Source organism: Streptomyces sp. NPDC042346 (genome assembly GCF_055581845.1).
On sequence record NZ_JBVJEH010000006.1, the window covers coordinates 1 to 112,100 of the forward strand.

General features: G+C 73.2%; 97 protein-coding genes and 1 riboswitch (1 of these 98 running past the window's edge). Of the genes, 33 read left to right on the top strand and 64 right to left on the bottom strand.

The window, feature by feature from the left end; translation table 11 throughout:
• The 3 genes from ACZ6K0_RS23850 to ptsP all read left to right on the top strand — a co-directional run.
• A partial coding sequence (locus ACZ6K0_RS23850; RefSeq protein WP_376410555.1) for a hypothetical protein occupies window positions 1–272 on the top strand: 272 nt, incomplete at its 5' end.
• Window positions 273–523: 251 nt separating this feature from the next.
• Complete coding sequence (locus tag ACZ6K0_RS23855) at window positions 524–973, top strand: PTS sugar transporter subunit IIA (protein ID WP_376410553.1); 450 nt, start codon at window positions 524–526, stop codon at window positions 971–973.
• An 80-nt stretch (window positions 974–1,053) separates the two neighbouring features.
• Window positions 1,054–2,724: a phosphoenolpyruvate--protein phosphotransferase gene (gene ptsP / locus ACZ6K0_RS23860; protein WP_469235485.1), complete on the top strand. Its 1,671-nt coding sequence runs from the start codon at window positions 1,054–1,056 to the stop codon at window positions 2,722–2,724.
• Between the two features lie 87 nt (window positions 2,725–2,811).
• Here the strand turns inward: ptsP and ACZ6K0_RS23865 are convergent, their stop codons facing one another.
• Both ACZ6K0_RS23865 and ACZ6K0_RS23870 read right to left on the bottom strand, forming a co-directional pair.
• Window positions 2,812–3,702 (bottom strand): hypothetical protein, encoded by an 891-nt coding sequence (locus ACZ6K0_RS23865; RefSeq protein ID WP_376410548.1) that lies wholly within the window; start codon window positions 3,700–3,702, stop codon window positions 2,812–2,814.
• 23 nt (window positions 3,703–3,725) lie between these two features.
• Complete coding sequence (locus tag ACZ6K0_RS23870) at window positions 3,726–5,012, bottom strand: MFS transporter (RefSeq protein WP_469235487.1); 1,287 nt, start codon at window positions 5,010–5,012, stop codon at window positions 3,726–3,728.
• 45 nt (window positions 5,013–5,057) lie between these two features.
• On the opposite strand from ACZ6K0_RS23870, the gene ACZ6K0_RS23875 reads away from it, so the two are divergent.
• From ACZ6K0_RS23875 to ACZ6K0_RS23885, 3 genes are all read left to right on the top strand, one after another.
• On the top strand, window positions 5,058–6,377 hold the full coding sequence (locus tag ACZ6K0_RS23875; RefSeq protein ID WP_376410542.1) for an aminotransferase class I/II-fold pyridoxal phosphate-dependent enzyme: 1,320 nt from the start codon (window positions 5,058–5,060) through the stop codon (window positions 6,375–6,377).
• Between the two features lie 261 nt (window positions 6,378–6,638).
• The gene (locus tag ACZ6K0_RS23880) at window positions 6,639–7,340 is read left to right on the top strand and encodes an RNA polymerase sigma factor (protein WP_469235490.1); all 702 of its coding nucleotides are present in this window, start codon (window positions 6,639–6,641) and stop codon (window positions 7,338–7,340) included.
• Complete coding sequence (locus tag ACZ6K0_RS23885; RefSeq protein ID WP_469235492.1) at window positions 7,337–8,416, top strand: CU044_5270 family protein; 1,080 nt, start codon at window positions 7,337–7,339, stop codon at window positions 8,414–8,416. Before ACZ6K0_RS23880 ends, ACZ6K0_RS23885 begins: the two co-directional genes overlap by 4 nt.
• Before the next feature lie 100 nt (window positions 8,417–8,516).
• Here ACZ6K0_RS23885 and ACZ6K0_RS23890 read toward each other — a convergent pair whose 3' ends face one another.
• Window positions 8,517–10,487 carry an acetoacetate--CoA ligase gene (locus ACZ6K0_RS23890; RefSeq protein ID WP_469235494.1) on the bottom strand — a complete coding sequence of 657 codons (1,971 nt, stop codon included), beginning with the start codon at window positions 10,485–10,487 and terminating at the stop codon, window positions 8,517–8,519.
• Between the two features lie 211 nt (window positions 10,488–10,698).
• Between ACZ6K0_RS23890 and ACZ6K0_RS23895 the strand changes: the two genes are divergently transcribed.
• Window positions 10,699–13,056: a glycoside hydrolase family 31 protein gene (locus ACZ6K0_RS23895; RefSeq protein WP_469235496.1), complete on the top strand. Its 2,358-nt coding sequence runs from the start codon at window positions 10,699–10,701 to the stop codon at window positions 13,054–13,056.
• A 27-nt stretch (window positions 13,057–13,083) separates the two neighbouring features.
• Here the strand turns inward: ACZ6K0_RS23895 and ACZ6K0_RS23900 are convergent, their stop codons facing one another.
• The 4 genes from ACZ6K0_RS23900 to ACZ6K0_RS23915 all read right to left on the bottom strand — a co-directional run bounded on the left by ACZ6K0_RS23900 (window position 13,084) and on the right by ACZ6K0_RS23915 (window position 16,991).
• A complete protein-coding gene (locus ACZ6K0_RS23900; protein ID WP_469235498.1) occupies window positions 13,084–15,153 on the bottom strand; it encodes a hypothetical protein in 2,070 nt (689 codons plus the stop codon).
• 7 nt (window positions 15,154–15,160) lie between these two features.
• Window positions 15,161–15,931, bottom strand: a complete 771-nt coding sequence (locus ACZ6K0_RS23905) for an ATP-binding protein (RefSeq protein ID WP_469235500.1) — start codon at window positions 15,929–15,931, stop codon at window positions 15,161–15,163.
• A 34-nt stretch (window positions 15,932–15,965) separates the two neighbouring features.
• The gene (locus tag ACZ6K0_RS23910; RefSeq protein ID WP_469235501.1) at window positions 15,966–16,301 is read right to left on the bottom strand and encodes a hypothetical protein; all 336 of its coding nucleotides are present in this window, start codon (window positions 16,299–16,301) and stop codon (window positions 15,966–15,968) included.
• 126 nt (window positions 16,302–16,427) lie between these two features.
• Entirely contained in the window at window positions 16,428–16,991 is a 564-nt protein-coding gene (locus ACZ6K0_RS23915; RefSeq protein ID WP_376410519.1) for an NUDIX domain-containing protein, read from the bottom strand.
• On the opposite strand from ACZ6K0_RS23915, the gene ACZ6K0_RS23920 reads away from it, so the two are divergent.
• The 3 genes from ACZ6K0_RS23920 to ACZ6K0_RS23930 all read left to right on the top strand — a co-directional run bounded on the left by ACZ6K0_RS23920 (window position 16,990) and on the right by ACZ6K0_RS23930 (window position 19,622).
• The gene (locus ACZ6K0_RS23920; RefSeq protein WP_469235503.1) at window positions 16,990–17,811 is read left to right on the top strand and encodes a M15 family metallopeptidase; all 822 of its coding nucleotides are present in this window, start codon (window positions 16,990–16,992) and stop codon (window positions 17,809–17,811) included. The two genes, ACZ6K0_RS23915 and ACZ6K0_RS23920, sit on opposite strands and share 2 nt — an antisense overlap.
• Window positions 17,812–17,943: 132 nt before the next feature.
• Window positions 17,944–18,438, top strand: a complete 495-nt coding sequence (locus ACZ6K0_RS23925; RefSeq protein WP_469235505.1) for a Zn-ribbon domain-containing OB-fold protein — start codon at window positions 17,944–17,946, stop codon at window positions 18,436–18,438.
• Window positions 18,439–18,464: 26 nt separating this feature from the next.
• A complete protein-coding gene (locus ACZ6K0_RS23930) occupies window positions 18,465–19,622 on the top strand; it encodes a lipid-transfer protein (RefSeq protein WP_376410572.1) in 1,158 nt (385 codons plus the stop codon).
• Window positions 19,623–19,647: 25 nt separating this feature from the next.
• Here the strand turns inward: ACZ6K0_RS23930 and ACZ6K0_RS23935 are convergent, their stop codons facing one another.
• From ACZ6K0_RS23935 to ACZ6K0_RS23950, 4 genes are read right to left on the bottom strand one after another with little or no spacing between them, the layout of a single operon-like run.
• Window positions 19,648–20,253, bottom strand: coding sequence for a GTP-binding protein (locus ACZ6K0_RS23935; protein WP_376410511.1), 606 nt, complete (start codon window positions 20,251–20,253; stop codon window positions 19,648–19,650).
• On the bottom strand, window positions 20,234–20,659 hold the full coding sequence (locus tag ACZ6K0_RS23940) for a DUF742 domain-containing protein (RefSeq protein WP_376410508.1): 426 nt from the start codon (window positions 20,657–20,659) through the stop codon (window positions 20,234–20,236). The genes ACZ6K0_RS23935 and ACZ6K0_RS23940 overlap by 20 nt, the downstream gene beginning before the upstream one ends.
• A gap of 10 nt (window positions 20,660–20,669) precedes the next feature.
• Window positions 20,670–21,119, bottom strand: a complete 450-nt coding sequence (locus ACZ6K0_RS23945; RefSeq protein WP_141302207.1) for a roadblock/LC7 domain-containing protein — start codon at window positions 21,117–21,119, stop codon at window positions 20,670–20,672.
• Entirely contained in the window at window positions 21,116–23,965 is a 2,850-nt protein-coding gene (locus ACZ6K0_RS23950; protein ID WP_469235507.1) for a nitrate- and nitrite sensing domain-containing protein, read from the bottom strand. Before ACZ6K0_RS23950 ends, ACZ6K0_RS23945 begins: the two co-directional genes overlap by 4 nt.
• 416 nt (window positions 23,966–24,381) lie before the next feature.
• Between ACZ6K0_RS23950 and ACZ6K0_RS23955 the strand changes: the two genes are divergently transcribed.
• Complete coding sequence (locus ACZ6K0_RS23955) at window positions 24,382–24,750, top strand: hypothetical protein (RefSeq protein ID WP_376410502.1); 369 nt, start codon at window positions 24,382–24,384, stop codon at window positions 24,748–24,750.
• A 173-nt stretch (window positions 24,751–24,923) separates the two neighbouring features.
• On the opposite strand, the gene ACZ6K0_RS23960 is transcribed toward ACZ6K0_RS23955, so the two are convergent.
• The 5 genes from ACZ6K0_RS23960 to ACZ6K0_RS23980 all read right to left on the bottom strand — a co-directional run bounded on the left by ACZ6K0_RS23960 (window position 24,924) and on the right by ACZ6K0_RS23980 (window position 33,616).
• A complete protein-coding gene (locus ACZ6K0_RS23960) occupies window positions 24,924–29,621 on the bottom strand; it encodes a coiled-coil domain-containing protein (protein WP_469235509.1) in 4,698 nt (1,565 codons plus the stop codon).
• A 100-nt stretch (window positions 29,622–29,721) separates the two neighbouring features.
• Entirely contained in the window at window positions 29,722–30,639 is a 918-nt protein-coding gene (locus tag ACZ6K0_RS23965) for a hypothetical protein (protein ID WP_376410497.1), read from the bottom strand.
• Complete coding sequence (locus ACZ6K0_RS23970) at window positions 30,636–31,277, bottom strand: hypothetical protein (RefSeq protein ID WP_469235512.1); 642 nt, start codon at window positions 31,275–31,277, stop codon at window positions 30,636–30,638. The genes ACZ6K0_RS23965 and ACZ6K0_RS23970 overlap by 4 nt, the downstream gene beginning before the upstream one ends.
• The gene (locus ACZ6K0_RS23975) at window positions 31,274–32,800 is read right to left on the bottom strand and encodes a hypothetical protein (protein WP_376410492.1); all 1,527 of its coding nucleotides are present in this window, start codon (window positions 32,798–32,800) and stop codon (window positions 31,274–31,276) included. The genes ACZ6K0_RS23970 and ACZ6K0_RS23975 overlap by 4 nt, the downstream gene beginning before the upstream one ends.
• An 84-nt stretch (window positions 32,801–32,884) precedes the next feature.
• On the bottom strand, window positions 32,885–33,616 hold the full coding sequence (locus ACZ6K0_RS23980) for a GntR family transcriptional regulator (protein ID WP_469235513.1): 732 nt from the start codon (window positions 33,614–33,616) through the stop codon (window positions 32,885–32,887).
• 139 nt (window positions 33,617–33,755) lie between these two features.
• Between ACZ6K0_RS23980 and ACZ6K0_RS23985 the strand changes: the two genes are divergently transcribed.
• Genes ACZ6K0_RS23985 through ACZ6K0_RS23995 form a run of 3 tightly spaced genes read left to right on the top strand, consistent with a single transcriptional unit; the run spans window position 33,756 to window position 36,024 of the window.
• Entirely contained in the window at window positions 33,756–34,520 is a 765-nt protein-coding gene (locus ACZ6K0_RS23985; protein WP_376410487.1) for a LamB/YcsF family protein, read from the top strand.
• Window positions 34,517–35,155: a 5-oxoprolinase subunit B family protein gene (locus tag ACZ6K0_RS23990; RefSeq protein WP_469235515.1), complete on the top strand. Its 639-nt coding sequence runs from the start codon at window positions 34,517–34,519 to the stop codon at window positions 35,153–35,155. The genes ACZ6K0_RS23985 and ACZ6K0_RS23990 overlap by 4 nt, the downstream gene beginning before the upstream one ends.
• A complete protein-coding gene (locus ACZ6K0_RS23995) occupies window positions 35,152–36,024 on the top strand; it encodes a 5-oxoprolinase subunit C family protein (protein ID WP_469235517.1) in 873 nt (290 codons plus the stop codon). Before ACZ6K0_RS23990 ends, ACZ6K0_RS23995 begins: the two co-directional genes overlap by 4 nt.
• 63 nt (window positions 36,025–36,087) lie before the next feature.
• On the opposite strand, the gene ACZ6K0_RS24000 is transcribed toward ACZ6K0_RS23995, so the two are convergent.
• The 6 genes from ACZ6K0_RS24000 to ACZ6K0_RS24025 form a co-directional block, all read right to left on the bottom strand.
• Window positions 36,088–39,687 carry a hydantoinase B/oxoprolinase family protein gene (locus ACZ6K0_RS24000; RefSeq protein ID WP_469235519.1) on the bottom strand — a complete coding sequence of 1,200 codons (3,600 nt, stop codon included), beginning with the start codon at window positions 39,685–39,687 and terminating at the stop codon, window positions 36,088–36,090.
• The gene (locus tag ACZ6K0_RS24005) at window positions 39,684–40,574 is read right to left on the bottom strand and encodes an SGNH/GDSL hydrolase family protein (RefSeq protein ID WP_469235521.1); all 891 of its coding nucleotides are present in this window, start codon (window positions 40,572–40,574) and stop codon (window positions 39,684–39,686) included. Before ACZ6K0_RS24005 ends, ACZ6K0_RS24000 begins: the two co-directional genes overlap by 4 nt.
• On the bottom strand, window positions 40,571–41,956 hold the full coding sequence (locus ACZ6K0_RS24010; protein WP_469235608.1) for a glycosyltransferase: 1,386 nt from the start codon (window positions 41,954–41,956) through the stop codon (window positions 40,571–40,573). Before ACZ6K0_RS24010 ends, ACZ6K0_RS24005 begins: the two co-directional genes overlap by 4 nt.
• Before the next feature lie 110 nt (window positions 41,957–42,066).
• Window positions 42,067–43,188 carry a glycosyltransferase family 4 protein gene (locus ACZ6K0_RS24015; protein WP_469235523.1) on the bottom strand — a complete coding sequence of 374 codons (1,122 nt, stop codon included), beginning with the start codon at window positions 43,186–43,188 and terminating at the stop codon, window positions 42,067–42,069.
• 251 nt (window positions 43,189–43,439) lie between these two features.
• A complete protein-coding gene (locus ACZ6K0_RS24020) occupies window positions 43,440–44,855 on the bottom strand; it encodes a HEAT repeat domain-containing protein (RefSeq protein ID WP_376410463.1) in 1,416 nt (471 codons plus the stop codon).
• 254 nt (window positions 44,856–45,109) lie between these two features.
• Window positions 45,110–45,502 (bottom strand): ankyrin repeat domain-containing protein, encoded by a 393-nt coding sequence (locus tag ACZ6K0_RS24025; RefSeq protein WP_376410460.1) that lies wholly within the window; start codon window positions 45,500–45,502, stop codon window positions 45,110–45,112.
• 307 nt (window positions 45,503–45,809) lie between these two features.
• Here ACZ6K0_RS24025 and ACZ6K0_RS24030 point away from each other — a divergent pair, with 307 nt between their 5' ends.
• Window positions 45,810–46,004: a hypothetical protein gene (locus ACZ6K0_RS24030; protein ID WP_015032212.1), complete on the top strand. Its 195-nt coding sequence runs from the start codon at window positions 45,810–45,812 to the stop codon at window positions 46,002–46,004.
• Between the two features lie 66 nt (window positions 46,005–46,070).
• Window positions 46,071–47,837 (top strand): hypothetical protein, encoded by a 1,767-nt coding sequence (locus ACZ6K0_RS24035; RefSeq protein WP_469235526.1) that lies wholly within the window; start codon window positions 46,071–46,073, stop codon window positions 47,835–47,837.
• A gap of 87 nt (window positions 47,838–47,924) precedes the next feature.
• On the opposite strand, the gene ACZ6K0_RS24040 is transcribed toward ACZ6K0_RS24035, so the two are convergent.
• On the bottom strand, window positions 47,925–49,424 hold the full coding sequence (locus ACZ6K0_RS24040) for an SCO1417 family PLP biosynthesis transcription factor (protein ID WP_376410454.1): 1,500 nt from the start codon (window positions 49,422–49,424) through the stop codon (window positions 47,925–47,927).
• A 64-nt stretch (window positions 49,425–49,488) separates the two neighbouring features.
• Between ACZ6K0_RS24040 and yczE the strand changes: the two genes are divergently transcribed.
• From yczE to ACZ6K0_RS24060, 4 genes are all read left to right on the top strand, one after another.
• A complete protein-coding gene (gene yczE, locus ACZ6K0_RS24045; RefSeq protein ID WP_469235528.1) occupies window positions 49,489–50,238 on the top strand; it encodes a membrane protein YczE in 750 nt (249 codons plus the stop codon).
• On the top strand, window positions 50,235–50,999 hold the full coding sequence (locus tag ACZ6K0_RS24050; protein ID WP_376410448.1) for a glycerophosphodiester phosphodiesterase family protein: 765 nt from the start codon (window positions 50,235–50,237) through the stop codon (window positions 50,997–50,999). The genes yczE and ACZ6K0_RS24050 overlap by 4 nt, the downstream gene beginning before the upstream one ends.
• Window positions 51,000–51,055: 56 nt before the next feature.
• Window positions 51,056–52,417, top strand: a complete 1,362-nt coding sequence (locus ACZ6K0_RS24055) for an MFS transporter (protein WP_469235530.1) — start codon at window positions 51,056–51,058, stop codon at window positions 52,415–52,417.
• A gap of 255 nt (window positions 52,418–52,672) precedes the next feature.
• On the top strand, window positions 52,673–53,047 hold the full coding sequence (locus ACZ6K0_RS24060; RefSeq protein WP_015032218.1) for an RNA polymerase-binding protein RbpA: 375 nt from the start codon (window positions 52,673–52,675) through the stop codon (window positions 53,045–53,047).
• Window positions 53,048–53,197: 150 nt separating this feature from the next.
• Here the strand turns inward: ACZ6K0_RS24060 and fxsA are convergent, their stop codons facing one another.
• From fxsA to ACZ6K0_RS24080, 4 genes are all read right to left on the bottom strand, one after another.
• Complete coding sequence (fxsA, locus tag ACZ6K0_RS24065; RefSeq protein ID WP_376410442.1) at window positions 53,198–53,791, bottom strand: FxsA family membrane protein; 594 nt, start codon at window positions 53,789–53,791, stop codon at window positions 53,198–53,200.
• A 96-nt stretch (window positions 53,792–53,887) separates the two neighbouring features.
• Window positions 53,888–54,664, bottom strand: a complete 777-nt coding sequence (locus ACZ6K0_RS24070; RefSeq protein WP_024760804.1) for a polyprenol monophosphomannose synthase — start codon at window positions 54,662–54,664, stop codon at window positions 53,888–53,890.
• A 450-nt stretch (window positions 54,665–55,114) separates the two neighbouring features.
• The gene (locus tag ACZ6K0_RS24075) at window positions 55,115–56,779 is read right to left on the bottom strand and encodes an amidohydrolase (protein WP_469235610.1); all 1,665 of its coding nucleotides are present in this window, start codon (window positions 56,777–56,779) and stop codon (window positions 55,115–55,117) included.
• Between the two features lie 81 nt (window positions 56,780–56,860).
• Entirely contained in the window at window positions 56,861–57,301 is a 441-nt protein-coding gene (locus ACZ6K0_RS24080) for an Lrp/AsnC family transcriptional regulator (RefSeq protein ID WP_015032222.1), read from the bottom strand.
• A gap of 226 nt (window positions 57,302–57,527) precedes the next feature.
• Here ACZ6K0_RS24080 and ACZ6K0_RS24085 point away from each other — a divergent pair, with 226 nt between their 5' ends.
• Window positions 57,528–57,896, top strand: coding sequence for a hypothetical protein (locus ACZ6K0_RS24085; protein ID WP_376410438.1), 369 nt, complete (start codon window positions 57,528–57,530; stop codon window positions 57,894–57,896).
• Between the two features lie 25 nt (window positions 57,897–57,921).
• Here ACZ6K0_RS24085 and ACZ6K0_RS24090 read toward each other — a convergent pair whose 3' ends face one another.
• Both ACZ6K0_RS24090 and ACZ6K0_RS24095 read right to left on the bottom strand, forming a co-directional pair.
• Entirely contained in the window at window positions 57,922–59,013 is a 1,092-nt protein-coding gene (locus ACZ6K0_RS24090) for a phosphotransferase family protein (protein ID WP_376410435.1), read from the bottom strand.
• A 62-nt stretch (window positions 59,014–59,075) separates the two neighbouring features.
• Complete coding sequence (locus ACZ6K0_RS24095) at window positions 59,076–60,194, bottom strand: Rv3169 family protein (protein ID WP_469235534.1); 1,119 nt, start codon at window positions 60,192–60,194, stop codon at window positions 59,076–59,078.
• 173 nt (window positions 60,195–60,367) lie between these two features.
• On the opposite strand from ACZ6K0_RS24095, the gene ACZ6K0_RS24100 reads away from it, so the two are divergent.
• The gene (locus ACZ6K0_RS24100; protein ID WP_469235536.1) at window positions 60,368–60,745 is read left to right on the top strand and encodes a hypothetical protein; all 378 of its coding nucleotides are present in this window, start codon (window positions 60,368–60,370) and stop codon (window positions 60,743–60,745) included.
• Here the strand turns inward: ACZ6K0_RS24100 and ACZ6K0_RS24105 are convergent.
• From ACZ6K0_RS24105 to ACZ6K0_RS24115, 3 genes are all read right to left on the bottom strand, one after another.
• On the bottom strand, window positions 60,708–61,880 hold the full coding sequence (locus ACZ6K0_RS24105) for an acyl-CoA dehydrogenase family protein (protein WP_376410426.1): 1,173 nt from the start codon (window positions 61,878–61,880) through the stop codon (window positions 60,708–60,710). The two genes, ACZ6K0_RS24100 and ACZ6K0_RS24105, sit on opposite strands and share 38 nt — an antisense overlap.
• A 95-nt stretch (window positions 61,881–61,975) precedes the next feature.
• On the bottom strand, window positions 61,976–62,125 hold the full coding sequence (locus ACZ6K0_RS24110; protein ID WP_469235538.1) for an SCO1431 family membrane protein: 150 nt from the start codon (window positions 62,123–62,125) through the stop codon (window positions 61,976–61,978).
• Between the two features lie 75 nt (window positions 62,126–62,200).
• A complete protein-coding gene (locus ACZ6K0_RS24115) occupies window positions 62,201–63,598 on the bottom strand; it encodes a peptidase C39 family protein (RefSeq protein ID WP_376410421.1) in 1,398 nt (465 codons plus the stop codon).
• A 183-nt stretch (window positions 63,599–63,781) separates the two neighbouring features.
• Between ACZ6K0_RS24115 and ACZ6K0_RS24120 the strand changes: the two genes are divergently transcribed.
• Together ACZ6K0_RS24120 and ACZ6K0_RS24125 are read left to right on the top strand one after the other, a co-directional pair.
• On the top strand, window positions 63,782–64,411 hold the full coding sequence (locus ACZ6K0_RS24120; RefSeq protein ID WP_469235541.1) for a uridine kinase family protein: 630 nt from the start codon (window positions 63,782–63,784) through the stop codon (window positions 64,409–64,411).
• Between the two features lie 310 nt (window positions 64,412–64,721).
• Window positions 64,722–66,641, top strand: a complete 1,920-nt coding sequence (locus ACZ6K0_RS24125) for an AAA family ATPase (protein ID WP_376410415.1) — start codon at window positions 64,722–64,724, stop codon at window positions 66,639–66,641.
• A 31-nt stretch (window positions 66,642–66,672) separates the two neighbouring features.
• Here ACZ6K0_RS24125 and ACZ6K0_RS24130 read toward each other — a convergent pair whose 3' ends face one another.
• The 10 genes from ACZ6K0_RS24130 to ribD form a co-directional block, all read right to left on the bottom strand.
• Entirely contained in the window at window positions 66,673–67,731 is a 1,059-nt protein-coding gene (locus ACZ6K0_RS24130) for a hemolysin family protein (RefSeq protein WP_469235543.1), read from the bottom strand.
• The gene (locus ACZ6K0_RS24135; RefSeq protein ID WP_376410410.1) at window positions 67,728–69,128 is read right to left on the bottom strand and encodes a hemolysin family protein; all 1,401 of its coding nucleotides are present in this window, start codon (window positions 69,126–69,128) and stop codon (window positions 67,728–67,730) included. The genes ACZ6K0_RS24130 and ACZ6K0_RS24135 overlap by 4 nt, the downstream gene beginning before the upstream one ends.
• 254 nt (window positions 69,129–69,382) lie before the next feature.
• Window positions 69,383–69,835 carry a PH domain-containing protein gene (locus tag ACZ6K0_RS24140; RefSeq protein ID WP_376410407.1) on the bottom strand — a complete coding sequence of 151 codons (453 nt, stop codon included), beginning with the start codon at window positions 69,833–69,835 and terminating at the stop codon, window positions 69,383–69,385.
• 46 nt (window positions 69,836–69,881) lie between these two features.
• Window positions 69,882–70,730 (bottom strand): ATP phosphoribosyltransferase, encoded by an 849-nt coding sequence (gene hisG / locus ACZ6K0_RS24145; protein WP_024760817.1) that lies wholly within the window; start codon window positions 70,728–70,730, stop codon window positions 69,882–69,884.
• Window positions 70,731–70,845: 115 nt separating this feature from the next.
• Window positions 70,846–71,118 carry a phosphoribosyl-ATP diphosphatase gene (locus tag ACZ6K0_RS24150; protein WP_053643769.1) on the bottom strand — a complete coding sequence of 91 codons (273 nt, stop codon included), beginning with the start codon at window positions 71,116–71,118 and terminating at the stop codon, window positions 70,846–70,848.
• Window positions 71,119–71,153: 35 nt separating this feature from the next.
• A complete protein-coding gene (gene ribH, locus ACZ6K0_RS24155) occupies window positions 71,154–71,639 on the bottom strand; it encodes a 6,7-dimethyl-8-ribityllumazine synthase (protein WP_024760819.1) in 486 nt (161 codons plus the stop codon).
• Between the two features lie 31 nt (window positions 71,640–71,670).
• Window positions 71,671–72,951, bottom strand: a complete 1,281-nt coding sequence (locus tag ACZ6K0_RS24160) for a bifunctional 3,4-dihydroxy-2-butanone-4-phosphate synthase/GTP cyclohydrolase II (protein WP_376410404.1) — start codon at window positions 72,949–72,951, stop codon at window positions 71,671–71,673.
• Window positions 72,948–73,541: a nicotinamide mononucleotide transporter family protein gene (locus tag ACZ6K0_RS24165; RefSeq protein ID WP_376410567.1), complete on the bottom strand. Its 594-nt coding sequence runs from the start codon at window positions 73,539–73,541 to the stop codon at window positions 72,948–72,950. Before ACZ6K0_RS24165 ends, ACZ6K0_RS24160 begins: the two co-directional genes overlap by 4 nt.
• A 44-nt stretch (window positions 73,542–73,585) precedes the next feature.
• Window positions 73,586–74,194: a riboflavin synthase gene (locus ACZ6K0_RS24170; RefSeq protein ID WP_376410401.1), complete on the bottom strand. Its 609-nt coding sequence runs from the start codon at window positions 74,192–74,194 to the stop codon at window positions 73,586–73,588.
• Window positions 74,195–74,196: 2 nt separating this feature from the next.
• A complete protein-coding gene (gene ribD / locus ACZ6K0_RS24175) occupies window positions 74,197–75,270 on the bottom strand; it encodes a bifunctional diaminohydroxyphosphoribosylaminopyrimidine deaminase/5-amino-6-(5-phosphoribosylamino)uracil reductase RibD (protein WP_376410398.1) in 1,074 nt (357 codons plus the stop codon).
• Between the two features lie 173 nt (window positions 75,271–75,443).
• Window positions 75,444–75,573: riboswitch (FMN riboswitch) on the bottom strand.
• Window positions 75,574–75,816: 243 nt separating this feature from the next.
• Between ribD and ACZ6K0_RS24180 the strand changes: the two genes are divergently transcribed.
• The 3 genes from ACZ6K0_RS24180 (at window position 75,817) to ACZ6K0_RS24190 (ending at window position 80,740) form a co-directional block, all read left to right on the top strand.
• The gene (locus ACZ6K0_RS24180; protein ID WP_376410395.1) at window positions 75,817–78,198 is read left to right on the top strand and encodes a chitinase C-terminal domain-containing protein; all 2,382 of its coding nucleotides are present in this window, start codon (window positions 75,817–75,819) and stop codon (window positions 78,196–78,198) included.
• 152 nt (window positions 78,199–78,350) lie between these two features.
• A complete protein-coding gene (locus ACZ6K0_RS24185; RefSeq protein WP_469235548.1) occupies window positions 78,351–79,112 on the top strand; it encodes an SDR family oxidoreductase in 762 nt (253 codons plus the stop codon).
• A 224-nt stretch (window positions 79,113–79,336) separates the two neighbouring features.
• On the top strand, window positions 79,337–80,740 hold the full coding sequence (locus ACZ6K0_RS24190; RefSeq protein ID WP_469235550.1) for a cellulase family glycosylhydrolase: 1,404 nt from the start codon (window positions 79,337–79,339) through the stop codon (window positions 80,738–80,740).
• Window positions 80,741–80,770: 30 nt separating this feature from the next.
• Here ACZ6K0_RS24190 and ACZ6K0_RS24195 read toward each other — a convergent pair whose 3' ends face one another.
• A complete protein-coding gene (locus ACZ6K0_RS24195) occupies window positions 80,771–81,913 on the bottom strand; it encodes an ROK family transcriptional regulator (RefSeq protein ID WP_469235552.1) in 1,143 nt (380 codons plus the stop codon).
• Window positions 81,914–82,018: 105 nt separating this feature from the next.
• Here ACZ6K0_RS24195 and ACZ6K0_RS24200 point away from each other — a divergent pair, with 105 nt between their 5' ends.
• The 3 genes from ACZ6K0_RS24200 (at window position 82,019) to ACZ6K0_RS24210 (ending at window position 85,583) form a co-directional block, all read left to right on the top strand.
• Entirely contained in the window at window positions 82,019–83,242 is a 1,224-nt protein-coding gene (locus tag ACZ6K0_RS24200; protein ID WP_469235554.1) for an MFS transporter, read from the top strand.
• 120 nt (window positions 83,243–83,362) lie between these two features.
• Window positions 83,363–84,790 (top strand): uracil-xanthine permease family protein, encoded by a 1,428-nt coding sequence (locus ACZ6K0_RS24205; RefSeq protein WP_469235556.1) that lies wholly within the window; start codon window positions 83,363–83,365, stop codon window positions 84,788–84,790.
• Between the two features lie 73 nt (window positions 84,791–84,863).
• Complete coding sequence (locus ACZ6K0_RS24210; protein WP_376410377.1) at window positions 84,864–85,583, top strand: DUF5995 family protein; 720 nt, start codon at window positions 84,864–84,866, stop codon at window positions 85,581–85,583.
• Window positions 85,584–85,595: 12 nt separating this feature from the next.
• Here ACZ6K0_RS24210 and ACZ6K0_RS24215 read toward each other — a convergent pair whose 3' ends face one another.
• Together ACZ6K0_RS24215 and ACZ6K0_RS24220 are read right to left on the bottom strand one after the other, a co-directional pair.
• Window positions 85,596–87,293 carry a flavin monoamine oxidase family protein gene (locus ACZ6K0_RS24215; RefSeq protein WP_314613831.1) on the bottom strand — a complete coding sequence of 566 codons (1,698 nt, stop codon included), beginning with the start codon at window positions 87,291–87,293 and terminating at the stop codon, window positions 85,596–85,598.
• A gap of 62 nt (window positions 87,294–87,355) precedes the next feature.
• Window positions 87,356–88,162: a carbon-nitrogen hydrolase family protein gene (locus ACZ6K0_RS24220; protein ID WP_376410373.1), complete on the bottom strand. Its 807-nt coding sequence runs from the start codon at window positions 88,160–88,162 to the stop codon at window positions 87,356–87,358.
• 293 nt (window positions 88,163–88,455) lie between these two features.
• Between ACZ6K0_RS24220 and ACZ6K0_RS24225 the strand changes: the two genes are divergently transcribed.
• On the top strand, window positions 88,456–89,019 hold the full coding sequence (locus ACZ6K0_RS24225) for a Repetin (protein ID WP_469235559.1): 564 nt from the start codon (window positions 88,456–88,458) through the stop codon (window positions 89,017–89,019).
• 151 nt (window positions 89,020–89,170) lie between these two features.
• Here the strand turns inward: ACZ6K0_RS24225 and ACZ6K0_RS24230 are convergent, their stop codons facing one another.
• Both ACZ6K0_RS24230 and ACZ6K0_RS24235 read right to left on the bottom strand, forming a co-directional pair.
• Window positions 89,171–89,626 carry an Lrp/AsnC family transcriptional regulator gene (locus tag ACZ6K0_RS24230; protein ID WP_015032260.1) on the bottom strand — a complete coding sequence of 152 codons (456 nt, stop codon included), beginning with the start codon at window positions 89,624–89,626 and terminating at the stop codon, window positions 89,171–89,173.
• Between the two features lie 10 nt (window positions 89,627–89,636).
• Entirely contained in the window at window positions 89,637–91,100 is a 1,464-nt protein-coding gene (locus tag ACZ6K0_RS24235) for an amino acid permease (protein ID WP_376410367.1), read from the bottom strand.
• Between the two features lie 356 nt (window positions 91,101–91,456).
• On the opposite strand from ACZ6K0_RS24235, the gene ACZ6K0_RS24240 reads away from it, so the two are divergent.
• Window positions 91,457–92,470, top strand: coding sequence for a GDSL-type esterase/lipase family protein (locus ACZ6K0_RS24240; protein ID WP_469235561.1), 1,014 nt, complete (start codon window positions 91,457–91,459; stop codon window positions 92,468–92,470).
• Here the strand turns inward: ACZ6K0_RS24240 and ACZ6K0_RS24245 are convergent.
• The 8 genes from ACZ6K0_RS24245 to fmt form a co-directional block, all read right to left on the bottom strand.
• On the bottom strand, window positions 92,442–92,951 hold the full coding sequence (locus ACZ6K0_RS24245; RefSeq protein ID WP_469235564.1) for a GNAT family N-acetyltransferase: 510 nt from the start codon (window positions 92,949–92,951) through the stop codon (window positions 92,442–92,444). The two genes, ACZ6K0_RS24240 and ACZ6K0_RS24245, sit on opposite strands and share 29 nt — an antisense overlap.
• A gap of 76 nt (window positions 92,952–93,027) precedes the next feature.
• Entirely contained in the window at window positions 93,028–94,470 is a 1,443-nt protein-coding gene (locus ACZ6K0_RS24250) for a GuaB1 family IMP dehydrogenase-related protein (RefSeq protein ID WP_376410358.1), read from the bottom strand.
• 105 nt (window positions 94,471–94,575) lie between these two features.
• On the bottom strand, window positions 94,576–94,908 hold the full coding sequence (locus tag ACZ6K0_RS24255) for a barstar family protein (protein ID WP_469235566.1): 333 nt from the start codon (window positions 94,906–94,908) through the stop codon (window positions 94,576–94,578).
• Window positions 94,905–95,333 (bottom strand): guanyl-specific ribonuclease, encoded by a 429-nt coding sequence (locus tag ACZ6K0_RS24260; protein WP_469235568.1) that lies wholly within the window; start codon window positions 95,331–95,333, stop codon window positions 94,905–94,907. Before ACZ6K0_RS24260 ends, ACZ6K0_RS24255 begins: the two co-directional genes overlap by 4 nt.
• Window positions 95,334–95,441: 108 nt before the next feature.
• The gene (locus ACZ6K0_RS24265; RefSeq protein ID WP_024760841.1) at window positions 95,442–96,458 is read right to left on the bottom strand and encodes a sugar-binding transcriptional regulator; all 1,017 of its coding nucleotides are present in this window, start codon (window positions 96,456–96,458) and stop codon (window positions 95,442–95,444) included.
• A 168-nt stretch (window positions 96,459–96,626) separates the two neighbouring features.
• Window positions 96,627–97,310 (bottom strand): ribulose-phosphate 3-epimerase, encoded by a 684-nt coding sequence (rpe, locus tag ACZ6K0_RS24270; RefSeq protein WP_024760842.1) that lies wholly within the window; start codon window positions 97,308–97,310, stop codon window positions 96,627–96,629.
• A gap of 170 nt (window positions 97,311–97,480) precedes the next feature.
• Window positions 97,481–98,893 (bottom strand): RsmB/NOP family class I SAM-dependent RNA methyltransferase, encoded by a 1,413-nt coding sequence (locus ACZ6K0_RS24275; RefSeq protein WP_376410350.1) that lies wholly within the window; start codon window positions 98,891–98,893, stop codon window positions 97,481–97,483.
• A gap of 103 nt (window positions 98,894–98,996) precedes the next feature.
• Window positions 98,997–99,929 (bottom strand): methionyl-tRNA formyltransferase, encoded by a 933-nt coding sequence (fmt, locus tag ACZ6K0_RS24280; protein ID WP_469235571.1) that lies wholly within the window; start codon window positions 99,927–99,929, stop codon window positions 98,997–98,999.
• Window positions 99,930–100,155: 226 nt separating this feature from the next.
• Here fmt and ACZ6K0_RS24285 point away from each other — a divergent pair, with 226 nt between their 5' ends.
• Entirely contained in the window at window positions 100,156–100,674 is a 519-nt protein-coding gene (locus ACZ6K0_RS24285; protein ID WP_376410345.1) for a hypothetical protein, read from the top strand.
• A 158-nt stretch (window positions 100,675–100,832) separates the two neighbouring features.
• On the opposite strand, the gene ACZ6K0_RS24290 is transcribed toward ACZ6K0_RS24285, so the two are convergent.
• From ACZ6K0_RS24290 to carB, 9 genes are all read right to left on the bottom strand, one after another.
• Window positions 100,833–102,962 (bottom strand): primosomal protein N', encoded by a 2,130-nt coding sequence (locus ACZ6K0_RS24290; RefSeq protein WP_469235573.1) that lies wholly within the window; start codon window positions 102,960–102,962, stop codon window positions 100,833–100,835.
• Between the two features lie 93 nt (window positions 102,963–103,055).
• Window positions 103,056–104,264: a methionine adenosyltransferase gene (metK, locus tag ACZ6K0_RS24295; protein WP_150272137.1), complete on the bottom strand. Its 1,209-nt coding sequence runs from the start codon at window positions 104,262–104,264 to the stop codon at window positions 103,056–103,058.
• 298 nt (window positions 104,265–104,562) lie between these two features.
• Window positions 104,563–105,786, bottom strand: a complete 1,224-nt coding sequence (coaBC, locus tag ACZ6K0_RS24300) for a bifunctional phosphopantothenoylcysteine decarboxylase/phosphopantothenate--cysteine ligase CoaBC (protein WP_376410561.1) — start codon at window positions 105,784–105,786, stop codon at window positions 104,563–104,565.
• A gap of 102 nt (window positions 105,787–105,888) precedes the next feature.
• Window positions 105,889–106,161, bottom strand: coding sequence for a DNA-directed RNA polymerase subunit omega (gene rpoZ / locus ACZ6K0_RS24305; RefSeq protein ID WP_017242218.1), 273 nt, complete (start codon window positions 106,159–106,161; stop codon window positions 105,889–105,891).
• A 67-nt stretch (window positions 106,162–106,228) separates the two neighbouring features.
• Complete coding sequence (gene gmk, locus ACZ6K0_RS24310) at window positions 106,229–106,816, bottom strand: guanylate kinase (protein ID WP_376410337.1); 588 nt, start codon at window positions 106,814–106,816, stop codon at window positions 106,229–106,231.
• A 49-nt stretch (window positions 106,817–106,865) separates the two neighbouring features.
• Window positions 106,866–107,189: an integration host factor gene (locus tag ACZ6K0_RS24315; RefSeq protein WP_376410334.1), complete on the bottom strand. Its 324-nt coding sequence runs from the start codon at window positions 107,187–107,189 to the stop codon at window positions 106,866–106,868.
• A gap of 342 nt (window positions 107,190–107,531) precedes the next feature.
• On the bottom strand, window positions 107,532–108,368 hold the full coding sequence (pyrF, locus tag ACZ6K0_RS24320; RefSeq protein WP_376410330.1) for an orotidine-5'-phosphate decarboxylase: 837 nt from the start codon (window positions 108,366–108,368) through the stop codon (window positions 107,532–107,534).
• A complete protein-coding gene (locus tag ACZ6K0_RS24325; protein ID WP_469235577.1) occupies window positions 108,365–109,480 on the bottom strand; it encodes a quinone-dependent dihydroorotate dehydrogenase in 1,116 nt (371 codons plus the stop codon). Before ACZ6K0_RS24325 ends, pyrF begins: the two co-directional genes overlap by 4 nt.
• Before the next feature lie 78 nt (window positions 109,481–109,558).
• A protein-coding gene (carB, locus tag ACZ6K0_RS24330) for a carbamoyl-phosphate synthase large subunit (RefSeq protein WP_469235579.1) crosses the window boundary here: on the bottom strand, window positions 109,559–112,100 show its 3' portion. 767 nt of this gene lie beyond the right edge of the window; the window shows 2,542 of its 3,309 coding nt (coding positions 768–3,309); its start codon lies beyond the right edge, outside the window; it ends in the stop codon at window positions 109,559–109,561.

The window sequence follows — 112,100 nt, forward strand, 5'->3', positions numbered from 1 at the left end:
ATCTGGCGTTGATTTTTGGCACGCTGTTGAGTTCTCAAGGAACGGACGCTTCCTTTGTACTCACCCTCTCGGGCTTTCCTCCGGGCTTCCCTTCGGTCTTTCGTGTTTCCAGCTTAGCAGACCCGGTTTCCCGTTTTTGCCACCCGCTGGAGCGGGCTGCTGGGACCGAAATTCGCTTTCGCGTTTTCCGTTCCCGGCGGGGTCAAACATTACCAGGCTTTCTCGGTCCCCCTGACCACTCCCCCGGCGAGCTGACGCACGCAGAGGTGTAGACCACTGGGGTTAGGATCTGGCTTGATAGGTGCTGCCGACCCGCGACTCAAGGCCGCGTTGGGGTCAGGCAGGAGTACGACAGTACATCCCACCGTCAGTAGAGGCAAATCGTTTCGGGTCAGCCCTAGGTCCGCCAAGTGGTACGTCTCGTGCGGAACTGGGACTTCTTATGACTTACGCTTCTGAACAGTACGCCGTCCAGGACAGGTAGTGACGGCGCCACACAATCTCCGCCCCTGGGAGGCTTCCCATGACAACCGTGACGTCGCCGCTTGCTGGACGCGCCATCGGTCTCGCCGCAGTTCCCGACCCGGTCTTCTCCGGTGCGATGGTCGGTCCCGGTACCGCCATCGATCCCGTGCGTGAGCCTTCGGAGGCGGTGTCCCCCATCGACGGGGTCGTCGTCTCCATGCACCCGCACGCCTTCGTCGTCGTCGACAACGAGGGACACGGTGTCCTCACCCACCTGGGTATCGACACCGTTCAGCTCAACGGCGAGGGCTTCGAGCTCCTCGTCAACAAGGGTGACACCGTGGCGCGCGGACAGGCCGTCGTGCGCTGGGACCCCGCCGCCGTCGAGGCCGCGGGCAAGTCCCCCATCTGTCCCATCGTGGCCCTGGAGGCCACTGCGGACTCGCTCTCCGATGTCGCCGAGGACCGCGACGTCAAGGCCGGCGACCAGCTCTTCAACTGGAGCTGAGTCGGTTCGTCCTCGTGACGACCGCGAGTTCGACATTCAACGCGGCGGCCCGGGCCGCCGCTCAATCGGAGACGGGTGAGATGGAGACAACGCTGCGAGGCGTCGGCGTCAGCCACGGTGTGGCGATCGGCGAGGTCCGGCACATGGGCACGGCGGTTCTCGAACCGCCGGCCAAGCAGATTCCGGCCGACGAGGCGGAGCGCGAACAGGGGCGCGCCCGCCAGGCGGTGGAAGCTGTGGCCGCGGACCTGATCGCACGAGGCAATCTGGCCGGCGGCGAGGCCCAGGCGGTGCTGGAGGCCCAGGCGATGATCGCCCAGGACCCGGAGCTCATCGCCGACGTCGACCGCCGGATCGTGGTCGGCAGCACCGCGGAGCGCGGTATCTACGACGCGTTCTCGCACTACCGGGAGCTGCTCGCGGGTGCCGGTGAGTACATGGCCGGGCGCGTCGCCGACCTCGACGACGTGCGGAACCGGATCGTCGCCCGGCTTCTCGGTGTCCCGATGCCGGGTGTGCCGGACAGCGACGAGCCGTACGTGCTGATCGCGCGGGACCTCGCTCCCGCCGACACCGCGCTGCTCGACCCGACGCTGGTGCTCGGGTTCGTGACGGAGGAGGGCGGGCCGACCAGCCACAGCGCGATTCTCGCGCGGGCGCTGGGTGTGCCGGCCATCGTCGCGCTGCCGGGCGCCGGTGAGCTGGCCGAGGGCACGCTCATCGCCGTGGACGGTTCGACCGGTGAGCTCTTCGTGGATCCGAGCGAGGAGAAGAAGGCGGAGCTGACGCAGGCCGCCGCCGCGCGGAAGGCCGCGCTGGCCTCGTCCAGCGGTCCGGGTGCGACCTCGGACGGGCACAAGGTGCCGCTGCTCGCCAACGTCGGCGGTCCTGCGGACGTGCCGGCGGCGGTGGAGGCGGGTGCCGAGGGCGTCGGTCTGTTCCGTACGGAGTTCCTCTTCCTGGACGACAGCAAGCACGCTCCGTCCGAGGAGAAGCAGATCGAGGCCTACCGCAAGGTGCTCGAGGCGTTCCCCGAGGGCCGTGTGGTCGTGCGGGTGCTCGACGCGGGTGCGGACAAGCCGCTGGAGTTCCTGACGCCGGTCGACGAGCCGAACCCGGCGCTCGGTGTGCGGGGGCTGCGGTCGCTGCTCGACCACCCGGACGTGCTGCGGACGCAGCTGACCGCGCTGGCGAAGGCGGCCGAGGGGCTGCCCGTGTACCTCGAGGTCATGGCGCCGATGGTGGCCGACCGTACGGACGCGAAGGCCTTCGCCGACGCGTGCCGTGAGGCGGGGCTGCGGGCGAAGTTCGGTGCGATGGTCGAGATTCCCTCGGCCGCGCTGCGGGCGCGCTCGATCCTCCAGGAGGTCGAGTTCCTGTCGCTGGGCACCAACGACCTGGCGCAGTACACCTTCGCCGCCGACCGTCAGGTCGGTGCGGTGTCGCGGCTCCAGGACCCGTGGCAGCCGGCGCTGCTCGACCTGGTGGCGCTGTCCGCCGACGCGGCCAAGGCCGAGGGCAAGAGCTGTGGTGTCTGTGGCGAGGCCGCTTCGGACCCGCTGCTCGCCTGTGTCCTGACGGGTCTGGGGGTCACCTCCCTGTCCATGGGTGCCGCGTCGATTCCGTACGTGCGGGCGACGCTGGCCAAGTACACGCTGGCGCAGTGCGAGCGGGCCGCTGCCGCGGCGCGTGCCGCCGACACCGCGCACGAGGCGCGTCTTGCCGCGCAGGCGGTGCTGTCCGGGGAGTGATCCCCGGCCGGTTGCCGGCGTAGTAAGGGAAGGGGCTTCCCGTCACTTTGGTGGCGGGGAGCCCCTTCTGCCTTTCCGGGTTTCCGGTCAGTGGTGGGCGGGCCACTCGTCGTCGGGGTCGGGGGCGAGGGGGAAGCCGGCGCGGTAGTCGACGTCCGGCTCCGGGGAGAGGGGTTCTCCGGTGCGGGCGTCGGTGCAGTAGGCGGCGAAGACCTCCGCCTCGGTGAGGGGGGTCAGGGTGCCGTCGGTGAGGCGCCAGCCGTGGAGGCGGTCGCGGGCGGCGGGGGCGGTGGTGCGGAGGACGAGGCCGCCGGGGGCCGCGAGGGCGATGCCGGCGGCGAGGACCGCGGTGAACTCGGCGGCGGTCGCGTCGTCCGGGGGTGTCGTGCCGTGGGCGTGGAGGACCGCGAGGAGTTGGTCGTCGGCTGCGGGAACGCTGCAGACGAGGTGGTGGGCTCCGGGTCCTGCCGCTTCGAGGAGGCGTACCAGCAGGCGGGAGGCCTGGGCGAAGGCCGCCTTGCCGATGTCCTTGCCGCAGGTCGCGCAGTCGCCCGCGGTGGCGAGGACGGTGGTCGCGTACTCCCAGGTGGCCTGGCGGACCGCTGTGTCGACGAGTTCCGGCAGGAGTGCGCTCAGGGGTTGTCCTGTGTAGGTGACGCGGGCTCCTGTGGTCGCGAGGTGCGCGGTGAAGCGGCTGCGGCTCGTGGGGTGGTCCGGGTCGATCGCCGTCTCCGCGCAGTAGGCCTCGTACTCCTCGGGGTCGAAGAGGGTGACCGTCGTGTGTCCGCCCTGGGTCGCGAGGGTTTTGAGGAGGGCCTCGATCTGCTGGAGGTAGGTCGTGTGGTCGTCGAAGACGAAGGTGCTGTAGCGGCGCATGGCGGCGAAGTCCTGTGCGTCGGCGAGGAGGCCGACGGTGCTGGGGACCTCGCGGCGCAGGGCGCGGCGGAGATGGGTCGTGGTGGTGCCGGTCCTGGTCATGTCTCCCCCTGGTGACAGTCCGATCAGTACTCACTCACCGTAACCTTCACCACTGACAGTGACGGTTCGGTGAGGCGTCGGCGGACCAGGCGGTTCTGGGCGGCGCAGGTGGCGACGAGTGCCGCGCCGAGGAAGGGCCAGCCGAGCGGGCCCGTGGAGACGAGTCCCGTCATGAGGAGGGGGCCGGCGAAGCGCTGGGTGGACTGGGCGAGTCCGTGGACGCCGAGGTAGGCGCCCTGGGCGTCGTCCGGGGAGAGGGCGACGGAGATCTCCCAGGAGGCGATGGTGTGGATCATCTCGGCGAAGGTGAGGACGACGGCCGCGGTGATCAGGGCCGCGATGGAGAGGGTGGGGCCGGTCAGGGCTGATGCGGCGACGGCGAGGGTGCCCGTCGCGAAGAGGGCTGCCAGCGGGGTGTAGAGGCGGCGGGCGGCTTCGGTGGTGGCGCCGAAGCGGGAGAGCGGGACCTGGAAGACCACGACGAGGGCGCTGTTGAGGACCAGGAGGAGGGGTGCCAGGCCGACGGGGGCCTCGGTGGCGTGGACGATCCAGAGGGGCAGGGCGACCTGGAGGATCGAGTCGTGGAGGAAGAAGACGCCGTCGGCCGCGGTGAAGGCGAGGAAGCCGCGGTCGCGCCAGGGGTTGGAGGGCTTGGCGGTCGCGGTCGCGTCGGTGGAGGCCGCGACGACGCGGGAGGCCGCGGGGGCGGGGGGTTCGGCGCAGCGGAGGGTGAGCGCGGCCATGACGAGGTAGGAGAGCGCGTCGCCGATGAGGAGGAGCTGGAAGGCGGTGGTGGAGCCGACGGCGAGGGCCGCTGCCGCGCCGAGGCCGCCCAGGGTCCAGCCGATGTTGGAGGTCGTGCGGTTGATGGCCTGGTAGCGGACGCGGTCGGGGCCTGCGACGCGGGCCGCGTAGAGCTTCGTGAGGACGTTGGTGGCGCGGTCGGGGAGGGCGCCGACGGCGGAGAGCAGGACGAGGAGTACGTAGTCGTCGGTGGTGAGGAGGGCCAGGAGGGCGGCCGCGCGGAGGAGTTGGGCGCCGATGATGACGCGGACGAGGGGGAAGCGGTCGGCCAGGCGGCCGCCGAGGGGGGCGCCCGCGATGCCGGCGGCGCCGGAGACGGCGATGAGGAGGCCCACTTGGCCGAGGCCGAGTCCGGTGACGTAGGTGAAGTAGAGGGCCATGGCTGTGGACCAGAGGCCGGTGCCGCACTTGTCGATGAAGCCGATGAGCAGCATGCGGCGGCCGTCGCGGCCGCCGGGGATGCGGTCCTTGAGGGGTGGGCGGGTCGGACGGGTGGTGCGGCTCATGGGTCCCCCTTGCGCGTTCTTTTGTATTGATACATAATGTGTTACGTGGCAGCACAATATGTGATCGACGGGGCTACGGCCAAGGGGATTGCCGCGTCCGTGGAGCGGGGTGTGACCGAGGGCGGGCTCGCCCCGGGCGACGCACTGCCGCCCGTGCGGCGGCTCGCCGACGACCTGGGCGTGAGTCCGGGGACGGTGGCGACGGCCTACAAGGAGTTGCGGCAGCGGGGTCTGATCGTCACCCGGGGCCGGGGCGGCACCGTGGTCGCGGACGTGCCTTCGGTGGCCTCGCGGCGGCCTCCGCGCGTGCCGGGCGGGCTCGTGGACCTCGCCGGCGGCCATCCGGACCCGGCCTTCCTGCCCGTACTGCGGCCGCCTTCGGCTGTCGCCCCGGTGTACGGCTCCCATCGCGCCGCACCGCGCCTCCCCGCGCTCGAAGCCCTGACCCGGGACTGGTTCGAACGGGACGGGGTGCCCGCGGGACACGTGACGTTCGCACACGGCGCGCTGGACTGCATCGCACGGCTCCTCTCGACGGAGCTGCGGCCCGGCGACGCGGTGGCCGTCGAGGATCCCGGCTTCCACCACCTGCTCGACCTCGTGCCCGCGCTCGGGCTGCGGATGGTGCCGGTCGCCGTGGACGGCGAGGGGCTCGTACCGGAATCGCTGCGGACGGCGCTGCGGGGCGGGGTGCGCGCCGTGGTGTGCAGTCCGCGCGGGCAGTGTCCGACCGGCGCCTTCTTCACCCGGTCGCGGCGGGACGAACTGGTCGCGGTGCTGCGGGAGTTCCCCGAGGTCCTCGTCGTCGAGGACGATCACAACGCGGAGGTCGGCGGGGCAGCGGCGTACACGCTCGCGGCGGCGGGGCTCGATCGGTGGGCGCAGGTGCGGACCGTGTCCAAGCACCTCGGGATCGACCTGCGGTGGGCCGGGGTCGCGTGCGACGCGGTGACGCTCGCGCGGCACGACGGACGGATGCTGATGACCTCGGGCTGGGTCAGTCACGTCCTCCAGGAGACGGTGACCGGGCTGCTCGCCGACGGCGCGGTACGGGAGCTGGTCGCCGCGGGCGAGGCGGCGTACGCGGAGCGGCGCGCCGCGCTGATCGGCGGGCTCGGCGCGTACGGGATCCGTGCGGTGGGGGCGAGCGGGCTGAACGTGTGGGTACCCGTGCGGGACGAGTCCGCCGTGGTCAACGGGTTGCGGACGCAGGGCTGGTGGGTCGCCGCGGGGGCGCGGTTCCGGATCGCCGCGCCGCCGGCCGTCCGGATCACGACGGCGACGCTGGCTCCGGCGGACGCGGTGCGGCTGGCGGCGGACTTCGCCGGGGTGCTCGGGGATTCGCAGGCCACGTACGGGGGGTGAGGGGGAGGCGGGGGGCGTGGTGCAGGTGTGGGAGGGCGTGCCGGTGCTGCCGGGGAGTTCTTGTCCTCCCCCGGAGCACCGGCACGCCGTCCGGCAGTACAGCGCTGCTCTTGGCGGGTGGGGCGTTCCCGTGACCTGGGGCGCATCGGGGCTGGCTCGAGGTTCCTTGCGGGCGCTTCGTGGGCAGGTCGGCGGGGTGGTGTGGCCCAGGTCACGGGAACTCCGGCGAACCAGCGCCCAGTGCCAGATGTGGAATCACCTATGAGAGATCGTTTCCGCGCCGGAGACCCGGCGGCGCTGGGCGAGGCGTACGACGAGCACGCGCGGGTCCTGTACCACTACGCGTTCCGGGTGTGCGGCGACCGGGCGGCGGCAGAAGACGTCGTCTCCGCCACCTTCCTTGAGGCGTGGCGCTGCCGCGAGAAGGTGCACGCCGACGGCGGCACCCTGCGGCCGTGGCTGCTGGGCATCGCGACCAACATCATGCGCGGTGCCGCGCGGGAGGCCCGAAGGCGGGACGCGGCCCTGGCGCGGCTCCCCGAGCGCGGTGTCCTGCCCGACTTCGCCGACGACGTCCTCGCCCGGATGACGGACGGGGAGCAGGTACGGGCCGCCCGCGCCGCGCTCGCCAAGCTCCGGCGCCGTGAGCGGGAGGTCTTCACGCTGGTCGTGTGGGCCGGCCTGGACTACGCCGCGGCCGGGGAGGCGCTGGGGATACCGGTCGGGACCGTCCGGTCCCGGCTGTCCCGGGCCCGTGAGCGGCTCCGCAAGCTCGCCGAAGCCGAACTGCGTGCGCTGCGGCGGCGACAGCGGTCCGCGGGACCGGCGGTCGGCCGTTCCTCGGGCCGGCTGCCCGCTGCCCCTAACGGCGTCCGGCCTTCCGTCCGAACCGCCGCCCCCTCCGTTCATCCCACCGTCCGCCCCGCCCTCGTGCCCCGAACGACTCCGGAGAACCAGGCATGAACGCCTCCCGAAAGACGCACTCCCCCTCGGACGAACTCCTGCGCGGTGAGCTGACGGAGCTTCTCCCGCCGCCGCCCGTGCCCGAGCTCGAACCCGAGCGGGAGCACGCCCTCCGGTACGCCGTCCTGCGCGACGCCCTGGCCTCCGGGCCCGCCCCGAGCCGCCCGCGTTCCCCCCGCGCCGTCCCCCGCTTCACCTGGATCGCCGCGCCCGCTGCGGCCTGCGCGCTCGTGGCCGGTGTCGTCGTCCTCGCGCCGGCGGAGACTCCCGCCGGGCCCTCGGACCGGGTGACTGCCGGGCAGCCGTCGGCCCCCGACGCCGGGCCGGTGCTGTCCCGCGCCGCGCTCGCCGCCGCCGCGGCTCCGGCGCCGGACGCCCGGCCCCAGGACTTCGTCTACGTCCGGAGCCTGGTCGCCTACGCGGGGCGCAGCGCCGCCGGGGGTGCCGCCACGCTGCCGCCCGCCCGTCAGCGTGAGGTGTGGCTCTCCGCCGACGGCAGCCGCAGCGGGCTCCTGAGGGAGGCCGGCGCGGCCGATTCCGTCCTCTCCCCGAGCCTGCCCGTGTACGAGCTGGACCACCGGGGGGCGTCGCCGCGGCCGTCCACGATTGAGGCGGCGCCGCCCTCCGTCACCCACCCGACGCATGCGTACGTGGCCACCCTGCCGACCGACCCCGAGGCTCTGCTGCGGCTGATCCGGGAGGAGACCCGCGAGGGCGGGGGCGATGCCGATCAGCGGGCCTTCCGCGCGATCGGGACCCTGCTCGCGGAGACGTGGGCTCCCCCGAAGGTGACGTCCTCGCTGTACGAGGCGGCGGCGCGGATCCCCGGAGTCACGGTCCTGCCGTCCGCGAAGGACGCCGCCGGACGCGAGGGCGTCGCCGTCGCCCGTACCGCCGACGGCGAGCAGACCCAGTGGATCTTCGACCGGGCGACGTCCGGCTTCCTCGGTGAGCGCACGGTGCTGACCGAGACCACGGACGCGGGGAAGAAGGGCACCGTCCTCGGCGTGTCCGCCGTCCTCGCCAAGGCCGCCGTGGCCCGGACCGGCGAGCAGCCGGGCGGCGCCGGCGTCTGAACTCCGCAGACGCAGACGCAGACGTAGGCGTAGGCGTAGGCGTAGGCGTAGACGAAGAGGCCGGTTCCCCGTCGGGGGGACCGGCCTCTTCGCGGGTGCGTCAGGACCTGCGGGTGGCCGCGAGGGTCTCGTAGAAGTGGAGGAGACCGAGGTCGTCGACCGAGCCGGCGTTGACGGCCTTCGCCAGCGGGGTGCCCTGGAGGAGGCGCTTCACGGGGACCTCGATGCGCTTGCCGGTGAGGGTGTGCGGGACGCCCGGGACCTCGATGATGTCGTCGGGGACGTGGCGCGGGGAGAGCTCGCTGCGGATCGTCCGCTTGATCTTGCCGATGAGCTCCTCGTCCAGGGTGGCGCCCTCGACGAGGTGGACGAAGAGCGGCATCCAGTAGCCGCCGTCCGGCTCTTCCAGGCCGATGACCAGGGACTCGCGGATCTCGGGAAGGCGTTCCACGGCCTCGTAGATATCGGCGCTCCCCATCCGGACGCCCTGCCGGTTGAGGGTGGAGTCGGAGCGGCCGTGGATGACGACGGAGCCGTGGTCGGTGATCGTGATCCAGTCGCCGTGGCGCCAGACGCCCGGGAACATCTCGAAGTAGCTGTCGCGGTAGCGGCTGCCGTCGGGGTCGTTCCAGAAGTGGATCGGCATGGACGGCATGGGGTTGGTGACGACGAGCTCGCCGACCTCGCCGATGACGGGCTTGCCGGAGGGGTCCCAGGACTGGAGGTCGGTGCCGAGGCCGGCCGCCTGGAGCTCGCCGATGTGGACGGGGAGCGTGGGGACGGCGCCCGCGAAGCAGGAGCACACGTCCGTGCCGCCGCTGACGGAGGCGATCCACAGGTCCTCGCGGACCTCGTCGTGGAGCCAGCGGAAGCCGTCGGGGGGCAGCGGGGAGCCGGTGGTGGCCACGCACTTCACGGCCGAGAGGTCGAAGTCACGGCCGGGGTGCACGTCCGCCTTGGCGCAGGCCATGACGTACGCGGCGGAGGTGCCGTACAGGGTGGCGCGGGTGCGTTCGGCGACGCGCCACTGGGCGCCGGTGTCGGGGTAGCCGGGGCTGCCGTCGTACAGGACGACGGTCGTGCCGGTGAGCAGACCGGAGACGAGGAAGTTCCACATCATCCAGCCGGTGGAGGTGTACCAGAAGAACACGTCGTCGGGGCCGAGGTCGCAGTGGAGGCCCAGCTGCTTGACGTGCTCGACGAGGATGCCGCCCTGGGACTGGACGATCGCCTTCGGCAGGCCGGTCGTGCCGGAGGAGTACAGGACCCACAGCGGGTGCCCGAACGGGACCTGCTCGTAGACCGGCTCGACGTCGGCGGCGACGAGGTCGTCCCAGGCCAGGGTCCCTTCGGGGGCCGGGGTGCCGAGGAGCGGGATGTGGACGACGGCGCGGAGGGTGGGGAGCTCGGCGCGGAGCTCGGCGACGGTCTCGCGGCGGTCGTGCTCCTTGCCGCCGTAGCGGTAGCCGTCGACGGTGAAGAGGACGACCGGCTCGACCTGCTGGAAGCGGTCGAGGACGCTGCGGGCGCCGAAGTCCGGGGCGCAGGAGGTCCACACGGCGCCGACGGCGGCGGTGGCGAGGAGGGCCACGACGGACTGCGGGACGTTCGGCAGGTAGCCGCTGATCCGGTCGCCGGGGCGTACGCCGAGCGTGCGGAGTTCGGCGGCGAGGGAGCCGACCTGGCGGCGGAGCTCGGCCCAGGTGGTCGGCGCGGGCTCATGTGTCTCGTCCACATGGAGCAGGGCCGTGTCGTGGGGTCGCTCGTCGGCGGCGCGCAGGGCGTGCTCGGCGTAGTTGAGGGTGGCGCCGGGGAACCAGTCGGCCCCCGGCATCGAGCGGTCGCCGAGGACGCGCTCGTACGGGGTGGAGAAGCGGAGGTCGAACCATTCGGCGACGGCCTGCCAGAAGGTTTCGAGCTCCTCGACCGACCAGCGGTGGAGCGCCGGGTAGCCGCCCTCGGCCGGGGCGCCGTGGTGCTCGGCCGCCCAGGCCTGGAAGCGGGTGACGGCGGCGGTGGCGATGCGTTCGTCGTCCGGCTGCCAGAGCGGTTCGGTCTGCGCTGATGTCATGGGGTTGCTCCCTGGCTGTACGCGGTGGCGTGTGTCCCGCGCACGTGCTGGGGTGTGCGCGCGACGCGGCTGACAGGACGATGCCATGTGATCGTCTTTCGCACCAGGTCTGCCCGCCCATGGTCGGGTAGTTGAATATGTGCTCCCACCACGGGTGAACGGCAGTTGAACGGAGCTCGTATCGCCCCTGGTGGGTGGCAGGGTGATCACCATGGACGGTCGTGAACTGGTGCGTTCGATCAAGGTGTTCGGTTCGGTGCGGGGCTTGCGGACGGTGCGGGCGGCGTGGCGGCAGCGGCGTGCCGACGCGTGGGCGCTGCCGCCGAAGGGGGCGGAGCGGGCGCGGGTGCCGGGGCCGGCGACGGGGGCCGAGGCGCTGCCGGGCGGGGGGATCGTCCGGTTCGCGCGTTCCTCGCTGCGGATCTCCGTGTCGGTGGGCGGCGCCGTCTTCTGGGGCTGGGACGGGGCGGAGCCCCTGCCGTCGTACGCGCTGGCCGGCGAGGCGCCGGAGCCCGATCCGCGGGTCTCCCTGGAGCCGGACACGGACGGCGGGTGGCGGATCGTCTCGGAGCGGGTGACGGTGGCGGTCTCCCGGCACGGGGCGGTGGAGATCCGGACGCCGGGCGGGGTGATGCTGCGCCGGGACCTCCCGCCGCGCTGGTGGGAGCAGGTGGAGGCGGCCGGTGCGGCCGTTCGGTGGGTGCAGCGCAGCGAGGTGCCCGCGGACGCGCGCTTCTTCGGTCTCGGCGGGCGGGCGGCGGGGCCGCGGCTGCGGGACGGCTCGTACCGGCTGTGGAACACCGATCCCAAGGGCGGCTTCGTCCCGGGGGACGATCCGCTGTATCTGACGATGCCCGTGCAGTTCGTCGTCTCGGACGCCGGGACGCATCTCGCGTTCCACGACAACTCCTGGGACGGACGGGTCACCCTCGCCGAGGGCGAGGAGGGTGCCGGGTCGGGGCACGACCGGCCGGGGACCAGCGAGGTCCGGATGGGGGGCGGGCCGCTGCGCTGCTGGGTGGTGGTCGGTACCCCCGCGCGCGTGCTGCACGGCTGGGCGGCGCTCACGGGTGCGCCCGCGCTGCCGCCGTCCTGGGCGCTCGGGCCGCAGCACGCGCGCTGGGGGTTCGGCAGCGCGGCGGAGGTGCGGCGGGTGGTCGCCGGGTACCGGGAGCGGGGGCTCCCCCTGTCCGCCGTGCACCTGGACATCGACCACTACGACGGGCACCGGGTGTTCACCGTCGACCGGGAGCGGTTCCCGGACCTGCCGGGGCTCGCGGCGGAGCTGCGGGAGCAGGGCGTCCGGCTCGTGTCGATCGTGGACCCGGCGGTGAAGGCGGAGCCGGGGAACGCCGTGTACGACGCCGGTGTGGCCGCCGGGGCCTTCGTGAAGGACGCCCGGGGGCGAGAGGTCCGCGGCGAGGTGTGGCCGGGCGAGTGCGCGTATCCGGACTTCACCGATCCGGCGGTACGGGAGTGGTGGGGCGGCCTGTACGAGGAGCGGCTCCGGCAGGGCTTCTCCGGGGTGTGGCACGACATGAACGAGCCGGTGTCCTTCGCTCCCTTCGGCGACACGACGCTGCCGCGCTCGGCGCGGCACGCGCTGGACGGGCGGGGCGGCGACCACCGGGAGGCGCACAACGTGTACGGGCTCACGATGGCCCGCGCCGGGTACGACGGGCTGCGCCGGCTGCGGCCCGACGAGCGCCCCTTCCTCTTCTCCCGGTCCGGCTGGGCGGGCATGCAGCGGTACGGCGGGACCTGGTCGGGCGACGTGTCGACCGGGTGGCCGGGGCTGCGGGCCTCGCTCTCCCTGGTCCTGGGGCTCGGGCTGTGCGGGGTGCCGTACTCGGGTCCGGACGTCGGGGGGTTCGACGGGAGTCCGTCGCCCGAGCTGTACGTGCGCTGGTTCCAGCTGGGGGCGTGGCTGCCGTTCTTCCGTACCCACTCGGCGATCGACGCGGGGCGGCGCGAACCCTGGGAGTTCGGTCCCGAGGCCCTGGAGCACGCGCGCGTGGCCCTGGCCGAACGGGAGCGGCTGCGGCCGTACTTCGAGACGCTGGCCCGGCTCGCCCGGATGACGGGCGCGCCGTACGTCCGCCCGGTGTGGTGGGGGACGCCGGAGGACCGGGGGCTGCGCGACTGCGAGGACGCGTTCCTGCTGGGCGACGCGCTGCTGGTGGCGCCGGTCCTGACGCGGGGCGCGGACCGGCGGGCGGTGCGGCTGCCGCGCGGCCGCTGGTACGACACGGCGACGGGGCGGGCGTACGAGGGGCCGGGGCAGGTGCTGCTCGACGCGCCGCTGTCACGGGTGCCGGTGCTGGCCCGGGCGGGGGCGGTGCTCCCGGTGCGGGGCGAGGGGGAGGAGGGCCGGGCCCTGGAGGTGTGGGCGCCGGCCGCGGGGCGGACGGGTGGCGGGCTCGTCGTCCGGGACACCGGGGACGGCTGGGAGCCGGCCGAGATCGAGCGGTACCAGTCGCGGCTCGTGGACGGGCGGGTGGTGGTGGAGCGGGTGACGGACGCCGGGGTGGAGCCGGTGGGGCTGCCGGTGCGGGTGCGGGGGCTGTGAGACGTGAGAGGGGGGTGAGGGCCTGTTTCAGCCGGTGAGTGCGCGCGCACGGCGGCGTCCGCCGCGCGCCGGCAGCTGCCGGTGGCGCAGCCTCACCAGGACGGCCACGGCCAGGAAGGCGCAGACCACCGCTCCACAGACGGACAGGGCCACTCCCACGGCGTTTCCCAAGGGCATGGTCGCCATGGCGAGGACCGCCACGCCGATGCTCGTCGCCCTCACGATGCTCAGTGGCTTGTACGCGATGGCGTGCAGGTCATGGGGTTTCGCGTCGCCGCCTCGGTGGCCCGCGCGGACGACCTCCACCACGAGGGCGCCGGCGGCGACGAGCGCCGAACCGACCTGGGCCCAGACGAACGGATCCAGCAGGATCTGCAGGAACGCGGCCGTCACCGAGACCGCCGTCCCGAGGACCGTCGCGACGAAGGCCTGGACGAAGTTATCCCGGGGCAGGACGTACGGCAGCCGCACATGGATCCGCGTCAGGCGTTCGCCACGTTCCCAGGCGGCCTCCGGGCCCTCCGTGGTACCGAGCGAGAACTCCAGGACGTCGTCGGCCGCGTCGGCCTCGACGAGCGGCCGGATCTCGGCGTTCTCGCTCACCAGCGGGAGCCCCGCGACCTCGAGTCCCTTCGGGGTCACGACATGCAGCCGGTTCTGCCGCACCTCCTGGGGGAAGGCGACCTCCGTCGACACCAGTACGGCGCCCCAGCCGAGCCGATCCACCCGGCACTTGCCGTCGAATTCGTAGCTCACCTCCGACGACATCCCCGGGTGGGCGTCGATGAGTGCCACCACCGGCATGTAGCGGATCAGCCGGCGGATCCGCCACCGGTACCTGTCGTCGAGGTCGTCGCTCTCGGCCGCCTGCGTGAGCACGGAGGTGATCTCGTCCGTCTCCGGGCTCCACGCGAGGGCCTGGAGGCTCCGGGCGATCTCCCGTCCCGGCGCGGTGTCCGCGTCACCGTCCGGGGTGAGGAGCCGGTGGACACCCCGGGCGATCTGCAGCTTCACGTCGGTCGACGTGAGCATGTTGACCGGGCGGCCGTTGCGGTCCTTGAGGTGGAGGTCGTCCAGGAACCTGTCCTCGTCCCAGGGGACGAGATCCACGATCACCGGTGTCCGTGGAGCCGTCTGGACCTCCGCGCCGACGAGCGCGCTGAGCTTCGTCCTGACGTGGTGGCGCGCGACGCCCCGGTCGGGGAACTCCAGCCGGTGGGTGCGGGTCGTGATCGTGGCGGAGATCTCGTCGAGCTCCTGGAACATGCGCAGTTCGTCCCAGCCCGGGGCGGCGGGCAGGCCCCGCGGGTCCACGGTGGTCATCGCCGCGGGCATGACGGAGGCGGTCAGGGACCGTGCCGGGGCCCGCCTCTCGGTGTAGTAGGCGACCAGGTCGGCGGCGAGCATGACGATCCGTGAGACCGCCGGGTCCTGCGACGGCGGGTGCTCCGCGAGGTGCTGTTCCAGTTCCATGACCGTGCCGTGCTCCGCCCGGTCCGGGGCGCTGAGGATCTCGGCGACGGAGCGGACGATCCGCGCCAGCGGGACGGCGTCGGGGGTGGGCGCGGCGAGGGAGTTCACCGCCGCGGTCGCGGCCCGGCCGGCGGCCTCGGCGCGGCCGGCGAGGAGGGCGCTGTGCGCGAAGGAGGCGAGCCGGGTGACGGAGGCGCCGGGCCGGACCGCCGCGAGGTGGCGTACTTCCTTGACGTACCGGTCGAGCCGGTCGGTACGCAGCGGCTCCAGGGGTTGGTGGTAGTAGGCGGCGGCAAGGCGATGGGCTCGTGCGTGCCGGTCGGGGGCCGTCTCACGGAGGCGGGTGGTCAACGCCGTACGGAAGAAGGGCCGAAGGACGTACGCCGCCCGCTCGGGTCCTTCGTCGTCGTCGGCGGCCCAGGGATGTGCCACGGCGTCCTTCTGGACGAAGGGGTTCGTGGCGATCTCGCGCGTGCCGATGCCCAGCGCGAGTGCCCTCGCCGTGTAGCTGACGAGCGGGGGGTCGAAGAGGTCGTGGACGGACAGGGCTTCGATCAGTCGTCGCTCGTCGGTGGGCAGGAGGTCGAAGCGGTCGAACGCGCGCTGGGTCAACTCGTCGTTCATGGCTGCCTCACCCGGTCCCGAGCGGTTCGCTGTGGAGGTCGAGGAACTCGCGAATGAGGCCGGGAACGCCTTGGTGGCTCCGGTGGATGCTCGTCGCCTGTCCCTTGAGGCTGTCGAAGCCGAGCGTGGTGATCCACTCCTCGACGGCGTCGGTACCGAAGGGGGGCAACACCATGGTGTGGACCGCGGTGACATGGGGGTACGCGAGGCGCGGCACGTGCCGTCCGGCCACGAAGACGCTCGTGCCGCGTCGGCTGAGCAGTTCGGGCAGCAGATCCGTGCCGAGCCAGTCGCGCATGGGCGCCTCGCAGTGTTCGAAGGCATCCAGGCAGATGACGGGGTTGCGGGGGGCCTCCGCAAGGGTGTCCAGGAGGGCGTCGCTCATCGCGTCCAGCTGGATCTTGTGGTCCCTTGAGGTGTTGACGACCATGTGGATGTTGGCGTTGCGCGCCCTCATGTCGTGCACGTTCACCGTCGCCGTCGACTCCGCGATCTGGGAGCGCACCGCCTGGTAACCGGGGACGGGGACGTCCTGGCGGCGGGCCTGCCGCGCCAGGTCCCTCAGGACGTCGTCCTTCTCGACCACGCGCTCCAGGTCGACGTAGTAGACACCGGACGCGATGTGCCGCCGGTAGATCTCCCGGAGCAGCGAGGTCTTCCCGATGCCTTCCGGCCCTTCGAAGAAGACCGCCTGCTGTTCGTTCCTCCCGTCGACGACGGCCGCGGAGCGTGCCAGCTGCTCCGTGCGGTCGACATGGACGTGTTCTCGACTCGGCACCCCGTCGCCCCCGCTTCCGATGTCCCGACGCGTGTCAGGTGCGGTCGATGCCGGTGGGCTCGCCGGTGGGAGCACTGCCGGTCCCGTCGCCTCCGGTGATCGTGAGCTTCGACCGCTTGGCCTTCGAGCGGAAGAACGCGGTCCGCGCGCCCTTCGGCATCGTGAGCTCGGAGTGCTTGAACACGGAGTCGTGTGCCTGGAACTCCTGCCCGCTGAGGCCGCGCTGTTCCTCGTTGCTCTCGAAGCCCGCGCTGACGCCGGGCATCTTCACCGTCGCCTTGCGCAGCCTGTGCCTGAGGGCGAAGACCATCGCGACGACCGCTGCGACCCCGACGATCGCGATGACGGCCTCGGGCCAGCCGACATTCATGGACGCTCCCCTCCACATCGTCGCCCTGGGGCGACGGCGAGCGGACAGCATGCCACAACAGGCCGGTACGCAGGGAGAGTTGGAGGCGCAGGCGCGCACGCCCGCACTCCGGCGTGCGCCCCCTGCTCAGCCGTACTCCCCCGCGAACCATTTCCGTACCGCCTCCGTGTGGAGGGGGAAGGCCAGCTCCTCCGGGGCGTGGAGCACGTGGTGGCCGCTGGTCTCGTCCGTCGGCGCCGAGGGCGGCAGGGCCGAGGCCGGGCGGGTGGGGAGGAGGCCGAAGAGGAGCAGGTGGCCGGCCGGGGAGCTCATCGCGTCGGCCAGGCGGACGTCCCCGGCGGAGGCCTGGATGCCGGTCTCCTCGCGCAGTTCGCGGGCGACGGCGGCGCGCCAGTCCTCGGCGTGGTCGATGAAGCCGCCCGGCAGGGCGGTTCCGCCCCGCCGGGGCTCGATGGTGCGGGTGATGACGACGAGTCCCGTCCCCCGGTCCCGGTCCGTGACGGGGAGGAGGGCGACGGCGACGGGCAGCGGGTTGCGGTAGGCGGTGTGGCCGCAGGCCGGGCAGGTGCGGGGCCAGCCGGCGCCGGCCGTGTAGGCGGCGCCGCAGGCGGAGCAGTGGGAGTCCATCACGGCCCGACGGTATGCGATCACCCTTTCCCGGCGCTGCCGGAACTGATAGACGGTGCGCATGACAGGACTCGCTTCCGCTTTCCGTACCCTCGCCGTCACCGCCGCGGCCGGTCTGCTCGCCGTGACGGGCGCCGTCGCCGCCCCCGCTCCCCCGGCCTCCGCCGCGCCCGAGCCCAAGGCCCCACGGGAGTTCGTGGCCCTGAGCTCGGTGGACCGGACGATCGTCCAGGAGATGCGCTACACGACCGCGCACAACTTCGTGGGCGAGCCGGTCGACGGCTACCGGCAGCCGCTCTGCATCCTGACCCGGCCGGCCGCCGAGGCGCTGCACCGCGCGCAGGTGCGGCTGCTCGCCCGGGGCTACACGCTGAAGGTGTACGACTGCTACCGGCCGCAGCGGGCCGTCGACCACTTCGTGCGCTGGGCGAAGGACCTGGCGGACGAGCGGATGAAGGGGGAGTTCTATCCGCTCGTCGACAAGTCGAGGCTGTTCGCGGACGGTTACATCGCCGAGAAGTCGGGGCACAGCCGGGGTTCGACGGTGGACCTGACGATCGTGCGGCTGCCGGCGCTGCCCACGCGCGCGTACGTGCCGGGCGAGGAGCTGGCCGAGTGCTACGGGCCCCGGGAGGAGCGGTTCCCGGACAACTCCGTGGACATGGGCACGGGGTACGACTGCTTCGACACGCGCTCGCACACCGACGACCCCCGGATCCAGGGCGAGCAGCGGGCCAACCGGCAGCTCCTCAAGGGGGTGCTCGGGGAGCAGGGGTTCGTGAACCTGCCGGAGGAGTGGTGGCACTTCACCTTCAAGCCGGAGCCGTTCCCGGGCACGTTCTTCGACTTCCCCGTGGCGCGGAAGTCGGTGGCCGGGCACTGAGTCCCCCGTCGGGCACCGTGGCCCTCCCCGTTCGGGCACTCGTGGTCTTCCCCGTCCGGGGCACCCGTGCCACACTCCTGACGGTTCGTCAGATCAGTGGTGATGTGGTGATCGGTGGTAGGGGAGGCCTCGATGGCACGGACACGCAGACCGGTGGTGGCCCGCTGGTTCACCGACGACACGGTGCCGGAGGCGGAGTTCCGGCTGCTCGGGACCCGCTGCACGGCCTGTGCCGCGGTCTTCTTCCCGCGCGAGGACGACTGGTGCCGCAATCCGGGGTGCCCGGGCGGCGGTGACCTCGCCGAGGTGCCGCTCTCGCCGCGCGGCCGGGTCTGGTCGTACACCGACGGCCGGTACCGGCCGCCGGCCCCGTACGTCTCCGACCCGGACGCGCCCTGGGAGCCGTACACGCTCGTGGCCGTGGAGCTGGCGGCCGAGGCGATGGTGGTCCTCGGGCAGGCGGCCCCCGGGGTGCGGCCGGCCGATCTGGCCGTCGGCACGGAGGTCGAGGTGGTGCCCGGGGTCCTGAACGAGGACGACGCGCACACCTGGACCACCTGGAACTGGCGGCCCGTCGCGCGGGATCAGCGGCGGGAGCAGCAGCTCGACGGGGAGGAGCGGTCGTGAACGACATCGCCGTACTCGGGGCCGGCATGCACCCCTGGGGCAAGTGGGGCCGGAGTTTCGTGAGTTACGGGACGGCCGCCGCCCGCGCCGCGCTCGCCGACGCCGGTCTGGGCTGGGAGGACGTCGGCTCGATCGTCGGGGCGGACACCATGCGGTGCGGCTACCCGGGGTACGTGGCGGGCGCGACCTTCGCCCAGGCGCTCGGCTGGCAGGGCGCGCGGGTCACGAGCGTGTACGCTGCCTGCGCCTCGGGTGCGCAGGCCATCGGGGCCGCGCGTGCGCAGATCCTGGCCGGGCTCGCGGACGTGGTCCTGGTGGTCGGCGCGGACGCGACGCCCAAGGGCTTTCTCGCCCCGGCCGGCGGTGAGCGGCCGGACGATCCGGACTGGCTGCGCTTCCGGGTGCTCGGGGCGACCAACCCCGCGTACTTCGCGCTCTACGCCCGCCGCAGGATGGCCCTGTACGGCGACACGGCCGAGGACTTCGCCCAGGTGAAGGTGAAGAACGCGGCGGCCGGCGCGCTCAATCCGCTCGCCCGCTACCGCACGCGCGTGACCGCCGAGGAGGTCGCGGCCTCCGCGGTCGTCGCCGATCCGCTGCGGCTCCTCGACATCTGCGCGACCTCGGACGGGGGCGCCGCGCTCGTCCTGTCCAGCATGGAGTTCGCGCGCCGGCACGGGCGGCCCGATCCGGTGCGGGTCCGGGCCGTGTCCACGGTCTCTCCCACGTACCCCAAGGCGGTGCTCGACCTGCCGGACATCGCGACCGACTCGGCGGCCGCGGTCTCCCCCGCGCCGCACGGCTTTCGTGCCTCGATCGCGCGGGCGGCCTACGAGGAGGCGGGGATCGGGCCCGAGGACCTGTCGCTCGCGGAGGTGTACGACCTGTCCACCGCGCTGGAACTGGAGTGGTACGAGGACATCGGGCTGTGCGGGACGGGCGAGGGCGCCAAGCTCCTGCGCGAGGGCGTCACGGCGCTCGGCGGACGGCTGCCGGTCAACACCAGCGGCGGCCTGGCCTCCTTCGGCGAGGCCGTGCCCGCGCAGGCGATCGCCCAGGTCTGCGAGCTGACCTGGCAGTTGCGGGGCACGGCGGGCGACCGGCAGGTGGCCGGGGCGCGGGTCGGCATCACCGCGAACCAGGGCCTGTTCGGGCACGGGTCGGCGGTGGTGGCGGTGCGCTGAACCCCCTCCGTGAGGAGGGGGTCCCTCAGGTGGCGGCCGGCGCGTGGCTCCGGTCCGCGAGGACGAGGGCGTGCTGGACGACCGCCACGAGGACGTTCTTCACGGACTCCCGGTCCCGCGCGTCGCACATGAGGAGCTCGACCTCGGGGTCCAGGTCGAGCGCGCCGCGCACGCTCTCGGCGGGGAACCGCTGCGCGCCCTCGAAGCAGTTGACGGCGACCGTGAACGGGATGCCGCGCCGCTCGAAGTAGTCGATGGCCGCGAAGCTGTCCTCCAGGCGGCGGGTGTCCGCGAGGACGACCGCGCCCAGCGCGCCCTGGGCGAGCTCGTCCCACAGGAACCAGAAGCGGTCCTGGCCGGGGGTCCCGAACAGGTACAGGACGAGGTCCTCGCGGAGGGTGATCCTTCCGAAGTCCATGGCGACCGTGGTGGTGGTCTTGTTCTCGACGCCGTGGAGGTCGTCGACGGGCCGCCCCGCCTCACTGAGGATCTCCTCGGTGCGCAGGGGCCTGATCTCGCTGACCGCGCCCACCAGCGTCGTCTTGCCGACCCCGAACCCGCCCGCGACGAGGATCTTCAGGGTTACCGGCTCGACGAGCGGCTTCTTGCGGCTAGAGCGCCCGAAGGCCATTGATCACCTCGCGAAGGATGCTCACGTCCGGCAGTTCGGCCGGCGGAACGGGGCGGGTCACATGGACGAGTTCGTCCTCGACGAGATCGCCGACGAGGACCCGGACCACCCCGACGGGGAGGTCGAGTCCGGCGGCGAGCTCGGCGATCGACTGGGGCTGCTCGGAGCAGCGTTCGACGATCTCCACGTGTTCCGGGGAGAGCGTCTGGTCGCGGCCGGGGTCGTCGGCCGCGGGCTCGGGGACCACCAGCGCGATCAGGTCGAGCCGGTGACGGGTGGCGGCGCTGGTCCGGCCGCGGGTCATCGCGTACGGACGGACCACCGGCCCGGCGTCGGCGTCGAACCAGTGGTGGGGGCCGGGTGGCCCGCCCTCGGTCGCCTGGTTCGGCTCGGCTGCGTCACTCATGCCGTCCCACTCACCCTCCGGAGGGCAGGCCGGTCCGGGGGGCCGTCGTGAGGTGGGCCCCGACCCGCTTCACCATCAGGGTCATCTCGTAGGCGACCTGGCCGACGTCGGAGTCGGCGTCGGCGAGGACGGCCAGGCAGCTGCCGTCGCCGGCGGCCGTGACGAAGAGGAAGGCGTCCTCCAGCTCGACGACCGTCTGGCGGACCCGGCCCGCCTCGAAGTGCCGGCCGACGCCCTTGGCGAGGCTGTGGAAGCCGGACGCGACGGCGGCGAGGTGCTCGCCGTCCTCGCGGGTCAGCTGCTGCGAGGCGCCGGTGGGCAGTCCGTCGCTGGAGAGCACCAGGGCCTTGCGGATGGACCCGACGCGCTGGACGAGCTCGTCGAGGAGCCAGTTCAGCTCGCCGTTTCCGTGGCCGAATGCGGAGGTGGTGCTGGGTGCTGCGGCGTTCGGTGCGGTCATCGACCGTCCCCCTCGGGTGTCGTTCCTGGTGCTGACGTGTCGTCGTCCGCGTCCTCGGTGTGCCGTCGTCCGCGCTGCCAGCCGCGCTGCATGGCGGCCATGCGGGCGCGAACCTCCTCGGCGTCGCGCTCGAAGGAGTCGGGCCCGGCGGCGCCGACGGTCGTACGGTCGTCGGCGCCCGCTCCGGCACCGCGGTCGGCCGGACCCTCGGTCGCGCGCAACTGGGGCGCGAGGTTGGCCTGGCGGACGCGGCGGGGCAGCCCGCCGAACGGCTCGGGCGTCTCCGCCGCCACGGAACCCTCCGGTGGTACGGGAACGAGGGTGGGTCCCTGCGCGGGGGCAGGTGCGGGCACGGGTCCCTGCACGGGGACGGGTCCCTGCGCGGGGACGGGTCCCTGCGCGGGGGCAGGTCCGGGGCCGAAGTCGGGGCCGGGCGCGGCGTCGGGGCTCGGCGCGGGGTGCGACCTGCCCGGCTCGTCGACGCGGCGGCCGCGGTCCACGACGAGCGTGGGGGTGGAGCGGCGCGGCAGCGGTACGGGGCCGCGCACGGCGCCGTCGGCGTGCGGGTCGTCCTCGTCGCGGCCGGTCGTCTGGTCGGGGGCCTGCTGGTGCTGCTCGCCGGCCGGGGCGAGGCCGGAGCGGCGGCGGTCGCGGGGCCGGAACAGGCCGCCGCGCTCGCTCTCGGTGTCGAGGAGGTCCGCGGACCGGTCGAAGAGCACGTCGAACTCGTCGGCGTCGAGCGGCGCCTCCAGCTCGACGGGGCCGTCGAGGACGCCGGGGGTCTCGGTCACGTCCGGGACGCGGGCGAGCACGGGCCGGCGGGTGGGCAGCGGGGTGGGACCGGTGAGGTCACCGTCGAGGCGGTCGGCGGCGTCGGCGGTGCCGGCGCGGTCCAGGGTCCTGGGGTCCGCGGACTTGCGGTCCAGACGGAATCCGGCGCCCTGGGTCTCGGGCGCGTCGGTGAGCAGCGCGGCCGGGATGAAGACGACCGCGGTGGTCCCGCCGTACGGGGAGGTCTGGAGCGAGACGCGGACGTTCTGCCGCTGGGCGAGCCTGCTGACCACGAAGAGGCCGAGGCGGTCGGTGTCCGAGAGCTCGAACTCGGGGGTCTCGGCGAGCCGGAGGTTGGCGTCGAGCAGTGCGTCGGCGTTCATGCCGAGGCCGCGGTCGTGGATCTCCAGGGTGAAGCCGTTGGCGACGCGCTCGCCGAGGACCTGCACGGCGGTGTGCGGGGGCGAGAACACCGTGGCGTTCTCCAGGAGTTCCGCGATGAGGTGGGTGAGGTCCGCGACGGCGGGGCCGCCCACGCCGAGGCGGGGCAGCCGGCGCACCTCGATCCGCTCGTAGTCCTCGACCTCGGCGACGGCGGCGCGGACGACGTCCATGAGCTGGACGGGCTTGCGCCACTGGCGGGAGGGGGCGGCGCCGGACAGGATGACGAGGCCCTCGGCGTGCCGGCGCATGCGGGTGGTGAGGTGGTCGAGCCGGAAGAGGTCCGCGAGCTCGTCGGTGTCCTCGGTGCGCCGCTCCATGGTGTCGAGGAGGGTGAGCTGACGGTGGAGCAGGACCTGGTTGCGGCGGGCGAGGTTGACGAACACCTCGGAGACCCCGCGGCGCAGCTCCGACTGCTTGACGGCGGCCTCGACGGCGGCGCGCTGGAGGGTGTTGAGGGCCTGGCCGACCTGGCCGACCTCGTCCTGCCCGTACCGGAGGTGGGGCACCTCCGTCCCGACGTCGACCTGCTCGCCGGCGGCGAGCCGGCGCATGACGCTGGGCAGGCGCACACCGGAGACCTCCTGGGCCTCCTTCTGGAGGCGGCGCAGGTCGTGGACGAGCGAGCGGCCGATGCGGACGGAGATGACGATCGAGGCGAGCAGGGCGAGGAAGCCGAGGACGCCGGCGACGCCGACCTTGAGGAGCACGCTGTAGGCGGCGGGCTGGACACGGTCCTGGTAGCGGTCGCCCGCCGCGGTGTTCTCGCGGGCGAGGTCGTCCAGGACGGGGCTCGCCTCCTCCTGCCAGTAGGCGGCGGTGACGGCGCGCGGTTCGTCGGTGGGGCCCTCGTCGATGATCGACTTCTCGGCGGCCCGCAGCGCGGCGGTCTCGGGGCCCGCCCAGTACTTCTCGAAGCGCTCGCGCTCGGCGGTCGGCAGGAGTTCGAGGTTGACCTCGTAGAACTGCTCGCGGTTGGCGACGAGGTCGGTCATGACGCGGATCTCGGGTGCGGTGATCCGGTCCGCGACGAGGGCGGAGACGACGAGGGCGTCCTCGCGGGAGAGGACCTCGCGGGCGCGGGTGATGCCGACGAGCGAGCGGCCCTGCTTGTCCATCTCCACGTTCTCGAGGGCGTGGAGGGTGATGAGGAAGCTGTAGCAGGGGTCGACGAGCCGGTTGTAGAACTCGAGGGCCTGGATGCGGCCGATGCTGCGCTTCTCGACGGAGCGGCGCAGCGACTCGAGGTCGTCGAGCGCGGCGAGGAGCGTGTTGAGCCGCTGGGTGGTGACGGGCCGCATCTCCTCGCGTACGCCCGGTTCGGCGGCGTTCGCGCGGATCCGGGATATCTGCCGGTCGGTGGCCCGGCGGGTCTCGCGCAGGGAGGCGAGGGCCGTGGAACCCCGGGGATCGGCGAGGTAGATGAGCGACTGGCGGCGTTCGAGCTGGATGACACGGGCGGTGTCCTCCAGCGGGTAGCCGACCTTGTCGACGATGTAGCCGACGTCGAGGAGCTGGTCGGCCTCACGGCCCGTCAGGACCGTCGCGAAGCCCCACAGGCCGGTCAGGGAGACGAGCGGTACGAGGAGCAACGCCACGATCTTCCGGCGGATGGACTTCCCGCGAAAGCGCATGGCCTCCCCCAGCTCGGCCCCCGCGCGCCACGGAGGTCCTTCACGTTCGTGACGTCGCGCGTCAACACGCGGCGTCAACCTTCGGTTTCAAACAAATGGCGGCGTGAGCCTACTACTGCATCACGGCCATCTCGAAGGCGCGTCCGGACGTTTTTCAGCCTGTCGAGTGAGCGTTGATCATGAGATGTCCTGGTATTCGGGGAGTTGGGATCGGCCACTGTGGCACAGGACACCTGATGGTGTGCCATTTCTCCGGCCTGCGGAGATGGCTGGAATTGTGCGTTCCGCTCGGATTCAGGCGAAACCTTTTCCCTCTCCCGAGCGTCATTAGGTACGGGGAGGGTCCTGTCCGCGTAAAGGCGCTCGCAACGGGCAGCCACCCCTGGAGGCGTTCAGTGGTGGGGAGTGACAGGACGATGGAACACGAGTCGCGCGAGGCGCGGCAGTTGTGGGTGGACGACGAGAAGGGCCGGCAGCGGATGCCCGATCCGGTGCGCACCGCCGCCGTACGCGCCGTGATGATCACGTCGGTGACGCTCATCCAGGGGGTGGTGGCCTTCTTCTGCTCGGTCGCGGGCTCCTGGCTGGCGTTCCCGGTGACGGTCAGCGCGGTGGCGTCGACGGTCGTGGCCACCTGGAGTGTCCTCGACGTCTGGGTCACCCGTCAGGTGTGGCGCCAGCGCAACGGCGTCGTGTCGGAGCCGAGCAGTACGGCGCGTCAGCTGCGCCGCGAGCGGCGCGCGGAGGGCCGGTCGGAGACGGCCCGGCTCTCCGAAGCGGCCTGACGGCGCGCTCTACGGCGCGCTTTACGGCGCGTTTCACGGCGCGCTTTACGGCGCATCTGAAGGCTCGTCCGACGGCGAGACCGAGCGGCCCGGTCCCCTTGTGGGGGCCGGGCCGCTCTGTGTCACGGATCGGGGGGGGACGCCGCCGACGGTCAGGCGGACGCCTCCGACGGTCAGGCAGAGGCCACCGGCGGTGCGGTGGGGTCGTCGGACGCGTGCCGGCGGAACATCCGCGTCGCCGTGATCTCGCCGTGGATCGACTCGCCCTCCCCGGCCGCCTGCGGCAGGCCAGGACGCAGGTGCTCCTCCACGCTGATGTACTTGAGGCCGGCCCGCAGGTCGGCGTCGTTGCGCAGGCGGATCACCAGCGGGAACTCGGCCAGCGCCGTCGTGTCGAACAGGCCGGTCGTGTAGAGCAGCTGGACGCCCAGCGCGTCCGACACGGCCCGCTGGAGCTCCAGCAGGTACGTGGCGTTGGCGCGGCCGATGGGGTTGTCCAGGAACAGGGTGCCCGCGTGGCGGTGCTTGTCGCGGCCCCGGTCGTTGGAGCGGAGCGCCGCCATCGTGCAGTACAGGGCGATGGCCGCGGTGAGCAGCTGGCCGCCGGAGAAGACGTCGCCCATCTGCCCGACGGGCACCCGCTCGGCGCGCAGCACCGCGTCCGGCTTGAGGATCTCGACCGAGACGCCCTTGGGTTCGAGAGCCGCCTGGACTCCCCGCAGCAGCAGGGACATGCCGTCGCGGCGCAGGTCGGAGTTCTTCTTCACGGCCGCGCGGGTCGCCTCGTCGACGACCTCGCCGAGCCGCTCCGCGAGGGTGGCCTGATCGGGCTCCTCGAAGCGGATCCGCAGGAACTCCTGCCCCGACCACTCGCCGAGCCCCTCAGGGAGCCGGGAGAGCCGCTGGGCGGAGCGGAGCGTCGCGAGCGACGACTCCACGAGACCGCGGAGCCGGTCCACGATCGAGTCGCGGTTGCGCTCCAGCTGCGCCAGCTCGTCCGTGAGGACCCGGAGCCGGGGCGCGAAGGCCTCGGCCCACTTGGCGGCGTGCTCGGGCAGCGCGGACGCGGGCAGTTCGCGGATCTGCTGGCGCGCCGGGGTGCGGACCTGCTCGTAGCGGGTGGAGTTGGCGTGCCGGACGAGGATGTCGCTCGCCTCGCGGACGGCGGCGTCGGCGCCGGACAGTTCGGCGGTGCAGCCGCGCAGCGCGCGGCGCGCCTCGCCCGCCGCCGTGCGGGCCTCCTCCAGGCTGCCCGTGTACGTCTCGGACGGGTCGCGCTCCTCGTCGGTGTGGTCGCGGAGGAGGTCGCGCAGGAGGGCCGCGGTCTCGTCGAAGCCGCCCGCCGCGTCCTCGGCGGCCCGGTGGTCGCGGAGCAGCCCGGAGTGGGCGGCGCGCGCCGACTCCAGGGCGTCGGTACGGGAGGCGAGTTCGCCGGTCGCGGTACGCAGCAGGACCTGCGCCTGCTCGGCGTCGGCGGGCACCCGGTCCTCGGGCAGCTCGGTGTGCGCCTCGCCGTCCTCGGGGGCCAGGCGCTCGGACTCGCCCCGGAGCCGGCCGAGCTTCTCGCTCGCCTCCGTGGCGCGCGATTCCAGCATCTGTACGAGGGACTCGGCGCGGGCGGCGGCCGCCTGCCGGGACGGGCCGTCGGCGCCGTCGGTGGACTCCAGGAGCTGTTCGGCGCGGGTGCGGACCTTGTTGGTGAGGCGGCCGAGCTCGGCGAGGGCGGCGGACTCGTCGCTCTCGGCGCGGGCCTGCTCGGCGCGCAGGTCGGCGCCGACGCCGACCTTCTCGTACAGCTGGGAGGCGGCCCGGTAGGCCTCGCGGAGGGTGGGGAGCGCGGTGCGGGGCGCGGCCGGGTCCTCCTCGGGGAGGGTGTCGGGGGCGCCGGCGATCTCGGCGCGCTCGGCGCGCAGGGCGCGGGCGGTGCGGTGGGCGTCGTCGGCGGCGCGCTGGATCGCGCGGCGGTCCTCGTCGGCGGCGCGGGCGCGCTCCAGACAGGTCTGGGCGCGGGCCTCGGACTCGGCGGCGTCGTCGGCGAGTTCACGGAGCTTGGCCTGCCAGGCGGAGCGCTCGCGCAGCCGGAAGGCGAGGCCCGCGAGGGCGTCGGCGACGCGGCGGGCGCGCTGGGCGGCCTCCTGGCGCTCGTCCCTGAGCTGGGCCGCGTCGGCGGCGGCCTCGTCGGCCTCGCCGCGCGCCGTACGGGCCTCGTCGAGGGTCGCGGAGGCGGCCTCCGCGGTCTCGCGGGCGGTCGAGGCGACGGCCGCGAGCTCGGCGAGCATGCCGGGCGGGCAGTCGGCGCGCCAGGCCCCGATCCGGGACGCGAGGGCGCGGTCGCCGGCGAGGCGGGCGGCGAGGGTACGGATCTCCTCGTCGCGGGCGGTCGCGCGGGCCCGCAGGGCGTGCCGCTCCTCGTCGGCGGCCTGCTCGTCGTGCATGGCGGGGTTCGGCGGGACCAGAAAGACACCGCTGTCCTCGCCCGTGTCCTGCGCCGGTACGGGGGCGAGCAGGGCGGCGGCCGTGCCGACGGCCACGGTGGAGCGGGGCAGCAGGGCCGCCGTGCCGAGGACCTCGCGGGCGCGCCCGTACGAGACGGGGTCGGTGATCACGACGCCGTCGACGAGCTCGGGGCGGGCGGCGAGGACGCGGGCGTGGTCGGCGGGGTCCACGGCCTGGGCGAGGTAGCGCCAGCCGGGGAGCGCGGGGATGCCCTGCTCGCCGAGGTACTCGACGGTGGCGAGGACGTCGGGGCCGGGCGGCAGCAGTCCGCCGTCGCCGAGGGCGCCGAGGATGCGGGAGTCGTCGGCCGCGGCGGTGCGCAGCTCGAAGAGCTGCCGTTCGGCCGAGGTGACGGCCTGGTCGAGCATGCCGCGCAGTTCGTCGGCGTACCGGTCGAACTCGGTGACGGTGAGCGGCCCCTGGGGGGCGGGTGCGGTCTCGGCGGCCGCGCCCTCGGTGTCGTCGTGGAGAGCGGGCTCCTCGGCCTGGCCGGTGACGCCCGCGCGCTGGCCCGGGAGGGGCGAGCCGCCGGCCGGCAGGCTCAGCAGCTCGGCGAGGCGCTCCTCGGATGCGAGGGACTCGGCGGCGCGGCGCTCCGCGTCGTAGGCGTTCCCCGCGGCCTCGGCGGCGTCCGCGGCGCGGGCGGCGGCGAGTTCGGCGCGGGACTCGCCGGCTGCGGCCTCGCGGGCGCGGTCGGCGGCGGTACGGGCCTTCTCGCGGGCCGTGTCCCAGGAGGCGACCGCGGTCTTCTCCGCGTCGCTCGCGGCGAGGGCGGCCCGGGCCGGGTCGGCGTCGGGCTCGGAGTCGTCGAGCCAGCCGGCCCGTACGGCCTCCGCGGTCTCCTGCTCGACCTCGGCGAGGCGCTGGCGCAGGTGGCCGGCCTCGCTGCGGGCCCGCTGGGCCTCGGTGGCGGCGGCCGTGGCGTCCCGGTGGGCGGTCTCGCTCGCGTCCTGGAGCGCCGTGGAGCGCTCCTCCTCCTCGGCCGCGTGGCGCTCGCCCTCCTCGGCGGCGGCGGCGAGGGCCCGTACGAGATCGGCGGCGGCCTTCGCGCGGGCCGCGAGGGCCGGGGCGGCGTCCCGCTCGGCCTCGCGGATGGCGGCGGCCACGCGCGAGGAGCGGTCGCCCGCGGCACGGTGCCGGAGGACGACCTCGGCCGCCTGCCAGGCGGAGTGCATCGTCCGGGCGTCGGTGAGCTCGCGGCGCTGGGAGGCGGCGCCCTTCTCGGCGGCGGTCAGCGCCAGGGAGGCGTGCCGGTAGGCGAGTTCGGCTGAGATGAGGGCGCTGCGGCCGCGGGCGGTCTCGGCCTCGGCGACGGCGTGGGCGGCCGTGGTGACCTGCTGGGCCAGTTCGGCGGCCCGGCCGCGCTCCTCGTCGGCGCGGGCGGAGAGCCGGCGGGCGAGGGTGCGGGTGCGCCGCTCGGATGCGGTGTGGACGTCACGCGCGTGGGCCCGGGTCCCGGCGGCCTCGACGATGCGGCCGAGGAGGTCGACGGAGCCGGCCGTGAACTCGCGCTCGGCGGTCAGCTCGGCACGGCGGCCGAGCTTGTTGCCGAAGCCGCTCACGAGGTCCGCGAGGCCGTCGGTGTCCCGGGTGTCGGTGACGGCGCGGAGGAGGAGGTCGGTGAAGTCGGAGTCCTTCTTGACCGCGAAGAGGCCGGCGGCCTCGCCCTCGTCGGCGTTCATCTCGCGCTGGTAGCGGAAGAGTTCGGGGTCGAGGCCGAGCTCGCCGAGGTGCTCGTTCCAGCGGTCGTGGATCTCCTCCCAGACCACCTCGAGGTGCGGGTAGGCCTTGCCGGCCTCGGTGAGGGCGTCGCGGAAGCCCTTCATCGTGCGGCGGCGGCCGGTGGCTCCGGAGGCACCCTCGACGGGCCGCCGGACGGAGGTCGCCTCGGCGACGGGGAGGTTGTCCAGGCTGAGCCCGGGGCCGGGGCGGAAGGAGTACCAGGCCTCGGCGAACTTCCTCGGGTCGTTGGAGACCTGGCGGCCGCGCCACTCGCTGGCCTTGCCGACGACGACGAGTTCACCCGTGAGGGTGTGCTGCCACTCCAGGGCGACGTGTCCGCAGTCGTCGGCCAGGAGGAACTTGCGCAGCACGCCGGAGCTGGCGCCGCCGAGGGTGTTGCGGTGGCCGGGCAGCATGACCGAGAAGATCAGCTTGAGGAGGACGGACTTGCCGCCGCCGTTCTCCAGGAAGAGCACGCCCGCGGGCGCGGGGCGGCGCGGCGGGCCGACCGGCTCCTCCTCGAAGAACTCCGCCTGTGTGGGAGCGGGGTGGGGCACGGGCGCGCCGACTCCGCGCAGGTCCAGGACGGTGTCGGCGTAGCGCGCACCGGCGGGGCCGATGGAGTAGAGGCGGACCCGGGACAGCTCGTACATGGCGGGGGACTCTCGTGCTCGTCGTGCTCAGGAAGGTCGGATGCGCGGCGCGGGCGGTTGCGCGGGGCGGATGCGCGGCGCGGGCGGTTACGCGGGGCGGTTACGCGTGGAACGGGAGGCCCGCGTCGGCGGCGAGCTCCAGGTCGTCGCCCTCGGGCGGCGGCACGAGGGTCGCCGAGCCGTCGCTGACCGGCACGACACCCAGTTCGAGGAGCTCGGCCATGGCGGCGGAACCGGCCATGTCGCGGACCTGGAGCTGGTAGCGGGCGGTGGTGCGGTAGGAGCCGCCGCCCTCGTCGCCGGTGCGCTGGAGGAAGCCGGAGTCGGTGAGGAAGGCGGCGGCCTTGCCGACGATGCCGGTGGTGGATCCGGCGAGGCGGCGGGCGTCCTTCGTGGCACCGGTGGCGCTGCGGCGGGCGTAGATCCGCCAGCCGGCCTCCAGGCCGGGGGCGTCGGAGGCCGGGTCGGTGTTCTCGCCCTGCTCCTCGGCCCGCTGCTCCAGGCGCAGACAGGCCTGGCGGACGAAGGCGTCGACGCCGTTGACGGTGAGGCGGCCGATGTAGCCGTCGTCGGCGAGGTCCTCGGGACGGGGGAAGGCCATGGCGGCGACGGCGAGGTGGGCCAGACCGTGGAGGAACCGGTCGGCGGAGTCCGTCGAGGCGCGGCGGGCGTAGTCGCCCATGCGGACGGCGAAGACGGAGTCCTCGCCGGCGGTGACGGCCATCCCGGCGCGCGGGGAGACCTCCAGGACGACGAGTCCGAGGCCGGTGGCGACGGCGTCGGCGAGGCGCGCGAAGGCGGGGTCCTCGCGGTAGCGGCGGAGCAGCTCGGTGTACTCGGCGTCCCGGGCCGGCAGCAGCTTGGGCTGGAGCCCGAAGGAGACGAGCCGGGCCGCGTCGGCCGCGTCGGCGGGGGTGACGGCGGACTGCGAGGAGGGGGTGGGCGCGGGGGCCGCCTGGGGGTGCGGGGGCTCCTGCTCGCTCCACGCGTCGGCGTACTCGGCGTGGGTTTCGCTCACGGCTGGGGCTCCTCGGTGCGGCTCTCGGGCGGTACGTCGTCGGTGACGGGTCGGGGCAGGGGCAGCGGAACGGGGGTGACGGCCGCCGGAGCGGGCGCGGGGCGGCGGGCCGGCGCGACCGGCTCCGTGGTGAGCCGCACGGCGCGGACGGTCGGGACGCTCCTGCGCCGGGACGCGGCGTCGGTGCGGGACGGCTCCGGCGCCGGTACGGCCCCGAGCCGGGGCTTCGTACCGGGCTCGTTCCGGGACTCGGCGCCGGTCTCGCCGCGCGCGCCGCCGGGCCGGTCCACGACGACGGCCCGCACCCGCGGGCCGGGTTCGGCACGGTTCCCGCCCGCTCCCGGGCGGCCCGGCTCGGGCTCCGGCTGCGGGTCGGCCTCGGGCTCCTGCCCAGGCTCCTGCCCGGCCTCTGCCGTCTCCTGCTCGGTCGCCGCCGTCTCCGGCCTGGGGCCGGGTACGACGGTGGCCTCGGTCGAGGTCAGGGCCTGCGTCGAGGCCGCGGTCGGGGTCTGCTCGACAGCCGTGGACGTCCCGTCAGCCGGAGGCATCCCGTCAGCCGGGGCTGTCGTGGGCGCAGGCGTGAGCGGCTCGGCCGGGTCCGGTGCGGTGGTGTCGGGGACGATCGGGGTGACGGTCACGTGGCCTCCGAGCGGTCGGCGGCCATGCCCACCGCGTCGAGGAGGGCCGTACCGACGATGAGGTCGGCGCCGCCGAACTCGGGGTCGTCGAGCGGCGTGCCGTCGTCGACGGCGAAGAGGAGGCGCTCCTCGCCCTGGCGGTAGGCCGTGCCGACCGGCGGGCTGGCCGCGTGCACGGCGAGCAGGGCGACGAGGTACGGCAGGTCGTCGTCGAGGCGGCGGGCCTCCGCCAGCAGGCCGGAGAGGCGGCGCGGGGCGTCGTGCTCCAGGTCGAGGAGCCGCATGGCGCTCGCGAGCTGCTCCTCGCTGAAGCGGGAGTCGTCGGGGGTGGCGATGAGGTCGGGCTCGGGCATCTCCGCGCCGAGGTGCTCGCGCTCGACGGGCGGCGTGAGGAGCAGGTCGACGAGGTCGCCGAGGCGGACGGAGGCGGGGGTGCGCAGTCCGGTGCCGTGGGCGAAGAAGGCGTCGGTGACCCGGCCGGCCTGCTCGACGGGGAGCGGCAGGATCGGGGCGACGAGCTGCCCGTACAGGTCGAGGCCCGTGTACGCGGTGGGGGCCGCGAAGGCCTGCCGGTCCTGCTCGGCGCGGAAGAGCGGTCCGGCCTCCAGGAGGCGGGACTGGAGCTGGGTGTGGCGCCGGATGCAGTCCTTGACGATGTCGACGAGCTCGGCGGCGCGGCGCTTGTGCTCGTGGTCCTCGGCCTCGTCGCGGGCCTTGCGGATGTTGGTGAGGATCGCGTTCTCGTGGCGGTAGCGGTCGGCCACGTGGTCGAGCGCCTCGTCGATCATGTCCGGGACCGCCTGGAGCCAGTCCACGGCGCGGACGTTGCGCCGGGTGGCCTCCAGGGTCTTGCGGAGGGACTCGGCGTACTGCACGGTCCGGTACCGCGCCTGCTCGGCGGCGAGCTGCGCGTCGGCGAGGCGGCCCCTGCTGATGAGGACCTCCAGCTTCACCTCGGCGGCGATCTGGGCGCTGGTGACGTCGGTGTCGAGGGCGCCGACGAGGACGTTGACCGCTTCGTCGGTGGTGCGGAGGTAGACGCCGCCCCCGTAGCCGGGGACCTCTTCGATGAGCTTGAAGTCGTAGTCCCTGCGGACGTAGATCCCGTCGGTGCCGAAGGTGCCGTAGACGGCGCGGAAGCCCCGGTCGACGCTGCCGACGTTGATCAGGTTCTCCAGGACCCAGCGGGCCACGCGCTCGTGCTCGGCGGCGGGGCGGGAGGGTGCCTGGGCGGCGACGCGGGGCAGCAGCCTGGCCACTATCTGCTCGTGGTCGGCGCCGGTGTCGAAGTCCATGTTGAGGGTGACGAGGTCGATCGCGGAGAGGGCCACCTCGGCCATCGCGTAGACCGTGTACTCGCCGGCGAGGTTCGCCTTGCGCGCGTCGAGGTCGTGCAGCGGGGCGGTGCACGCGAGCGCGCGGAGGCGCCGCGCGAGCCCTTCGTCGGCGGCCGGGCCCTGCGCGGGCCGCGGCGCCGCGCTGAGCTGGGGCGGAGCGAGGTCCGTCGAGGCAGGCGAAGTCACGGTGGACAGATTAGGTCCTCGAACTGACAACGGTCGAAACGGGCGCAGATGCGACCGGGCCGGGGAAGGCCGTCGGGCCGGCCGTCAGGGGCCTGCCGGGCCGCCCACCGCGTGGGCGTAGGCGGCGAGGAGACGGGCGCGGGAGTCGTCGAGGTAGCGGGCGAGGAGGCGCTCCGCCTGGGCCCGCTCACCGGCGCGCAGGGCGTCCAGAATCTCCCGGTTCCGCTGGAGATAGGGCTCGTGCAGCGCGCGGGGGTCGTCCACGACGTGGAAGGCGAGCCGGAGTTCGGCGAGGACGCCGCGCATCAGTTCGTCGGTGCGGGCGCTGCCCGCGAGGGCGACGAGTTCGCGGTGGAAGTGGATGTTGGCCGTGGAGACGCCCCGCCAGTCGTCCCTACGGGCCGCGTTCTCGCCCTCCGCGACGGCGGCGACGAGGCCGTCGACGGCGTACGGCGGCTGTCCGAGGCCTCGGACGACGGCGCATTCGACGAGCCGCCGGGTGCGGTGGATGTCGTCCACGTCACCCACGGCGAGGACGCGGACGAAGACCCCGCGGTTGAGCTCGTGGACGAGGAGGCGTTCGTGGGTGAGGAGCCGGAAGGCCTCGCGGAGTGTGTTGCGGGACACGCCGAGGGCGCCGCCGATGCTCTCCTCGGAGAGCCGGACGCCGGGCGGGAAGCAGCCCTCCGCGATCCGGGTCCGCAGGATGTCCGCGACCCGTTCCGCCGTGCTCGTCCGCCCGAGCAGCGCGCGGTCGTCCGCCAGGTCTCCGGCCGCACTCGCGCCGCCCGTGCCGCTCACGCCCGTCACGTCCACAGGGCCTCTTCTTCCCTTCCGTCGTCCGCGGCCGAGTCAACCGCAGAAACAGGGCGGCGACAACACGTCTCTTGTTGGATTGTTGAACAATCCCCTACCGTGGCGAGACCGCACGACCAGGTGGGAAGGGAAGCGCCACATGACCCGGGCCTCGATCGACCTCAACGCCGACCTCGGCGAGGGATTCGGCCGCTGGACGCTGACCGACGACGAGCGGCTGCTCTCCGTCGTCACCAGCGCCAACGTGGCCTGCGGCTTCCACGCGGGGGACGCGGCCACCATGCGGCGCGTCTGCGAGCTCGCGGCGGAACGGGGAGTACGGATCGGGGCCCAGGTGTCCTACCGGGACCTGGCCGGCTTCGGGCGGCGCTCGATGGACGTCCCGGCGGCGGAGCTGGCCGCCGAAGTGGCCTACCAGATCGGCGCCCTGGAGGTCTTCGCCCGGGCGGCGGGCTCGCGCGTCGCGTACGTGAAGCCGCACGGCGCGCTCTACAACCGGGTGGTCCGCGACGAGGAGCAGGCGGCGGCGGTCGTGGAGGGCGTCCTGCTCGCCGACCGGTCCCTGCCCGTCCTGGGGCTGCCGGGCTCCCGGCTGCACGAGGCCGCGGCGGCGGCCGGACTCCCCGTCGTCCCCGAGGCCTTCGGCGACCGGGCCTACCGGGCGGACGGCTCCCTGCTGCCCCGGGGGCAGGAGGGGGCCGTCGTCACGGATCCCGACACGGTCGTGGAGCGCTCGGTGGCCATGGCCGCGGCCGGGGTCGTGACGGCGCACTGCGGGACCTCCGTCGCCGTACGGGCCCGGTCGCTGTGCCTGCACGGGGACACCCCCGGCGCGGTGGGCCTCGCCCGCCGGGTCCGCGAGGGCCTGGAGGCCTCCGGGGTCCTGGTGGAGGCCTTCGCGTGAGCGTCCGGACGCTGCGCGTGGGCGAACGGGCGCTTCTGGTGGAACTGGCCGATGGCGCCGAGACGGAGGCCTTCCACGCCGAGCTGCTGCGACGGCGGGCGGCGGGCGTGCTCCCCGCCGTACGGGAGATCGTCCCGGCCGCGCGGACGGTGCTGCTCGACGGGGTCGCGGACCCGGCCGGGCTCGTGGCCGAGCTGGACGGCTGGGAGGCGGGACCCCTCCCCGCGCGCGCGGGCGAGGCGGTGGAGGTGCCGGTCCGTTACGACGGGCCCGATCTGGCGGAGGTCGCCGCGCTGTGGGGGGTGTCCGTCGAGGAGGCGGTACGCGTCCACACGGCGACCGAGTTCCGGGTCGCCTTCTGCGGGTTCGCGCCGGGCTTCGGCTATCTGACCGGGCTCGGCGCGCGGTACGAGGTGCCGCGCCGGGCCACGCCGCGTACCGCCGTCCCGGCCGGGTCGGTCGCGCTCGCCGGGCCCTACACGGGCGTGTACCCGCGCTCCTCCCCCGGCGGCTGGCAGCTGATCGGCACGACGGACGCGGTGCTCTGGGACGCCGGACGGGACCCCGCCGCGCTCCTCGCGCCCGGCACCCGGGTCCGGTTCACGGTGTCCACGGCCGAGGGCGGGCGGCGATGACCGACCGGGCCGTCGCCGTGGTCCGGGCGGGGGCGCTCACCACCGTGCAGGACCTGGGGCGCACCGGGTACGCGCATCTCGGCGTGCCCCGCTCGGGCGCCCTCGACCCGGACGCCGTGCGGCTCCTCAACCGGCTCGTCGGCAACACCGGCGTCCCGGCGGGCGCCGCGGTCCTGGAGACCACCGTCGACGGGTGCGCGCTGCGGCCCCGGTGCGCGGTGACCGTCGCGGTGGGCGGGGCGCCCTGCCCGGTCCGGGTGGACGGGCGCCCGGCCGCCTGGGGGACGGCGGTCCGGGTGCCGGCCGGGTCCCTCCTGGACATCGGCGCTGCCGTACGCGGGCTGCGCTCGTACGTGGCGTTCGGCGGCGGACTCGCCGTCGAACCGGTGCTGGGCAGCCGCTCCACCGACCTGCTGTCCGGGCTCGGCCCGGCGCCGCTGGCGGAGGACGCGGTGCTGCCGCTGGGAGCGGAGACGACCGTACGCGGGCCGGTCGACGCTCCGCCGTGGCCGGGTCCGCCGGCCGAACTCGTCCTGAGGGTCCGGCTGGGTCCCCGCGACGACTGGTTCACCGCCGCCGCGCTGCGGACCCTGGCCACGCGCGCGTACCGGGTGTCGCCGGCGAGCAACCGGATCGGGCTGCGGCTCGAAGGACCGGCGCTCGACCGGGCGCGGCCGGGAGAGCTGGCGAGCGAGGGCATGGTCCTGGGCGCGGTCCAGGTGCCGCCGGACGGACGCCCGGTGGTGTTCCTCGCGGACCATCCGACGACCGGGGGGTACCCGGTGGTCGGGGTCGTCCGGGAGGCCGACCTGGGCGCGGCGGCGCAGGCGGTGCCGGGGACGCCGGTGCGGTTCGTTCCGGTGCGCTGAACGGGGACGTTCGCAGAGCTGCGCTGAACGGCGGATTCACCGGCCTGCGCTGCGCGGGGGCCTTCATCCGCCGGGCGACGGCGGGCCGTAGCCACCCCCTCCGGGGGTGCGGACGACCAGGACGTCGTCGGGGCCGAGCTCGGCCGTCGCGGCGCCCCCGAGGTGCTCGACGGTGCCGTCGGCGCGTTCCACGAGGTTCTCGCCGAGGGCGCCCGGCTCGCCGCCGGCCATCCCGTACGGGGGGACCCTGCGGTGTCCGGTGAGGAGGGTCACCGTCATCGGCTCCAGGAAGCGGATGCGGCGCTCGACCCCCTGGCCGCCGTGCCACCTGCCGCGCCCGCCGCCGCCGTCCCGTACCGCGAAGGCGTCGACGCGGACGGGGTGGCGCCACTCCAGGACCTCGGGGTCGGTGAGCCGGGAGTTGGTCATGTGGGTCTGGACGGCGTCGGTGCCGTCGAAGCCGTCCCCCGCGCCCGAGCCGCTGGCGACCGTCTCGTAGTACTGCACGCGCGCGTTGCCGAAGGTGACGTTGTTCATGGTGCCGGAGCCCTCCGCCTGGACGCCGAGGGCCGCGTAGAGCGCGCCCGTGACGGCCTGGGAGGTCTCGACGTTCCCGGCGACGGTGGCGGCCGGGTAGACGGGCGCGAGCATGGAGCCGGGCGGGACGCGGATCTCCAGGGGCTCCAGGCAGCCGCTGTTGAGCGGGATGTCCTCGTCGACGAGGGTGCGGAAGACGTACAGGACGGCGGCCATGACGACCGACGTGGGCGCGTTGGCGTTGCCGGGCAGCTGGGGCGAGGTGCCGGTGAAGTCGACGACGGCAGAGCGGCGTTCGCGGTCGACGCGGACCTCGACAGCGATGGTCGCGCCGCCGTCGGTCTCGTAGCGGTACGCGCCGTCGTGGAGGCGGGCGACGAGGCGGCGGACGGACTCCTCGGCGTTGGCGCGGACGTGCCGCATGTACGCCTGGACGACGTCCGGGCCGAACTCGTCGACGGTCCTGCGCAGTTCCTCGATGCCCTTCTCGTTGGCGGCGATCTGGGCGCGCAGGTCGGCGAGGTTGGTGTCGGGGTCGCGGGACGGGTGGCGGGCGCCGGTGAGCAGGGCCCGGGTCTCGGCCTCGCGGAGCCGGCCGTCCCGGACGAGCAGCCAGTTGTCGAAGAGGACGCCCTCCTCCTCGACGGTACGGCTGAAGGCGGGCATGGAGCCGGGAGTGATGCCGCCGATCTCGGCGTGGTGGCCGCGCGAGGCGACCAGGAAGCGGAGCCGCCGGCCGGTGTCGTCGAAGACGGGGGTCACGACGGTCACGTCGGGCAGGTGGGTGCCGCCGTGGTACGGGTCGTTGACGGCGTACGCGTCGCCGGGCCGCAGGTCGTCCGCGCGCCGCCGCAGGACCTCCTTGATGGACTCGCCCATGGAGCCGAGGTGGACGGGGATGTGGGGCGCGTTGGCGATGAGGTTGCCCTCGGCGTCGAAGAGCGCGCAGGAGAAGTCGAGGCGTTCCTTGATGTTGACGGAGTGGGCGGTGTTCTCCAGGCGCACGCCCATCTGTTCGGCGATGGCCATGAAGAGGTTGTTGAAGACCTCCAGGAGGACCGGGTCCACGTCCGTCCCGGCCGCCACGCGCGTGGGGCGGGGCGTGACGCGGTGCAGGAGGAGATGTCCGCCGTCGGTCGCGGTGGCGCGCCAGCCGGTGTCGACGACGGTCGTGGCGTCGGCCTCGGCGAGCAGCGCGGGGCCGTCGACGGTGTCGCCGGGACGCAGGTCCTCGCGCCGGTGGAGCGGCGTGTCGTGGGGTGTGCCGCCGCTGTGCATCCGGACGGTGGCCCGGGGGGCGAGGGGGCCCGTCCGCTCTCCGGTGTCGACGAGGACGGGGCCGTGCGGACCGGCGCGGCCGACGGCCTCCACGGAGACCGCCTCGACGACGAGCGGCTTGTCCATGGTGAACGCGTACCGCGTCCGGTGAGCGGCTGTGAACACGGTTTTCATCGATGCGGCGGGGGCGAGGTCGACGGGGAGACTCGCGTCCGTCCCCGCGTAGCGCAGGAGCACGCGCGCGTGCGTGGTGATCGCCTCGTCCGGCAGGCCGTCGGCGCGCAGCTCCTCGCGGGTCCGCTCGGCGAGTTCGGCGCAGAGGGCCGTCACGCGCGCGTGGGTGCCGGGGGCGTCGAGCTCGTCCTCGACGGACCGCTCCCGCATCGCGGTGGCGTCGGCGAGCCCGATGCCGTACGCGGAGAGCACGCCGGCCAGCGGGGGGACGAGGACGGTGTCGACGCCCAGGGCGTCGGCGACGGCGCAGGCGTGCTGGCCGCCGGCGCCGCCGAAGCTGGTGAGGGCGTACCGGGTGACGTCGTGGCCGCGCTGGACGGAGATCTTCTTGACGGCGTTGGCCATGTTGAGGACGGCGATCTCCAGGAAGCCCGCCGCGACCTCCTCCGGGGTGCGGCCGCCCCCGATCTCCCCGGCGAGTGCCGTGAACCGCTCCCGTACGACCTCGGCGTCCAGGGGCAGGTCGCCGGTCTCGCCGAACACGGCGGGGAAGTGGGCGGGCTGGACGCGGCCGAGCATGACGTTGGCGTCGGTGACGGTGAGCGGGCCGCCGCGCCGGTAGCAGGCGGGGCCGGGGACGGCGCCCGCCGAGTCGGGGCCCACGCGGTAGCGGCGGCCGTCGTAGTGGAGGACGGAGCCGCCGCCCGCCGCGACGGTGTGGATGCTCATCATCGGCGCCCGCATCCGCACCCCGGCGACCTGTGTACCGAGTTCACGCTCGAAGGCGCCCGCGTAGTGCGACACGTCCGTGGACGTGCCGCCCATGTCGAAGCCGATGACCCGCTCGTGTCCCGCCTGCGCCGAGGTGCGGGCCATGCCGACGACGCCGCCGGCCGGTCCGGACAGGACGGCGTCCTTGCCCCGGAAGTGGGCGGCCTCGCGCAGCCCGCCGTTGGACTGCATGAACATGAGGCGGATTCCGGCCAGTTCCCGGGCGACCTCGTCGACGTACCGGCGCAGGATCGGGGAGAGGTAGGCGTCGACGACGGTGGTGTCGCCGCGCGGGATCAGCTTGATGAGCGGGCTGACCTCGTGCGAACAGCTGACCTGGGTGAAGCCGGCGGCCCTGGCGGCCTCGGCGATCCGGGTCTCGTGGGCGGGGTGGCGGTAGCCGTGGAGCAGGACGACGGCGACGGAGCGGAAGCCGTCCCGGTGGGCGGCGGCGAGGGCCTCGGCGACGGCGGTCGTGTCCAGGGGGCGCACGACGCGGCCGTGGGCGTCGACGCGCTCCGGGACCTCGGCCACGCGCGCGTACACCGCCTCGGGCAGCACGATGTGGCGGTCGAAGAGCCGGGGCCGGTTCTGGTAGGCGATGCGCAGGGCGTCGCGGAAGCCCTCGGTGACGAGGAGGAGGGTCGGCTCGCCGCGCCGCTCCAGGAGGGCGTTGGTGGCGACGGTGGTGCCCATCTTGACGACGGCGATCCGGTCGGCGGGGACGGGTTCGCCGGGGCGGAGGCCGAGCAGCGCGCGGATCCCGGCGACGGCGGCGTCCTGGTGGCGTGCGGGGTCGTGCGAGAGCAGCTTGCGGGTGACGAGCCGTCCGTCGGGCCGCCGGCCGACGACGTCGGTGAAGGTGCCGCCCCGGTCGATCCAGAACTCCCAGCGCCCGTTCATCTCCCCATTGTGGCCGTGAGCGCGGCGGCGAGGGCGGCGTCCGCGCGCGCGTCGAGGGGCGCGGTGCCGGTGCTGTCCGCCCAGTGGCGGAGTTCGGCGCCGGCGAGCAGGAGCAGCTGCGGGAGCAGGTCGCGGCTGCGGCGCAGCGCCCAGCCGGTCCCGGCGGTGGCGAGCCAGAACAGGGCCTCCGCCCGGGTCGGCGGCGGTTGTACGGGCTCCCGCGCGGGCGGTGTGCCGTCGGCGAGCCCCCGGGCGGCGAGGAGCCGGTGGAAGCCCGCGGCGACGGCGCGGTGGCCCCGTTCGCCCGGATGGAGCCGGTCGGCGCTCCACAGGTCACGGTCCTCGGTCCAGCGGTCGTCGGCGAGGTGCAGGTGCACCGCGTCGTACCGGTCGGACAGGGCGTGCACGACGGCGTTCACGGAGCGCTGGCGGCGGGCGAGCGGGCGGGCCAGGGGCCCCGGCAGACCGAGCATGCGCCCGGGGTCGGGCAGGCAGGCGGTCATGAGGACGGCGCCGGCGGCGTCGAGGTCCGTGAGGACGCGGTCCAGTCGGTGGGCGAGCAGCTCGATGTCGAAGGTGTGGCGCAGGGTGTCGTTGACGCCGACGACGACGGAGGCGAGGTGCGGCCGGAAGGCGAGGGCCCGGGGCCGCTGGTCCTCGTCGACGTCGCGGCTGAGGGCGCCGCCGACGGCGAGGTTCAGGAACGCCGTCTCCCGTCCCCCGGCCGCGAGCCCGTCGGCGAGCAGGGGCGCCCACCCGCGCCAGGCGCCGTCCACCCGGTCGCCGACGCCCTCGCTGAACGAGTCGCCGAGTACGGCGAACCGGAGCGGACCGGTCGCCTCGGCCCCCTTCGGAGGGGCCGCCGCCTCCCTTGGCTCCCCCCTCATCGACGGGCCTCCTCGGTACGGGACGGGTCGGTCCCGGGCGGAAGCGAGGGCCAGGGGGCGGCGGCCGGGGCGGGAGACGGGAGAGGGGTCGGAGGAAGGGACGGGAGAGGGGTCGGAGGAAGAGACGGAAGAAGGGACGCGGCGCGGGACGTGACGGGGGACGGGACGGGGGACGGGACGGGGGACGGGACGGGCGATGGCACGTGGGGCGGGAGTGCGTCGTGGGCGTGGAGGAAGGCGGCCACCGACCGTTCCCAGGTGAAACCCTCCGCACGCGCGCGTGCCGCCGCTCGGCGGGCCGCCTCGGGAACGGCCAGCACCCCCCGTACCGCCTCCGCGAAGGCCTCCGGGGCGTCGGCGGCGGCGGCCCCGGCGGCCCCGACGACCTCCGGGAGGGCGGAGGAGGCGCTGACGACGACCGGCGTCCCGCAGGCGAGGGCCTCCAGGGCGGAGAGGCCGAACGTCTCGGCGGGCCCCGGGGCCAGGCACACGTCCGCCGCGGCCTGGAGGTCCGCGAGGGCCTCCCGGTCGGCGACGTGCCCGAGGAACCGCACCGGGAGGCGTCGCTCGCGCGACCGCCGCTCCAGGGCGCCCCGCAGGGGCCCGTCGCCCGCGACGACCAGCGCCGCCCGTACGCCGGCGCCCCGGAGCTCCGCGAGGGCGTCCAGGGCCGTGCCGGGCCGCTTCTCGACGGAGAGGCGCGAGCACAGCACCAGGAGCACCCGCTCCCCGTCCGCGTACCGGGCGCGCAGCACGGTGCTGCGGCGGCCGGGCCGGCAGCGTTCCAGGTCCACGCCGAGCGGAGCCCGGACGACGTTGCGCGCCCCGATCCGCACGAACTCCCGCTCCGCCCACTCCGTGGTGCAGACGATCCGGGCGAAGGCCCAGGCCGTGCGGCGGTTGAGCCGGTCCGCGGCGCGGGCCGCGAGCGCGGGAGGAACGCCCCAGGTGCGCAGCACCCCGTCCGCCGTCTCGTGCGAGACCATCACCGACGGCACCCGGGCGCGGCGCGCCCACTCCCCCGTCCACCGCAGGGTCGTGCGGTCCGAGACCTCGATCCGGTCGGGGGCGAGTGCGTCGAGGAGGCGGCCGACCCGGCGCCGGTCGGCGAGGACCCGGTAGCCGCCGGTGCCGGGCAGGACAGGCCCCGGGAGGGTGACGACCCGGCCCTGTTCGGTGTGGTGGTCGCTCGCGACGTCGCCGGGGACGACCAGGATCGGTTCGTGCCCGGCGGCGAGGTAGCCGCGGCCCAGCTGGTCGAGCGCGGTGCGCAGACCGCCGGAGGTGGCGGTCACGAAGTTGGCGAGCCGCACGATCCGGAGCCCGCCCTGAGCGGCGGCCCCGCCGCTCGCGCCCGATCCCGGAGCGGTACGCGCGCCCATGACCTCGCCGCTCCCCGGACCCCCGGTACGCGCGCCCATGACCTCGCCACCCCCCGAAGCGGTACGCGCGCCCATGGCCTCGCCACCCCCCGGAGCCGTACGAGAGCCGTTCACGCCGCCACCGCCGTCCGCTCGCGCAAGACCTCCCGGTAGTGGCCGATCAGCTCGTCGCCGAGCGCCTCCCAGGTGCGGCCCTCGACGGCGGCCCGGCCGGCCAGGCCGTAGGCGGCGCGCACGTCCGGGGCGGCGGCGAGCGAGGCGATGGCCTCCCGCAGGGCGCCCGGGTCGCCGGGCGGTACGAGGAGACCGGTGCGCCCGTGGTCCACCAGGTCCAGGGGGCCGCCGGCGGCCGGGGCGATCACCGGGACCCCGCTCGCCATGGCCTCCTGCACGGTCTGGCAGAAGGTCTCGTACGGGCCGGTGTGGGCGAAGACGTCGAACGAGGCGAAGATCCGGGCGAGGTCGTCGCCGGTGCGGCGGCCCAGGAACCGGGCCTCCGGCAGGGCGGCGCGCAGCCCGGGCCCGCTGGGCCCGTCGCCGACGACGACGGTCCGGACGCCGGGTATGCCGCGGATCCCCGCGAGCAGGTCCACGCGCTTCTCCGGCGCGAGGCGGCCCACGTAGCCGACGAGGAGTTCGCCGCCGGGCGCGAGTTCGCGGCGCAGCCCGGGGTCGCGCAGGCCGGGGCGGAAGCGGACGGTGTCCACGCCGCGCCCCCAGAGCCGGATGCGGCCGATGCCGTGGGCCTCCAGGTCGCGTACGGCGGCGGAGGACGGGGCGAGGGTGCGGTCGGCGGCGCCGTGGACGGCGCGCAGCCGGCGCCAGGCGGCGCCCTCGCCGGTGCCCACGTACGTACGGGCGTAGCCGGCGAGGTCGGTCTGGTAGACGGCGACGGCAGGGATGCCGAGCCGGGCGGCGGCCGTCATGCCGCGCACGCCGAGGACGAAGGGTCCGGCGAGGTGGACGAGGTCGGCGCGGTGCGCGGCGATGGCGGCGGCGACCCGGCGGCTCGGCAGGGCGACCCTGACCTGGGGGTAGCCGGGCAGGGGCAGGGAGGGCACGCGGACGACGGCGCAGGGGGCGTCGACGTCCGCCGCCGGGTCGGCGACGGCGGGGGCGATGACCAGCGGGACGTGGCCCCGGCGGACGAGGTGGCGCGCGGTCTGGAGGGCGCAGTGCGCCACACCGTTGACATCGGGAGGGAAGGATTCTGTGACGATGACGACACGCATACGGGTGTTGTCGTCCCGCTTGGCGTGTACCCGCCGACGTCGATCTGGACGGCGGGGGAACGTCCCATGAGCGTTTCGCCGCGGGGGCCGCGGCGCGCCCCGGCCCGTCTCCGGGCGCCCGGGGCGGGGCCACGATCGGCGGGGTCTCCGCCGCAGGCCGCGCCGCCCCGGGGTCCGGGCAACGGGAGGGGATGAGCCGTACCGGTCAGGCCTGGGGAGGGGTCAGGCCTGGGACAGGAACGGGCACGGGGTCAGACCTGGAGGTCGGGTCCTATCCGGTTGCGCACCGCGGTCTGGACCTCGGCCTCCTCGGCCGGGTCGGCGGCGAGGCGGCGGAGCCGCTCGGCGACCCGTACGTCACCGGTCTCGGCGTGCTGGGCGGCCACCTCGCGGGTGGTCTCCTCGCAGTCCCAGAGGCACTCGACGGCGAAGCCGGTCGCGAAGGTGGGGTCGGTGGCCGCGAGGGCGCGGGCCACCCGCCCGCGCAACTGGGACGAGGACGTCTCGCGGTAGACGTGGCGGAGCACGGGCGCGGCGCAGGCGATGTCGAGCCGGCCCACTCCGTCGACGAGGACGGCGAGCTCGGGAGCGTCGGGGCCGGCGGAGCGGATGGTCCCGCGCAGCGCCCCGAGGACGAGGCCGGCGTCCTGCGCCGTGCCGCGGCAGGCGAGGACCTCGGCGGCGGCGGTACCGAGTTCGTCGGTCCGCCGGACCCAGGCGCGGGCGCGGGCGACGGCGTCCTCGCCGCACATCCGCCGGTAGGCGGCGACGGCGGCCTCGGCGACCGTGTGCGAGCCGCCGTCGACGGCGGCCTCCACGAGGTCGAGGACGGCGGGGTCACGTGACGCGGCGAGGTGGTGCAGGGCGGCGCCCCGCGCCCCCGTCGAGCCTTCGCGGGCGGCGGCGAGGAGTTCGGGGCGGTCCTCGGGACCGGCGACGGCGGCGAGGCAGCGCGCGGCAGGGCCGTCGAGCACGGCACCTCGCTCGTACCCCTCCTGCGCCCAGTCGAGGACGGCCCGCACGCTCCAGCCGGGGCGGGGGCCGGCCGGGCGCATCTGGCGCTGCCAGCGGTCGAAGGAGCCCTGTTCCTGGGCGGCCCTGACCCGGGCGCCGACGGCGTCCCGCTGGTCCTCGGCCCACAGCCGCCAGGGCCGGGGTTCGAAGGCGTCCCGCACGACGCCCGCCAGCTCGGCCTCACCCGCAGGGTCGGCGGGGAAGCGGGCGAGCACGGGGAGGGCGAGCCCGCGGAGCCCGGCGTCGTCGTCGCGCAGGGCCAGCTCGTCCAGGGCCCAGGCCCAGTTCGTGCCGGTCGCCGCGTAGCGCCGGAGCAGGAGCAGGGCGTCCTGGCGTCCGTAGGAGGCGAGGTGCCCCAGGACGGCGAGCGCGAGCCCGGTCCTGGACTCCTCGGGGTCGAGGTGGTCCTCGGCACCGAAGAGGTGCGCCTCGATCTCGTCGAGACCTCCGTGGAGGTCCAGGTAGAGACGGGCGTAGTAGAGGGAGCGGTTCTCGACCTGCCAGTCGTGGCGGGGGTCGGCGAGAACGCAGTGGCTCAGGGCCGCGAGGGCCTCGGCACGTGGCGCGGCGAGCGCGTGCAGGGTGCCGTCGCCGCGGCCTCTCTGCAGCATGCCGAGCAGGGTGCCGCTCGGCGCTATGACTGGATCGAACATGGAAGACGCCTCACATCAAGCTGTCGACACGACCGGGGGAAACCGGGATGACCCGGGTCAGGCGATACATCTCTGTACGCCTAGGCCGTGCGGCAACATGTCGGGCCGCCCGTCGTCCTGCGCTTGCCAGTGACCATCTTCCTCTGCCTCTCGTCGGTGGCCCGGTCCGCCGGGCCCGACGTCATGATGACCCACCCATTTCGCCACCGCGACCACATTTACGACGCTGCTCTCACCTGGGGTTCAGTACCCGTTCACCGGGCTCCGAAGAGCTCCAGGAGTTCGGTCTTGCCGAACATGCGGGCGGTGTCGACGGCGGACGGAGTCCCGGACTCCGGATTCGCGCCGCCGGCGAGCAGGGCGCGGATGACGGCGTCCTCGCCCTTGAAGACGGCGCCCGCGAGCGGGGTCTGGCCGCGGTCGTTGGCGCGGTCGGCGTCGGCACCGCGCTCCAGGAGGGCCGAGACCGCGGCGGCGTGGCCGTGGTAGGCGGCGAGCATGACGAGGGAGTCGCCCTTGTCGTTGGTGAGGTTCGGCGGGACGCCCGCGTCGACATAGGCGGCCAGGGCGTCGGCGTCCCCCGTGCGCGCGAGGTCGAAGACCTTGGACGCCAGCTCGATGACCTCGGGGTCCGGAGTCTCGCTCATCGGGTGGAACCGCCTCTCTCCTGCAGTGATGACCTGCGCACGGCAAGCGCGGCCGTACGAGTGAATCGACAGGGTACTGCCCGTCGGGTGACATGACCGCGCCCCACTGAGGCAAAGATCACCGCGATCCGCACCCGGCCCGCTTCTAGCGCACCACCGGGTTTTCGCCACCCGGGGAGACATCCACTGTGCGCCGGTGCAGTGAAATCAGGCGAATTTCACTCTAATGCACCTTTAGTCACATAGATACTTGCTGTGAACCTGGAAGGACTCATGGTGACTGTCCCCTCAACCAGGAGAACACCAAATGATCCTGTCCATCTCAGGCGTGGTCCTGCTCGGCATCATCTGCTTCCTGTTCTTCAAGAAGGACGGGATGAAGGCCTCGCACGCCCTCGTCAGCGCTCTGTTCGGCTTCTACCTCGCGGGCACCGCCATCGCCCCGAGCATCACGGCGGGCGGGCAGAGCCTCGCCGGTCTCCTGGGCGGAATCAAGTTCTGACGCCCCGAGGGGGCGTCGGAACCTGCCCCCTCAACCAGCCCCCTTCCACGAAACCAGGAGTACGACGTGGCCCGGCGACCACTCCCCCGCATTCTGAGCAGCGGCAGCGCGCAGATCGCTCGTAGCCGAGAGATCGCGCGCACGGCCGCCGACAGCGCCACCGACGTGCTCCATCCGCTGATCACGGTCTCCCGTGGTCTGCGGAAGCTGGCCGCGACCGCGCGCGCCAAGTGGGCCGCGACCCCCAAGGAGCGGCGCGGTCCCACGTTGCTCCTGGTCGCGGCCTGCGTCCTGGTCGTCGCCCTCGTGCCGTACGGGCCGCTGCTCGCGCTCGTCACGCTCATGGGCGCCGCCGCGTGGAAGGGGCGCGAACGCCCGGTCGTCAAGACCGGGCCCGACGACGCGGAGATCGCGCGGCTCAAGGGCCTGTACGAGGCCCTCGTGCCGTACTTCTCCGTCCCCGACGACCCCGCTCCGCTCTTCGCCCACGGCGGCGACTGGACCGGCGCCTTCGCGGAGTACGCCTTCGACGAGGACGGGCGGCCCACCCGGCTGAAGATCGCGTACCCCCCGTACTTCACCGACGGCGAGCCGGCCGCGCGCGCCCGCATCGAGCAGCTGCTGCACGCCAAGTCGGGGCGCGGCCGCGAGTACCACTTCGACTGGGACGAGGAGGGCAACCGGCTCGTCATGAGCGTGCTGCCCGCCCTGCCCACCACCATCGCCGCCCAGCGCTTCGTCACCGTGCCGGGCGAGACCGTGCTCGGCTTCACCGACGGGGACGCCGTGCAGCGGACCGTGCCCGTGGTCGCGGCGGACGGCACCGAGGACGCGCCGGCCGTGGTCTGGCGCACCGGCCCCCGCTCCGCCGAGCCGCACCTGCTGGCCGTGGGCCAGCCGGGCAGCGGCACCACCTCCCTGCTGCGCTCGATCGCGCTCCAGGCCCTTCCGCACGGGGACGTCCTGATCGTCGAGGGCGGCGGCACCGGCGAGTACGCCTGCCTGACCGGCCGCGACGGGGTCCTCGCCGTCGAGTGCGGGCTCTCCGGGGCCCTGGCCAGCCTGGAATGGGCGGCGCACGAGACGGAGCGCCGGCTGATCGCCGCCAACCGCGCCCGGCAGGCGGGTCATCCCGCGCCGGAGGACACCCGGCGGCCGCTGTGGATCCTCCTGGACCGACCGGGCATCCTCGGCCACCTGGCCGCCGCCGACGGCCGCCCCGACCCGCAGGAGCTGCTCCAGGTGCCGCTGCGGCACGGCCGCGCGGCGCAGGTCACGGTGGTGGTGGCCGAGCAGTTCGACAGCACGGACACGCTGAGCGAGACGGTACGGACCCACACCCGGGCGCGGATCGTGCTCGGTCCCGCCACCCCCGAGCAGATCGAGTCCGTCCTCGGCTCCGCGCCGCACACCACGCCGACGCCCCAGGTGCCGCCGGGCCGCGGCTACGCGCGCCTCGGTACGGGCCCGGTGCTGCGGCTCCAGGTGCCGGCGACGCCCGACCCGTACGACGACGCCACGAGCGAGTCGCACCGCCAGGCCGTCCTCGCGCTCCTGCCGGAGCGCCGGACGGCACCGGCCGACACCGTGGCGATCGACACCGTGGCCGTCGAGACGGTGACGGTCGGGGCGATCCCTGCCTCGACCTCGACCTCTGTCTCGGTCTCGGTCTCGTCCAAGGCGCCCGATCCGGCCCCCGCTCCCCGCCACGAGCCCGATCCCGCCCCTGCCTCTGCCCCCGCCATGCCGCGCTACGAGCCCGACTCCGCCCCGCGCCTCGCGCCGGACCCGGGCCCGGCGCCCCGCCACGCTCCGGTCGCCGCCGAGGGCTGAGGCGCCCCGCCGAGACGCCGAGAGGCCGGTACGGACCCACGGTCCGTACCGGCCTCTCGCTCTGTGCCCCGCAACCTTCCCCGAGACCTACGCGACGAACGAGCGGGGCGATTCCACTCCCCCGCCCACCCCCGACTCGACCAGGCGCGCCGCGGCGGCCAGCCGGGCCGCGGCCTCGTCGGCGACCGGGCCGCCGACCGTGAAGGGCAGCCGGATGAAGCCCTCGAAGGCGCCGTCCACTCCGAAGCGCGGGCCCGAGGGGACCCGGACGCCGACGCGTTCGCCCGCCTCGGCGAGCCGGGAGCCGGAGAGCCCGCCGGTGCGGACCCAGAGGGTCAGCCCGCCGCGCGGGACCGAGAACTCCCACTCCGGCAGCTCCCTGCGGACCGCGGAGACGATCGCGTCCCGGTTCTCGCGTGCCTGCGCGCGCCGGAGGGTCACGGCCTCCTCCCAGCCGCCGGTCCCCATGAGCCAGTTCACGCCGAGCTGTTCCAGGACGGGGGTGCCGAGGTCCGCGTACGCGCGGGCGGCCACGAGGGAGCGGATGACGTCGGGCGCGGCCCGGACCCAGCCGATCCGCATGCCCGCCCAGAAGGCCTTGCTGGCCGAGCCGACCGTCAGGACCGTCGAGCCCGCCGGGTCGAAGGCGCAGACCGGCCGGGGCATCTCCAGGTCGTCGTCGAGGTGCAGCTCGGTCATGGTCTCGTCGACGACGAGGACCGTGCCGGCCGAGCGGGCCGCGTCGACGAGCTGCCGCCGCTGGTCCTCGTCGGCCAGCGCGCCGGTCGGGTTGTGGAAGTCGGCGACGACGTACGCGAGGCGGGGCGCGGCGTCCCGCAGCACCTGGCGCCAGCGGCCCATGTCCCAGCTGCCGAGCCCCTCGGACATGGCGACGGGGACGAGCCGGGCGCCGGCCTCCCGCATGAGCTGGAGGATGTTGGCGTACGAGGGCGACTCGACCGCGACGCGCTCGCCCCGCCCGGCGAAGAGGTGGCAGATGGCGTCGATGGCGCCCATGGCTCCGGTGGTCACCATGATCTGCTCGGGCATGGTGGGGATGCCGCGCGCGGTGTAGCGGTCGGCGAGCGTCTGGCGCAGCGCGGGCAGCCCGGCCGGGTAGTCGCCGTGCGTGTGGGCGTACGGCGGCAGCTCCTCCAGGGCGCCCTGGACGCCCCGGGTGAGCCACGGCTCGGGCGCGGGCAGCGCCGCGCAGCCGAGGTCGATCAGGGAGCCGAGGGCCTCCGGGGGCAGCGGTTCGAGGCCGCGCGCGGGCAGCGGGTTCCCGGCCGGTACGGCCGTCCAGCTGCCGGCCCCGCGGCGCGACTCCAGGAAGCCCTCGGTGCGCAGCGCCTCGTAGGCGGCGGCCACCGTCGTCCGGCTGACGGTGAGGGCGACGGCGAGCTCCCGCTCGGCGGGCAGGCGGGCGGCGACGGGGACGCGGCCCTCCAGGACGAGGAGGCGGATGCCGTCGGCGAGGGCCCGGTAGGCGGGCGGCTTGCGGGCGCCGGGTCCTGCGGGCCGCGGCTGCTGTGCCTGGAGCTGCCGGGCGAGCTGAGCCGGCCCCACCGCCGAAGTCCACTGAGCCATCGAAATCAGTCCACCTTCATCGAATTGGCCATGGTTGGCACCCGATACCCCGCCACAGAGTGTCATGAGCCAGTCCACTACCACCACCCTGGGGGGAAGTCCCTTGTCCATCGCCTCCGGCCGCCACGGCCGGCACCTCACCCGTCGGCTCGTCCAGCTGTACGTCGGTCTGACGCTGTACGGGGTGAGCTCGGCGCTCCTGGTGCGCAGCGGGCTCGGCCTGGAGCCCTGGGGCGTCCTCCACCAGGGTCTCGCCGAGAAGACCGGACTGACCATCGGAGTGGTCTCGATCATCGTCGGGGCGGCGGTGCTGCTCCTGTGGATCCCGATCCGGCAGAAGCCGGGCCTCGGCACCGTCTCCAACGTCTTCGCGATCGGCATCGCGATGGACGGCACCCTGGCGCTCGTCCCGGACGTCCACGGCCTGGCGGGGCAGGTGCCGGTCCTCGCGCTCGGCATCGTCCTCAACGGCGTCGCCACCGGCCTGTACATCGCGGCGCGGTTCGGTCCCGGCCCGCGTGACGGGCTGATGACCGGTCTGCACCGGCTCACGGGCCGGTCGATCCGGCTGGTGCGGACGGCGATCGAGGTGGCCGTCGTCGCGACCGGCTTCGCGCTCGGCGGCTCGGTCGGCGTCGGCACGGTCCTGTACGCGCTGGCGATCGGGCCGCTCGCCCAGTACTTCCTGCGCTGGTTCGCCGTACCCGAGCCGGAGTCCGAGGGCCCCGGGGCCGCCGGGGCCGCCCCGGAAGAGCCGTCCGTCCGCCCGGAGGTCGCCCCCGAGACACCGGGACAGGCCATACTGCGCCCGTGACTCGCGTACGCCACCCCTATCTCGACCACCCCTCCCCCCTCCCGTTCGCCCACCGCGGCGGCACGGCGAACGGCCTGGAGAACACCGCGGCCGCCTTCCGCCTGGCCTCCGCGGCGGGCTACCGCTACTTCGAGACCGATGTGCACACGACGGCGGACGGGGCTCTCGTCGCCTTCCACGACGCGACCCTCGACCGGGTCACGGACGCCTCGGGCCGGATCCGCGACCTGCCGTGGGCGGCGGTGCGCGAGGCCCGCGTGGCGGGCCGGGAGCCGCTGCCGCTCTTCACCGACCTCCTGGAGGAGTTCCCGGAGGCCCGCTGGAACGTGGACCTCAAGGCCGAGTCGGCCCTGGAGCCGCTGGTGGACCTGATCCGCAGGACCGGCGCCTGGGACCGGGTGTGCGTGGGGTCCTTCACCGAGTCCCGCGTGGCGCGGGCCCAGCGCCTCGCGGGTCCCCGGCTCGCCACCTCGTACGGAGTGCGCGGGGTCGTCGGGCTGCGGCTGCGCTCGCTGGGCATCCCGGCGGCGGTGCGGGCGGGCGCGGTGGCGGCGCAGGTCCCGGAGCGCCAGGCCGGCATCCCGGTGGTGGACCGCCGTTTCGTCCGGGAGGCGCACGCGCGCGGGCTCCAGGTCCACGTCTGGACGGTGAACGATCCGGACCGGATGAACTCTCTCCTCGACCTCGGCGTGGATGGCATCATGACCGATCATCTGGAGACGCTGCGCTCGGTGCTGACCGAGCGGGGGGCGTGGGTCTGAGCACGCGTCGAGCCGGCGCGGCGGCGGATCACGGGGACGAGCGAGGGGGCGCGGCCTTGACCGCAGACACCACCGAACCGGAGGAGTACGCCACCGGTGCCGCCGAGCGGCGGCGCGAGCAGCGCGGCTGGTACTTCTACGACTTCGCGTGCTCGGTGTACTCGACGAGCGTCGTGACCGTCTTCCTCGGCCCGTACCTGACCTCGGTGGCGCGGGCGGCGTCCGACGCCGAGGGCTTCGTGCACCCGCTCGGGATACCCGTGCGGGCCGGCTCGCTCTTCGCGTACGCCGTGTCGGCCTCGATCATCGTCGCGGTCCTGGTGATGCCGCTGGTGGGCGCGGTGGCGGACCGTACGGGCCGGAAGAAGCCGCTGCTCGCGGCGGCGGCGTACCTGGGCGCTGCGGCCACGGCGGGGATGTTCTTCCTCGCTGGCGAGCGCTACCTCCTCGGCACGTTCCTGCTGATCGTGGCGAACGCCTCGCTCGCGGTGTCGATGGTGCTCTACAACGCCTATCTGCCGCAGATCGCGGAGCCGGACGAGCGGGACGCGGTCTCCTCGCGCGGCTGGGCCTTCGGTTACACGTCCGGCGCGCTGGTCCTGGTCCTGAACCTGGTCCTGTACTCCGGGCACGACTCGTTCGGCCTCACCGAGGGCGAGGCGATCCGGATCTGTCTCGCCTCGGCCGGTCTGTGGTGGGGCGCCTTCACGATCATCCCGCTGCGGCGGCTGCGCGACCGGCACGTCCGCGCGGGCGCCGAGCGGGCGGGCGCGGTCGGCAGCGGCTGGGGCCAGCTGCGGGCGACCCTCAAGGACATGCGCCGGCATCCGCTGACGCTCTCCTTCCTGCTCGCCTATCTGGTCTACAACGACGGCGTGCAGACGGTGATCTCGCAGGCCTCGGTGTTCGGCTCGGAGGAGCTGGGCCTCGACCAGACGACCCTGATCACGGCGGTGCTGCTGGTCCAGGTGCTCGCGGTGGCGGGCGCCCTGGGGATGGGGCGACTCGCCCGGACGCACGGTGCCAAGCGGACGATTCTCGGCTCGCTCGCGGTCTGGACGCTGATCCTCGCGGCGGGCTACTTCCTGCCGGCCGACGCGCCCGTGTTCTTCTACTGTCTGGCGGCCGCGATCGGCCTGGTCCTCGGCGGCAGCCAGGCCCTGTCGCGCTCGCTGTTCTCGCATCTGGTGCCGCGCGGCAAGGAGGCGGAGTACTTCTCGGCCTACGAGATGAGCGATCGGGGACTGAGCTGGCTGGGTCCACTTGTGTTCGGTCTCGCGTATCAGCTGACCGGAAGCTATCGGGATGCCATCATCTCTCTCGTGATCTTCTTCGTCGTCGGTTTCGCCCTGCTCGCCCGGGTCCCGGTGCGACGCGCGGTGGAGGAGGCGGGCAACCCGCTGCCGGAACGAATTTAGACGCGGAAGTGAAAGGCCGGTAGTGTACGCCTTTGGCCTGCCAGGCGGACCGTTACTGCGTGCTGCTTTGGTGAAGACAGTGAGTTACATCTGCCGTCAGATGTGACAAAACGGGCACTGGTGGGTACAACAAGGGGCGGCACGACGGGCGACGCATGACCCGGCACGGGAATCTTTACCGCCGACCGGACGTTGACCGGATAACGACGACAGCGACACCTGTCCTGTGGGCGACAAGCCCGGGAGGCACGATTCATGAGTGAGCGAGCTCTTCGCGGCACGCGCCTCGTGGTGACCAGCTACGAGACCGACCGCGGCATCGATCTGGCCCCGCGCCAGGCCGTGGAGTACGCATGCGAGAAGGGCCATCGTTTTGAGATGCCCTTCTCGGTGGAAGCGGAAATTCCGCCGGAGTGGGAGTGCAAGGTCTGCGGAATCCAGGCACTCCTGGTGGACGGGGACGGACCTGAGGAGAAGAAGGGCAAGCCTGCGCGTACGCACTGGGACATGCTCATGGAGCGTCGCACGCGCGAGGAGTTGGAGGAGGTCCTTGCCGAAAGGCTGGCCGTCCTGCGCTCCGGCGCCATGAACATCGCCGTGCATCCGCGCGACAGCCGGAAGTCCGCCTAGCGGTAACCCGGACGAACAACGCCGCGGGGCCCGGTACACACATCGCGTACCGGGCCCCGCGGCGTTTTCGCGTACACACCGCACCCCGGAGAACCCCAGAGAAGAGGGCATCCGCGCACCCCCGGAGGGATGCGCGGAGTACGGCGTGGGTCAGGGCATCAGGGGCGGGCGCGGTTCCTCGGGCCGACGGGGGCCCTGGTTCGCGTCCTCGCGGACGACCTCGCCCTGGACGACCTTTCCGTCCGGGCGGTGGATGCGCGCCTGCTGGAAGGCGTCCTGGAGGCTGCCGGGAGGTGCGGCGGTCATACGGCGCTCGACGGCCTTCTCCGCGTACCGCCCGAGGAACGAACGGACCTGCGGGATCAGCAGCAGGAGTCCGGCCGCGTCCGAGACGAGGCCGGGGATCATCAGGAGCAGGCCGCCGAGCATCAGGAAGCCGTTGCGGTCCTCCGCGCCGGTCCGCGCGTCCGGCGAGGGCGCCTCGCCGGCCTGCGCCGCCGCCTGGGCCTGCTGGAAGGTCGTGGTCAGGTTCCGGAAGGCGCGCCGGCCCGCCCGCTTCACCACGGTGGCGCCGAGTACGGCGCCACCGACGAGCAGGGCGAGCACGGTCAGCGCGCCCGTCGCGTTCGCCACCACCGTGAGCAGCCAGATCTCCAGGACCAGCCAGGCGGCGACGGCGAGGGGAAGAAACGTGCGTGCGCGGGAGCGCTTGGGGGCGAGGGGAGGCGGTGCGCCGGTCGTCATGGTCCCCAGTGTGCCTGGCACCCCGCCGGAACGTCGTAAAGAAAGGATCAGTACGCGCGACGGGGGCAGGCCTCCCGCGGAGGCGTCAGGGAGCGGTCAGGAGGACTTGCGGCCGAGCAGTCGGCCGACCTTCTCCGCCCGCGCCGTCAGACCCCAGCCGGTGACCCGCCACAGCGCCTCGACGACGATGTTCCGGCTCATCTTGGAGTCGCCGATCTCGCGCTCGACGAAGGTGATCGGGACCTCGACGACGTGGAAGCCCGCGGCGACCGCGCGACGGGCCAGGTCGACCTGGAAGCAGTAGCCCGCCGAGGCCACGTCCTCCAGGCCCAGGCCCTCCAGGGTCTCCTTGCGGAAGGCCCGGTAGCCGCCGGTGACGTCGCGGATCGGCACGTCGAGCATCACGCGGGAGTAGAGGCTGCCGCCCCGGGAGATGAACTCGCGGGACTTCGGCCAGTTCACGATCCGGCCGCCCGGCACCCAGCGGGAGCCGAGGACCAGGTCCGCGCCCTTGAGCGCGGTGAGCAGCCGCGGCAGCTCCTCGGGCTGGTGCGAGCCGTCCGCGTCCATCTCGACGAGGACGCCGTAGCCGTGCTCGATGCCCCAGCGGAAGCCGGCGAGGTAGGCGGCGCCGAGCCCCTCCTTGCCCTTCCGGTGCAGGACGTGGACGTGATCGTCCTCGGAGGCGATCTCGTCCGCGAACTTGCCCGTACCGTCAGGGCTGTTGTCGTCGGCGACGAGAACGTGCGCCTCGGGTACGGCCTCCCGCACCCGCGCGACGATCGGCTTGATGTTCTCCGCCTCGTTGTAGGTCGGAATGATCACCAAGGCCTTGCCGAGCGGGCCGTAACGCCTCTGGCCACCGTCGTTCACTACTGCCCCTTCGGATACAAACACAGGACCCCACCATAGCGAGGTCCTCGGAGTGCTCCGGCGCGGTGGTTGCGCGGTTACGGGACATAAGGGGGCGGTTGCCGTGCGGTGCGGGGCCCGACGTCCTTCGGTCCGACCTGGGATCCGCTGGCTGCGGGTCGACCGAGAGCCGTTGTCTACTGAACGTCCGGGCCCCACCCGGGTCGCACCTTCCGCCGGAGAAACCTTCCCTCGCGGCCGAGGCGCGGGCGGCGGTCGGCGAACCGCGGGGCGGTTTCAAACGGTCGGACGTCCTGTGGTGGACGCGGAGAACCTACCCGCCCCCGCCCGTCGGCTGTCAACACCCGCTTGACCTGCGGAGATTCCCTGAAAGGCCAGGCCGGAGGGGAAGATCCGCAGGTCGGGGACAAGCGTGCGGGGCGGTGATCCGTGGGCGGAAATATCCCTACATCACTCGTTCGGCCGTACGAACACCGTCTGTCCGTACACCACTGTGCGCAGGCAGACGGGGAGGTCCGCGCCGGGCGTCAGATCGGGCAGACCGGGCGTCCCGGAGCGGGGGTCGGTGGACCAGCGGGCCACCCGGTCGTCGGGCGCCTGGACGAGGAGCTCGCCGGTGCGCCAGACCGCATAGTCGGCCGGGGCGCCGGGGACGAGCGTCCCGGCGTCGTCGCGGCCCACGGCCCGCCAGCCGCCCCGCGTGTGGGCGGTGAAGGCGGCCCGGACGGAGATCCGGTGCTCGGGGGTGCGGTGGAAGGCGGCGGCCCGGACGGTGCCCCACGGGTCGAGCGGGGTGACCGGGCTGTCGGAGCCGAAGGCCAGCGGCACACCGGCGCGCAGCAGCGCCGCGTACGGGTTGAGGGTCCGGGCCCGCTCGACGCCGAGGCGGTCGGCGTACATGCCCTCCTCGCCTCCCCAGAGCGCGTCGAAGGCGGGCTGGACCGAGGCGGTGAGGCCCAGCTCGGCGAAGGCGGCGACGGTCTCGGGGGTGAGCATCTCGGCGTGCTCGACGCGGTGCCGGGCGGCCCGGATCCGGGCGAGGCCGAGCTTCTCCGCGGCGGCGCGGACGCCTTCGACCACGGCGGTGAGGGCGGCGTCCCCGATGGCGTGGAAGCCGGCCTGGAGCCCTGCCTCGGTGCAGGCCACGACATGGGCGGCGACGGTGGGCGCGTCCAGATGGGCGGCCCCCGTGGGGGCGGTGCCGGCGTGGGCCGCGTGGTCCGCGTACGGCTCGTGGAGGCAGGCGGTGTGGGAGCCGAGGGAGCCGTCGGCGAAGAGGTCGCCGGCCGCGCCGAGGGCGCCCAGCGCGCGCGCCCGCTCGATGTCGAGGTCCGCCCAGTAGCCCACGACCCGGGGCCCGGCCTCGGTGCGGGCCAGGTCCAGGAGGCCGGTGAAGTCCTCCTCGGAGGAGATCTGCGGGCCGCCGCACTCGTGCAGGGTGCCGATGCCGAGGGAGGCGGCGTGGCTCCGGGCGGCGCGCTGCGCCTCCGTGCGCTGCGCCGGGGAGACGGCGGCGAAGGCGGCGGCGCGGACGGCGTGATGTGCGTCACCCGTGAGCGGCCGCTGTCCGTCGTGGAAACCGTCCAGGTCGCGGACGCCGGGGACGAGGTCGAGCAGGGCCGTCGTGACGACGGCCGAGTGGACGTCGATCCGGGTCAGGTAGAGCGGACGGCCGCCGGTGAGCCCGTCGAGCTCGGCGCGGGTGAGCGCGCGGCGCTCGGGCCAGCGGGAGGCGTCCCAGCCGTGGCCGATGAGGATGCGGTCCGCAGGGCGGGCGGCGGCGTGGGCGCGGATCAGCTCCGCCGCCTCGGCGAGCGAGGCGGCGGCGGACAGGTCGAGCCCGGTGAGGGCGAAGCCGGTCGCCGTGGTGTGCACGTGCGCGTCGACGAACGCCGGGGTGACGAGCGCGCCCTCCAGGTCGACCACGTCGTCCACGCCGGAGGCGAAGGCGTCGGCCGCGCCCTCCGAGCCCACCCAGGCGACGTGCCCGCGCTCCACCACCATGGCGGTGGCGAAGGGATCGGCGGGGCTGTGGACTTCCCCGCCGCGCAGCAGCACGGTGCGGTGTTCGGCGGCGGAGGCGGACGTCTCGGACGCCGCGGATCCCGCGGACATGGACTCACTCATGCGACCAGGCTAGGACCTGCGGGGACCCGGTTTGTCCGGCAGGTCCCCCGTCGCCCGCCGGACGCGCGGTCAGACGCGCGGCGGCCGGGCCTCGTACGGGGTGGACAGGACGACGGTCGTCCGGCTGGAGACCCCGGCCTGCGAGCGGATGCGGCTGAGCAGGTGTTCCAGCTCCAGCGGCGTGGCGACCCGGACCTTGAGGATGTAGTTCTCGTCGCCCGCGACGCTGTGGCAGGCCTCGATCTCCGGGATGTCGGCGAGCCGGTCGGGGGTGTCGTCGGGGGCGCTCGGGTCGAAGGGTTTGACCGAGATGAAGGCGGTGAGCGGCAGGCCCACGGCCTCCGGGTCGACGACGGCGGCATAGCCGCGGATGACACCGCGCTGCTCGAGCCGGCGGACGCGCTGATGCACAGCCGAGGTGGACAGGCCCGTGGCCTTGCCCAGGTCGGTGTAGCTCATGCGCCCGTCCTTGACGAGCAACTCGACGATCTGACGATCCAGCTCCTCCATGCGGTGACCCTAGTGCGCCGCAGGTGTCCGGGGACAACCGAGGGCGACCCGTATAGGGCGCTATGGGCTGTCACGGGGCACCTGCGCCGGGCATGTGACGAACGCCACAGGTTTGCGCCGGGCCCGACGCGCCGCCTCACGGTTATGCGGAGTTCCGTATGGGAAGTGCTTGCTGTGGTCGAGGCCGTCACCGACCCGGCCGACGCACCCGAGGGGGAGATTCTCCATGCAGGATCCTGTTGAATCCGTCGACACGTTCGACGAGCTCGACGCGTACGACACCTTTGAGATGTTCCGGGTCGTCTGCCCGGAGTGCGTGCAGCCGATCGCGCTGCTCGCCGACGAGGACGTGCTGCCGGAGCACGCCCTCTGCCCCACGCCGTGGAACCCCTTCGTCCTGACGGTCTGCCCGGGGACGGGGCTCGCGGCCTCCGCGGCGCGTCCGGCCGACGACACCCTGGAGGTCCAGGAGCAGGACACCGCGCTGCTCCTGACGCTTCCCCAGGGTCTCGACTGGCGGACGCAGCCCTTCTCGCACGTCGGCGGTCCGGGCTCGCGTCCGCTGCGGGTGCCCCAGATGCGGCGCGCCGCCTAGGGGCTGTCCCCTCGGGGCACCCGTCTCACCAATAGCTTCCCCGCACCATCGCCGCGAGCGTGGCGTGGTGCAGGATCAGGCCGTCCGGGTTTCCGGGCACCTCCACCTCTCCGAAGTGAGCCTGCCGGTACGCGATCCTGAGCATCACGATCGCGTGCCGCAGCGCCGCGTAGAGGGTGTGGAACTCCATGTCGCGCGGGGTGTGCCCGGTCAGTTCCGCGTACCGCCGCTCGATCGCGTCGCGGCGCAGGAAGCCGGGCAGGCCGGGCTGGCCGAAGGAGACCGTGAGGTCCTGGAAGAAGCGGTGGAGGTAGACCGTCCAGCCGAGGTCGACCTCGCGCGGGACGCAGGACGCCATCTCCCAGTCGAGGACGGCGGCGGGCGTGAACCCGTCGTAGACGATGTTCCCGATGCGGGCGTCGCCCCAGCCGAGGACGGCCGGCCCCTCGTCGGCCGGCCAGTGCGCCTCCAGCCAGTCGAAGGCCGACTCGATGAGCGGCGAGGGGGCCAGTCCCTCCACCACCCAGGCGTAGTAGGCGCGTTGGGCGTCGACGTGGCGGCGCAGTGGAGTGCCCGTACCGTCCGGCAGCAGGAACTCGGCCTCCTTCGCCGGGAACTGGTCGTGCAGCCGGGCCAGTACGGAGACGGACGCGTCCTCCAGGAGGGCGCGTTCGGCGTCGGTGGCGGCGTGCAGCCAGTTCCCCTCGTACGTGTACGGCATGACGTCCGGCGGCACCCGGCCCTCGGCGCGGGCCATCACGAAGAAGGGGGCGCCGAGCGGCCCCGGGTCCTCCTCCAGCCAGAGCACGCGCGGGACGGGGACGTCGGTGTGCTCGCCGACCAGGGACATCACGCGGTGCTGGCGGGCCATGTCGTAGACGGGGAAGACGGTGTACGCGGCGGGGTCGGCGGCCAGCCGCAGGGCGCAGCCGCGCACGGGGGCGTCGGGGTGGTCCAGGTCGAAGAGCAGGGTCTCGCTGGACATGCCGTTGGACCCGGGCACGGCGAGGCCGGAGACGCGGGCGCCGGGCAGGTGCCGGTCCAGCCAGCCGGTGAGCCGCCGCCCGAGCTCCTCGGGGTCGCGGGTGGTGGTGCGGGGACGGGGTGCGGTGGCCAAGAGGAGCCTCCTCTTTGTCTTGGGGCTCGGTTCGCCGGCCCCGGGGGTCGACGTACTTCGGACTAGGCGGTGAAGCCGCTGGGGTCGTGGCGGCCGAAGGAGCCGTGTTCGAAGATGCCGTACCCGGTGTGGCCGTCGAGGGTGAAGCGGGCGGCGTGGTCGGTGACGCCGTAGGCGGCCATGGGGTGCGCGGACGGGTCGGTGAGGTCGTAGACGCGCCGGTCGGTCCAGCCGCGGCCCTGCCAGGTGCCGTGCTGCCAGTCGGTGGCGGGCGGGTATCCCGCGCCGACGGCCAGCGGCGAGGAGGCGAGGATCTCGACGCCGATCTCCAGGGGTTTCCCGGCCGGGTCGGCGAGATGGACGACGGCCCGTTCGGGGTGGCGGGTGCCCGGGCGGTACGTGATGTCGGTGCGGGGCCAGCCGAGTTGGGTGTCGCGGTGGCCGTTCCGTACGAGCAGGGCCTCGTTGAGGGTGCGGTAGCCGTCGGCGTCCTCCTGGGCGATGACCATGAGGAAGCGGTCCTCGAAGCGCATCGGGATCCAGAGCCAGTGGAAGCCCTCGGGGCGGAACTCGGCGGCGCGGCCGGGTTCTTCGCCGGGTATCGGGCGGACTCCCCAGCTGCGGTCGCGGGTTCCGGTCCACTCCCCCGCCGTGACCGTGAACTCCTCGCCGCCGGCCCTGATGGTGCCCGCGCAGTGCCCGGCCTGGACGAAGCGGCGCCCTTCGAGGGTGAGGCGGCCGCCGTGGCGCTGAGTGTGGTGGGGCTCCCAGACGGTGGGGAAGTCGCCGGTCCAGGTGAGGTCGAAGGAGAGCCCCTCGGGGTCGTCGGCGTCGGCCTCGCAGCGCAGGGAGAGGCGCTTGAGGGGCTCGTCGACCGTGATGGTGAGGGGGCCGACGGAGAGGTTCGTCCGGTCGTCGCCGAGGGCGTCGGAGGCGCGGACGGCGTGCAGCCGGTCGCCGGTGCGCAGGGTGGCGTAGGCGTCGATGACGCCGGTGTTCGGGTAGACGCCGAGGCCGGCGATGAGCAGGGCCCGGCCCTGGTGGTCGAAGACATGGAAGATGCAGCGGTCGTAGGCGTTGCGGTCGCCGCTGACGTGGTGCTTCATCGAGAGCGGGGCCTGGTGCACGGGGTACTCGTCGAGCGCGACGGGCCGGTCGTCGACGTGCCGCTTCACCGACATGGCTGTCCTCCTGATCGGCGGGTGGTTCCGCGTCGGCGGGTGCTTCCGCGATGAGAGCTGACGGTACGTCAGGTAAATGCCGGGGGGCCAGAGTCGCGCACCGGGTACCGGGCGAACTGCCGCTCGAATCCGTTCGGGGGTGACCCCGGCGGCCGGGGCGCGTTGGTCCGGGCATGACCACGCTGCACACGACTCCCAGCGGCTACGGTCGGCACCGGCAGGCCGAACCGCATGCTGAAGAATCGGTTCCCCGGAAGGCTCCGGTGCCGCCGCAGGCACCCGCCCCCGCGCCTCTCCCCCTCCCCGTCGCTGTCCCCGCTCCCTCCACCCCCGCCGCCCCCGCCCCCGTGCCGGTCCCGGCCCCGGTGCCGGTCCAGGTCCTCCCCGACCCGCCCATCTACCAGGACGTCCTCAGCCTCTGGGCCAGCCAGGGCCGCACCCTCCCGGGCCGCCGCGACCAGGAGTGGAACCGGCTCGCCGCGGGTCCCGTCTGGGCGGGCCGCACCGTACGCGTCAGCGGGACTCTGGTCCGACAAGGTGACGCGCGATGACCACCCGCTGGATCTGATTGGTCCCCTCGACGATCTGCAGCATCTTCGCCTCCCGCAGATACCGCTCCACGGGGAAGTCCGCGGTGTATCCGTATCCGCCGAGCACCTGCACCGCGTCCGTCGTGACCCGCATGGCGGCGTCCGTGCAGAAGAGCTTCGCCATCGCCGCCGACCGTCCGAACTCCCGCCCCTCGTCCCGGAGCCGCGCCGCCTCCAGGTAGAGCGCCCGGCCCGCCTCGACCAGGGTCGCCATGTCGGCGAGCAGGAAGCGGAGCCCCTGGAAGTCGGCGATCGGCCGCCCGAACTGCCGGCGCTCCCGCGCGTACGCGACGGCCTCGTCGAGCGCCGCCTGGCCGAGCCCGACCGCGCAGGCGGCGATGCCGAGCCGGCCCGAGTCCAGGGCGGCGAGGGCGATCGGGAAGCCCTGCCCCTCCGCACCGAGGCGCCGCGCGTCGGGGACCCGTACCCCGTCGAAGTGCAGCTGGGCGGTGGGCGAGCCCTTCATGCCCATCTTCCGCTCGGGCGGGGCCGCGCTCAGCCCCTCGGCGTCCCCCGGCACCAGGAAGGCGGTGATGCCGCGCGCCCCCGGACCCCCGGTGCGGGCCATGACCGTGCAGAAGTCCGCGATGCCGCCGTGGGTGATCCAGGCCTTGGTGCCGTCGATCGTCCAGGAGTCTCCGTCCCGGACGGCCCGGGTCCGCAGCGCCGCCGCGTCCGAGCCGGCGGAGGGTTCGGAGAGGCAGTACGCGCCGAGGAGGCCGCCGCCCAGCATCGCCGGCAGGTGCTCGGCCCGCTGCTCCTCGGTGCCGAAGCCCGCGAGGGCGTGGCAGGAGAGCGTGTGGACGCTGACGCCGAGGCCCACGGTCAGGCGGGCGGCGGCGAGCTCCTCCAGGACCTGGAGGTAGACCTCGTACGGCTGGCCTCCCCCGCCGTACGCCGGGGCGTAGGGGAGTCCGAGCAGTCCCGACCGGGAGAGCAGCGCGAACAGCTCGCGGGGGAACACCCCGGCGGCTTCCTCCTCCGCGGCGCGCGGGGCGATCTCCCGCCGGGCGATGTCGCGGACCAGGGCGAGCAGCTCCCGGCCCTCGTCGGTGGGCAGTCGGCGTTCCACGCCGTCCGCGGGGCTTTCGGGCATGGCCGGGTGCTCCTCCCTGCGGGGCGGCGCGAGCGGGCGCGCACGGGGTCGCGGGGAGTATGCCCGTTCCGTCCCGGGGCATCACACGGGCGCCGTCACATGAGGCCCGCCCGGGTGACGAACACGGCGAGCACGACGACCAGGGTCCAGCCGAGGACGTGCTCCAGGATCTTGGGGCCGTCGCCGTCCTTCGGACCGCCCGTGCGGGCGCGGGAGAGGAGGCGTGCGGAGGTGGTTGCGGTCATGGCGACCACAGTGCGGCACGGGGACGGCCCCGGGGTAGAGACGTCGGTCACGTCCCCCGGGACCGCCCGGCCGGGTCAGGCGATGCCGAGGGCCGCGAGGGCCTTGCGCTGGGCGGGCGACGGCCGGTCCGGGAAGTAGAGGTAGCAGACCCCTCCTGTGCCGGAGACCACGCGCCCACTGGCGTTGTACCGCTTGGTACGCAGCCAGATGTTCTCCCACTCGCGCCGGGCGTAGACCCGGCGGACGGCCTCGTTGCTCGGCGAGGCGGGGTCGTTGGCGACGACGTCGCCGTCGGCGGTGAAGCCGACGACGGTCATGAGGTGGCCCGAGGTGCCGTAGCCGGCCCCGGTCAGCTCCTCCTTGCGGAAGGACTGGGACGTTATGGCCGGGATGCCCGCCCGGACCAGCGATTCGAGCTCGGTGAGCGAGCGCAGCCGGGTCACCACCGCGTTCATGTCGGGGTACGTGGCCGCGTAGGCGGCGTTGAAGGGCCAGTTGCCGCAGCCCTCGTACTGGTGGTCGTAGGTGAAGCGGGCCGCGTGGCAGACCTGGGGGTCGGCGAAGGCCGGGTCCACCCAGGCCAGCTCGTCGGCCGAGGGCCGGCGCCCCCAGTATTCGACGATCATCTGGGAGGAGGTCGGGCTGCACCAGGCCTCGCCGCCGTTGTCGTACTCGGGGTACTGACCGACGTGGGTGTTCTGCGAGTAGCGCGGCACGGTCAGCTCGTGGGCGGGGCCGGGCTCCGAGGCGGGGACGGTGAAGCGGTCCGGGACGTCCGAGGCCATCGCGCCGAGCCGCCACACGGTCGGCGTGAGGTCGCTTCCGGGCGTGCGGTAGAGCGTGAGCCGGAGCCGGTACGAGCGCAGCCGCAGGCCGCTCGCCGTGTCGTCGATCGCGAAGGTGTCGGTCCAGACGGTGCTCTTGCCGTCGGTCTGGCCGTCGACCGAGGTGCGCCGGATGTCGCCGTCGCCGGCGGCCCAGCGCCCCAGCACGTACCAGGGGGTGGCGGTGGCGTCGGAGTACGTGCCGGAGAGCTCGACCTGGAGCCAGGTGCCGGGCGGCGTGTGGGCGTTCCAGGAGGCGATGACCTCGGTGGCGGGCACGGTCGACGTGTGGACGGGCGAGGTCCAGCTCGCGTACTCCCAGGCGGAGGTCCGGCCCGTGTGCGGGTCGGCGTACTCGGTACGGCCCGCGGGGGTGGCGAGGACCAGGCCGGGCCGGTGGCCGGCGATCGCCCTCGTTCCGGCCGCGGTGCCGCACCTCCAGTCGGTGTACGAGGACCAGAAGCGGTTGTCGACGAGCCCGGGCGCCGGGGCGTGGCCCCGGTCGGCGGCGTCGGCCGGTGCCGGGGGAACGCACGCGTCGGTGGCGCAGTCGGCGGCCGCGGCGGGGACCGCGGTGGCCGCGGCCGTTCCCGCGGCGGCCGCGAGAGCCGCGGCTAGGACGGTTCTGCGCGGGGTGGAGCTGGTCATGGGCGGTGACCCCCAGTCGAGAACGGCGGGCGTACGGACAGGGCTGCGCGGGCCCACTATCCCGGCTCGCGCGGGGCCTCCGCCAGCACTTCGCCTCGCGTCGCCGCACCAATATTGGTCTCGACCACTGGCGGCGGCACCTTCCTGACCTGGGGCGGTCCCCCACTCCCCTACCCTGGGCCCATGAACGACCTCGACCGCGCGGCACACGCCCTGCTCCGGCTCCCGCCCTCCTGCGGACCGGTCCGGCTGGTCGCGGTCGACGGCCACGCGGGCTCCGGCAAGTCCACCCTCGCGTCCCGTCTCTCCACCGCCCTCGGCGGCGCCCCCGTCCTCCGCCTCGACGACCTCGCCACCCACGAGGAGCTGTTCGCGTGGACCGGCCGGCTGCGGGAGCAGGTCCTGGAGCCCCTCGCCCGGGGCGGGACCGCGCTCTACCGGCCGTACGACTGGCACCGCCGGAGCTTCGGCGAGCCCCGCGCGCTGCCGCCGGCCCCGGTCGTCCTCGTCGAGGGCGTCGGCGCGGGCCGGAGGGTGGTGCGGCCGTTCCTGGCGTGGCTGCTGTGGATGGAGCGGGAGCCCGAGGAGTCCTGGGTCCGGGGGCGGCACCGGGACGGCCCGGAACAGGCCGACTTCTGGGACGGATGGACGGTGGCGGAGACTCGCCACTTCGCCGAGGACCCCTCCCGGCCCTTCGCCGACACCCTGGTACGGGAGCGTCGTGAGGGGTACGACTGGCTCCCCGGGCCCTCTGTGACAGCGGGCGCGGACCAGATCATCACGTACCGTGACGGCTCCCTGTCCGTGAATTGAGGGGCCCGAAGTCCACTTCCGCAAGTGCCTGAACTCCGCTTGACCCAAGGGGCGTACAGGTCTTACGTTCTCAATGTGCGGCTTTTCGGAGCCGCCGCAGACACGAAGCCCCCGGTTGTTCCCCCGTGATCGGGGGCTTCGTTCTGCCCCCGATCACCCTCACCGGAGCCCCTTCACGACCCCCGATGCTCACCCAGGGTCACTGCTTCCGGATCATGCGCTTCTTCTTAAGCGCGCACCCCCTGCGCAGGTACGATGCCCGCAGGTGCGGTCAAATCCCGTCCATGCGAAGACGGTTGTGGGGGACCCGATGGACATCGGCACGCAGGGCTCACTGGCCCCCGCCGAGCTCGCCTGGCTGCGCGGAGTCGACGCCTACACGATGGGCGCCTATCCGCAGGCGGAGGACGAGTTCCGGACGGCGGTACGGATCGATCCCGGGATGGCGGACGCCTGGCTCGGGCTGCACGCGCTCCGGGTCGACACCACGACCGCGCTGTTGCGCATGTACCGCAACCGCGATCGCTTCGGCGAGCAGCGCACCCGGCACCGGCGCACGCTGAACTCCTGGTACTGGCTGGGCTGGTGGGTCCAGCCCGTTCTGGAGAGCCCGCGCGACCTGCTGCTCGCCCACGCCTCCCACTGGCTCGACGGACGCCACGTGCCGGAGCTGGACCGGGCGCTCGCGGGGCTCCCCCCGGTCGACACCGACCCGCAGGTCCGCTTCCTCCACGCCTGCCGCGCCTATCTCGTCAAGGACTGGGACCAGCTCGTCCGCCATACGGAGACCCTCGTCGACGACCCGCTGCTCGGCATCGAGGCGGGCCTCTTCGGCGGCATGGCCCGGGTCCGGCTGGAGATGTACGGCCAGGCGGAGCCGCTGCTCTCGGCCTCCCTGATGCGCTGCCGCAGCGAGCAGCCGCAGCGCAAGGAGCTCCGCTACTGGCTCGCCCGCGCCCACGAGGGCACCGGCCGCAGCGCCGCGGCCCTGCCCCTCTACCGGGCCGTGCACCGGATCGACCCGGCGTTCATGGACACGGCCGCCCGGCTCGCGGCGATCGCCGAGTACGACGGCTTCGAGGGGTACGACGGCATGGACGACCCGTCCGGCCTCGCGACGGTCGCCCTCGGCACCGTCGGCGGCGGCCTCGGCCAGGAGACGGTGGACACCGCCCCTGGCGCCGACCCCGACGCCGGGTCGCTCGGCGACGGGCTGCGGCTCGCGCCCGAGCCCGTACCGCCGATCGTTCCCGCGGCTCCGCCCGAGACCGTACGGCAGAAGACGCCCCTGCCCTCGCAGCCGGGGCCTCCGCGCTTCCCCGCCGGGCCCACCGACCCGGTCCTGCTCGCGGAGGCGCTCGCCGAGCTGGAGGGCATGGTCGGGCTCGACCCGGTGAAGCGCCAGGTCAAGGCGCTCTCCGCCCAGCTGGAGATGGCACGCCTCCGGGCCGACCAGGGGCTCCCCGTCCAGCCGCCGAAGCGGCACTTCGTCTTCTCCGGCCCCTCCGGCACCGGGAAGACGACGGTCGCCCGGATCCTGGGGCGGGTCTTCTACGCCCTCGGGCTGCTCGGCGGCGACCACCTCGTGGAGGCCCAGCGGGCCGATCTCGTCGGCGAGTTCCTCGGGCAGACGGCGGTCAAGGCCAACGAACTCATCGACTCGGCGCTCGGCGGGGTGCTCTTCGTCGACGAGGCCTACGCCCTCTCCAACACGGGCTACAGCAAGGGCGACGCCTACGGGGACGAGGCCCTCCAGGTCCTCCTCAAGCGGGCCGAGGACAACCGCGACCATCTGGTGGTCATCCTCGCCGGCTACCCCGAGGGCATGGACCGGCTGCTCACCACCAACCCCGGCCTGTCCTCCCGCTTCACCACGCGGGTCGACTTCCCCTCGTACCGGCCGCTCGAACTCACCGCGATCGGCGAGGTCCTGGCCGCGGCCAACGGGGACGGCTGGGACGACGAGGCCCGGGACGAGCTCGGCTCGATCAGCGGGCACGTCGTGGAGCAGGGCTGGATCGACGAGCTGGGCAACGGCCGCTTCCTGCGCACCCTGTACGAGAAGTCCTGCGCCTACCGGGACCTGCGGCTCTCCGGCTACCCGGGCACGCCGACCCGGGACGACCTCGCGACCCTCCGGCTCGCCGACCTCATGCAGGCGTACGGCGAGGTCCTGTCGGGCCGCGGTCCGATCGACCGCGGCCCTCAGCAGGAGCCGCCGGGGTACTAGGCGGTGTCCGGCGGATCAGGGCGGCCACCCCCTAGGCGGTGGCCGGCGCCGGAGCCGCGGCCGGGATCACGCGGTGGGCGGGGTCGCGGACCTCGCCCACCAGCATCTCCAGGACGTCCTCCAGGGCGACCAGCCCGAGGACCCGGCCCGAGCCGTCCGCGACCTGCGCCAGATGGGTGGCGGCGCGGCGCATCACGGTGAGGGCGTCGTCGAGCGGCAGCTCGGCGCGGAGCGTCGCCATCGGCCGCCACAGCTGGTGCGGCACGGCCCGCTCCCGCTCCTCCAGGTCGAGGACGTCCTTCACGTGCACGAAGCCCATGAAGGTGCCGCGCGCCTCGGCGCGGACCGGGAAGCGCGAGTAGCCGGTCCGTACGGTCAGCTCCTCGATCTCGCGCGGGGTGACGGACGGCGGGACGGTCACCAGGGAGGCAGGGGCGATGAGGACGTCCGTCACCGGGCGGCTGCCCAGTTCGAGGGCGTCCTCCAGGCGCTCCTGCTCGGCCGGGTCGAGCAGCCCGGCCTGTCCGGCGTCCTCGACGAGCCGGCCGAGCTGCGTCCGGGTGAAGACGGCCTCCACCTCGTCCTTCGGCTCGACCTTGAACGCCCGCAGGACGAGCCGGGCGCAGGCGCCCAGCGCGACCGTCACCGGCCGGCAGAGCCGGGCGAAGCCGACCAGGCCCGGGGCGAGCAGGAGCGCGGTCCGCTCGGGCGCCGCCATCGCCAGGTTCTTCGGAACCATCTCGCCGATGACGAGGTGAAGGACGACGACTGCGGCGAGGGCGATGACGTAGCCGAGCGGATGGATCAGGCCCTCCGGGACCCCGACGGTGTGGAAGACCGGTTCGAGGAGCCCGGCCACGGTCGGTTCGGCGACGGCTCCGAGCGTCAGCGAGCAGACGGTGATGCCGAACTGCGCCGCCGCCATCATCTGCGGCAGGTTCTCCAGACCGTGCAGGACCTTCTGGGCGCGGGCGCCGCCGAGCGGTTCGATCTGGCTGCGGCGGACGGAGACGAGCGCGAACTCGGCCCCGACGAAGAAGCCGTTGGCCAGGACCAGGACCAGGGCGAGCAGGAGCTGGAGGGTGTTCATCGGACGCCCTCCGCGACCAGCGGGGCGGCGGAGTCCACCGCGACCGCGTCGGCGTACGGCTCCGTGTCCGGGCGGGGGTCCGGGTCGGGGCCCGTCCGCACGAGCCGGACGCGCTCGGCCCGGTAGCGGTCGACCTGGCGCACCGAGAGCCGCCAGCCGGGGAGCTCGACGCGGTCGCCGGGGGCGGGGATGCGCCCGAGGAGGTCGGCGACGAGCCCGGCCACCGTCTCGTACGGACCGTCGGGCACGTCGAGGCCTATCCGGCGCAGGGTGTGGACCCGGCAGGAGCCGTCGGCGTCCCAGACGGACCGGCCGTCCTCGGCGGGCGCGGCGGCCAGCTCGGGACGCCCGTCGGCGAGGGTGTCGTGCTCGTCGCGGACCTCGCCGACGAGCTCCTCGACGATGTCCTCCAGGGTGACGACGCCGGCCGTACCGCCGTACTCGTCGACGACCACGGCGATCGGCTGCTCCCTGCGCAGCCGCTCCAGGAGGGCCTGGGCGGGCAGCGACTCGGGGACGAGGAGCGGCGGGACCGCGATCCGGCCGACGGGGGTGCGCAGCCGGGCGTGCGGGGCGACGGCGAGCGCGTCCTTGAGGTGGACCATGCCGACGATCTCGTCGATGCGGTCGCGGTAGACCGGGAAGCGCGAGAGGCCGGTGGCCCGGGTGAGGTTGAGGACGTCCGCCGCGGTGGCGTCCCACTGGAGGGCGTTCACCTTCACGCGCGGGGTCATGACCTGCTCGGCGGTGAGGCCGCCGAGGGAGAGGGTCCGGACGAAGAGGTCGGCGGTGTCCTGTTCGAGCGCGCCGGCCAGGGCGGAGTGCCGGGCGAGCGAGACGAGCTCGCCGGGGGTGCGGACGGAGTCCAGCTCCTCGGTGGGCTCGACGCCCAGGAGCCGGACCAGCCGGTTGGCGACCCGGTTGAGGAGGGCGATCACCGGCCGGAAGAGCGCGGAGAAGCGGCGCTGCGGGGTGGCGACGAAGCGGGCCACCTGGAGCGGCCTGGAGACCGCCCAGTTCTTCGGTACGAGCTCGCCGACCACCATCTGGACGGCGGAGGCGAGGAGCATCCCGATCACCACCGAGATCCCGGAGACGGCCCCTTCGGGCAGTCCGGTCGCGGTGAGCGGCCCGTGGAGCAGCCCGGCGAGCGCGGGCTCGGCGAGCATGCCGACGACGAGGGAGGTGATGGTGATGCCGAGCTGGGTGCCGGAGAGCTGGAAGGACAGCTCGCGCAGCGCGGTGACGACGGTGCGGGCGCGCCGGTCGCCGGCGGCCGCGGCCCGCTCGGCCTCGGCGCGCTCGACGGTCACGAGTCCGAACTCGGCGGCCACGAAGAAGCCGTTGGCGAGGATCAGGAGAAAGGCCGCCGCGAGCAGAAGAAGGGAGATGATCATGCCGCCGCCTCCTGGGAGGGGGCGGCGCAGGTACTACCGGACGATCCGTCCATTGCTGGAGGGAGTCACTCCTCGGGTCGAAGGGTGGCCCCGCGGGCCGCGGCAGCGGCCCTGCACGTGCGAGGCGGTGGTGCCGCTCGGCACCACCGCCTCCAGAGTAGTCACGCGAACGCCCCGCGTGGCAGGGGGCCGACCCCGGATGGGGGACGGATCCGGGTTCTCCCGCCCGGGATCCGTTCGCCGGGGCCCGGGTCTCAGACCCGCTCCGCGACCGTCCCCCGGCTGTCGACCAGGGCCCGCAGGGCACGGGCGTCCCGGATCGCCGCTTCCCTGGCGATGCCGGGCTGGATGCCGAGCGCCGGCAGGCTGGTGCCGTCGCTCAGGTCGAGGAAGACCCAGGCGTCGCCGGGGCGGAGGTTGACCTTGAGGATCTCCGCCCAGGCGAGCCGCCGCGTCCGGGTGATGTTGACGACCGTGACGCCCTCGTCGTCGGCGACGAGCTTGGGGCGGCTCAGCAGGATGAGGACCCCGAAGAGCAGCGCGGCGGTGAAGACGAAGCTGGCGCGCTCCCCCGGCCCCAGTCGCTCCAGCATCAGTGCGACGGCCGTGATGACGACGAACATCACGGTTCCGACGGTCAGCAGGACGGCCCGGGTGCGCCCCGGACGGAAGGTGACCGGGAGGTCGGGCAGCGGTGACTGGGACATCGGGGGCTTCCTCCGTGCCTCGGGGGACGTGCGGGCCGGGCCGCCGTCAGAGGCGGCAGGCGTGGATGGCGGTGGTGAGGATGGCGCGGGCGCCGATCTCGTACAGGTCGTCCATGATCCGCTGCGCCTCCTTGGCGGGGACCATCGCGCGGACGGCGACCCAGCCCTCGTTGTGCAGCGGGGAGACGGTCGGCGACTCGAGGCCCGGGGTGAGGGCGACGGCCTGCTCCAGGTGCTCGGCGCGGCAGTCGTAGTCCATCATCACGTACGAGCGGGCGACCAGGACGCCCTGGAGGCGGCGCAGGAACTGCTGGACCTGCGGGTGGTCGTCCGAGGCGCCGTGGCGGCGGACGACGACGGCCTCGGAGGTCAGGATCGGCTCGCCGATGACCTCCAGGCCGGCGTTGCGCAGGCTGGTGCCGGTCTCCACGACGTCGGCGATGACCTGGGCGACGCCGAGCTGGATGGCGGTCTCGACCGCGCCGTCCAGGTGGACGACGGAGGCGTCGATGCCCTGGTCGGCGAGGTGCTTGGCGACGATGCCCTCGTAGGAGGTCGCGATGGTCATGCCACCGAAGTCCTCCGGGCCGTTCGCGGTGCCCGGCCGGGTGGCGTAGCGGAAGGTGGAGCGGCCGAAGTTCAGCGCGAGGATCTCCTCGGCGCTGGCTCCGGAGTCCAGGAGCAGGTCACGGCCGGTGATGCCGATGTCCAGCTTCCCGGAGGCGACGTAGATCGCGATGTCCTTCGGCCGCAGGTAGAAGAACTCGACCTCGTTGTCGGGGTCGATGACGACGAGCTCCTTGGACTCCTTGCGCTGGCGGTAGCCGGCCTCATGGAGCATTGCCGACGCAGGTCCGGAGAGGGAACCCTTGTTGGGAACGGCGATGCGCAGCATGGGGTGAGCTTCCTTTGCCTGGGAGTGGTGGGGAGACCGAGAAGTCGTGCTCAGAGGTCGTGCTCGGAGGTCGTACTCAGAGGTCGTACTCAGAGGTCGTGCTCGGAGGTCCTGCTCAGAGATGGGCGTAGACGTCGTCGAGCGAGATCCCGCGGGCGACCATCATCACCTGGACGTGGTACAGCAGCTGCGAGATCTCCTCGGCGGCCGCTTCCTTGCCCTCGTACTCGGCGGCCATCCAGACCTCGGCGGCCTCCTCGACGACCTTCTTGCCGATGGCATGGACGCCCTTGTCCACCAGTTCCGCGGTGCGGGAGGTGGCCGGATCGCCGTTCTCGGCCTTGAGCTTGAGCTCGGCGAAGAGCTCTTCGAAGGTTTTGTTCGCCATGATGGTCCTAAGGGTACGGGGTGCGGATGCGCCACTCAGCGCCAGGGTTCGCTGACCGTGCGCAGCGTGGTGGCGGTGGCGACGGCGGCGGTGACCGCTTCGTGGCCCTTGTCCTCGGAGGAGCCTTCGAGGCCGGCCCGGTCGAGGGCCTGCTCTTCGTTGTCGACGGTGAGGACGCCGAATCCGACGGGTACGCCGGTGTCGATCGAGACCTGGGTGAGGCCGTGGGTCACGCCCTGGCACACGTACTCGAAGTGCGGGGTTCCGCCGCGGATGACGACTCCGAGCGCGACGATGGCATCGTAGCCGCGTCCGGCGAGGACCTTCGCCACGACGGGGAGCTCGAAGCTGCCGGGGACGCGCAGGAGGGTCGGCTCGTCGATGCCGAGCTCGCTCAGGGCGCGCAGGGCGCCGTCGACGAGGCCGTCCATGATCTTCTCGTGCCACTGGGCCGCGATGACCGCGACCCGCAGGTCGCCGCAGTTCTTCACGCTGAGGACGGGTGCGCCCTTGCCGCTCATGTCTCTCCTTGAACCGTACGAAAAGTGGAAGTTACTGGTTGCCGCAGGTGGAGGCCGGGGAGCCGTCCAGCCAGGGCAGGTCGTGGCCCATCCGGTCCCGCTTGGTGCGCAGGTAGCGGAGGTTGTGCTCGCCGGCCTGGACCGGCATGGGCTCGCGGCCCTCGACCCGGAGGCCGTAGCGGGTCAGGGCCTCGATCTTGTCGGGGTTGTTGGTCATCAGGCGCAGGCTGTGGACGCCGAGGTCGACGAGGATCTGGGCGCCGGCCGCGTAGTCGCGGGCGTCGGCGGGCAGCCCGAGCTCCAGGTTGGCGTCGAGGGTGTCGCGGCCCTGCTCCTGGAGCTCGTACGCGCGGAGCTTGGAGAGCAGGCCGATGCCGCGGCCCTCGTGGCCGCGCAGGTAGACGACGACACCGCGGCCGGCTTCCTGGATGCGGTCCATGGAGGCCTGGAGCTGGGGGCCGCAGTCGCAGCGCAGCGAGTGGAAGATGTCGCCGGTCAGGCACTCGGAGTGGACCCGGACGAGCAGGTCCTCGCCGTCGCCGACCTCGCCGTGGACCAGGGCGACGTGCTCGACGCCGTCGACGGTGGAGCGGTAGCCGTACGCGGTGAAGTCGCCGTGCGCGGTGGGGAGCTGGACCTCGGCCTCGCGGCGGACGGTCGGCTCGGCGGAGCGCCGGTAGGCGATCAGGTCCTCGATGGAGATGATCGTGAGGCCGTGCTTGCGGGCGAAGGGCACGAGCTCGGGCAGGCGCAGCATGACGCCGTCCTCGCCGGCGATCTCGACGATCGCGCCGGCCGGGCGGAGGCCCGCGAGGCGGGCGAGGTCGACGGCGGCCTCGGTGTGGCCGTTGCGGGCGAGGACGCCGCCGGGCTTGGCGCGCAGCGGGAAGACGTGGCCGGGGCGGACGAAGTCGGACGGCTCGTGGCTGCCGCTCGCCAGCATCCGCAGCGTGGTGGCGCGGTCGGCGGCGGAGATGCCGGTGGTGACGCCGTGCGCGGGGGACGCGTCGACGGAGACGGTGAAGGCCGTCCGCATCGACTCGGTGTTGTGCTCGACCATCTGCGGGAGGTGGAGGCGTTCCAGCTCCTCGTCCTCCATGGGCGCGCAGATCAGGCCGCGGCACTCGCTCATCATGAAGGCGACGATCTCGGGGGTCGCCTTCTCGGCGGCGATGACGAGGTCGCCCTCGTTCTCGCGGTCCTCGTCGTCGACGACGACGACGGGGCGCCCGGCGGCGATGTCGCGGACGGCCTGCTCGACGGGGTCGAGGGCGAGGTCGGTGGCGTCCCAGAGGGGAAGGGCGGCGCTCATGCGTGGGCTCCTTCCAGAGCGGCGGAGGTCGTGCGCGTCCGGAGCCACCAGTCGCGCATGCCCCAGATGACGAGGGCGAAGTAGATGACGTAGACCAGGCCGGAGAAGGCGAGGCCGCTGTTGAAGGCGAGGGGGACGCCGACGAGGTCGACGAGGAGCCAGGCGAACCAGAACTCGACGAGGCCGCGGGCCTGGGCGACCATCGCGACGAGGGTGCCGACGAAGATGTACGCGTCGGCCCACGGGCTCCAGGAGAGCGACGGGTAGAGGGTGAAGAGCCCGCCGACGGCGAGGGTGCCGACGACCGCGCCCGCGAGGAGCAGGCCGCGCTCCCTCCAGGTGGCGAAGCGGACGGCGATGGAGCCGTCCTGGGCCTGCTGTCGGCCCCGGTTCCACTGCCACCAGCCCCAGGCGGCGACGCCGATGACGAGGAGCTGCTTGCCGACGCCGCCGGAGAGGTGGGCGGAGGCGTAGGCGCCGACGAGGATCACGCCGGAGAGCAGCTGGGCGGGCCAGGTGAGGATGGAGCGGCGCCAGCCGAGCGCGAGGGCTATGAGCCCGATCGTGTTGCCGATCATGTCGGACCACATGATGTGCTGGTCGAGGACGGTGAACGCCTCGGAGTTGAGCCAGTTCACTTGCCGTTCTCCTGGGCGTTCGGGCCGAGCAGCCGCTCGACGTACTTGGCGATGACGTCCACTTCCAGGTTGACCGGGTCGCCGCTCGCCTTGATGCCGAGCGTGGTCAGGGCGAGGGTGGTGGGGATGAGGCTGATGGTGAACCAGTCGTCGGCGACCTCGACGACGGTGAGGCTGACGCCGTCGACCGTGATCGAGCCCTTCTCGACGACGTAGCGCGAGAGGTGGGCGGGCAGGCCGACCTTGACGAGCTCCCAGTGCTCGGACGGGGTCCGGTCGAGGATCGTGCCCGTGCCGTCGACGTGTCCCTGGACGATGTGGCCGCCGAGGCGGTCGCCCACGGCCATGGGCCGCTCCAGGTTGACCCGGGAGCCCGCTTCGAGGGCGCCGAGGCTGGACCGCTTGAGGGTCTCGGCCATGACGTCGGCGGTGAACTCGCCGTCGCCGAACTCGACGACCGTGAGACAGACACCGTTGACGGCGATGGAGTCGCCGTGCTGGGCGCCTTCCGTGACCAGGGGGCCGCGCAGTCGGAAGCGGGAGGCGTCCTCCAGCTGCTCGACGGCGACGACCTCGCCCAGTTCTTCGACGATTCCGGTGAACACGGTCAGCGCTCCTTGGGGGTGGCGGTGATACGGAGGTCGGGTCCGATGCGGACGGTCTCGGTGACGTCGAGCCGCAACGCTTCGGTGATGGTGTTGATTCCGGCGTCGGCGAGGGCCTGCGGGCCCGCGCCGAGGAGGACCGGTGCGAGGTAGCCGACGACCTGGTCGACGGCGCCCGCGGCGACGAAGGCGCCCGCGAGGGTGGGGCCGCCTTCGAGGAGGACGGAGCGGACGCCGCGCTCGTGCAGGGCGTCCAGGAGGGCGGGTACGGACAGGCCGCGCCCGCCTCTGGGGAGGCGTACGACGTCGGGGAGGTCGCTCTCGGCGTCCTCGGCGATCGCGATGAGGGTGGGGGCCGCGTCGTCGAGGATCCGGGCGCCGGGCTTCACGGCGGTCGCCTCGGTGTCGACGACGACCCGCAGCGGCTGCACGGCGCCTTCCACGCCCCGTACGGCCAGGTGGGGGTCGTCGGCGCGGGCGGTGCCGGAGCCGACGACGACGGCGTCGGACTCGGCGCGCAGCCGGTGGACGTCGGCGCGGGACTCGGCGGAGGTGATCCAGCGGGAGGTGCCGTCGGCGGCGGCGATCCGGCCGTCGAGGGTGGCGGCGTACTTCCACCGGACGAAGGGCCGGCCGTGGCGTACGGAGGTGAGCCAGGCGATGTTGACCGCCCGGGCCTCGTCCTCCAGGAGGCCGCCCGTGACCTCGACGCCCGCGGCGCGCAGGGTGTCGGCACCGCCGGTGGCCTGCGGGTTCGGGTCGCCGACCGCGTACACGACCCGGCTGATCCCGGCCTCGATCAGGGCCTGGGCGCAGGGGCCGGTGCGGCCGGTGTGGTTGCAGGGTTCGAGGGTGACGTACGCGGTGCCGCCGCGGGCCAGGACGCCGGCCTCGCGCAGGGCGTGGACCTCGGCGTGCGGGCCGCCGGCGCGCTGGTGCCAGCCCTCGCCGACCGGGTGTCCGGAGGCGTCGGTGACGACGCAGCCGACGACGGGGTTGGGGCTGGTGGCGCCGAGACCGCGTGCGGCGAGCTCGACGGCTCGGTGCATGGCGGTGATGTCGGCCTGCTGGGCCACCGGGTCCTCCTGCCTCTTCGGGCACGGACTCCGGGGCCTGTCGATGACGACAGAGAGCGGGTGAGACGCCTCGCGCAGGGTGCGCCGAGGCCGGGTCCTGCGGGTACGCCGATCGTTTCCGACACGGCGACCAGCGGACGTACGGCTGACACACCCCTGACAGGGGTCGCCCGCCGCGCACTGCCTCCCATCCGGACTTTCACCGTCGGTCCAGGAGTTTCACCTGGTCAACCGGCCGCTGGCTGCGGACGGGTCGCGGACTATACCGCCGGTTCGGAATTACACCGACCCCGGAGTGCGCTGCTGCTGATACAGGGCCAGTCTGCCACGCCTGGTGACCGGCCATACCGGCGAACCCCTGTGGCCTGGCTCACATGTGGCCATTATCGCCTTCTTTGGTCCAGACCTATTGACGCACTGGTCTAGTCCTCTTAATCTCCGTGTCACCTCCGAGGTACAGGTCCGACGGTGTGCGCACTCCCCGGGCCCAACACGACCCACCCCCTTGTTCGTTGTGTTTTTCCACCTCCCCAGGAGGAACCGATCGTGTTGTCCCCCACCACGAAGAGAGCCTCGCTGCTCGCTTCCGGCGCGGCCGTCGCCGGACTGCTGCTCAGCTCGCTCGCCGGCGGCGTCTCGTACGCGGCCGACAACGAGTCCTGTCGCCCCGACGGGCTCTACAAGACCCCGGGCGTCGACGTCCCCTACTGCTCGGTCTACGACACCGAGGGCCGCGAGAAGATGGGCGCGGACCACCAGCGCCGGGTCATCGGCTACTTCACCGGCTGGCGCGACGGCAAGAACGGCCAGCCCGCCTACCTGGCCAAGGACATCCCGTGGGAGAAGATCACCCACATCAACTACGCCTTCGGCCACATCGGCGGGGACAACAAGCTCTCCGTCGGCACGGACGGTCCGAACAACGCGGCCACCGGGATGACCTGGCCCGGTGTCGCGGGCGCCGAGATGGACCCCGCGTACGCGTACAAGGGGCACTTCAACCTGCTCAACAAGTTCAAGAAGCAGCACCCGAACGTCAAGACGCTGATCTCGGTCGGCGGCTGGGCGGAGACCGGCGGCTACTTCGCGGACAACGGCGACCGGGTCAACTCCGGCGGCTTCTACTCGATGGCGACCAACGCCGACGGTTCGGTCAACCAGGCCGGGATCGACACCTTCGCCGCCTCGTCCGTCGACTTCATCCGGAAGTACGGCTTCAACGGCGTCGACATCGACTACGAATACCCGACGACCATGAAGGACGCCGGCAACCCGCTCGACTGGCAGCTCGCCAACGCGCGCCGCGCCGGACTCGTGCAGGGCTACGCGGCCCTCATGAAGTCCCTGCGCGAGAAGCTCGACGTCGCGGGCGCCGCCGACGGCAAGCACTACCTGCTGACCGTCGCCGCCCCCTCCTCCGGCTACCTGCTGCGGGGCATGGAGACCTTCCAGATGCAGAAGTATCTGGACTACGTCAACATCATGTCCTACGACCTGCACGGCGCCTGGAACGAGTACGTCGGCCCCAACGCCTCCCTCTTCGACGACGGCAAGGACGGCGAGCTCGCCGCCGCCAACGTCTACGGCTCTGCGCAGTACGGCAACATCGGGTACCTCAACACCGACTGGGCGTACCACTACTTCCGCGGCTCGATGCCGGCCGGCCGCATCAACATCGGCCTGCCCTACTACACCCGCGGTCACAAGAACGTGCAGGGCGGCACCGACGGTCTGTGGGGCAAGGCCTCCGCGACCACCTGCCCCGCCGGCGCCGGTCTGACCAAGTGCGGCGACGGCGCCACCGGCATCGACAACCTGTGGCACGACAAGGACACCAACGGTGTCGAGTCGCCCGCCGGCTCCAACCCGATGTGGCACGCCAAGAACCTCGAGAAGGGGATCGTCGGCGACTACGTCACGCAGTACGGCTTCCCGGCGAACACCACCCTGACCGGCACCTACGCCCGCAAGTACGACTCGACCCTGGTCGCGCCGTGGCTGTGGAACGCGCAGAAGAAGGTCTTCCTCTCCACCGAGGACGAGCAGTCGGTGGCCGCCAAGGCCGACTACGTGGTCAGCAAGGGCATCGGCGGCACCATGGTCTGGGAGATGGCCGGTGACTACGCCTGGAACGCCACCAAGGGCCAGTACGAGATGGGCTCCACGCTCACCTCGCTGATGTACGACAAGTTCAAGGCGGCCACCCCGTACGGCGCGAAGAAGTCCAACGCGGCCCTGCCGACCAAGGCCGTGAAGATCGACGCGCAGTTCACCGAGTTCAAGCTGGGCGACTCGAACTACCCGATCACCCCGAAGATCAAGATCACCAACAACACGGCGACCGCGCTGCCGGGCGGCACGGAGTTCCAGTTCGACTACGGCACCTCGGCGCCGGCCAACGCGTCGGACCAGTCGGGCTTCGGCACGAAGGTCATCAGCAGCGACCACACGGGCAGCAACGTGGGCGGCCTGAAGGGCGACTTCCACCGCGTCTCCCTGAAGCTCCCGGCCTGGCAGTCGCTGGCCCCGGGCGCCTCGGTCGACCTGGCGTTCAACTACTACCTGCCGGTGTCCACCCCCTCCAACTGGACGGTGAACATCAACGGCACGGCGTACGCCCTCGCCGGTGACCTGGCGCGCGGGACGACGGTCGTGGAGCCCGGCTCCACCACGCCGCCGACCACCCCGCCGACCACGCCGCCCACCACCCCGCCGACGACTCCCCCGACCACGCCTCCGACGACCCCGCCGACGACGCCGCCCACCACGGGCTGCACCGTCCCGGCGTACGTGGCCGGCACGGTCTACAACGCGGGCACCGAGGTCTCCCACAACGGCCGCAAGTACAAGGCCCAGTGGTGGACCCAGAACGAGACGCCGGGCACGACCGGCGACTGGGGTGTCTGGAAGGACCTCGGCGCCTGCTGACACGTCAGCCGACGCACCCCCTCCGACAGACCCCCGGCGGCGGACTCTCACGGCCCTTGGCCGCCGCCGGGCTCCCACCGCGCCGCGCCCCCCTGTCCGGGGCGCGGCGCTCCGCGTGTGCGGACCGCGGCCAGGACCGTCAGTCTTGAGACATGAGCACGATCCTGGTGACCGGTGGCACGGGAACCCTGGGCCGGCCCGTCTGCGAACGGCTGCGGGCGGACGGCCACGAGGTACGCGTCCTCAGCAGGCACTCCCCGCCGTACGCGGTCGACCTGCGACAGGGCGGGCCCCTGCTCGACCGGGCGGTCGAAGGCGTGGACGCGGTCGTCCACTGCAGCAACATCCTGCGCGGCGACAAGGACGCCGCCCGCGTACTGATCGAGGCGGCGCGGCGCGCCGGGGTGCCGCACCTCGTGTACATCTCGATCATCGGCGTCGACCGGGTGCCGCTCGGCTACTACCGCACCAAGTACGCGGTGGAACGCATGATCCAGGGCTCGGGCATCGCCTGGACGCTGCTGCGCACCACCCAGTTCCACGACCTGATCCTCCAGCTGCTCCAGGGCCTGGCGAAGCCGCCCGTGATGCTGCTGCCCAAGGAGGTGCGGGACCAGCCGCTGGAGGTGACGGAGGCGGCTGCCCGCCTCGCCGAGCTGGCCGCGGGGCCCCCGGCGGGCCGGGTGGAGGACATGGCCGGCCCGGAGATCCGTACGTTCGTCGAGCTGGCCCACTCCTACCTGCGGGCGAGCGGTCGCCGCCGCCGCGTGGTCGAGGTCCCGCTGCCGGGCAGGGTCTACCGGGGGCTGCGGCGCGGCGAGCACCTGGCACCGGACCGCGCGGTGGGCCGCGTGACGTTCGACGAGTTCCTGGCGGGCCGGTTCGGCGGACCGGAGGAGACGGCGGGCGCGTAGCGACGGCTCACCGCTGGGTGACGGTCGGCGCGCAGCGGCTCACCGTTCGGGTGACGGCAGCCGCCCGCGGCGGTCGCCAACGGGGTGTCGCGGCCGAATCCGGACGGAGCTTTGTAGCGTTTCCGCGTCACTGCCGCGCTCTCGGTCCTGCCGCGTTCGGCTTCTCGCTCCCGTCGACGGCGCCGTGAACATGCCGGCGCATGCTCGTCGAAAGGCTCTGCGCGATGACCATCATGTCCTCGACCGCGCGCTGTCTCGGATTGGTCATGCTGGTGCTGGGACTGACCACACCGGCCGCGGCGGCATCGGCGCCTCCCGAACCGGGACACGCCGGCCGCTGGCTCACCGACGACCAGGGCCGAGTGGTCACCGTGCACGGCGTGAACATGGTCTACAAGAATCCGCCGTACTTCCCCGCGGCGGGAGGCTTCGGCGAGAAGGACGCGCGGTTCCTGGCGGAGAACGGTTTCAACGCGGTGCGGCTGGGTTTCGCGTGGAAGGCGGTGGAGCCGCGGGCCGGCGTCTACGACGACGACTACATCGAGAAGATCAGGCAGACCCAGCAGTTGCTGGCCCGGCACCACATCTACAGCCTCGTCGATTCCCATCAGGACGCGTTCAACGAATCGGTGGGCGCGAGCTGGAGCGGATTCCCCGACTGGGCGACGTACACCGACGGGTTCCCGGTGCAGCCGAATCCGGGCTTTCCCCTGGTCTACTTCACGAGCCCCGCGCAGAACCAGACGTGGGCGAACTTCTGGCGCGACCGCGCCGCGCCCGACGGTGTCGGGCTGCAGGAACACTATGCGGCCATGTGGGCGCACGTCGCGCAACGATTCGTGGACCAGCCGTACGTGCTGGGCTACGACCTGATCAATGAGCCGTGGCCCGGCTGGGAATACCCGTCCTGCTTCCCGAAGGGCTGTCCCCGGTTCGAGACCGGTGTGCTCGCGCCCTTCGAGGCGAAGGTCATGAACGCCATCCGCCGAGTCGACCGGAACCACCTGCTGTTCTACGAACCGTCCCTGACCAACGACTTCGGTACGCCGAACTGGATGCCGAATCCGACCGGCGATCCGAAGGCGGGGATGAGTTTTCACGACTACTGCCTCGGCAAGGTCGACACCTGTGTGACCAACGGACTGGCCCGCTCGGCCGCCGAAGGCGTCGTCGGGGTGGTGACCGAGTTCGGCGCGACCACGAACGCGACGAAGCTGACCGCTCTCGCCGATCGGTTCGACGCCGACATGGCTTCCTGGATGTTCTGGTCCCGGCCGCAGGACCAGACTCCCGGCCATCCCCAGGAGCCGCCGACCGGACCCAATCTGATGGACCCGTCAATCGTCCGGCCCTATCCACGTGCCGTCGCGGGTACCCCGCAGCAGTGGCAATACGACAGCGCGACCGGGACGTTCACCCTCCGGTACAGCACCCGCCGCGCCGATTCCGGCCTGCCGTTCGCCCCGGGAGCCCGCACCGAGGTGTTCCTGCCGCAGAGCGCCTACCCCGGTGGCTACCAGGTCGAGAGCCAGGGCGCCGACGTCGCGTCGTCACCCGATGCCCGGCTGCTTCAGCTCGTCACCAGCCCCGGGCAGGACACGGTGACGGTGACCGTGACGCGAGGGTGACCGGCGCCTGAGGCGCCCGGGACACCCGGGTCAGAGCCCCGTGACCGGCGGGCCGAAGAGCGCGTCCTGGGCCGCGTCGCGGGCCAGGAGGAGCGCGCCGCGCAGTACGGCCGCGTCACCGAGCGCCGTCGGGCGGACCTCCGTGCGGAGCGGGGAGAGGGCCGCCAGCTCCGCCTCCACCCGGGCCGCGAGTTCGGGGCCGCCCTGATGGCCCGTCTCTCCCCCGAGGACGACGCAGCCGGGATCCAGGACGGAGGCGACGGCCGCCGCGCCGACGGCCAGGCGGCGGGCCAGCGCGTCCAGGAAGGGGCCGTGGCCCGAGGCGAGCGCCTCGGCCGGGTCGAGTCCGTGGGCGGCGGCCAGCTGCTCGACCGCCGCCGTGCAGGCCAGCTCGTGGAAGCCGCCGTCGCAGCCGGTGGCCGAGGGGAGTCCGGAGGTGCCCGGCACGGGCAGGAAGCCGATCTCGCCCGCGCCGCCCGAGGCCCCGCGGCGCAGCCGGCCGTCCAGGACCACGGACGCGCCGACGCCCTGGCCGAGCCAGAGCAGGACGAAGTCGTCCCGGTCGCGGGCGGCGCCCGCGCGGAGCTCGGCGACGGCGGCGAGGTTGGTCTCGTTCTCGACGAGGACGCGCGCGGGCAGCCGTTCCTGGAGGACGCCGATGAGATGCCGGTGCCAGGCGGGCAGCTTGGCGGAGTCGCGCAGCTCGCCGGTGGCCGGGTCGATGAGGCCGGGGGCGCCGACGGCCACGGTGTGCAGCCGGTCGACGCCGGCCTCCTTCGCGGTGCGCTCCAGAAGCGTGACCGCCTTGTCGACGGCCGGGCCCGTACCGCTGTCGTCGCCGACGGGCACGGTGGCCTCGGCGAGGGTGGTGCCGAGCAGGTCGGAGACGGTGACGGAGACGGAGCGGGTGCGCACGTCGAGCGCGGCGAGGTGCGCGCGGTCGGCGACGATCCCGTACAGCTTGGCGTTGGGTCCGCGGCGCTCCGCCCCGGACTCCCCCACGACGTGGACGAGCCCGGACTCCCGGAGCCGCTCGACGAGGTCGGCGACGGTCGGGCGGGAGAGTCCGGTGAGCGTCTTGAGCTGCGTGGCCGTCAACGGGCCCTCGTCCTGGAGCAGTCGCAGGGCGAGCCGGTCGTTGATGGCTCGGGCGGTGCTCGGGGATGCGGCCATGCGGCGATCCTCTCAGACTCGTTTCCCGTGCGGACTCCCCTGGACACTATTTATCAGGCAGGGTCCCTGATAGTTTACCGCCACACCACGACACAGGGAGGGCACATGGCGGCGCCGACCGTCTTCAGCACCGAGCGTCTGCGGCGGGCGCGCTTCGCCGTCGCCGCGGTCTTCTGCGTCCACGGCACGGTGACCGGCAGCTTCGCGACCCGCATCCCGTGGATCCAGGAGCACGCGAGCGTCAGCGCCGGTCAGCTCGGGCTCGCGCTCGCGTTCCCCGCGCTCGGCGCCTCCGTCGCGATGCCGCTGGCCGGCGCCATCAGCCACCGCTTCGGCGCCCGCACGGCCCTGCGCGGCCTGCTCTCCCTGTGGACGCTGTCGCTGACCCTGCCCTCGCTGGCCCCGAACATCTGGGGGCTGTGCGGCGCGCTCTTCGTGTACGGCGCGACGGCGGGCATGTCCGACGTGGCGATGAACGCGCTCGGCGTCGAGACCGAGAACCGGCTCGGCAAGTCCATCATGTCGAGCCTGCACGGCATGTGGAGCGCGGGCGCGCTGCTCGGCTCGGCCGCCGGCACGGTCGCGGCCCACCTGGGCGGCGACGCCCGGATCCACCACCTGATCGCGGCCCTGACCCTCACCGCGCTCGGCCTGGTCTGCTGCCAGGGCGTCCTCGACGTCCACAGCACGCAGGACGAGGAGGCGCCGCCGCGGTTCTCGCTGCCGCCGAAGGCCGCGCTGATCATCGGTGCCATCGGCTTCTGCGCGGTGTTCGCGGAGGGCGCCAGCCTCGACTGGTCGGCCGTCTACCTCCGGGACGAGCTGGGCACCTCGGCCGGGCTCGCGGCCGCCTCGACGACCGCCTTCGCGCTGACGATGGCCGTGGCCCGGCTGACCGGCGACCGCGTCGTGGACCGCTTCGGCGCGGTCCGTACGGTACGGGCCGGGGGCGCCGTCGCCACCCTCGGCGGGCTCATGGTCGTCCTCGCCCCGCACGCGGCCGTCGCGATGGCCGGATTCGGTCTCATCGGGCTCGGTGTCGCCGTCGTCGTCCCGCTCGCCTTCGCCGCCGCGGCCCGCAGCGGCCCGAACCCCAGCCAGGCCATCGCGGGCGTCGCCACCATCACGTACACCTCGGGCCTCATCGCCCCCTCGGCGATCGGCGGCATCGCCGACGCGACCTCCCTCGTCTTCTCCTTCGGGCTGGTCACGCTGCTGGCCCTGGGCCTCGTGCTCGGCGCGGGCGTCCTGCGGCCCGGCGCGCGCGAGGCGGCGGCGTCGGGTAGGACGGACGGCGCCCCCGCGAAGAGCTCCGGCCCGGTCGCGTAACCGCCGGTCCGCTCCGTACCGACGGCGGAGCGCGGTTCCGGCGGGCCGCGGCGCATACCATGTGGCTGATCTTTTGCGGTCATGACACGGCCGCCGGAACCTCGGAACGGGAGCGACCTCATGAACCTCGGCGTGCGCTGGACCCTGCACGGCGACGGGAGAACACCCGCTCCCGGGGCCGTCGTCCGGCCGGACGAGCGGCTCTCCTGGCCCCGCACCGTCGGGCTCGGCGCGCAGCACGTCGTCGCCATGTTCGGGGCGTCCTTCGTCGCCCCGGTCCTGATGGGTCTGGACCCGAACCTCGCGATCATGATGTCCGGTGTCGCGACCGTGATCTTCCTCCTCGCGACCCGCGGCACCGTCCCGTCCTACCTCGGCTGCTCGCTCTCCTTCGTCGGCGTCGCCGCCGCGATCCGGGCCTCGGGCGGCACCAGCGCCACCGTGACCGGCGCGGTCCTCGTCGTCGGCGCGGTGCTCTTCCTGGCCGGTCTGGCCGTACGGAAGTTCGGCGCGCGGATCATCCACGCGGCGATGCCCCCGATCGTGACCGGCGCCGTCGTCATGCTGATCGGCTTCAACCTGGCCCCGGTCACCGCGTCGACGTACTGGCCGCAGGACCAGTGGACGGCGCTGCTCGTGATGCTGTTCACCGGTCTGGCCGTGGTCTGCCTGCGCGGCTTCTGGTCGCGGATCGCGATCTTCCTCGGCCTGATCTTCGGCTACGCCATCTCCTGGATCTTCGACCTCGTCTTCGGCAAGATCCACTCGATGTCCCCGAGCGGCCAGGTCACCGACCACTGGCGGCTCGACCTCTCCGGCGTGTCGAAGGCCGACTGGATCGGCCTGCCGACCTTCCACGGACCGAGCTTCGAGTGGTCCGCGATCCTGGTCGCGCTGCCCGTGGTCATCGCGCTGATCGCCGAGAACGCCGGCCACGTCAAGGCCGTCGGCGAGATGACCGGCGACAACCTGGACGACAAGCTCGGCACCGCGATCGCCGCCGACGGCGCCGCCTCGGTGCTGTCGACCGCCGTGGGCGGCCCGCCGAACACCACGTACTCCGAGAACATCGGCGTCATGGCCGCCACCCGGGTCTACTCGACCGCCGCCTACTGGGCCGCGGCCGGCTTCGCCCTCCTCTTCGGCCTCTGCCCGAAGTTCGGCGCGATCGTCGCCGCCATCCCCGGCGGTGTCCTCGGCGGCATCACCGTGATCCTGTACGGCATGATCGGCCTGCTCGGCGCCCAGATCTGGATCAACGCCAAGGTCGACCTGCGCAACCCGCTCAACCTGGTCCCGGCCGCGGCCGGCATCATCATCGGCGTCGGCGGCGTGAAGCTCACCTTCTCGGACACCTTCGAGCTGGGCGGCATCGCGCTCGGCACGATCGTCGTCATTACCGGCTACCACGTGCTGCGGGCCTTCGCCCCGCCCCACCTCAAGCAGCAGGAACCGCTCCTGGACTCGGGCACGAGCTCGTACGAGGGCACCCCGGGTCGGACCTCGGACGAGAGCACCCCGGGCGTGGAGCCGGCACCGAAGAACTGAGTGATTCGCCCGTTCTGGGTAAGCCGGGCCCCGGGGAGTTCCCTCCGGGCCCGGCGGCTGGAAGCCTGCCCCCATGGCGCAGACCCAGCAGGTCGGGCAGGACATCAGGCAGGACATCGGGCCGTTCTCGGCGGTCGACCCCGTGGTGGACCGGATGCGGTCACTCCGCTCCGCCTGGCATCCCGCCGACGGGGTCGCCGTCTTCAACCGGGTCTATCTGACGGTCACCGAGGAGATCGGCCGCGCCATCGAGGCGGGTACCTTCGCCGACCGCAAGGCCGCCTCCACCCTCGACGTGCGCTTCGCCGAGCGCTATCTCGCGGCGGTCGACTCCGTCGCCGGCGGCGGCCCGGCGCCCGCCTGCTGGCGGCCGCTCTTCCACTACCGGCGCCACCCCGGCGTACGCCCGCTGCAGTTCGCGCTCGCCGGGATCAACGCCCACGTCGGCCACGACCTGCCGCTCGCGGTGGTCGACGCGTGCCGGATCCTGGAGTGCGCGCCGACGGATCTGGAGGACGAGTTCGACCGGGTCGGCGACATCCTCGTCCTCCTGGAGGAGCGCATCCGGGAGGAACTGATGCCGGGCCCGGACCTCCTGGAGATCGCGGACCCGCTGACGCATCTGCTCGGCTGCTGGAGCCTGGACCGGGCCCGCGACGGGGCCTGGCTGTCGGCACGCTCGCTCTGGCAGCTGCGCGGGCTGCCCGAGCTGGCCGGGGAGTTCACGGAACGCCTCGACCGGTCGGTCGGCCTGGTGGGGCGGATGCTGCTCACCCCGCTCACCAGGCCCTGACCCGTACGGGGATCAGTCCTCCGGCAGCTCGACCGGGGCGATCTCCTCGTAGACGTCGCCCGGACCCGGGTTGGTGGCGTCGGTGCCGCCGCCGAAGTGGTGCATCACGCCCCACACCGCGTTGAGAGCCGTCTGCACCGCGCCCTCGGCCCAGCCGGCCGTCCAGGAGATGTCGTCGCCCGCGAGGAAGATGCCCCGCTTGTCCTCGGGCAGCCGGTCCTGCATGAAGTGCGTGAACAGGCGGCGCTGGTAGCGGTAGTGGCCCGGCAGGTTCGCCTTGAAGGCGCCCATGAAGTAGGGCTCGTTCTCCCAGGAGACCGTCACCGGGTTGCCGATGATGTGCTTCCGGATGTCGACCTTCGGGTAGATCTCGCCGAGCGACTTCAGCATGACCTCCATCCGCTCGTTGGCGGAGAGCGGCAGCCACTTCAGGCTGTCGTCGCACCAGGTGTACGAGAGGCAGATGGTGGCCGGCTTGTCCGGGCCGTCGTCGAGGAGGTACGTGCCGCGGGTCATCCGGTCGGTCAGCGTCATCGACATGACGTCGCGGCCGGTCTCCTCGTCCTTGTCCAGCCAGAACGGCCGGTCGACAGGGACGAAGAGCTTGGAGCTCTCCATGTAGTGGGTGCGCTCGATCGCCGTCCAGTGGTCGATCGGGAAGAGCGAGTCGTCGCAGGCGATCTTGGAGAGCAGCATCCAGGACTGGGCGGTGAAGATCGCCGCCGGGTACGTACGGATGTCGCCGGAGGCGTCGGTGACCGTGATCCGGTTGCCGGCGGTCCGGTTCAGCCGGGTCACGGCCGGCTTCGGGGCGCCCTCGTGCAGGGAGCTGAGCGACGTGCCCGGCGCCCAGTGGACGATCTTCTGCGGCTCGCGCTCCCACAGGCGCAGCGGAAGCTGCTGCGAGCCGCCCACGATGCCCCGGTGGTGGTCGTCCGCCTCGGTGTAGACGACGCGGAGGATCTCCAGGATGGAGTTGGGGAAGTCCGTGTCCCAGCCGCCGGTGCCGAAGCCGACCTGGCCGAAGATCTCGCGGTGCCGGAAGGACTTGAAGGACTCCGACTCGCAGAGGAAGCCGTAGAAGGTCTGGTTGTCGAGCTTCTCGACGAGCTTCGACCAGATCTCGCGGATGCGCGGGACGTCCCGCTCGCGCATGGCCTGGTTCATGTCGGAGAAGTCGGCGCCCTCGTCCAGGCAGGCGTTCCACGCGTTCATCACGTCGCGGTAGACCTGCGGCAGGTCGTCGACGGTGGTGGCGTAGTGCGACTCGCCCTTGAGGTCGACGACGGTCGACGGGGTCGACTCGGCCAGCGGGTTCGGGAAGGGCGTGGTCTCCAGGCCGACGAGGTCGATGTAGTGCTGGAGCGCGGTCGAGGACGGCGGGAAGCGCATGGCGCCCATCTCCGCGGTCAGGCCCTCGGTGGCGGTGCCCTCGAAGCCGACCGTGCGCAGTCGGCCGCCGATCTGGTCGGCCTCGTAGACGACGGGCTTGAGGCCCATCTTCATCAGCTCGTACGCGGCGATGATGCCGGAGAGACCGCCGCCGATGACGGCGACCTCGGTGCCGTGCTCGGTGGCCGGTATCTGGCCGAGCCCGGCCGGGTGGGCCAGGAAGTCGTCGTACGCGTACGGGAAGTCCGGGCCGAACATCGTGATCGGCGGCTGGCCGTCGCTGTGGGGGACGGCGGTCGTGGGCACCGTGGACGTCATGGGGTACGGACTCCTTGCACGGAAAAGATGAGGCAGGTCGGGAAGGCGGGGGGCGGGCGGGCTCAGACGAGGGGGCCGTAGAGGCCCGGGCGCCGGTCGCGGAGGTAGGGGTTCTCCGCGCGGGAGGCCGCCAGGAAGTCGGGGTCGACGTCGCCGATGACGAGTTCCTCGCCGCGCCCGGCGCGGGCCCGGGCGGTGCCGTCGGGGCCGGCCAGGGCGGAGAGGCCGACGAACTCGAAGGCGCCCTCGGGGCCGGTCCGGTTGGCGTACGCGAGGTAGAGCTGGTTCTCGAAGGCGCGGACCGGGACCACGGACAGGGGCACGATCTCTGCGGGGTGCATCAGCGCGGTCGGGACGAGGAGGAGGTCCGTACCGGCCAGCGCGTGCGCCCGTACGTTCTCGGGGAACTCGACGTCGTAGCAGATCATCATGCCGACGGTGAGGCCGTCGATCTCCGCCTGGACGACGGCCTGGTCACCGGGGGTGAACCAGGTCAGCTCGAAGTCGCCGAAGAGGTGGGTCTTGCGGTAGTGCGCGAGGGGGGCGCCGTCGGCGCCGATGAGCTGCGCGGAGTTGTAGAGGACCCCGTGCCGCTCGGTGTCCCGCTCCGGGTAGCCGTAGCCGACGGCGAGGCCGTGGCGCACGGCGATCGCCGCGACGGCGCGGGCGGAGGGGCCGTCGGCCGGCTCGGCCAGGCGCGCGATGTCGGCGCCGATGGCGTAGCCGGTGAGGAACAGCTCGGGGGCGAGCAGCAGGCCCGCTCCGGCGGCCGCGGCACGGGCGGCGGCCTCGTCGAGGATCTTGAGGTTGGCGGCCACGTCACCGAGCTCGCCGGAGCTCTGGAGCAGGGCGGTGCGCAGCGCGGGCATGGGCGATCCTCGGGGGGTCGGAGTACAAGGGGAAGACGTCAAAAACGGTACGGTTTCGCGCTCTGTTCGGACAAGGCGGGAGCGTTGCGGACCGACCGTCGAACCATTGCGCGATCCACGCCCCGCGTGGCGATTCGTTGCGTACGGCTCCGCCGGGGGTCGTACGGCTCCCCCGCCGCGCGGCGGAGACGGGAACCGTCCTGCGGCTCGACGCCGTGGCGCGGCCTGCGCGGAAGAGTGGTCCTCGTCCGGAAGACCTGCCGGACGACCTGCCGAAAGGACCGGGAAAGACCATGAACCGTCGTACGAAGACCGTCGCCGTCGCCGCCGCCGTTCTGCTCACCCTGGGAGCCGGGGGTATCGCCGCGGCGGACGACGCTCCCGCCCCGGCCGCGGCCTCGGTCTCGGCCACCGTCAAGGAGGCCGCCGCGCTGACCGGCACCGCGAAGCTGTACCGGCCGGCCGGCGACGACATCACGTTCTCCTTCGACGCGCATCTGGCGGCGAAGGACAACAAGGATCCGCAGGCCGCGACGGGCACCTTCCGGTTCAGCCACTACAAGGACGGGAAGGGCGGCTACGCGGTGGCCAAGGTCGACTGCCTCACCACGGGCGGCAAGGTGGCCGTGGTGACGGGCGTCGTGACCGAGACCGACGTGGACGCCTTCCGGAACAAGCGCGTCGGGATCTCGGTGCACGACAACGGGAAGCGCGACCGTCTGGGCTACAGCTGGATCGGGCGCGACACGAACCTGGAGGTTCCGCCGTGCCTGAGCTCCGCCCCCTTCGAGAAGGTGCAGCCGGGCACCGGTGACTTCAAGGTGCTGCCCTGGCAGCTCGACTACCCGACCGAGTAGACCGCCCCACGGGGGTGGGCGGGCGAGGGGCGGTGCGGGAACCACGGCCCGCACCGCCCCGACCGCCCGTGCCCCGCAATCCCGCGCAGGACTGCGCGGGACCACGAGGGACTACGAGGTAGTACGAGGGACTACGCCGGACTACGCAGGACTACGCGGGCGAGCCCGAGGAGAAGCGCCGCAGCAGCGGCGAGAGCACCAGGACGGACTTGGTGCGCTCCACGAAGGGCTCGCCCGCGATCCGCTCCAGGACGCGCTCGAAGTGGCGCATGTCCGAGGCGAAGACCTGGACGACGGCGTCCGCGTCACCGGTGACGGTCGACGCGGACACCACCTCGGGGTACCGCTCCAGACCTCGCCGGATGTCGTCCGGCGAGGTGTTGTGGCGGCAGTAGATCTCGACGAAGCCCTCGGTCTCCCAGCCGAGCGCCGCCGGGTCCACCCGTACGGTGAATCCGGTGATGGCGCCCTCGGCCCTGAGCCGGTCCACGCGCCGTTTCACGGCGGGCGCCGAGAGGCCGACGAGCGAGCCGATGTCGGCGTAGCTGCGGCGGGCGTCTTCCGCGAGGGCGTGGACGATGCGTTCGTCGAGGTCGTTCAGTCGCACTGCGGGTGGATCACTTCTCTGATGTGGCCAGTCGGGAGCGGCGCATGCCGTACAGGAAGTAGAACACGAGGCCGGCCACCATCCAGCCACCGAAGACGATCCACGTGGCGGTGTCCAGACTGAACATCATGTAGCCGCAGGCGAGCAGGCCGAGGATCGGCGTGATCGGGAAGAGCGCGACCTTGAAGGTGCGCGGCAGGTCGGGGCGGGTCCTGCGCAGGATGACGACGGCGACGTTGACGAGGCCGAAGGCGAAGAGCGTGCCGATGCTGGTGGCGTCGGCGAGCTTGCCGAGCGGGATGAAGGCCGCGAGGGTGCCGCAGAAGAGGGAGACGATCACCACGTTGACGCGGGGGGCGCCGGACTTGGCCTCGACCTTGGCGAAGACCCTGGGGACGAGCCCGTCGCGCGACATGGCGAAGAGGATGCGGGTCTGGCCGTAGAGGACGGCGAAGACGACGGAGGCGATGGCGACGACGGCGCCGGCGGCGAGGACGACACCCCAGAAGGTGTGCCCCGAGACGTCGGTCATGATCTGGGCGAGCGCGGCCTCGGTGGACCCGAAGTCCTGCCACGGCATGGCGCCGACGGCGACGAAGGCGACGAGGACGTAGAGCACGGTGACGATCAGCAGCGAGAGCATGATCGCGCGGGGCAGGTCGCGCTTGGGATTCTTGGCCTCCTCACCGGCGGTGGAGGCGGCGTCGAAGCCGATGTACGAGAAGAAGAGGGTGGCGGCGCCGGCGCTGATGCCCGTGATGCCGAGCGGGGCGAGGGGCGTGTAGTTGCCGCCCTTGATGCCCAGGAAGCCGATGCCGATGAAGAGCAGCAGGGTGACGATCTTCACCGCGACCATGATCGAGTTGATCCGGGCGCTCTCCTTGGCGCCGCGCATCAGGAACACCATGGCGAGCAGCACGACGACCAGCGCGGGCAGGTTGATGAAGCCGCCCTCGCCCATCGGGGACGAGACCTGTTCGGGGATGGTGAACCCCAGGGTGCCGTCGAGGAGTTCGTTGAGGTACTCGCCCCAGCCGACGGCGACCGCCGCGACGGACACGCCGTACTCCAGGACCAGGCACCAGCCGCAGACCCAGGCGACGAGCTCACCCATCGTTGCGTACGCATACGAGTACGAGGATCCGGAGACGGGCACCGATCCGGCCAGCTCCGCGTAGGACAGGGCGGAGAAGAGCGCGGTCAGGCCCGCGATCACGAAGGAGATCGTCACGGCGGGGCCGGCCTTGGGGGCGGCGTCGCCGAGGACGACGAAGATGCCGGTGCCGAGCGTGGCACCGATGCTGATCATGGTCAGCTGCCACATGGAGAGGGAGCGGCGGAGGCTGCCGCCCTCACCCTGCCCACCCTCCATGACCAGGCGTTCCACCGGCTTGCGCCGGGTGAGTGCGCTGAGCGCGGAGGTCTTGGGGGTGGTCGTGTCGACGACCGGTGGGGCTGCGCCGTGGTCCAGCACTGCGGAGGCTCCTTATCGCTGCCTGTAGGCGGTGGGACGACCACGGCGGCCCGTGGGCACGCCGAAGCAAGCCCACGAGGGAGGGGAACCGCCGAGCAGGCGGTCGCCGCCACTCCTGGTACGGGGCACGAGCCTAAGGGGCTGAGGTTCGCACTCGTAATGCAGGGTTGTTGCGCACTGCCGGATGATCATTGCGCGCTCGCGGCGCAGACGGGGAAACATTGCGCGCCCCTGCATGAATCGGCACATTGGGGTCCCCCGACGACGCTCCGCACGCGCGCGTGCACGTGCCTTGACTCCTCGTGCCCGATGACCCACGCTGCGAGCCCCCCGCAATCCCACGATCGGAGACCTCGGTGGGCTGGCTCGCCCCGGCGCCCTTCCTGCGCGGCACGGCCTGGCTCGACGGGGACCGGCCGGTGCGGGCGGACCCGGCCGACCTGGAGCGGCTCCCGTGGGACATCGCGGAGAGGGCCGCGCTGCCCATCGGCGTACGGGTCGAGTTCACTGCGGAGCCCGGGACGCGCGCGGTGGAGCTGCGCTACCGGGCGGCCGTCCCGGAGCCGGACGACCCGCTCGCCGCGCTGCGCCACTGCTTCGCTCTCTGGCAGGGCCGGCGGCTCGTGGGCGAGACCTGCGCCGTCCCGGCGCCGGAGGGCACGGTCAGCCTCCCGCTGCCCCCGTGCGGCGGTGTCTTCACCGTCCACCTCCCCGAGGGCCAGTCACCGCTCCCGCTCGCCCTGCGGGCCGTCGGCGGCCGCCTCTCCCCCGCCCCGGTCCGGCCCCGCTGGCTCGTCCACGGCGACTCGATCACCGAGGGCTGGTGGGCGACCCGTCCCGCGCACTCCTGGCCCGCCACGGCGGGGCGGCTGCTCGGACTCGACCCGGTCAATCTGGGGTACGCGGGCGGGGCGCGCGGCGAGCTCCCGCTGGCCGAGCACCTCGCACGGCTCCCGGGCGAGGTGGTCACCCTCGCCTTCGGCACCAACTGCTGGTCCCGGGTGCCGGCGACGGCCGACTGGCTGTACGCGACCGTGCGGGCGTTCGTCGGCCTGGTCCGCCGCGGCCATCCGGCCGTCCCGCTGCTGATCGTCTCGCCCGTCCTGCGCCCGGAGGCCGAGCACACCCGCAACGCCCTCGGAGCGACCCTCACGGAGCTCCGCAGGGCCATGGAGCGCGCGGGCCGCGACCTGGCGGCCGAGGGCGACCGACGGCTCCTGGTCCTCCCGGGGCGCTCCCTGCTCGGCCCCGAGCACCTGGCGGACGGGCTGCACCCGAACGACCGGGGGCACGCCCGGATCGCGGCGGCGGTGGCGGAGGCCCTGCTCCCCCACCTGCCGGTCAGCCGCCCCGTACCCCCAGGGACCTGACCACGAACGTGCCGCCGTCCGCGTGCGCGTGCGTGCGGCCCTCCTCGTCCGTCCGGGTCCACCGGTCGGTGTACGTGACGACGGGTTCGTAGCCGAGCCGCGCGTACAGCGCCGCCGCCCGCGGGTTGTCATCGCCCACGCCGAGGCCCAGCGCCGCCCCGCCGCGCTCCCGCACCAGCTCCTCGGCCGCGTGGATCAGGGCCGTCCCGATGCCCTGTCCGCGGAGCTCCGCGGGCCATACGTCCAGGCCGTTGAGCTCGGGGCAGTCGCCGAGAACGGCCCGTACCTCGGGCGCGGCGCAACCGTCCCAGCGCACCAGCCCGTTGCCCACCGGCACACCGTCCCGCCAGGCGACGAGGTACGTCCCGGCCCCGGTCTCCTGGCGCGCGAACCGGTCGGCGTGCCGGCTCGGCGCCCCGGGGGTGGGGAGGTGACGGTCGAGCAGGGGCACGTCGGCGGCGCGGCAGGGCCTGATCTCCATGCGCCGACGGTACGGGAACGCCGTGGGCCCCCGGGAGGATTTTCCCGGGGGCCCACGGCGTGACGAACGAGAGGTACTAGCTCCAGCTGGCGTGCAGCGGCTTGCCCTCGGCGTAGCCGGCGGCGGACTGGATGCCGACCACGGACTTCTCCTCGAACTCGGCGAGCGAGCCCGCACCGGCGTAAGTGCAGGAGGAGCGGACGCCCGCGATGATCGAGTCGATCAGGTCCTCGACACCCGGACGGCTCGGGTCGAGGAACATGCGGGAGGTGGAGATGCCCTCCTCGAACAGCGCCTTGCGGGCGCGGTCGTAGGAGGACTCCTCGCTCGTGCGGTTCTTGACGGCGCGCGCGGAGGCCATGCCGAACGACTCCTTGTAGAGCCGGCCGTTGGCGTCCTGCTGGAGGTCGCCCGGGGACTCGTACGTCCCGGCGAACCAGGAGCCGATCATGACGTTCGACGCGCCGGCGGCGAGCGCCATGGCGACGTCGCGCGGGTGCCGGACGCCACCGTCGGCCCAGACGTGCTTGCCGTACTTCTTCGCCTCGGCGGCGCACTCCAGGACGGCGGAGAACTGCGGCCGGCCGACGCCGGTCATCATGCGGGTGGTGCACATGGCGCCGGGGCCGACGCCGACCTTGATGATGTCGGCGCCCGCCTCGATGAGGTCCTTGACGCCCTCGGCGGCGACGATGTTGCCCGCGACGATCGGGACCTGCGGGTCGAGCGCCCGGACGGCCTTGATCGCGGCGATCATCGACTCCTGGTGGCCGTGCGCCGTGTCGATGACGAGCGTGTCCACGCCTGCGTCGAGGAGCTGCTTGGCCTTGCCGGTGAAGTCGCCGTTGATGCCGACGGCGGCGGCGATGCGCAGCTTGCCCTGGGCGTCGGTGGCCGGCGTGTACAGGGTCGCGCGGAGCGCGCCCTTGCGGGTCAGGATGCCGACCAGCTTGCCGTCCTTGTCGACGGCCGGGGCGTAGCGGCGGTTGGCCTGGTCCAGCGTGTTGAACGCCTCGCGCGGCTCGATGTCGGCGTCGATGAGGAGCAGGTCCTTCGACATGACCTCGGACAGCTGGGTGAAGCGGTCCACGCCGGACAGGTCGGCGTCGGTGACGACACCGATCGGGCGGCGGTGCTCGTCGACGACGACGCCGGCGCCGTGGGCCCGCTTCGGCAGCAGGGAGAGCGCGTCGGCGACGGTCTGGTGGGGCTCCAGGACGATCGGGGTGTCGAGCACGTGGTGACGGCTCTTGACCCACGAGATGACGTCGGTGACGACCTCGATCGGGATGTCCTGGGGGATGACGACCAGGCCGCCGCGCCGGGCGACGGTCTCGGCCATGCGACGGCCGGCGATGGCGGTCATGTTGGCGACGACCAGCGGGATCGTCGTCCCGGTTCCGTCCGGCGAGGAGAGGTCCACCGCCTGGCGGGAACCGACGGCCGAGCGGCTCGGCACCATGAACACATCGTCGTACGTCAGGTCGTAGGGCGGCTTGACGTCATTGAGGAAACGCACGTGCTGACATCCCAGTCGTTCGGATCGGCCCCTAGGCATTTCAGCCAGGGGAAAAAGCACGTAGTTCATTCTCCCACGCCAGTACGAATACCAGCCCCGGTCGATTCATCCGAGGCTTGCGGGAGGTGCTTCGTCGGATCCTACGAAGCCTTCACCCAGGGCGAGGAGGACGGAGAGGTGGGTGGGGCGCTCGTCGACCGCTGTGGCGAAGACGTCCTGAGCGGTCCGCCACTCGTGGGGGCGCGCCGTGGCGTATCCCTGCCAGCCGGTGACGACGAGCGCGACGGGCTCGGGGAGATCGGTGAGGCAGTCGGCCAGGGCGTCCCAGTTCCGGCCGAACCACGCGGGCAGCTCCAGGACCACGGCGCACCGGTCCATGAGGGCGGCCTTGTCCGTGACCCCGGCCAGGTCGAGGACGACGGCGTCGGCGAGTCTCATCCGCGCACCTCCCGGAAGGTCTCGTAGTGGTCGTCGGTCCAGTAGATCTCGCCGCCCCGCCCGGTGACGATCCGGCGCGCCCCGCGGTCGCGCTCGCCGGGGGTCTTCACGGTGTACTCGCGGTAGTAGCCGCGGGCCTCACGGGGCAGGATCCGCTCGAAGTTCGAGAAGACGGCGCCGTCCTTGGCGTACGGGTAGGGGCCGCCGCGCGCGATGAGGTCGAGGGTCCTGCGCGCCTCGGGCGGCAGGTCGGCGGCTCGTACGGTGGCCAGCCCCGAGGCCCCGGTGGCCTCGGCGGCCGGCGCGGTGCCCGCGGGGGCCGCGGCGGTCGACCCGATGGAGACCGTGTCGCTCGCGGAGGAGCACCCGGCCAGGAAGACACACAGGACGAGCGCGAGGAGCACACGAAGGGGCCGGAGCAACATGTCCCGAACATACCGTTGCGGGATGGCTCCGGCCCCTGGGATCGCGGGGTGTCGGCCAGGGCCTGTCCGGCGGATCAGCGACCCCGGCCATGACCCGCCGGACAGGCCCTAGCTGCCGTCGGGGTCCGTCCGGTCGAGCGCCGGGTGCGTGCCGGGGCTGGACTCGGTCAGCAGGTAGTCGGCCGCGGCGCGGTCCGTCACCAGGCTGGTGACGAGCCCGGAGCGGAGGACCGCCCCGATGGCCGCCGCCTTGCGCTGCCCGCCGGCGATCGCCACGACCTCGGGGATGCGCCGCAGGCGGTCCGCCTCGACGGTGATGCACCGCTCGCCCAGGTCGCGGCCGACGCGGCGGCCCTCGGCGTCGAAGAGGTGCGCGGACATCTCGGCGGCGACGCCCAGCGAGGCGTAGTGGGCGCGCTCCGCGTCGGAGAGCATGTCGTGCACGGTCGAGATGCCCGGCTCCCAGGAGCCGATGGACACGCAGGCGACCGTCACCTTGTCGAAGTACTCGAAGGCCCGCGCGATGCCGGTCTGGCTGCGCAGCGCCGCCGCGGTCGCCGGGTCGGGCAGCAGCATGGGCGCGTAGATCGGGTGCGCCTCGCCGCCGGAGACCTGGGCGGCACGCCGTACCGCCTCGACCGAGCCGCGCTCGGCGGTCCCGGCGTCGTACACGCCGGTGAGCTGCACGACCGTACAGGGCGGCAGCCGGTCGAGCGCCGCCGCCATGTGGATGGTGGAGCGGCCCCAGGCGAGGCCCAGGACGTCTCCCTCGGTGACCAGCTCGCCGAGCAGGTCGGCCGCGACCTCGCCGAGGTTCTCCGGGTCGGGCGACTCGTCCTCGCCCTCCGCGGGGGATTCGACGACGACGGCGTGGCGGAGCCCGTAGCGGGCGCGGAGCGCGTCGGAGCGCTCGGCGTCCAGCTCGGCCGGCACGCGGATCTCGATGCGCACGAGGTCGCGCTCCAGGGCGGTCTCCAGGACCCGCGCCACCTTGAAGCGGCTCACGCCGAACTCCTCGGCGATCTGGATCTTGGACTTGCCCTCGAGGTAGAAGCGGCGGGCCATGGCCGCCGCCTGCACCAGCTCCGCGGGGCCCATCCGCAGGGCTGACCGTCCCGCCGACATACCGGCCACCGCGATCTCCTCACTGCTGTTCACGTACCGCTGTTCGCATACGGCTGTTCGCATACGGCTGTCGTTCACACTCTGGACTCGCCGTTCATCCTGTCAGATCCGGCGGGCCTTGATCAGTCCTGTCGGCGGCCCGACGGACCGCGTTCATCCGGCGGAGGCTCAGTGGCCACACGCCCACGCGGCGGAGGCCGTCGTGGCCTCGGCGCGGGCCCGCAGCGAGGCGACGGCGGCCGCCGGGTCGGCCGCGCCGTAGACCGCCGAGCCCGCGACGAACACGTCGGCGCCGGCCTCGGCGCACCGCTCGATGGTGGACTCGGCGACCCCGCCGTCGACCTGGAGCCACAGCTCCAGACCGTGCTTGGAGATCAGCTCGCGGGTGCGGCGGATCTTGGGCAGCATGATGTCGAGGAAGGCCTGGCCGCCGAAGCCCGGCTCGACCGTCATGATCAGCAGCATGTCGAGCTCGGGGAGCAGGTCCTCGTACGGCTCGATCGGCGTGGCCGGCTTGAGCGCCATCGAGGCCCGCGCACCCTTGGCCCGGATCTCCCGCGCGAGCCGCACGGGAGCGGCCGCGGCCTCCACGTGGAAGGTCACCGACCCGGCGCCCGCCTCCACGTACTGGGGCGCCCAGCGGTCGGGGTCCTCGATCATGAGGTGGCAGTCGAGGGGCGTCCCCGTGGCCCGGGCGAGCGACTCGACGATCGGCACCCCCAGCGTCAGGTTGGGCACGAAGTGGTTGTCCATCACGTCGACGTGCAGCCAGTCGGCGCCCTCGACGGCCTTCGCCTCCTCGGCGAGCCGGGCGAAGTCCGCGGACAGGATGCTGGGGTTGATCTGCGCCATGTGCCAAGCCTCCCACGTTCTTGGGTACTTCTTTGCCGCTCAGCGGTTTCGGATCCGGTCCAGACCAATTTCGGTACGAAGCGACGAGTCCTGGACCGGGACGGACCGGGAGAATGCGGTCAGGTGATCGAAGGGGCGGGCGCCCCGGGACACCCCGGGGCGCCCCGCCGTCAGGCCGTTCGGCGCAGCAGCGCCAGGTACATGGCGTCCGTACCGTGCAGATGCGGCCACAGCTGGATGTCCGGGCCGTCGCCGAGCGCCGGCACGCCGGGCAGCAGCGGACGGGCGTCGATCAGCTCGGCGCCGCCGACCTTCTTCAGGACGTCGTCGACGACCACGCGGGTCTCGGCCAGGTGCGGCGAGCAGGTCGCGTACCCGACGATCCCGCCGACGCGCACGGCCCGCAGCGCCTCCGTGAGCAGCCCGCGCTGGAGCGGCGCGAAGCCGTCCAGGTCCTCGGGGCGCCGGCGCCAGCGGGCCTCGGGGCGGCGGCGCAGGGCGCCGAGACCCGAGCAGGGCACGTCCATCAGGACCCGGTCGAAGGAGCCGGGGCGCCATGGCGGACGGGTGCCGTCGGCGGCGATGACCTGGTAGGGGCCGGGGTTGCCCGCGAGGGCGCGCTCGACGAGGCGGGCGCGGTGCGGCTGCTTCTCGGAGGCGAGCAGCGCGGCGCCGCGCTCGGAGGCGACGGCGGCGAGCAGGGCGGCCTTGCCGCCGGGGCCCGCGCAGCCGTCGAGCCAGCGGGCGTCGGAGCCTTCGAGCGGCGCGTTGGCGAGGGCGAGGGCGACGAGCTGGCTGCCCTCGTCCTGGACGCCCGCCCTGCCGTCCTTGACCGCCTCGATGGCGCCGGGCTCGCCGCCCTCGGCCATCCGGAGGGCGTACGGGGACCAGCGGCCCGGCAGCGTCTCGGTGGCCGCGGCGAGCTCCTCGGTGGTGGAGCGGCCGGGGCGGGCGACGAGGGTGACCTCGGGACGCTCGTTGTCGGCCTCCAGGAGGTCCTCGATGCCGGCGCGGCCGCCGCCGAGGGCGTCCCAGAGCGCCGAGACGACCCAGCGGGGGTGCGAGTGGACGACGGCGAGGTGGTCCTCGGCGTCCTGGTCGTACGGCGGGGCGACCTGCGCCACCCAGGCGTCGAGGTCCTGCTGCGAGATCTTCCGCAGCACGGCGTTCACGAACTTGGCCCGACCGTCGCCGAGGACCACCCGGGCCAGCTCGACGCTGGCGGAGACGGCGGCGTGGGTGGGGATCCGGGTCCCGAGCAGCTGGTGCGCGCCGAGCGCGAGCACGTCGAGCACCGGCGGGTCGACCTCGCGCAGCGGCCGGTCGATGCAGGCGGAGATGATCGCGTCGTACGTGCCCTGGCGCCGCAGCGTCCCGTAGACGAGTTCGGTCGCGAGGGCCGCGTCGCGCCCGTCGAAGTCGTCCTTCTCGCGGGCCTTCTTGAGCAGCGGCGGGAGCACCAGGTTCGCGTAGGCGTCGCGCTCGTCCACCGCCCTCAGCGCCTCGAAGGCGAGCATCCGGACGGGGTCCTTCTGGGGCCTCCGGTAGGGCTTGTGGGGACGGCGACTTGCCTGCTCGCTCAAAAGTGCTCCGCGTGACGAAATGAAGAGGTCGAACCCTCCAAGACTACGTCCGCCGCGCCCCCGCTCGTGTCCGGGGCGCCGCCGCGCCCCGGACGCCCCCGCGCTACGCGCCCAGCCGCTCGCCGGGGGCGATGCGGACGCCGCGGGCCCAGTCGGCGGCCTTCATCGGCTTCTTGCCCTGCGGCTGGACCCAGAGGAGCTCGACGCCGTACGAGCCGGTGCCCGCGTACACGTTGTTCTTGCCGACCACGAGCTCGCCGGGGGCCAGGTCGGTGCGGTCCGGGAGGGGGGTGACCTGGATCAGCTTGAGGCGCTCGCCACGGAAGAGGGCCCAGGCGCCCGGGGCCGGGGTGCAGCCGCGGACCACGCGGTCGACCCGCAGGGCGGGGGCCGCGAAGTCCACGTGCGCGTCCTCGACCTGGATCTTCGGGGCGAGGGTGATGCCCTCGACGGGCTGCGGGACGGCCTGGAGGGCGCCGTCCTCGATGCCGTCCATGGTCGCGGCGAGCAGTCCGGCACCCGCGAAGGCGAGCCGGGTCAGCAGGTCGCCGCTGGTGTCGGTCGGGCGGATGTCCTCGGTGACGACGCCGTAGACCGGGCCGGAGTCGAGGCCCTCCTCGATGAGGAAGGTGGACGCGCCCGTCACCTGGTCGCCCGCCATCAGGGAGTGCTGCACGGGCGCCGCGCCGCGCCACGCGGGCAGCAGCGAGAAGTGCAGGTTGACCCAGCCCCGCGCGGGGATGTCGAGGGCGACCTTGGGAAGCAGCGCGCCGTACGCGACGACCGGGCAGCAGTCCGGGGCGATCTCCCGGAGCCGGGCCAGGAAGTCCTCGTCGCGGGGCCTGGCCGGCTTGAGGACCTCGATCCCGGCCTCCTCGGCCCGCTGGGCCACCGGACTGGCGACGAGCCGCCGGCCGCGCCCCGCCGGAGCGTCCGGCCGGGTGACCACGGCGGCCACCTCGTGCCGGCCGGAGGCGAGCAGGGCGTCCAGGGCGGGTACGGCGACCTCGGGGGTGCCTGCGAAGACGAGCTTCATGGGTGGCGGCTGCCTGTCTGTCCGGGGGTGTTGCGAGCGACGCACCAGTCTAGGTCGTGTCGCCGGGGGGCGTACGTACGGACGAGCGCCCCGCGCATATGCGTGTACGCCCCCGCAGCGTGACCCAACTCCCGGTGGCGCGTTGGTCAAGAGAGATTGACCGAATCGGGTCGCCGTTCCCCCCTGCGACCCGCTCCCTTTACACGCCGGTTCGAGAGGCTTTCACATGGCCGACCACGCAGCCCACGACGCCCAAGCCCGGGCGAGTCTGCACCTGTTGGTGCGGGACATCGAGCGGGTCCGGCGGCAGGTGGACGCACTGCGCACGCTCACGGCCCAGCTGGGCAATGTCTACCGCCCCCGCCGCTCCGGCCCGTCGACGGGCTTCGTCGTCTACGGGCGCGCGCCCGCCCCGACCGTACGCCTCGCCCAGGAACTGCGGGACAGCGTCGAGACCCTGGTGACCGCGGCGGTCGACTTCGACCGCTCGCTCGGCTTCTCGTGGGACGCGGTGGGTTCCGCGCTCGGCGTCACCAAGCAGGCCGTCCACCGCCGCTACGGTGCCCGGCGCGCGCCCCAGCCGGGCGTCGCCGTGGAGCAGGACCACACCACGGAGCCGGGGGTGACCCGCACGCTTCCCTCGGTGCCCGCCGCCCGCTCGATGCCGCCGCAGCCCACCTCGGGCAGTGCCACCCTCCGCGAGGAGCCGCGCCCGTCGGCCTTCCCCGGCCCGCGCAACGGCTGACCCGACCCGCGCCGACGGCCGCCGCCCCTCCGGGGACCGGCGGCCGTCTCGCGTGTCGGCCGGCAGCGCACAGGCCTGCCAACGGCTGCCGGCGCGTAAGCCCGCCGTCGACTGCTCACGCGTACGCCTGCCATCGGCCGCCGGCCGTACGTCTGCCGTCAGCCGATGTCCGGCGGGTCCACGCGGATCCGCACCGGTTCGCCTCCGCCGCGCGCGAGCCCGGTCGCCCTGGCCTGCTTGAGGGACGCCGCCAGGGCCGCCCCGCTGCCCGGCGGTACGCGGACCAGGGCCCGCTCCCACTGCTCGCCCGGGGGCGGATCGCCGGGGCGGCGCGGCCCGCCGGGGCGGACCACCGGCAGCGGCACCGGACCGAGGACCTCCGCGTCGCCGGGCAGCCCGGCCGCCGCCAGGAACCCCTCGACCGCCTCCGCCGGACCGGACACCGCCGCCATGCGGGAGACCGGCGGGAAGCCCAGCTCGGCCCGCTCGGCCAGCTCCCGCTGGGCGTGCCCGACCGGGTCCCAGCGGACGAGCGCCTGGACCGGCCGGAGCGTCGGCTCGGCGACCACGACCACCGTGCCGCCCTCGGCCTGGCCCCGTACGAGGGAGGCCGCGTCGATCCAGCGGCGCAGCGCCTCCTCGCCCGCGCGCAGGTCCGGCCGGCCGAGCATGGCCCAGCCGTCGAGCAGGAGCGCGGCCGCGTAGCCGCCCTCGGCGACGGGTTCGGCGCCGGGGGTCGAGACGACGAGCGCGGGGCGCCCGGGCACGGTGTCCAGGATGTGGTCGCGCCCCGAGGTCCGTACCGGCACCGCGGGGAACGCCCGGCCCAGCTCCTCCGCCGTGCGCCGCGCGCCGACCACCTGGGCCCGCAGCCGGTTCGAGCCGCACTCCACGCAGTGCCAGTCGGGCGCGCCGAGTCCGCACCAGCCGCAGCGCAGCTCCTGCTGCTCCGGGGCCTCCAGGGGCCCGGCGCAGTGGCGGCAGCGGGCGGGCGTCCGGCAGCGCTCGCAGGCCAGCCTCGGTACGTATCCGCGCCGGGGCACCTGGACGAGCACCGGCCCGGTCTTCAGCCCTTCCCGTACGGCCTGCCAGGCCAGCGAGGGCAGCCGGGCGGCGCGCGCGGCCTCGTCGCGGGCCAGCTCGCCGTCGCCCACGGTCCGGATCAGGGGGGCGGCCCTGCGGACCTGCTCGCGTCCGGCGACGAGGGCCTTGGCCCAGCCGGACTCCACCAGCTGGGCGGCCTCGACGGTGCAGCTCGTGCTGCCGAGGAGGAAGGCGCACCGGTCGTGGGCGGCGCGCAGCAGCAGCACCTCGCGCGCGTGTGGCTGTGGGGCGTGCGGCTCGCTGTGGCTGCCGTCGCCGTCGTCCCAGATGACGGCGAGCCCGAGGTCCCGCACGGGGGCGAACATCGCGGCCCGGGTGCCGACGACGGCCCGCACGGAGCCGCGCCGGACGGCGAGCCACTGCCCGTACCGCTTCTCGGGGCCCGCGTCGGCGGTGAGCAGCGCGTGCCGCCCCGGCCCCAGGACCTCGGTCAGCGCCGCGTCGACCCGCCCGGCCGCCCGGCCGTCGGGTACGACGACGAGGGCACCCCGGCCGGAGGCCAGGGTCGCGGCGACGGCCCGGGCGATCTCCTCGGCCCAGTGCGGTCCCGGGAGCGCGTTCCACACGGCCCGGGGCGCGCCGCCGCGCGCGAGGGAGTCGAGGAAGGCGGGCCCCTGCTCGTACCGGGTCCAGCTCCCCGGCTCGGGGGCCTGCGGCGGCGGCAGGGGTTCCGGGGAGGTCCGGCCCTCGGCACGGGCGCTGCGCGGCGGCACGGCGAGCTGGAGCACGTCGGCGAGGCTGCCCGCGTAGCGGTCGGCGACGGCCCGGGCGAGGCCGAGCAGCTCGGGGCCGAGCACCGGCTCGGGCGAGACGACGTCGGCGAGGGCAGCGAGGGGGCCGGAGTAGTCGGAGGTGGCCCGCCGCTCGACGAGGAAGCCGTCGATCAGCCGTCCGCCCTCGCGGCGCCCGTTCCTCACCTGGTGGGCGCCCGCCCCGAACCGCACGCGGACGCGCACGCCGGGCCGGGCGACGTCGTCCAGCTCCTCGGGGACCGCGTAGTCGAAGAACTGGTCGAGGTGGAGCGACCCCTTGTTCACGACGACCCGGGCGACGGGCAGCTCCTTGGCCAGCGCGGCCCCTCGCCAGGTCCGCGGCTTGGCCTTCGGTACGTTCGCCTTCCGCACGGTCTCCCGAATGAGCGCGAGCTGCTCGGGCCCGCCGGAATTCTCCTTCTCGCTGCTCACAGCCCCATACCTACCAGACGGCACCGACAGTCGGGCAGACGGAAGCCCGGCACCCCCAAGGGGTACCGGGCTTCCGTCAGGTACAGCCGAGAATTACAGCCCCGCGGCCTTCTTCAGGGCGTCCACGCGGTCGGTGCGCTCCCAGGTGAAGTCCGGCAGCTCGCGGCCGAAGTGGCCGTAGGCGGCGGTCTGCGAGTAGATCGGGCGGAGCAGGTCGAGGTCGCGGATGATCGCGGCCGGGCGGAGGTCGAAGACCTCGCCGATGGCGTTCTCGATCTTCTCGGTGTCGACGGTGTTCGTGCCGAAGGTCTCGACGAAGAGACCGACGGGCTCGGCCTTGCCGATCGCGTACGCGACCTGGACCTCGCAGCGCGAGGCGAGACCGGCGGCGACGACGTTCTTCGCGACCCAGCGCATGGCGTAGGCGGCCGAGCGGTCGACCTTCGACGGGTCCTTGCCGGAGAAGGCACCGCCGCCGTGGCGGGCCATGCCGCCGTACGTGTCGATGATGATCTTGCGGCCGGTGAGGCCAGCGTCGCCCATCGGGCCGCCGATCTCGAAGCGCCCGGTCGGGTTGACCAGCAGGCGGTAGCCGTCGGTGTCGAGCTTGATGCCGTCCTCGACGAGCTGCGCGAGCACGTGCTCGACGACGAACTCGCGGATGTCGGGGGCGAGCAGCGACTCCAGGTCGATGTCCGAGGCGTGCTGCGAGGAGACCACGACCGTGTCGAGGCGGACGGCCTTGTCGCCGTCGTACTCGATGGTGACCTGGGTCTTGCCGTCGGGGCGCAGGTACGGGATGGTCCCGTTCTTGCGGACCTCGGTGAGGCGGCGCGAGAGGCGGTGCGCGATGTGGATCGGCAGCGGCATCAGCTCGGGGGTCTCGTCCGAGGCGTAGCCGAACATCAGGCCCTGGTCGCCGGCACCCTGCTTGTCGAGCTCGTCCTCGTCGCCCTCGACCCGCTTCTCGTACGCGGTGTCGACACCCTGCGCGATGTCCGGGGACTGCGACCCGATGGACACCGACACGCCGCAGGAGGCGCCGTCGAAGCCCTTCTTCGAGGAGTCGTACCCGATCTCGAGGATCTTGTTCCGGACGAGGGTGGGGATGTCCGCCCAGGCCTTCGTGGTCACCTCGCCGGCGACGTGCACCAGGCCGGTGGTGATCAGCGTCTCGACCGCGACGCGCGAGGTGGGGTCCTCTCGCAGCAGTGCGTCGAGGATGGTGTCGCTGATCTGGTCAGCGATCTTGTCGGGGTGACCCTCGGTGACGGACTCCGAGGTGAACAGACGACGGGACACAACGCTCCCTGGGGTTGCAGCGGCTGCTGGCTACTCGTGACGGACCGGCAGGGGGCTGCGCCCCGCGACGTTCCACGAACAGTCTATCGGTCGCGGTCGGGCAATGGACCAGGTGTCTCGCCTGGTGAATGGTCGGGCGTGACCGGAACCGGCCTCCTGCCCGGCGGAGGCGCCTCTTCCCGTGGGGCGTAAATCACTCGGGAATCACTCGCGCGTCGGCGTTTCCCACCCTGCGGAACGCCTCCGCAGGGTGACATCGCGCCAAGATCGCGTGCGTCCGGGGCCGGGCGTGGGTCCGTCAGGTCGCGGGGCGCGGAGCGGGGCGCAGGAGCGGCAGGACCAGGTCCCAGACCGTCTCGGCGAGCGCTTCCTTCGGCCCGTACGGCACGGGGGTCTCGGCGCCGTCCGCCGCGAGCACGACGGCCTCGTTCTCCTCGGAGCCGAAGGTCTTGCGCTCCCCCACCTCGTTGACGACGAGCAGGTCGCAGCCCTTGCGGCGGAGCTTCTCGCGCCCGTTGGCGAGGACGTCGTCGGTCTCGGCGGCGAAGCCGACGACGACCTGCCCCGGCAGGGCGCGGTCGGCGGAGAGCTCGGCGAGGATGTCGGGGTTGCGGACGAGTTCGACGGTCGGCGCTCCCCCGTCGTCCTTCTTCTTGATCTTCCCGGAGGCGTAGACGGCCGGCCGGAAATCGGCCACAGCGGCGGCCATCACCACGGCGTCGGCGTCGCCCGCCGCCTTGAGGACGGCCTCGCGGAGCTGGAGGGCGGTGCCGACGTGGACCACGTCGACCCCGGCGGGGTCGGGGATGCCGGTATTGGCCTCGACGAGCGTGACCCGGGCCCCGCGTGCGGCGGCGGCCTTGGCGAGGGCGTACCCCTGCTTGCCGGAGGAGCGGTTGCCCAGGTAGCGGACGGGGTCGAGCGGCTCCCGCGTGCCGCCCGCGCTGACCACGACGTGGCGTCCGGCGAGATCGGGGGCGGCGGCGCCGCGCGCCAGGATCCTCCGGCAGACCTCGAAGATCTCGGCGGGGTCCGGCAGCCGGCCCTTGCCGGTGTCGACGCCGGTGAGCCGGCCGACGGCGGGCTCGATGACGACGGCGCCGCGGCGGCGCAGGGTGGCCACATTCTCCTGGGTCGCCGGGTGCTCCCACATCTCGGTGTGCATGGCGGGGGCGAAGACGACGGGACAGCGCGCGGTGAGCAGCGTGTTGGTGAGGAGGTCGTCGGCGAGGCCGTGGGCGGCCTTGGCGAGCATGTCGGCGGTGGCGGGGGCGACGACGACGAGGTCGGCGCCCTGGCCGATCCGTACGTGCGGCACCTCGTGGACCGACTCCCACACCTCGGTGGAGACGGGGTGCCCGGAGAGCGCGGACCAGGTCGCCGCGCCGACGAAGTGGAGGGCGGAGTCGGTGGGCACGACCCGTACGTCGTGGCCCGACTCGGTGAGCCGGCGCAGCAGCTCGCACGCCTTGTAGGCGGCGATGCCGCCGCTGACCCCCAGAACGACCTTCGGCTTCGTCACCACTGCCACTGCCACTCCCCGCACTCGGATGCGTACGACTCCATGAGACACCAAAGGCCCGGCGGTTGTTCCGCCGGGCCTTCGGTGACAAGCGTTACGTGCTTACTGAGCCGGGCCCTCGATGGCCTCGGAGGTCAGCAGACCCGCGTTGATCTCCCGCAGGGCGATCGAGAGCGGCTTCTCGTGGACGTGGGTGTCGACGAGCGGACCCACGTACTCCAGCAGGCCCTCGCCGAGCTGGGAGTAGTACGCGTTGATCTGACGCGCGCGCTTGGCCGCGTAGATCACGAGGCTGTACTTCGAGTCGGTTGCCTCGAGCAGCTCGTCGATCGGCGGGTTGATGATGCCCTCGGGCGCAGTCATGGAAGAGGACACGCTCTACCTTCCGAAGAATGGAAAAAAGATCAGACGAATGCTGTGGAGTGCGGGATCCCTGCGGCAATCAGCCGCTGATGTCCGGGTCCCCGGAAGACAGCAGCATCAACGTTAGCAGCTCGCGGGCGACGTCCTCGACTGAGGTGTTGACGAGCGTGGTGTCGAACTCCGATTCGGCGGCCAGCTCGATCTTCGCGGCGGCCAGTCGGCGCTCGATGACCTCGGGCGACTCGGTGCCGCGGCCGGTGAGCCGGCGGACCAGCTCCTCCCAGCTCGGCGGGGCCAGGAAGACCAGCTGGGACTCGGGCATCGAGTCCTTGACCTGACGGGCGCCCTGGAGGTCGATCTCCAGGAGGACGGGCTCCCCGGAGTCGAGGCGGTCGAGGACCGCGCCACGCGGGGTGCCGTAGCGGTTGCCCGCGAACTCGGCCCATTCGAGGAGTTCACCATTGGCGATCAGCTTGTCGAACTCGTCGTCCGTGACGAAGAAATAGTGGACGCCGTGCTTCTCGCCGGGGCGGGGCTTTCGTGTCGTGGCCGACACCGAGAGCCAGACCTCGGGGTGGACCTTGCGCATATGAGCGACGACCGTGCTCTTGCCGACCCCTGAGGGGCCGGAGAGCACGGTCAGCCGCGGACGTACCTCTGCTGCCATGCAGCGATTATTCCAGCTTTACCGGTGTGCCCGGGACGCGCGTCCCGGATCAGGCGCCGGTGCTGCCGAACTCGCGCTCCAGGGAGGCGATCTGGTTGGAGCCGAGACCACGGACACGGCGGCTCTCGGAGATGCCGAGGCGCTCCATGATCTGCTTGGCGCGGACCTTGCCGACGCCGGGCAGCGACTCGAGCAGAGCGGAGACCTTCATCTTGCCGATGACGTCGTTCTCCTGCCCGGTCTTGATGACCTCGTGGAGCGAGGCGCCGGAGTGCTTGAGTCGATTCTTGACCTCGGCCCGCTCCCGGCGAGCCGCGGCGGCCTTTTCGAGCGCGGCTGAGCGCTGTTCAGGGGTAAGGGGCGGAAGAGCCACGCCTACGTCACCTCGGATGTCGATCTAACGGATACGGACCGGTGAGGAACCCAGCGCCCCACACCAGTGGAGCAACGTGCAACGGAGTGGCCGTTGAACGCCTGCTCTGCCCCGGAGACTAGCGGCCGAGGCCGCTCCAGTCAGCGAGAACAGCGGAAAAGTCCTGGTCAGCATCGACCGACCAGGACTTTTCCGGCATAACGACCCGGTTTTGAGCCAAGTTTTCGTCAAGTAGCGAGACGGCCGGTGAGACGGTTCCTCTCACCGGGCCGATCCGCGACCGATTCACCGGGCCGATCCGCTCCGACCTGCGGATTGACCGCGAGCCCGCCGAGAACGCGCTTACGCGCCGACGGCCGCGCGGATCTCGTCCGCGTACCGGTCCGCCGAGGACCGCAGGGCGGACACGTCGGGACCGTGACGGAGAACACCCCGACTGACGTTCGGGACGACGTTGCGGACCGCGGCGCCGAAGACCGCGGGGAGGTCCGCCGGGGTCGCGCCCTGGGCGCCGATGCCGGGGGCCAGGAGCGGACCGTTGATGTCCAGGTCGAAGGTGGACAGGTCGCCGAGCGTGGCGCCGACGACCGCGCCGAAGGAGCCCATGGGGGTCTCCCCCGCGTTCTCCTCGGCGAGGTGCGCCAGCATGGTCGCGCCGACCGTGCGGCCGTCCTCGCGCACGGCCCGCTGGACCTCCGCGCCCTCCGGGTTCGAGGTGAGCGCCAGGACGAACAGACCGGCGCCGGACTCCCGGGCCAGGTCGACGGCCGGCTTCAGCGAGCCGTAGCCGAGGTACGGGGAGACCGTCAGCGCGTCGGAGAAGAGCGGGGAGTCCTTGCGCAGGAAGGCCTCGGCGTACGCGGCCATCGTGGAGCCGATGTCGCCGCGCTTGGCGTCCATGACGACCAGGCCGCCCGCGGCGCGCACGTCGGCGACGGCGCGCTCCAGGACGGCGATGCCGCGCGAGCCGAAGCGCTCGAAGAAGGCGGCCTGCGGCTTGAAGACGGCGACGGTGCCGGCGAGCGCCTCGACGACCGTGAAGGTGAAGCGCTCCAGACCGGTGATGTCGTCGGTCAGGCCCCAGGAGTCGAGCAGGGCGGCGTGCGGGTCGATGCCGACGCAGAGCGGGCCGCGCTCGTCCATGGCGGAGCGCAGACGGGTACCGAACGAGAGGGTCACTTGGCGGCCTTTCGGGAGTCGGAGCCGGCGCCGACGGCCTCGGCGAGGGTGGCGTACGGAGAGGCGGCGAGGCGCGCGGCGAGGCCCTTGTGGATCGCGCGGGCGTAGAACGGGCCCTCGTAGATGAAGGCGCTGTAGCCCTGGATCAGGGTGGCGCCGGCGAGGATGCGCTGCCAGGCGTCCTCGGCGTTCTCGATGCCGCCGACGCCCACGAGGACGATCCGGTCCCCCACGCGCGCGTGGAGGCGCCTGAGGACCGCGAGGGAGCGCTCCTTGACGGGCGCCCCGGACAGGCCGCCGGTCTCCTTGACCAGCGCGGGGTCGGACGTCAGGCCGAGGCCCTCGCGCGCGATGGTGGTGTTGGTGGCGATGATGCCGTCGAGGCCGAGCTCCAGGGCGAGGTCGGCGACCGCGTCGACGTCCTCGTCGGCGAGGTCGGGGGCGATCTTGACGAGGAGGGGGACGCGGCGGTCCGTGACCGCGCGGTCGGCCGCTTCCCGTACCGCCGTGAGCAGCGGGCGGAGGGACTCGGTGGCCTGGAGGTTGCGCAGCCCGGGGGTGTTCGGCGAGGAGACGTTCACGACCAGGTAGTCGGCGTGCGCGGCGAGGCGCTCGGTGGACTTCACGTAGTCGGCGGCGGCCTCGGCCTCCGGGACGACCTTGGTCTTGCCGATGTTGACGCCGACGACCGTCTTGAAGACCGGCACGCGCGCGTGGAGGCGGTCGGCGACGGCGGCGGAGCCCTCGTTGTTGAAGCCCATGCGGTTGATCAGGGCGCGGTCCGGGACCAGCCGGAAGAGGCGCTTCTTGGGGTTACCGGGCTGGGCCTCGCCGGTGACCGTGCCGATCTCGACGTGGTCGAAGCCGAGCATCGCCATGCCGTCGATGGCGACGGCGTTCTTGTCGAAGCCGGCGGCGAGACCGAAGGGGCCGTGCATCCGCAGGCCGAGGGCCTCGGTGCGCAGCTCCTTGTAGCGGGGCGCGAGGACGGCTGCGACGAAGGTCCGGAGGACGGGGACGCGCGCGGCCGTACGGATCCAGCGGAAGGCCAGGTAGTGGGCCTTCTCGGGGTCCATGCGCTTGAAGACGAGGTCGAAGAAGAACTTGTACATGTGAATCCGGTCCAGGTGTGCTCATGAAGAGGGGGACACCGCGGTGTCTCCGGTGTCCCCCCTGCTTCGTACGGGCTGCTAGTCGCGGGCCGCGGTCAGATGCTCCGCGTGTTCCTGGAGCGAGCGGACGCCGACGTCGCCGTGGTTGAGCGCGTCGATGCCCTGGACGGCCGCGGCGAGCGCCTGGACCGTGGTGAGGCACGGGACGCTGCGCGCCACCGCTGCCGTACGGATCTCGTAGCCGTCGAGGCGGCCGCCGGTGCCGTACGGCGTGTTGACGATCAGGTCGACCTGGCCGTCGTGGATCAGCTGGACGATGGTCTTCTCGCCGTTCGGGCCCTCGCCCTCGCTGAGCTTGCGCACGACGGTGGCGTTGATGCCGTTGCGCTTGAGGACCTCGGCGGTGCCGGAGGTGGCGAGCAGCTCGAAGCCGTGGGCGACGAGCTCGCGCGCCGGGAAGATCATCGAGCGCTTGTCGCGGTTGGCGACGGAGATGAACGCGCGGCCCTTGGTGGGCAGCGGGCCGTAGGCGCCGGCCTGCGACTTGGCGTACGCCGTGCCGAAGACCGCGTCGATGCCCATGACCTCGCCGGTGGAGCGCATCTCCGGGCCGAGGACGGTGTCGACGCCGCGGCCGTGGATGTCGCGGAAGCGCGACCACGGCATGACGGCCTCCTTGACGGAGATCGGCGCGTCGATCGGCAGGGTGCCGCCGTCGCCGTTCTTCGGCAGCAGGCCCTCGGCGCGCAGCTCGGCGATGGTGGCGCCGAGCGAGATGCGGGCGGCGGCCTTCGCGAGCGGGACGGCGGTCGCCTTCGAGGTGAAGGGGACGGTCCGGGAGGCGCGGGGGTTGGCCTCCAGCACGTACAGGATGTCACCGGCCATGGCGAACTGGATGTTGATCAGTCCGCGGACGCCGACGCCCTTGGCGATCGCCTCGGTGGAGATGCGCAGGCGCTTGATGTCGAAGCCACCGAGGGTGATCGGGGGCAGGGCGCACGCCGAGTCGCCGGAGTGGATGCCGGCCTCCTCGATGTGCTCCATGACGCCGCCGAGGTAGAGCTCCTCGCCGTCGTAGAGGGCGTCGACGTCGATCTCGATGGCGTCGTCGAGGAAGCGGTCGACCAGGACCGGCCGGGTGGGGCTGATCTCGGTGGACTCGGCGATGTACGACTCCAGGCGGGTCTCGTCGTAGACGATCTCCATGCCGCGGCCGCCGAGCACGTACGACGGGCGTACGAGGACGGGGTAGCCGATCTCGTCGGCGATGGCCTTGGCGCCGGCGAAGGTGGTCGCGGTGCCGTGCTTGGGGGCGGGGAGGCCGGCCTCGGCGAGGACCCGGCCGAAGGCGCCGCGGTCCTCGGCGGCGTGGATGGCCTCCGGCGGGGTGCCGACGACCGGGACGCCGTTGTCCTTGAGCGCCTGCGACAGGCCCAGCGGGGTCTGGCCGCCGAGCTGGACGACGACACCGGCGACGGGGCCGGCGAGGGTCTCGGCGTGGACGATCTCCAGCACGTCTTCCAGCGTCAGCGGCTCGAAGTACAGGCGGTCGGAGGTGTCGTAGTCCGTCGAGACGGTCTCCGGGTTGCAGTTGACCATCACGGTCTCGTAGCCGGCGTCGCTGAGCGCGAAGGAGGCGTGGACGCAGGAGTAGTCGAACTCGATGCCCTGGCCGATGCGGTTCGGGCCGGAGCCCAGGATGATCACCGCGGGCTTGGTGCGCGGCGCGACCTCGCTCTCCTCGTCGTACGAGGAGTAGAAGTACGGGGTCTTGGCGGCGAACTCGGCGGCGCAGGTGTCGACCGTCTTGTAGACCGGGCGGACGCCGAGGGCGTGGCGGACCTCGCGGACGACGTCCTCGCGCAGGCCGCGGATCTCGGCGATCTGGGCGTCGGAGAAGCCGTGGCGCTTGGCCTCGGCGAGGATCTCCGGGTGGAGCTTCTCGGCGGCGGCCAGCTCGTCGGCGATCTCCTTGATCAGGAAGAGCTGGTCGACGAACCACGGGTCGATCTTCGTGGCGTCGAAGACCTCCTCCGGGGTGGCGCCGGCGCGGATCGCCTGCATCACGGTGTTGATGCGGCCGTCGGTCGGGCGGACCGACTCCTCCAGGAGGAGGGCCTTGTCGCCGGGCTCGCCGACGAAGGTGAACTGCGAGCCCTTCTTCTCCAGGGAGCGCAGGGCCTTCTGGAGGGCCTCGGTGAAGTTGCGGCCGATGGCCATGGCCTCGCCGACCGACTTCATGGTCGTGGTGAGGGTGGAGTCGGCCTGGGGGAACTTCTCGAAGGCGAAGCGCGGGGCCTTGACGACGACGTAGTCGAGCGAGGGCTCGAAGGACGCCGGGGTCTTCTCCGTGATGTCGTTCGGGATCTCGTCCAGCGTGTAGCCGACGGCGAGCCGGGCCGCGATCTTGGCGATCGGGAAGCCGGTGGCCTTGGAGGCGAGCGCCGAGGAGCGGGAGACGCGCGGGTTCATCTCGATGACGATGATCCGGCCGTCGACCGGGTCGATCGCGAACTGGATGTTGCAGCCGCCGGTGTCGACGCCGACCTCGCGGATGATCGCGATGCCGATGTCGCGCAGCCGCTGGTACTCGCGGTCGGTGAGCGTCATCGCCGGGGCG

Excerpts from the sequence above, each read along its gene's own strand:
- ACZ6K0_RS23855 (WP_376410553.1), top strand. The coding sequence starts at position 524 with ATGACAACCGTGACGTCGCCGCTTGCTGGACGCGCCATCGGTCTCGCC.
- ptsP (WP_469235485.1), top strand. The coding sequence starts at position 1,054 with ATGGAGACAACGCTGCGAGGCGTCGGCGTCAGCCACGGTGTGGCGATC.
- ACZ6K0_RS23865 (WP_376410548.1), bottom strand. The coding sequence starts at position 3,702 with ATGACCAGGACCGGCACCACCACGACCCATCTCCGCCGCGCCCTGCGC.
- ACZ6K0_RS23870 (WP_469235487.1), bottom strand. The coding sequence starts at position 5,012 with ATGAGCCGCACCACCCGTCCGACCCGCCCACCCCTCAAGGACCGCATC.
- ACZ6K0_RS23880 (WP_469235490.1), top strand. The coding sequence starts at position 6,639 with ATGAGAGATCGTTTCCGCGCCGGAGACCCGGCGGCGCTGGGCGAGGCG.
- ACZ6K0_RS23885 (WP_469235492.1), top strand. The coding sequence starts at position 7,337 with ATGAACGCCTCCCGAAAGACGCACTCCCCCTCGGACGAACTCCTGCGC.
- ACZ6K0_RS23890 (WP_469235494.1), bottom strand. The coding sequence starts at position 10,487 with ATGACATCAGCGCAGACCGAACCGCTCTGGCAGCCGGACGACGAACGC.
- ACZ6K0_RS23895 (WP_469235496.1), top strand. The coding sequence starts at position 10,699 with ATGGACGGTCGTGAACTGGTGCGTTCGATCAAGGTGTTCGGTTCGGTG.
- ACZ6K0_RS23900 (WP_469235498.1), bottom strand. The coding sequence starts at position 15,153 with ATGAACGACGAGTTGACCCAGCGCGCGTTCGACCGCTTCGACCTCCTG.
- ACZ6K0_RS23910 (WP_469235501.1), bottom strand. The coding sequence starts at position 16,301 with ATGAATGTCGGCTGGCCCGAGGCCGTCATCGCGATCGTCGGGGTCGCA.
- ACZ6K0_RS23920 (WP_469235503.1), top strand. The coding sequence starts at position 16,990 with ATGACAGGACTCGCTTCCGCTTTCCGTACCCTCGCCGTCACCGCCGCG.
- ACZ6K0_RS23915 (WP_376410519.1), bottom strand. The coding sequence starts at position 16,991 with ATGCGCACCGTCTATCAGTTCCGGCAGCGCCGGGAAAGGGTGATCGCA.
- ACZ6K0_RS23925 (WP_469235505.1), top strand. The coding sequence starts at position 17,944 with ATGGCACGGACACGCAGACCGGTGGTGGCCCGCTGGTTCACCGACGAC.
- ACZ6K0_RS23930 (WP_376410572.1), top strand. The coding sequence starts at position 18,465 with ATGCACCCCTGGGGCAAGTGGGGCCGGAGTTTCGTGAGTTACGGGACG.
- ACZ6K0_RS23935 (WP_376410511.1), bottom strand. The coding sequence starts at position 20,253 with ATGGCCTTCGGGCGCTCTAGCCGCAAGAAGCCGCTCGTCGAGCCGGTA.
- ACZ6K0_RS23940 (WP_376410508.1), bottom strand. The coding sequence starts at position 20,659 with ATGAGTGACGCAGCCGAGCCGAACCAGGCGACCGAGGGCGGGCCACCC.
- ACZ6K0_RS23945 (WP_141302207.1), bottom strand. The coding sequence starts at position 21,119 with ATGACCGCACCGAACGCCGCAGCACCCAGCACCACCTCCGCATTCGGC.
- ACZ6K0_RS23950 (WP_469235507.1), bottom strand. The coding sequence starts at position 23,965 with ATGCGCTTTCGCGGGAAGTCCATCCGCCGGAAGATCGTGGCGTTGCTC.
- ACZ6K0_RS23955 (WP_376410502.1), top strand. The coding sequence starts at position 24,382 with ATGGAACACGAGTCGCGCGAGGCGCGGCAGTTGTGGGTGGACGACGAG.
- ACZ6K0_RS23960 (WP_469235509.1), bottom strand. The coding sequence starts at position 29,621 with ATGTACGAGCTGTCCCGGGTCCGCCTCTACTCCATCGGCCCCGCCGGT.
- ACZ6K0_RS23985 (WP_376410487.1), top strand. The coding sequence starts at position 33,756 with ATGACCCGGGCCTCGATCGACCTCAACGCCGACCTCGGCGAGGGATTC.
- ACZ6K0_RS23995 (WP_469235517.1), top strand. The coding sequence starts at position 35,152 with ATGACCGACCGGGCCGTCGCCGTGGTCCGGGCGGGGGCGCTCACCACC.
- ACZ6K0_RS24000 (WP_469235519.1), bottom strand. The coding sequence starts at position 39,687 with ATGAACGGGCGCTGGGAGTTCTGGATCGACCGGGGCGGCACCTTCACC.
- ACZ6K0_RS24005 (WP_469235521.1), bottom strand. The coding sequence starts at position 40,574 with ATGAGGGGGGAGCCAAGGGAGGCGGCGGCCCCTCCGAAGGGGGCCGAG.
- ACZ6K0_RS24010 (WP_469235608.1), bottom strand. The coding sequence starts at position 41,956 with ATGGGCGCGCGTACCGCTCCGGGATCGGGCGCGAGCGGCGGGGCCGCC.
- ACZ6K0_RS24015 (WP_469235523.1), bottom strand. The coding sequence starts at position 43,188 with ATGCGTGTCGTCATCGTCACAGAATCCTTCCCTCCCGATGTCAACGGT.
- ACZ6K0_RS24020 (WP_376410463.1), bottom strand. The coding sequence starts at position 44,855 with ATGTTCGATCCAGTCATAGCGCCGAGCGGCACCCTGCTCGGCATGCTG.
- ACZ6K0_RS24025 (WP_376410460.1), bottom strand. The coding sequence starts at position 45,502 with ATGAGCGAGACTCCGGACCCCGAGGTCATCGAGCTGGCGTCCAAGGTC.
- ACZ6K0_RS24030 (WP_015032212.1), top strand. The coding sequence starts at position 45,810 with ATGATCCTGTCCATCTCAGGCGTGGTCCTGCTCGGCATCATCTGCTTC.
- ACZ6K0_RS24040 (WP_376410454.1), bottom strand. The coding sequence starts at position 49,424 with ATGGCTCAGTGGACTTCGGCGGTGGGGCCGGCTCAGCTCGCCCGGCAG.
- yczE (WP_469235528.1), top strand. The coding sequence starts at position 49,489 with ATGAGCCAGTCCACTACCACCACCCTGGGGGGAAGTCCCTTGTCCATC.
- ACZ6K0_RS24060 (WP_015032218.1), top strand. The coding sequence starts at position 52,673 with ATGAGTGAGCGAGCTCTTCGCGGCACGCGCCTCGTGGTGACCAGCTAC.
- fxsA (WP_376410442.1), bottom strand. The coding sequence starts at position 53,791 with ATGACGACCGGCGCACCGCCTCCCCTCGCCCCCAAGCGCTCCCGCGCA.
- ACZ6K0_RS24075 (WP_469235610.1), bottom strand. The coding sequence starts at position 56,779 with ATGTCCGCGGGATCCGCGGCGTCCGAGACGTCCGCCTCCGCCGCCGAA.
- ACZ6K0_RS24080 (WP_015032222.1), bottom strand. The coding sequence starts at position 57,301 with ATGGAGGAGCTGGATCGTCAGATCGTCGAGTTGCTCGTCAAGGACGGG.
- ACZ6K0_RS24085 (WP_376410438.1), top strand. The coding sequence starts at position 57,528 with ATGCAGGATCCTGTTGAATCCGTCGACACGTTCGACGAGCTCGACGCG.
- ACZ6K0_RS24095 (WP_469235534.1), bottom strand. The coding sequence starts at position 60,194 with ATGTCGGTGAAGCGGCACGTCGACGACCGGCCCGTCGCGCTCGACGAG.
- ACZ6K0_RS24100 (WP_469235536.1), top strand. The coding sequence starts at position 60,368 with ATGACCACGCTGCACACGACTCCCAGCGGCTACGGTCGGCACCGGCAG.
- ACZ6K0_RS24105 (WP_376410426.1), bottom strand. The coding sequence starts at position 61,880 with ATGCCCGAAAGCCCCGCGGACGGCGTGGAACGCCGACTGCCCACCGAC.
- ACZ6K0_RS24110 (WP_469235538.1), bottom strand. The coding sequence starts at position 62,125 with ATGACCGCAACCACCTCCGCACGCCTCCTCTCCCGCGCCCGCACGGGC.
- ACZ6K0_RS24115 (WP_376410421.1), bottom strand. The coding sequence starts at position 63,598 with ATGACCAGCTCCACCCCGCGCAGAACCGTCCTAGCCGCGGCTCTCGCG.
- ACZ6K0_RS24120 (WP_469235541.1), top strand. The coding sequence starts at position 63,782 with ATGAACGACCTCGACCGCGCGGCACACGCCCTGCTCCGGCTCCCGCCC.
- ACZ6K0_RS24125 (WP_376410415.1), top strand. The coding sequence starts at position 64,722 with ATGGACATCGGCACGCAGGGCTCACTGGCCCCCGCCGAGCTCGCCTGG.
- ACZ6K0_RS24130 (WP_469235543.1), bottom strand. The coding sequence starts at position 67,731 with ATGAACACCCTCCAGCTCCTGCTCGCCCTGGTCCTGGTCCTGGCCAAC.
- ACZ6K0_RS24135 (WP_376410410.1), bottom strand. The coding sequence starts at position 69,128 with ATGATCATCTCCCTTCTTCTGCTCGCGGCGGCCTTTCTCCTGATCCTC.
- ACZ6K0_RS24140 (WP_376410407.1), bottom strand. The coding sequence starts at position 69,835 with ATGTCCCAGTCACCGCTGCCCGACCTCCCGGTCACCTTCCGTCCGGGG.
- hisG (WP_024760817.1), bottom strand. The coding sequence starts at position 70,730 with ATGCTGCGCATCGCCGTTCCCAACAAGGGTTCCCTCTCCGGACCTGCG.
- ACZ6K0_RS24150 (WP_053643769.1), bottom strand. The coding sequence starts at position 71,118 with ATGGCGAACAAAACCTTCGAAGAGCTCTTCGCCGAGCTCAAGCTCAAG.
- ribH (WP_024760819.1), bottom strand. The coding sequence starts at position 71,639 with ATGAGCGGCAAGGGCGCACCCGTCCTCAGCGTGAAGAACTGCGGCGAC.
- ACZ6K0_RS24160 (WP_376410404.1), bottom strand. The coding sequence starts at position 72,951 with ATGAGCGCCGCCCTTCCCCTCTGGGACGCCACCGACCTCGCCCTCGAC.
- ACZ6K0_RS24165 (WP_376410567.1), bottom strand. The coding sequence starts at position 73,541 with ATGTGGTCCGACATGATCGGCAACACGATCGGGCTCATAGCCCTCGCG.
- ACZ6K0_RS24185 (WP_469235548.1), top strand. The coding sequence starts at position 78,351 with ATGAGCACGATCCTGGTGACCGGTGGCACGGGAACCCTGGGCCGGCCC.
- ACZ6K0_RS24190 (WP_469235550.1), top strand. The coding sequence starts at position 79,337 with ATGACCATCATGTCCTCGACCGCGCGCTGTCTCGGATTGGTCATGCTG.
- ACZ6K0_RS24195 (WP_469235552.1), bottom strand. The coding sequence starts at position 81,913 with ATGGCCGCATCCCCGAGCACCGCCCGAGCCATCAACGACCGGCTCGCC.
- ACZ6K0_RS24200 (WP_469235554.1), top strand. The coding sequence starts at position 82,019 with ATGGCGGCGCCGACCGTCTTCAGCACCGAGCGTCTGCGGCGGGCGCGC.
- ACZ6K0_RS24205 (WP_469235556.1), top strand. The coding sequence starts at position 83,363 with ATGAACCTCGGCGTGCGCTGGACCCTGCACGGCGACGGGAGAACACCC.
- ACZ6K0_RS24210 (WP_376410377.1), top strand. The coding sequence starts at position 84,864 with ATGGCGCAGACCCAGCAGGTCGGGCAGGACATCAGGCAGGACATCGGG.
- ACZ6K0_RS24215 (WP_314613831.1), bottom strand. The coding sequence starts at position 87,293 with ATGACGTCCACGGTGCCCACGACCGCCGTCCCCCACAGCGACGGCCAG.
- ACZ6K0_RS24220 (WP_376410373.1), bottom strand. The coding sequence starts at position 88,162 with ATGCCCGCGCTGCGCACCGCCCTGCTCCAGAGCTCCGGCGAGCTCGGT.
- ACZ6K0_RS24225 (WP_469235559.1), top strand. The coding sequence starts at position 88,456 with ATGAACCGTCGTACGAAGACCGTCGCCGTCGCCGCCGCCGTTCTGCTC.
- ACZ6K0_RS24245 (WP_469235564.1), bottom strand. The coding sequence starts at position 92,951 with ATGGAGATCAGGCCCTGCCGCGCCGCCGACGTGCCCCTGCTCGACCGT.
- ACZ6K0_RS24255 (WP_469235566.1), bottom strand. The coding sequence starts at position 94,908 with ATGAGACTCGCCGACGCCGTCGTCCTCGACCTGGCCGGGGTCACGGAC.
- ACZ6K0_RS24260 (WP_469235568.1), bottom strand. The coding sequence starts at position 95,333 with ATGTTGCTCCGGCCCCTTCGTGTGCTCCTCGCGCTCGTCCTGTGTGTC.
- ACZ6K0_RS24265 (WP_024760841.1), bottom strand. The coding sequence starts at position 96,458 with ATGTCGGCGGGACGGTCAGCCCTGCGGATGGGCCCCGCGGAGCTGGTG.
- rpe (WP_024760842.1), bottom strand. The coding sequence starts at position 97,310 with ATGGCGCAGATCAACCCCAGCATCCTGTCCGCGGACTTCGCCCGGCTC.
- fmt (WP_469235571.1), bottom strand. The coding sequence starts at position 99,929 with ATGAAGCTCGTCTTCGCAGGCACCCCCGAGGTCGCCGTACCCGCCCTG.
- ACZ6K0_RS24285 (WP_376410345.1), top strand. The coding sequence starts at position 100,156 with ATGGCCGACCACGCAGCCCACGACGCCCAAGCCCGGGCGAGTCTGCAC.
- gmk (WP_376410337.1), bottom strand. The coding sequence starts at position 106,816 with ATGGCAGCAGAGGTACGTCCGCGGCTGACCGTGCTCTCCGGCCCCTCA.
- ACZ6K0_RS24325 (WP_469235577.1), bottom strand. The coding sequence starts at position 109,480 with ATGTACAAGTTCTTCTTCGACCTCGTCTTCAAGCGCATGGACCCCGAG.